The 84,983-nt window shown below is 66.1% G+C and carries 73 protein-coding genes and 5 pseudogenes; 29 read left to right on the forward strand and 49 right to left on the reverse strand.

Features of this window, described 5'->3' with window-relative positions; all coding sequences use genetic code 11:
- Positions 1-44: 44 nt before the first annotated feature.
- The 14 genes from ACTWP6_RS17745 to ACTWP6_RS17810 all read right to left on the reverse strand — a co-directional run bounded on the left by ACTWP6_RS17745 (position 45) and on the right by ACTWP6_RS17810 (position 18,068).
- On the reverse strand, positions 45-740 hold the full coding sequence (locus ACTWP6_RS17745; protein WP_443188402.1) for an FtsK/SpoIIIE domain-containing protein: 696 nt from the start codon (positions 738-740) through the stop codon (positions 45-47).
- Positions 725-2,428 carry a type VII secretion protein EccE gene (eccE, locus tag ACTWP6_RS17750; protein ID WP_443188403.1) on the reverse strand — a complete coding sequence of 568 codons (1,704 nt, stop codon included), beginning with the start codon at positions 2,426-2,428 and terminating at the stop codon, positions 725-727. Before eccE ends, ACTWP6_RS17745 begins: the two co-directional genes overlap by 16 nt.
- Positions 2,425-4,092: a S8 family serine peptidase gene (locus ACTWP6_RS17755; protein WP_443188404.1), complete on the reverse strand. Its 1,668-nt coding sequence runs from the start codon at positions 4,090-4,092 to the stop codon at positions 2,425-2,427. The genes eccE and ACTWP6_RS17755 overlap by 4 nt, the downstream gene beginning before the upstream one ends.
- A complete protein-coding gene (eccD, locus tag ACTWP6_RS17760) occupies positions 4,092-5,549 on the reverse strand; it encodes a type VII secretion integral membrane protein EccD (RefSeq protein ID WP_239343425.1) in 1,458 nt (485 codons plus the stop codon). The genes ACTWP6_RS17755 and eccD overlap by 1 nt, the downstream gene beginning before the upstream one ends.
- Positions 5,550-5,605: 56 nt before the next feature.
- Complete coding sequence (locus tag ACTWP6_RS17765) at positions 5,606-7,213, reverse strand: nucleotide-binding protein (RefSeq protein ID WP_239343427.1); 1,608 nt, start codon at positions 7,211-7,213, stop codon at positions 5,606-5,608.
- Positions 7,214-7,279: 66 nt separating this feature from the next.
- The gene (gene eccB / locus ACTWP6_RS17770) at positions 7,280-8,797 is read right to left on the reverse strand and encodes a type VII secretion protein EccB (protein ID WP_239343429.1); all 1,518 of its coding nucleotides are present in this window, start codon (positions 8,795-8,797) and stop codon (positions 7,280-7,282) included.
- A 77-nt stretch (positions 8,798-8,874) separates the two neighbouring features.
- The gene (locus tag ACTWP6_RS17775; RefSeq protein ID WP_443188405.1) at positions 8,875-9,741 is read right to left on the reverse strand and encodes an ESX secretion-associated protein EspG; all 867 of its coding nucleotides are present in this window, start codon (positions 9,739-9,741) and stop codon (positions 8,875-8,877) included.
- A 98-nt stretch (positions 9,742-9,839) separates the two neighbouring features.
- On the reverse strand, positions 9,840-10,127 hold the full coding sequence (locus ACTWP6_RS17780; RefSeq protein ID WP_235660675.1) for a WXG100 family type VII secretion target: 288 nt from the start codon (positions 10,125-10,127) through the stop codon (positions 9,840-9,842).
- 50 nt (positions 10,128-10,177) lie between these two features.
- Complete coding sequence (locus tag ACTWP6_RS17785; protein WP_239343431.1) at positions 10,178-10,498, reverse strand: hypothetical protein; 321 nt, start codon at positions 10,496-10,498, stop codon at positions 10,178-10,180.
- Positions 10,499-10,579: 81 nt separating this feature from the next.
- On the reverse strand, positions 10,580-11,821 hold the full coding sequence (locus ACTWP6_RS17790) for a PPE domain-containing protein (protein ID WP_239343433.1): 1,242 nt from the start codon (positions 11,819-11,821) through the stop codon (positions 10,580-10,582).
- Positions 11,822-11,836: 15 nt separating this feature from the next.
- Positions 11,837-12,145, reverse strand: coding sequence for a PE domain-containing protein (locus ACTWP6_RS17795; protein WP_163681199.1), 309 nt, complete (start codon positions 12,143-12,145; stop codon positions 11,837-11,839).
- Positions 12,146-12,349: 204 nt separating this feature from the next.
- On the reverse strand, positions 12,350-16,507 hold the full coding sequence (gene eccCa / locus ACTWP6_RS17800; protein WP_443188406.1) for a type VII secretion protein EccCa: 4,158 nt from the start codon (positions 16,505-16,507) through the stop codon (positions 12,350-12,352).
- Between the two features lie 116 nt (positions 16,508-16,623).
- The gene (locus ACTWP6_RS17805) at positions 16,624-17,139 is read right to left on the reverse strand and encodes a hypothetical protein (protein ID WP_443188407.1); all 516 of its coding nucleotides are present in this window, start codon (positions 17,137-17,139) and stop codon (positions 16,624-16,626) included.
- Between the two features lie 14 nt (positions 17,140-17,153).
- Entirely contained in the window at positions 17,154-18,068 is a 915-nt protein-coding gene (locus ACTWP6_RS17810; RefSeq protein ID WP_443188408.1) for a hypothetical protein, read from the reverse strand.
- Between the two features lie 1,233 nt (positions 18,069-19,301).
- Here ACTWP6_RS17810 and ACTWP6_RS17815 point away from each other — a divergent pair.
- Positions 19,302-19,550 carry a hypothetical protein gene (locus tag ACTWP6_RS17815; RefSeq protein WP_443188409.1) on the forward strand — a complete coding sequence of 83 codons (249 nt, stop codon included), beginning with the start codon at positions 19,302-19,304 and terminating at the stop codon, positions 19,548-19,550.
- 164 nt (positions 19,551-19,714) lie between these two features.
- Here ACTWP6_RS17815 and ACTWP6_RS17820 read toward each other — a convergent pair whose 3' ends face one another.
- The 9 genes from ACTWP6_RS17820 to ACTWP6_RS17860 form a co-directional block, all read right to left on the reverse strand.
- A complete protein-coding gene (locus ACTWP6_RS17820; protein WP_443188410.1) occupies positions 19,715-20,236 on the reverse strand; it encodes a hypothetical protein in 522 nt (173 codons plus the stop codon).
- A gap of 609 nt (positions 20,237-20,845) precedes the next feature.
- Entirely contained in the window at positions 20,846-21,178 is a 333-nt protein-coding gene (locus tag ACTWP6_RS17825; protein WP_443188411.1) for a hypothetical protein, read from the reverse strand.
- Positions 21,178-22,848 (reverse strand): PPE domain-containing protein, encoded by a 1,671-nt coding sequence (locus tag ACTWP6_RS17830; RefSeq protein ID WP_443188412.1) that lies wholly within the window; start codon positions 22,846-22,848, stop codon positions 21,178-21,180. The genes ACTWP6_RS17825 and ACTWP6_RS17830 overlap by 1 nt, the downstream gene beginning before the upstream one ends.
- A 4-nt stretch (positions 22,849-22,852) precedes the next feature.
- Entirely contained in the window at positions 22,853-23,161 is a 309-nt protein-coding gene (locus ACTWP6_RS17835) for a DUF2694 family protein (RefSeq protein ID WP_443188413.1), read from the reverse strand.
- Entirely contained in the window at positions 23,148-23,456 is a 309-nt protein-coding gene (locus tag ACTWP6_RS17840; RefSeq protein ID WP_048424360.1) for a type VII secretion target, read from the reverse strand. The genes ACTWP6_RS17835 and ACTWP6_RS17840 overlap by 14 nt, the downstream gene beginning before the upstream one ends.
- 62 nt (positions 23,457-23,518) lie before the next feature.
- Positions 23,519-25,441, reverse strand: a complete 1,923-nt coding sequence (locus tag ACTWP6_RS17845) for a DUF4226 domain-containing protein (RefSeq protein WP_443188414.1) — start codon at positions 25,439-25,441, stop codon at positions 23,519-23,521.
- 57 nt (positions 25,442-25,498) lie between these two features.
- The gene (locus tag ACTWP6_RS17850) at positions 25,499-25,651 is read right to left on the reverse strand and encodes a hypothetical protein (protein ID WP_172527968.1); all 153 of its coding nucleotides are present in this window, start codon (positions 25,649-25,651) and stop codon (positions 25,499-25,501) included.
- Positions 25,652-25,728: 77 nt separating this feature from the next.
- On the reverse strand, positions 25,729-26,817 hold the full coding sequence (locus ACTWP6_RS17855; protein WP_443188415.1) for a C40 family peptidase: 1,089 nt from the start codon (positions 26,815-26,817) through the stop codon (positions 25,729-25,731).
- 35 nt (positions 26,818-26,852) lie between these two features.
- Complete coding sequence (locus tag ACTWP6_RS17860; protein ID WP_443188419.1) at positions 26,853-27,992, reverse strand: hypothetical protein; 1,140 nt, start codon at positions 27,990-27,992, stop codon at positions 26,853-26,855.
- A 292-nt stretch (positions 27,993-28,284) separates the two neighbouring features.
- Here ACTWP6_RS17860 and istA point away from each other — a divergent pair, with 292 nt between their 5' ends.
- The 5 genes and pseudogenes from istA (at position 28,285) to ACTWP6_RS17885 (ending at position 31,693) form a co-directional block, all read left to right on the forward strand.
- Positions 28,285-29,805: an IS21 family transposase gene (gene istA / locus ACTWP6_RS17865; protein ID WP_099962972.1), complete on the forward strand. Its 1,521-nt coding sequence runs from the start codon at positions 28,285-28,287 to the stop codon at positions 29,803-29,805.
- Positions 29,802-30,014: pseudogene (locus tag ACTWP6_RS17870) on the forward strand (ATP-binding protein); the annotation flags it as partial. The gene istA and the pseudogene ACTWP6_RS17870, both read left to right, overlap by 4 nt.
- Before the next feature lie 243 nt (positions 30,015-30,257).
- Entirely contained in the window at positions 30,258-30,524 is a 267-nt protein-coding gene (locus ACTWP6_RS17875) for an SHOCT domain-containing protein (protein WP_011893751.1), read from the forward strand.
- Between the two features lie 63 nt (positions 30,525-30,587).
- Positions 30,588-30,941 (forward strand): hypothetical protein, encoded by a 354-nt coding sequence (locus tag ACTWP6_RS17880; protein ID WP_081437659.1) that lies wholly within the window; start codon positions 30,588-30,590, stop codon positions 30,939-30,941.
- Between the two features lie 167 nt (positions 30,942-31,108).
- Positions 31,109-31,693, forward strand: coding sequence for a hypothetical protein (locus tag ACTWP6_RS17885; protein ID WP_011893750.1), 585 nt, complete (start codon positions 31,109-31,111; stop codon positions 31,691-31,693).
- Positions 31,694-31,851: 158 nt separating this feature from the next.
- On the opposite strand, the gene ACTWP6_RS17890 is transcribed toward ACTWP6_RS17885, so the two are convergent.
- The 5 genes and pseudogenes from ACTWP6_RS17890 to ACTWP6_RS17910 all read right to left on the reverse strand — a co-directional run bounded on the left by ACTWP6_RS17890 (position 31,852) and on the right by ACTWP6_RS17910 (position 35,981).
- Positions 31,852-32,454 carry a TlpA disulfide reductase family protein gene (locus ACTWP6_RS17890; RefSeq protein ID WP_099962926.1) on the reverse strand — a complete coding sequence of 201 codons (603 nt, stop codon included), beginning with the start codon at positions 32,452-32,454 and terminating at the stop codon, positions 31,852-31,854.
- Positions 32,455-32,512: 58 nt separating this feature from the next.
- Positions 32,513-33,118: a cadmium resistance transporter gene (locus ACTWP6_RS17895; RefSeq protein WP_011893748.1), complete on the reverse strand. Its 606-nt coding sequence runs from the start codon at positions 33,116-33,118 to the stop codon at positions 32,513-32,515.
- The gene (gene lspA / locus ACTWP6_RS17900) at positions 33,115-33,621 is read right to left on the reverse strand and encodes a signal peptidase II (protein WP_099962925.1); all 507 of its coding nucleotides are present in this window, start codon (positions 33,619-33,621) and stop codon (positions 33,115-33,117) included. The genes ACTWP6_RS17895 and lspA overlap by 4 nt, the downstream gene beginning before the upstream one ends.
- Positions 33,618-35,586: pseudogene (locus tag ACTWP6_RS17905) on the reverse strand (heavy metal translocating P-type ATPase). The gene lspA and the pseudogene ACTWP6_RS17905 overlap by 4 nt, the downstream one beginning before the upstream one ends.
- Complete coding sequence (locus ACTWP6_RS17910) at positions 35,583-35,981, reverse strand: ArsR/SmtB family transcription factor (protein ID WP_222878218.1); 399 nt, start codon at positions 35,979-35,981, stop codon at positions 35,583-35,585. The pseudogene ACTWP6_RS17905 and the gene ACTWP6_RS17910 overlap by 4 nt, the downstream one beginning before the upstream one ends.
- Before the next feature lie 376 nt (positions 35,982-36,357).
- Here ACTWP6_RS17910 and ACTWP6_RS17915 point away from each other — a divergent pair, with 376 nt between their 5' ends.
- From ACTWP6_RS17915 to lnt, 3 genes and pseudogenes are all read left to right on the forward strand, one after another.
- Positions 36,358-36,999 carry a TlpA family protein disulfide reductase gene (locus ACTWP6_RS17915; protein ID WP_099962924.1) on the forward strand — a complete coding sequence of 214 codons (642 nt, stop codon included), beginning with the start codon at positions 36,358-36,360 and terminating at the stop codon, positions 36,997-36,999.
- Positions 36,996-37,121: a hypothetical protein gene (locus ACTWP6_RS17920; RefSeq protein ID WP_268968745.1), complete on the forward strand. Its 126-nt coding sequence runs from the start codon at positions 36,996-36,998 to the stop codon at positions 37,119-37,121. Before ACTWP6_RS17915 ends, ACTWP6_RS17920 begins: the two co-directional genes overlap by 4 nt.
- Positions 37,122-37,174: 53 nt before the next feature.
- Positions 37,175-38,217: pseudogene (lnt, locus tag ACTWP6_RS17925) on the forward strand (apolipoprotein N-acyltransferase); the annotation flags it as partial.
- A gap of 42 nt (positions 38,218-38,259) precedes the next feature.
- On the opposite strand, the gene ACTWP6_RS17930 reads toward lnt, so the two are convergent.
- Positions 38,260-38,859: an HIRAN domain-containing protein gene (locus ACTWP6_RS17930; RefSeq protein WP_235733795.1), complete on the reverse strand. Its 600-nt coding sequence runs from the start codon at positions 38,857-38,859 to the stop codon at positions 38,260-38,262.
- Between the two features lie 470 nt (positions 38,860-39,329).
- On the opposite strand from ACTWP6_RS17930, the gene ACTWP6_RS17935 reads away from it, so the two are divergent.
- Positions 39,330-40,529: an IS110 family transposase gene (locus ACTWP6_RS17935; protein ID WP_099962922.1), complete on the forward strand. Its 1,200-nt coding sequence runs from the start codon at positions 39,330-39,332 to the stop codon at positions 40,527-40,529.
- Here the strand turns inward: ACTWP6_RS17935 and ACTWP6_RS17940 are convergent.
- Complete coding sequence (locus ACTWP6_RS17940; RefSeq protein WP_235733796.1) at positions 40,473-41,426, reverse strand: hypothetical protein; 954 nt, start codon at positions 41,424-41,426, stop codon at positions 40,473-40,475. The two genes, ACTWP6_RS17935 and ACTWP6_RS17940, sit on opposite strands and share 57 nt — an antisense overlap.
- Positions 41,427-41,776: 350 nt before the next feature.
- Between ACTWP6_RS17940 and ACTWP6_RS17945 the strand changes: the two are divergent.
- Both ACTWP6_RS17945 and ripB read left to right on the forward strand, forming a co-directional pair.
- Positions 41,777-42,238: pseudogene (locus ACTWP6_RS17945) on the forward strand (L,D-transpeptidase); the annotation flags it as partial.
- Between the two features lie 519 nt (positions 42,239-42,757).
- Positions 42,758-43,528: an NlpC/P60 family peptidoglycan endopeptidase RipB gene (gene ripB / locus ACTWP6_RS17950; RefSeq protein WP_222878219.1), complete on the forward strand. Its 771-nt coding sequence runs from the start codon at positions 42,758-42,760 to the stop codon at positions 43,526-43,528.
- A gap of 55 nt (positions 43,529-43,583) precedes the next feature.
- Here the strand turns inward: ripB and ACTWP6_RS17955 are convergent, their stop codons facing one another.
- The 4 genes from ACTWP6_RS17955 to ACTWP6_RS17970 form a co-directional block, all read right to left on the reverse strand.
- On the reverse strand, positions 43,584-44,258 hold the full coding sequence (locus tag ACTWP6_RS17955) for a winged helix-turn-helix transcriptional regulator (protein ID WP_222878220.1): 675 nt from the start codon (positions 44,256-44,258) through the stop codon (positions 43,584-43,586).
- A 283-nt stretch (positions 44,259-44,541) separates the two neighbouring features.
- A complete protein-coding gene (locus tag ACTWP6_RS17960) occupies positions 44,542-45,462 on the reverse strand; it encodes a M56 family metallopeptidase (protein ID WP_222882357.1) in 921 nt (306 codons plus the stop codon).
- Positions 45,462-45,818 carry a BlaI/MecI/CopY family transcriptional regulator gene (locus ACTWP6_RS17965; RefSeq protein ID WP_222878221.1) on the reverse strand — a complete coding sequence of 119 codons (357 nt, stop codon included), beginning with the start codon at positions 45,816-45,818 and terminating at the stop codon, positions 45,462-45,464. Before ACTWP6_RS17965 ends, ACTWP6_RS17960 begins: the two co-directional genes overlap by 1 nt.
- 495 nt (positions 45,819-46,313) lie before the next feature.
- Complete coding sequence (locus tag ACTWP6_RS17970; protein ID WP_443188420.1) at positions 46,314-46,574, reverse strand: hypothetical protein; 261 nt, start codon at positions 46,572-46,574, stop codon at positions 46,314-46,316.
- An 18-nt stretch (positions 46,575-46,592) separates the two neighbouring features.
- Between ACTWP6_RS17970 and ACTWP6_RS17975 the strand changes: the two are divergent.
- A pseudogene (locus ACTWP6_RS17975) lies at positions 46,593-47,661 on the forward strand (NlpC/P60 family protein); the annotation flags it as partial.
- Between the two features lie 4 nt (positions 47,662-47,665).
- Here ACTWP6_RS17975 and ACTWP6_RS17980 read toward each other — a convergent pair.
- A complete protein-coding gene (locus ACTWP6_RS17980; RefSeq protein WP_235733798.1) occupies positions 47,666-47,890 on the reverse strand; it encodes a hypothetical protein in 225 nt (74 codons plus the stop codon).
- Between the two features lie 137 nt (positions 47,891-48,027).
- Between ACTWP6_RS17980 and ACTWP6_RS17985 the strand changes: the two genes are divergently transcribed.
- Both ACTWP6_RS17985 and ACTWP6_RS17990 read left to right on the forward strand, forming a co-directional pair.
- Positions 48,028-48,774: a response regulator transcription factor gene (locus ACTWP6_RS17985; protein ID WP_222878223.1), complete on the forward strand. Its 747-nt coding sequence runs from the start codon at positions 48,028-48,030 to the stop codon at positions 48,772-48,774.
- Positions 48,771-49,955, forward strand: a complete 1,185-nt coding sequence (locus ACTWP6_RS17990) for a HAMP domain-containing sensor histidine kinase (protein WP_222878224.1) — start codon at positions 48,771-48,773, stop codon at positions 49,953-49,955. The genes ACTWP6_RS17985 and ACTWP6_RS17990 overlap by 4 nt, the downstream gene beginning before the upstream one ends.
- Before the next feature lie 20 nt (positions 49,956-49,975).
- Here the strand turns inward: ACTWP6_RS17990 and ACTWP6_RS17995 are convergent, their stop codons facing one another.
- A complete protein-coding gene (locus ACTWP6_RS17995; RefSeq protein ID WP_222878225.1) occupies positions 49,976-50,665 on the reverse strand; it encodes a DUF305 domain-containing protein in 690 nt (229 codons plus the stop codon).
- Between the two features lie 290 nt (positions 50,666-50,955).
- Complete coding sequence (locus tag ACTWP6_RS18000) at positions 50,956-51,267, reverse strand: alkylmercury lyase (RefSeq protein ID WP_235733799.1); 312 nt, start codon at positions 51,265-51,267, stop codon at positions 50,956-50,958.
- 278 nt (positions 51,268-51,545) lie between these two features.
- Here ACTWP6_RS18000 and ACTWP6_RS18005 point away from each other — a divergent pair, with 278 nt between their 5' ends.
- On the forward strand, positions 51,546-52,136 hold the full coding sequence (locus ACTWP6_RS18005; RefSeq protein WP_222882359.1) for a methyltransferase family protein: 591 nt from the start codon (positions 51,546-51,548) through the stop codon (positions 52,134-52,136).
- Positions 52,137-52,142: 6 nt separating this feature from the next.
- Here ACTWP6_RS18005 and ACTWP6_RS18010 read toward each other — a convergent pair whose 3' ends face one another.
- Entirely contained in the window at positions 52,143-52,904 is a 762-nt protein-coding gene (locus tag ACTWP6_RS18010; protein WP_222878227.1) for a class A beta-lactamase-related serine hydrolase, read from the reverse strand.
- Positions 52,905-53,167: 263 nt separating this feature from the next.
- Here ACTWP6_RS18010 and ACTWP6_RS18015 point away from each other — a divergent pair, with 263 nt between their 5' ends.
- The 5 genes from ACTWP6_RS18015 to ACTWP6_RS18035 all read left to right on the forward strand — a co-directional run bounded on the left by ACTWP6_RS18015 (position 53,168) and on the right by ACTWP6_RS18035 (position 57,538).
- The gene (locus ACTWP6_RS18015; protein ID WP_222878228.1) at positions 53,168-53,554 is read left to right on the forward strand and encodes an ArsR/SmtB family transcription factor; all 387 of its coding nucleotides are present in this window, start codon (positions 53,168-53,170) and stop codon (positions 53,552-53,554) included.
- The gene (locus tag ACTWP6_RS18020) at positions 53,547-55,664 is read left to right on the forward strand and encodes a heavy metal translocating P-type ATPase (protein ID WP_443188416.1); all 2,118 of its coding nucleotides are present in this window, start codon (positions 53,547-53,549) and stop codon (positions 55,662-55,664) included. Before ACTWP6_RS18015 ends, ACTWP6_RS18020 begins: the two co-directional genes overlap by 8 nt.
- A gap of 88 nt (positions 55,665-55,752) precedes the next feature.
- On the forward strand, positions 55,753-56,115 hold the full coding sequence (locus ACTWP6_RS18025; RefSeq protein WP_268968783.1) for a DUF3703 domain-containing protein: 363 nt from the start codon (positions 55,753-55,755) through the stop codon (positions 56,113-56,115).
- A 6-nt stretch (positions 56,116-56,121) separates the two neighbouring features.
- Positions 56,122-56,724, forward strand: coding sequence for a hypothetical protein (locus ACTWP6_RS18030; protein WP_222878231.1), 603 nt, complete (start codon positions 56,122-56,124; stop codon positions 56,722-56,724).
- A gap of 154 nt (positions 56,725-56,878) precedes the next feature.
- Positions 56,879-57,538 carry a DsbA family protein gene (locus ACTWP6_RS18035; RefSeq protein ID WP_222878232.1) on the forward strand — a complete coding sequence of 220 codons (660 nt, stop codon included), beginning with the start codon at positions 56,879-56,881 and terminating at the stop codon, positions 57,536-57,538.
- A 580-nt stretch (positions 57,539-58,118) separates the two neighbouring features.
- On the opposite strand, the gene ACTWP6_RS18040 is transcribed toward ACTWP6_RS18035, so the two are convergent.
- Both ACTWP6_RS18040 and ACTWP6_RS18045 read right to left on the reverse strand, forming a co-directional pair.
- Complete coding sequence (locus tag ACTWP6_RS18040; protein ID WP_310833618.1) at positions 58,119-60,047, reverse strand: cytochrome c oxidase assembly protein; 1,929 nt, start codon at positions 60,045-60,047, stop codon at positions 58,119-58,121.
- A 114-nt stretch (positions 60,048-60,161) separates the two neighbouring features.
- On the reverse strand, positions 60,162-60,932 hold the full coding sequence (locus ACTWP6_RS18045; RefSeq protein WP_222882361.1) for a cytochrome c biogenesis CcdA family protein: 771 nt from the start codon (positions 60,930-60,932) through the stop codon (positions 60,162-60,164).
- Between the two features lie 176 nt (positions 60,933-61,108).
- Here ACTWP6_RS18045 and ACTWP6_RS18050 point away from each other — a divergent pair, with 176 nt between their 5' ends.
- The gene (locus ACTWP6_RS18050) at positions 61,109-62,065 is read left to right on the forward strand and encodes a L,D-transpeptidase (protein WP_222878234.1); all 957 of its coding nucleotides are present in this window, start codon (positions 61,109-61,111) and stop codon (positions 62,063-62,065) included.
- 416 nt (positions 62,066-62,481) lie between these two features.
- Here ACTWP6_RS18050 and ACTWP6_RS18055 read toward each other — a convergent pair whose 3' ends face one another.
- The 6 genes from ACTWP6_RS18055 to ctaD form a co-directional block, all read right to left on the reverse strand.
- Positions 62,482-63,303 carry a cyclase gene (locus tag ACTWP6_RS18055; protein ID WP_222878235.1) on the reverse strand — a complete coding sequence of 274 codons (822 nt, stop codon included), beginning with the start codon at positions 63,301-63,303 and terminating at the stop codon, positions 62,482-62,484.
- Positions 63,300-65,858: a heavy metal translocating P-type ATPase gene (locus tag ACTWP6_RS18060; protein WP_222882362.1), complete on the reverse strand. Its 2,559-nt coding sequence runs from the start codon at positions 65,856-65,858 to the stop codon at positions 63,300-63,302. Before ACTWP6_RS18060 ends, ACTWP6_RS18055 begins: the two co-directional genes overlap by 4 nt.
- Before the next feature lie 867 nt (positions 65,859-66,725).
- A complete protein-coding gene (locus ACTWP6_RS18065) occupies positions 66,726-68,942 on the reverse strand; it encodes an acyltransferase family protein (RefSeq protein ID WP_222882363.1) in 2,217 nt (738 codons plus the stop codon).
- Between the two features lie 74 nt (positions 68,943-69,016).
- A complete protein-coding gene (gene ccsB, locus ACTWP6_RS18070) occupies positions 69,017-69,997 on the reverse strand; it encodes a c-type cytochrome biogenesis protein CcsB (RefSeq protein ID WP_222878236.1) in 981 nt (326 codons plus the stop codon).
- Positions 69,998-70,166: 169 nt separating this feature from the next.
- The gene (locus ACTWP6_RS18075; RefSeq protein WP_222878237.1) at positions 70,167-70,661 is read right to left on the reverse strand and encodes a hypothetical protein; all 495 of its coding nucleotides are present in this window, start codon (positions 70,659-70,661) and stop codon (positions 70,167-70,169) included.
- A gap of 148 nt (positions 70,662-70,809) precedes the next feature.
- Complete coding sequence (gene ctaD / locus ACTWP6_RS18080; protein ID WP_011893698.1) at positions 70,810-72,555, reverse strand: aa3-type cytochrome oxidase subunit I; 1,746 nt, start codon at positions 72,553-72,555, stop codon at positions 70,810-70,812.
- Between the two features lie 510 nt (positions 72,556-73,065).
- On the opposite strand from ctaD, the gene ACTWP6_RS18085 reads away from it, so the two are divergent.
- The 4 genes from ACTWP6_RS18085 to ACTWP6_RS18100 all read left to right on the forward strand — a co-directional run bounded on the left by ACTWP6_RS18085 (position 73,066) and on the right by ACTWP6_RS18100 (position 76,814).
- Positions 73,066-74,085 (forward strand): M23 family metallopeptidase, encoded by a 1,020-nt coding sequence (locus tag ACTWP6_RS18085; RefSeq protein WP_222878238.1) that lies wholly within the window; start codon positions 73,066-73,068, stop codon positions 74,083-74,085.
- Positions 74,086-74,370: 285 nt separating this feature from the next.
- Positions 74,371-74,757 (forward strand): BlaI/MecI/CopY family transcriptional regulator, encoded by a 387-nt coding sequence (locus tag ACTWP6_RS18090; protein WP_222878239.1) that lies wholly within the window; start codon positions 74,371-74,373, stop codon positions 74,755-74,757.
- The gene (locus tag ACTWP6_RS18095; protein ID WP_222878240.1) at positions 74,754-75,698 is read left to right on the forward strand and encodes a M56 family metallopeptidase; all 945 of its coding nucleotides are present in this window, start codon (positions 74,754-74,756) and stop codon (positions 75,696-75,698) included. Before ACTWP6_RS18090 ends, ACTWP6_RS18095 begins: the two co-directional genes overlap by 4 nt.
- Positions 75,699-76,352: 654 nt before the next feature.
- Complete coding sequence (locus ACTWP6_RS18100; RefSeq protein ID WP_235733803.1) at positions 76,353-76,814, forward strand: DUF305 domain-containing protein; 462 nt, start codon at positions 76,353-76,355, stop codon at positions 76,812-76,814.
- 64 nt (positions 76,815-76,878) lie between these two features.
- On the opposite strand, the gene ACTWP6_RS18105 is transcribed toward ACTWP6_RS18100, so the two are convergent.
- From ACTWP6_RS18105 to ctaE, 3 genes are all read right to left on the reverse strand, one after another.
- Entirely contained in the window at positions 76,879-77,874 is a 996-nt protein-coding gene (locus ACTWP6_RS18105) for a cytochrome c oxidase assembly protein (RefSeq protein WP_222878241.1), read from the reverse strand.
- Between the two features lie 70 nt (positions 77,875-77,944).
- Positions 77,945-78,667 (reverse strand): TlpA disulfide reductase family protein, encoded by a 723-nt coding sequence (locus ACTWP6_RS18110; RefSeq protein WP_235734108.1) that lies wholly within the window; start codon positions 78,665-78,667, stop codon positions 77,945-77,947.
- A 963-nt stretch (positions 78,668-79,630) separates the two neighbouring features.
- A complete protein-coding gene (gene ctaE / locus ACTWP6_RS18115; protein ID WP_443188417.1) occupies positions 79,631-80,224 on the reverse strand; it encodes an aa3-type cytochrome oxidase subunit III in 594 nt (197 codons plus the stop codon).
- Positions 80,225-80,499: 275 nt separating this feature from the next.
- Here ctaE and ripC point away from each other — a divergent pair, with 275 nt between their 5' ends.
- The 3 genes from ripC to ACTWP6_RS18130 all read left to right on the forward strand — a co-directional run bounded on the left by ripC (position 80,500) and on the right by ACTWP6_RS18130 (position 84,636).
- On the forward strand, positions 80,500-81,591 hold the full coding sequence (gene ripC / locus ACTWP6_RS18120) for a peptidoglycan hydrolase RipC (RefSeq protein ID WP_222878243.1): 1,092 nt from the start codon (positions 80,500-80,502) through the stop codon (positions 81,589-81,591).
- 249 nt (positions 81,592-81,840) lie between these two features.
- Positions 81,841-82,482 carry a copper resistance CopC family protein gene (locus ACTWP6_RS18125; protein ID WP_443188418.1) on the forward strand — a complete coding sequence of 214 codons (642 nt, stop codon included), beginning with the start codon at positions 81,841-81,843 and terminating at the stop codon, positions 82,480-82,482.
- A 303-nt stretch (positions 82,483-82,785) separates the two neighbouring features.
- Complete coding sequence (locus tag ACTWP6_RS18130; RefSeq protein ID WP_222878245.1) at positions 82,786-84,636, forward strand: hypothetical protein; 1,851 nt, start codon at positions 82,786-82,788, stop codon at positions 84,634-84,636.
- Positions 84,637-84,983 lie beyond the last annotated feature (347 nt).

Raw genomic sequence — 84,983 nt, forward strand, 5'->3', positions numbered from 1 at the left:
TTTTGGCATTGGGCCCTCGGCGCTGACGGAGGCCATGGGCATGCTCAACCACCATTTCGCAGCAGCCGCCTGATCGGCGCAGAGCGACAGCCTACCTCTGACTGCCGCCAATCTTTGCAACAGAGCCGCTCAGTGCTCGACATGAGGAGCCGGACACGCTTGTCGCGGCCTTCGTCGACGATGCGCTGCAGCGTGCCCGCCACTTGTGGGTGCGACCCCAGCAGCTCGTCGACGGCATCGACGACGACGAGCAGGTCGGGCTGGGGCTGTCCTGCGCGCTGATCTAGCGCGGTCTCGACCTGGGTGCACCAGGTGTCCCAGTTCGCCGGAGGGTCGGATGCGAATCGGTAGCCCGCGTAGTGGGCGACGACGTGGGGAGGGCGGGTCATGGTGTTCGCGGTGGCGATGCCGTTCTGCGTGTCGGCGATGGCGAGCTGCACGCGGGTCGGCGGATACAAGGTGCACACGCTCAGCGCAAGCGACTGCAGCACCGTGGTTTTCCCCGTGATGCCTACGCAGAGCGCGACGTTGGCGTGATCGCCGAGCTCAATCGACACCACCGAGTCGGGTGCGTCCACTGGCGCACCGACGGGGATCGTCAGCACGTCATCGTCGGCGCGGTGTTGCCACCCCGGGCGCGGGTCGAATGTGTCGAGGTCAGTGACGTCCAGGGCGTCGAGAAGGCGCCGACCCGGCCAGGCCGGAGAATGTGTCTGCGCAGCGCTCATAGGCCAAGCCATGCCTGTTCCTGGTTGAAGGCCACGATGGCGACCTCGACGGTGTCGCGGGCGGTGCTGATGCGCACCGATTCACGGGAGATTTGCTGAAAGTGGATGTCGGGTTGCTGCCCGCCGGGCTGGGCACGCCCGAGCGTGACTACGGTGGCCGACAATCCGGTGGGTGGTGCAATGAGGGGCCGGTCGTTGACGATGATCGAGGGCACGAACTCGGCGGGCCGGCGGCGGTCGACCACGGCGATATTGGGCTGGGCCAACCTCGCCCACCGGTTGGGTTGGCTGGAATAGATGGCGATCCGCTCCCCCACCGCGGCGGCGCGGATGAGCAGCTGGCGCACGTAATACTCGCTGGTGTCCATGACGATGCGGGTGGCCTGCTGCGGATCGGTCAGCGACAACATGACCAGATCGTCGCGTTGCACCGGCGGGTCTGCGCGGCGGTCATCGCGCAGCGCAGCTCCCACCAGAATGCCCGTCGATCCGATCGGGATCTCCAACGCGCTCGGCTCCCCCAGCGGGCGCGCGGGGATGTCGAGATGGCCCGGGCGCGCCGTCGGGGCCGGCCGCAGTGCGGCGGAAAACTGGTCACCGGGCAACGTGTTGAGATACAGCGTCGGTGGCTGCTGCGGGGGCTGCGGATCGTTGGTGCGTACCGTGGCCGCGATCATCACCGGGCCATCGCCGTCAGGGGCCTCCACATAGCGGCGTTTGAACAAGCTCAGCGTCAACACCACCTCGTCGCTGCGCAGCGCCCACATCTGATGCAGTGACGCGGTGGTGATGTCCTCGGGTGAGAAGTAGTACGTCGTCAGAAACCCAGGGTGGCCCTTGATGGTGCGCCAGCCCACCTCGTTGCTGACCTTGCTGCGCCGCTGCGCTGGGCTGGTGGAGCGAAAAGGCACCGGGTCGGCCGGGCTGTCGGTGCCCTCGACAACCGGCGGCGCCGGCGCCGGCTGCAACCGCGCCCCCAGCCGGTCGAGCGCGGTGTCGAGCTCGGCGGCGGTCAGGGCGGTGGCGCGGATGTCGCGCTCCAGCAGGGCATTGATGATTCGCTCGGTGGCGGCGGCGGCTGCAGCCCCGACCGATTGCCGATACTGCAAGCCGGGCACCGAGTTTCGGATGTCGAGGCGCACCACGAACTGCATGGTGCGCTGCCCGGCCGCGGGCCGGTCGGCCAGTAGAGTGCTGTACAGCGGGGGGTATTCGTTGCCGCGGCGCACCCGGTGCCCGGAGGGCACGACGTCAACCGCCAGCTGAATCCCGCCGGGCTGGTCGAGCAGCTCGGTCAGCACCTCCAGCGGCAGCACGTTGCGGGTCAGCGACACCGTGGACCCTCGCAGGAACGTCAGCGAGTAGGGCTTTCCGGTCACCTCGATCATCGCGAGGGCTTCGCACTCCTCGACGCGCACACCGCACACGATGTTGCCGTGGGGCACATCCACTGCCGCAGCCGCCGCCGGGTACTTGCCGCGCCGGGAACGGCGCCAGCGCCACACGGCCGCCAGCCAGCCCGGCACGTTGCGGCGGTGCACGGTGGGCACCAGCAGCAGCAGCGCCACGGCGCTGATCACCGCGGCCGGCCACCACCCGAACCGCGCCGGCGGCAAACCGATAAACGCCACCAGGGCAACGACTTCCAGCGCGACCACCACCGGCGTCCCGGCGTGCACGCCCACGGTGCGGGCCTTCATCGCAGCCTCCGTCGCATACCCACGACCGCCACGGCGGCCCCGGCGACCAACAGCACCGCGGCGCCGGCAAGGAGGGCGCTGTTGCGCGGTCGATGGTCCGGTCCCGGCGGCGGCGGCGGCACGTAGAGGTCGGTGCTGAGCCGCTCGGCTGGCTTCGGATCGCCCAGCGGCACATCGAAGGTGAGCGCCGCTACCGGATCGACCACGCCGTAGCCGACCTGGTTGTCGACCCCGCGGGCCGGATTGTGGGCGGTCTCGGTGATGCGCCGCATGACCTGGGCCGCAGTGAGATCGGGGAACTTGGCCCGCACGAGTGCGACCACGCCGCTGACGTAGGCGGCCGAGAAGCTGGTCCCCCAGAAGCCCGCGCCCAAGCCGGGTTCATCGGGTCGGGCGTTGACCGCCGCACCGTTGGTGTTCGACAGGCCCATGATCCGCCACCCCGGGGCGGCCACCGACACCCACGGGCCGTTGATCGAATCCGGCAGCGGCAGCCCCTCGGGGGTCACCGCTCCGACGGTGAGCACGTAGTCGGAGAACCACGCCGGAGTCACGATCGTGCGCACCCCAGCCCAGTCCCGCGGATCGTTGGGGTTCAGGGCATTGAACGCGGGGTTCTGTCCGCAGTCCTGCCCCTGGTCGCCGCCGCCCTGATTGCCGGCGGCGGCCACGATCACGATGTCCTTGTCCACCGCGGCGTAGCGCACGGCCGCGCCCAGAGCATCCTGGTTGACCGGGGCCGCGGCGTTGATGCACGACGCCAACGACACGTTGATCACCTGAACGCCGGGCAGGTCTGCGGCATGTCGAATGGCCTTGGCCAGGGTCGCGATGTCACCGGCCTTGCGTTGGCCCTCGATGTCCCCGGGGGCTGGTCGCGCCGGAGTGAACGCCGTCGAGGACTGACGAATCGAGATCAGCGAGACATCGGGGGCCACGCCGACCACCCCGTCCGGTCCCCCTGGCGGAGGGCCCGGCACCAACGGCTGTGCGGCGCCGGTGTCGCCGGGACCCTGCGCGGGGGGAGGTCCCGCCGGCGGCGGCCCGCCGGGCGGCGGTTCTGCCGGAGGTGGCGGCGGCTCGGGCGGCGGTGCCGGCGCGGTCACTGTCGCGGTCGCGGTGATCGTCGGTGGCGGGGGAAACGCTGGTGGCGCCGGGTTGGCCGGCACGCCCGGGGGCGGAGGGGGGGCCCCTGCTCCCGCCGGACGCGGCGTGGGGCGGTCGGCCGGGTTGGCGGGCGCGGCGCCGATGATCGAGGCGACGATGGTGCCGTGGCTTTCACAATCGGTCAGCCCGCCGTCGGGTAGTCCTTGCACGAAGTCGCCGCCGGGGAACAGCCGCGGGAACCGCGGGTTGGGGGTGACGCCAGTATCGATGATGGCTACCGTCACTCCGGCGCCGGTTGAATATTGCCAGGCCTGTTCGATGTTGAGCATGGTGTTGCCCGGGTCGGGCTGGGCCACGTTGGGATCGCCCACTACCACCGGGGTCACGCACGCCTTGGTTTGGCGCATCTCCTGGGGCGGGCCCGGAGTCTCGTCCGGCGGCAGTGCGCCCGGGTCGATGACCGGTGGGGCGACCGCCAGCGCCGCCGGAGGTGCCAACACGTTGGCGGCGAGCAGTCCGAATGCGGCCAGGCCCGCTGCCACACTTTTGCCCCGCATCAGTGCAACCTGATGTATTGCAGCAAGCCGATCGCCCACGCGGCGAACGGCACAATGAGGGCATAGCCGATGTACTCCAACCACTCCACAATCTGCCGGATGGGTTCAGAGAAGCTGCGCGAGGGAATGACCGCCCCAGCCAGCAGCCCGGCCACAGCCACGGCCAGCACCGCGGCCGCCGACACCACGACCGCAACAGTCGCTGAGGCGGGCGCACTGAGGCCGTAGTGCAACGGGATCGCCATCAGCGAGAGCGCCGAGCCGCTGACGATGGTCACCGCATGACGGCGGTGCCGCAGACCGCGGGCCCGCAGAATCAGGCACACCGACGTCACCGCGACGACGACGATCGAGGGCCACTGCGAGCCCGACCCCGGGGCGATCGCCCACCAGGAAGCCGCCAGCTGCACCACGGCGATCCCGAGCAGGGTCCCGGTGAGCACCCGGTTGGATCGACGGGCCACCTCGGCGACCTGCTCACCGCGCAGCGTCACGTCATGGGCGGCCGACTCCACCGGGGTCAGCGTGTCCTCGGGTTGACCTGGAGCGCGGGTGAACATATCGCGCCCGGTGATCGATTCAAAGCTCTGACGCGGAACCTTGGCCATCCACAGCCCGATTGCGGTCGCCACTCGAGAAGCGATCAGCACCGCCATCAACATGACAATGGCGATGCGTTGAGCGGGAACGTCGAAGAACATGCGAGTCAGGCCGGCGGCGATGACGGCGGCGGACACAGTGACGATCGCCGCCGCCGCCGTCCAATGGCGGCCCGTCATCCGCGCCAACAGCAACACACCGACGGTGGCGACCACGGCCGCTAGGAAAGCATGCGGGGCGCCGGGCTGGTCGCCATACGGTGCGCTGGCGCCGGCCAAGACGAGGCCGGCCAGCACTGCCCAAGCGGCGCCGTCGACGATGACGCGGCTGGCCCCAGCGCGCGCCGAAAGCATCGTCGTGGCCAACAGGATGCCCGCCGTGACGGCGAAAATCGCGGGGCTGAGCCAGAACGGCTGGGCCGCCCACCGCAGCCGCCACACCAGCAGGGCCGCCCCGAGCAGCGCCGCCGCCGTGAGCGCCCCGGCGACCACCACCGCGTCGTGGGTTGATACTGGAGGAAAATGGGCATGGGCCCAGCGGGCCAGTGCAGTCGAGACATTCTCGATCAGCGGCGTGTATCGGCGGGCTGTCTTCTCTGGCACGAACGCCAGTAGGTCACCGTCGGCCACACCCTGCGCCGACAGTGACACCTCCTCCGACAGGCGTGTCATTCCCACCGCACGGGCGAATTCATATGTCCCCACAGGGAGTTCGTCTTCACCCTTACTGCGCAGCAGCCGATTGACCGCCCCAAGTGTCGAGTCGGTCAACGCCGAGAGCGGGACTGCGGCCGGTAACACCAGATCAATCTGGTGGGCGCCGCCGACCAGCAGCGACACCCGGCACGACGAGGGCACCAGCGGCCCTCCGGGGGCTGACGATCCTGACGTGGGAGTCGACGGGTGCACCGTGGTCACCGGCGCCCCCGCAGGCTGTCACTGGTCGTGGGAAAGTGCTCGGCGATCGCCGCGGCGATCTCAATGAACCGGCGACGCGTCACCTTGTCGATCTCGTTCTGCACGTCGACCACACCGCCGGGACGCAGATGCCGATCGAAGGGCACCTCCACCACGCGCTGGCCGCGCTGGCTGAACTGCTCATGAAGCACCTCGCGGGTGCGCTTGTCGGCGTGGCCGTCGCCGTCGTTGAGCACGACCACGGTGCGATGCAGCAGCCCGGTATGGCCGGTGTTGGCGAGCAGCTCCATGGTCTGCGCGGCCGCTGAGGCGCCGTCGACCCACATCGAGGACACCACGATCAGTGCGTCGAGATCGCGCAGGACCTCGCGGGTTACCGGGGAATCCATGGTGGACCCGCAGTCGATGATTGACAGGGTGAAGTGGTTGTCCAGCCGACTGGTCGCCTCCCGGTAGATGCTCGGATCGAGTATGCGGCGGCGGGCGGTGGCGGATTCGCCGGCCAGCACGAATAGGCCGGCGGTGTTGTTGCCCACGCGGGAGCGCACGTCGGCGAAGGTCCGCAAGTCCTGATCGGCGGCGAGCTCCCAATAGGAACCCTTGGCGTTGGGGTCCACGCGTAGGCCGAGTTTGCCGAACGCGGTGTCGGCGTCGATGGCTACTACCCGGTCATCTTGGCGGAGCTCGGCGAAGATCGACCCCACCCCGGCGGCAATCGTGGTCTTGCCGACGCCGCCTTTGCCGAGAACCCCGATCTTGTAGCGGCCCCGCAGCAGGGAGCGGATCTTGGCTTCCAACTCAGCCAAGTGCCGTTCATCGGGTGATTGCCCGAAGTTCAGCAGCCCGAAGGTGCTCTTGTACAGCACTTTTCGCCACCCCTTGCCGGGGGGAATCTTGCGGGTCGGCACGAGTTCGGTGGGCCGAATCGAGTCGACGTAGGAGTAGTTGGCCGGCCCCGTGGCCGCCGGGGCGGGCTCGCCCCACTGGCGGGGGTCGCCGACAGGAGGCGCGGAACGCTCTCCGGGCCAGCCTTGGGCGGGCGACTGGGGACGATGCGGGCCGGATTGCTGTGGAAACGGTGGGGCCTGATGCCGCGGGGGCTCGCCACCCCACTGAGGGGAGGTGGACGGCGCCGCGTGCTGGCCCGCACCGGCGTCACCGAAACTGCCTCCGCTGGAGGGGCTTTCGCGCAGCGGCGGGGGCGGGAAATCGCGGCGGTCGAAAAAGGTGGTGGTCTCAACATCCGACGGGCGGTACGGCGCGCCCGGGTCAGATTCTTGCGGGGCCGGCGCGGGTTGCTCCGAGGTTGACTCCACAGCCTCAGACTCGCTGGGTTGTGCGTGCTGACCCCACGGTGGAGCCGCGTCGGATCGTGGTGCTGAACTGGGCACATCCGGGGTGCGGCCCGGCCACGGCGGGGGTGGGGGCGGCACTGGGGATTGGGCGTGAGCGCCCGCGGATTCCCCACCGCTCGCCGGTAGTGGGGGCCAGCCCGGCACCGCCGGTGGTGCCGGCGGCTCTGCGGCGTGCGCGCCGGTGTCGCGGGGATCGCCCTCGCTCGGAGGGTAGCCCGGCTGCTCAGGGGGAAGGTCGCGGTCAGTCACAATCTGATCCTATCAGCGTGTATGTCGTATATCGGCACTAGATTTTCGACCCTCGATTTATGGCACCTAGCTTCCCGGAGACCTGGTGGGGAGTGCTTCGGCGCCCCCGACGGGAGCGAGTGAGTCGTGTTGGACCAGTGCGTCGGCGCGGGTGAGTGCTGGCCCTGGCGCAAAGGCCCGGATCAGCGGCCACGGCGCTTGCTGCGACCTATCCGGGGACACCCCGAGGGCTCTGAATGCGTCGTCGGACAACTCGATGCCAAAGCGGACCCCTTGATCTGAAATCCACCACATCGCTTCGCGCGAGGACGCCGCTGGGGCCGCGCTGGTCGTCATCACCAAGTTCGTGGCACCGGGGGCGATGTACACCTGGTCAGCCTCCACCGATTCCGGATCATGAACGCCCTTAGGGAGTTTCACCAGGCGGTTATCGGCGGAGCCGAGGGGGATCGGCAATCCTTGCCCCGACAAGATCGTGATTTCGGCGGCGCGGTCTGTGGCGCCTTTCGACCACGCCAGGCACGTGGTGGCGTTGACGGCAGTGTCCACCAGGCGCAGCCGAGTGGCCGGGTAGAACGACACGGGCAGCTTTTCCACCACCGGTATCGGAGCGAGTTTGTCGGGAGCCACCTGGATGGGGGCCACATCGCCGAACGAGTTCGCCGATCGCAAGAGTGAGGCGACGAACGGCGAAACCCGTTGCACGCCATCACGTAACAGCACGTACAGCGATTCGGCAGCGTTGGGCTGACCGAGGTCGCGCACGGTCAGCACTGATCCAATCACCGCGCCGTCGGCGACATTCCATCGTGACGGTTCCCCTGCCCCCGGGATGGCCGGGCTCACCAGCGGGTCCGTCGCCGGAAGGGCATCAAAAAGCGGGCGCGACAACGGAATCGGTTCCGGTGCAGTCGAATCGACGCCCAATGCCAAAGCGACCGCCTTGTTGCTGAGGTCAATCTCGGAGCGGTGCCCCTCCCAGATCACATAGGTGCGATCGCCGTAGTGGCCCAAGATGGCATCGGGCATCTGTAGCGGCGCTGAGCGCTGGCCTAGCGTGAGTTGGCCGGCGATCGCCGTGACCACAGGTTCCGAGGCGGCTGAGGTCGTCGACGTCGGTGTCGGTGCGGTGTCGCACACGGTCCAGTCCGAGGACGACGCCGTTCGGATGGGCATCGCCGCGGGGGCGCCCACGATGCCCACCAACGGTCCTTGCGGGTATTTCTCCAGCTCGGCGGCCTTGACGAACGTCGGATTATTCGGCTGGCCGGCGATCAGCCGGGCGCTCATCAGATTCAGCGCCGGGTGTAGTCGACCGTCGACCATCACGTAGACCGCGCCGGTGTCGCGGTCGGCCAAGATGGCCGACTGGCCCACCTGTCCGGCGGGGGAACACATCGACAGCATGAACATCAGCGCCATCGCCAGCAGCGTGAACATGACCCCGAGAATCAGCGCAGCACTGCGGCGTTGCTCGGGGTCGTATTCCAACCGGACGCCGTGATGACTCAGCGCCGCCGCGTTGCGGCGGTTCCAGAAATAGTGGGCCGTTACCTGCAGCCGCGACGTCAAATTCAGCGCCATATCGCCCACCCTACTAGGCGAAACGACCCTAAATCGGCACCAATTTCACGCCCCCCGACATATGCACGCATGGCGTTTTACGCGGCCGCCCGCGGCGCGGAAAGTAACCCGTAGAGGTCCTCGCGCACGGCGTCGGTGGTGGCCGGCCACAAGCTCAGCCACTGCTTACCGTCAGCCGACGTGCTCGTGGTGATGCTGACGCGACCAAACTCGGTGTCGGCCACCGTGACCACCCGGGGATGGACATGCTGGGCGATGTCGTGGTCAATCACCATGGCGACGGCCATGGCTGAGTCGTCCAGGCGTGTCGCCGCAGCCAGCACCTCGGCCTGCTGGGGTTGCAGTCCCAGCCTGCTCATCGCGGCGATCGTGGCGTCTCGCCCCTGCGGGACAGCGGCTTCCAGCGTCGATTGCATCAGGTCGGCGGGGATGTTGACGCCGTCGATGTCCGCGGGTGCAGCCACGCCCAGTGCCGGCATCAAGGTTTGGCACATCAAGTCCGCCTGGACTGCGGGGTCATCGGTCTCCCCCACCGCGTCAACGACCATGTCGTTGCCGTCGCGGGCAGCCATCACCAGCCACCGGCGGTACCGGCACACCACGACCACCCGCTCGTCCACCGTCGGGAGCTCACCGTTGTGGACGGCCTGCCCTGACGGTCGCCGAATGGTCAGGACGGCCTGACGGTCAGGGCGGCCCAGCACGGTCATCCAGTCGCGCACCGGGTCGTCGACCGCGCCACTAGGAGAAATGGCGCCGGCCTGCACCAGGCTCAGATACTCTGCGGTTTCGGCGATCGGGACCGGCCCTGCTGTGGTCTCAACAATCAGTTCGTGATGCACGGACGGAATAAATGGCTTGAGCCGCAACGCTGTTGGCATGGATTCCACACCCAGCAGCGCCTGCAGTACCCATACGCCCCCGACGGTTGTCGTCAGCGCCATGTCCTATCCCTTCTGTTGTTTCGAGCAGCACAAAGGGGGGCCAACTGCAGTTGGCCCCCCTTTCGGCAGTGTCGCTACAGCACCCCTGGTGGGCCGTCCTAGACCATGAATGTCTGGGCAGAGGCCCCGTCCTGGGACACGAAGTCCACACCAGCCTGGTCGGCGGCCTGGCCGTGGCGGTGGATGACTTCCTTGCCCTCGTTGGTGGCGTCGATGATCATCTGCTGCGCCTGGGCGTAGGTGACCGACGCCTGATCGGTGGTGAAGTACTCGGCGATGCCGCCGAGCAGGTTCTGCGCCTCGGAGGCGATGTTGTCCAGCTCGCCGCTGAACGTTCCCAGGGCGGCGTTGTAGTCCACGATCGCGCCGGGATTGACCTTGATCATTCCGTCCATTGTGGTGGAGTCCTTTCGAATGTCTCTGGTGGGATGGAGGGTCAGGTGAAGCGCAGGCCGCCGGCGACCGACTGGATCTGCTGGGCGCTCTGGGTGTCGATGTTGGTGAAGTCCGGCGCGCTGTTACGCAGTGCCGCGATCAGCGACTCCCACCGCATGTTCATCTCGCGCTGCGCCCGCGAGATCTCATCTGCCGTGGCCACGTTGGCGACACCGGCCTGGCCGTCGAGGCCGCCGGAGGCCTGCAGTTCCATCGAATGCTGCTGGTAGCGGCTGAGCACGTCGAGGGCCCGCATCTTGAGATCGTCGAGCTGGTCGGCGGCGGACTGGATCTGCGCCGCACCAACAACTTGCTGTGCCATGGAAACTCCTGTTCTGGAAGATGTTTGGATCTAGACAAAGTCTATGGGCGTCTACACACCCCGCCGTGCGCTAATTTTTTGTTACCTGTCCCCCCTGTCAGCGGCCGATCGGGCAAGCGTGACCTGCATCGTGCGTCCCTGCCGCTGCTCGGTCGCTGCCCCGCCGTCGCGCCCCATCGCCGAGGCCGGAGCGCCGTACAAACCACCAGTGCCGGCGCCCCCTGACGGGCTCGGTCCGGTGGCCACCGGTTCGACGGCACCTCCGAATCCGCCGGGCAGTTTCGGGGCATTGGGGGTGCTGAAACTGCCCACCGGGCGGGTGTAGGAACTGGTCGGAACGACCCCGCTGCCGCCGGCGCCGATGCCGCCGCCACCACCGCCGCCACCACTGAGCGCACTGGCCAACCCTGGCGTCGCCACCGGTGTACCGGTCAGCGGAGCCGCTGACGCGGCCCCCGGAGCGCCACCGAGACCGCCCATGCTCGAAGACAGCGGGCCGAGCATGCCCATCGGCATCTGCATGAACTGGCCCAGCATCTGCGGGGCCTGGCCCAGCATCTGCGGAGCCTGGCCCATCATGCCGGTGACCGACGAGAGCTGCCCCATCATCCCCATCGGTCCGCCCATCGCCGACATGGCGTCGGCCGGTGCCGAGACCGCTTCAGCGGCCGGCACTGCCGCGGTGCTGGCCTGCTGCATGCTTTGGGAGCTGGCCTGCAGGGCGCCCTGCACGCCGGCTTGTGCCCCGGCGTTGCCCAGGGCGGCCAATGCTGCGGCGGGGTTGGGTGCCATCGGTGCGAACGGCGGCGGCGTCGCCAGTACGCCCAACGCCGCGGTGACCACACCTTGGTAACTCGACATGATCGTGGCGTTCTGAATCCACTGCCGCTCATATTCGGCGACCAGGGCCGCGATCGCCGGACTGTTCTGCCCGATGAAGTTCGTGGCGACCAGCGCTTCGGTGTCGGCGAGGTTCTGATCGGACACCGGTCCAGGCACCATCGTGGTTTTAGCCAGGTGATAGGCATCCACGATGGCCGTCGCCTGCACGACAGCCTCCTCAAACCAGGCCACGGCCATGCCCATGATTCCCGCGAACGCTTGAGCGGTCATCGTCATCGCCGCACCACCGGCGCCCTGCCAGCCCACCGCGGCCGTGCTGGTCGTACTGGTGGTCATGGTGGCAATCTCGGCGGTGAGCATCGCCGCGGTCGCCTGATGAGCCGCCGCAGCTGCCGCCGCAGTAGCCGCCTCATCGCCGGTGACCAACTGGTAATAGTTCACCTGCGGCGGATTGAGCGCCGAATCCCCGAAGCCTGGCATTGCCCGAAAGCGGTTCTAGATCGCGAGAGCGGTCTGCTGCAGCACATCCATCGCTGCGTAGCTGGTGCCGTTGACGCCGACGTTGCCAGCGAACATTGCCCGCGTCATCGTCAGCTGCGTCAGCGCGGCTACCGCTGCCGCGCCGCGCGCGTTGAGCGCCGTCGCCACCGCCATCGACGCCGGATCGCTACCCGGGGGCAGCACCGTCGTCATCACCGGGGCAGCCCCGGACGTCCCGGCGGCCATGGTCGCCGCGCCCGCGCTCTCGGCCGCCGACAGCATTCCGACCAGCGCCGGCTCGACACCAATGATTGGAACGGACATTTGTTTGCCTCTCCCTTCGTGGGGGTGATCTGAACTCAGTTTAAGCCCAGTGCTCGGGGGCTACCTGCGCTAAATTCCGCACCGGCACCATCACCACCGATGACCTTGATGAATGGCTGCTGAGCAGGCTCAAAATCTCTGATTCCGGCGCTCGGGCCACTAATTCCGTAGCCCAATCGCCCGCATGAGTCGCTGGTGATCGCATTAGCTCTGGCCCATCGGGGAGGAATGCCGAGGAGGTGTTGAGCGCACCGGTTCAGGTGTCCAGGCCACCAGCACACCATCGGTGGTGCCGCCGGGGTGCACGTAGATGCCTTTACCTTGACGTTGAGGCTCGGCGTAGACACCGCTGATGATCGGGCCGTGTTCTCGGCGGCCGTCCAGAATGATCGTCGGTTGCAGGGCGCCGGCCAGTCGGCCGAGCATGCTGTTGCCCGACGCCTGGAAACTCCACAGCTTGATGTCGGCGGCCGCGATGATGTGCATGCCCAGCTGGTCGGCCGTTTCCACGTAGTCGGCCAACTCCATCAGCGGATTCTGTGCCGAGTTCCACGACGTGACGTCATCGGCGAAGACGAAAATCTTGCGGCCGGTCCAGAACTGGCGTTTCAGCATCTCCGTGGGACTGGTGCCCGGCGGCGGGGTGCGCTTGTCGAACAGCTCCTTCAACTCCCCCGCAGCCTTCTTGATGTCGTTGAGGGTGTAGGCGTAGCGCGACAGCCACGTCTCCTCGGGCACCACGCCCATGTGGCGGCGGCGCGGATCAATCAACACAATGGTGGCCTCATCGGGACTGTAGTGGGCCATGACGCTGTGCATCATCGTGCGCAGGAACGCCGAGCGTCCCGATTGCGCGCGGCCCACGACTACCGCGTGGGGGTTCTCGGAGAAGTCGACGTAGGCCGGGCCCAGATCGGACTCCGACAGACCGAACGGAACCAGGTCGCGTTGCGCGCCGCCGTTGACCCGCGCCAACACATCAGACAGCGGCACCATCTCCGGCAGGCGTTTCACCTCGGCGAACTTCTCCACTCCGGCCACCCGGCGGACCACTGCGCCGACACCGCGAGCATCGATGGGGCCGGCCGGATCATTGGCCAGCACCGGCTCGCCGATCATGATGTGGAAGCCGGCGGCGCTGAGGCCGTGTCCTGGCTTATTCGGAACCTCTTTGCCCCGGTTGACCGTGGGGTCGCGCCGGCCCAGCTCGGATTCCCGCTCATCGGTCATCCGCAACTCGATGCGCTCCGTGGACAGGTTCTTGACCTGGGTGTTGATCTTCGACAGGTAGCTGGTGTGGGTGACGATCGTGCGGACCCCGTAGTTGCCCGCACGCATCAGCGACATCACCTGCTCAACCCATTTCTGGTTGGCGTCGTTGAAATTGCCCCAGCCGTCGATGACCAGCACCACATCACCGCCGGAGACGCCGATATCGGTCGGGTTCGGGCCGAACTTCGCCGCACGCACCTGCTCCATGTCCAGGCCGCGGGTGGCGAAAAGCCGTTCGCGCTCCTCGACGATGCCGCGCACGGTGGCCAGCAAGCGGGTGACGCCCTCGGTGTCGTGTAGAGCCGCCACCGCCGCTACATGCGGAAGATCGTTCAACGCTGCCAATTGCGGGCCACTGGCGGCGATGCAGTAGAACTGCACCCGCTCCGGCCGGTACATCAACGCACCCGCGGTGATCATGGTCATGACCGCGTTGGTATGGCCCATACGGGGGGCACCGACAATGAGCGCGCTACTTTCCAGCATGTTCAGGTAGCAGACATCCTGGCGGTGCTGACGTGGGCGATCCTCCAGCGCCACCGGCAACACCAGGCCTGGGTTCTGGCCGTAGTCGACATCCCACGGCTTGCCGCGCAGTCGAGCCACCAGATCGTCGGCGGCCGGCGGGGCACCCAATGGGGGCAGCCACAGCTGGCGCGGCGGGGCGGCCCCCGTCGCCTGCAGAGAACCAATCACCGCGTCGATGATCTTCACGCTGGCGGCCTCCGGGACCGGCGCCGGGGCAGCGTCGCGTTCGACCGGCTCGGCCAGCAGGCCATCAATGTCGGCGGCCTCTTCGGCCGTGAAAGCGCGGGGCTCGAACCATGTGCCGGCCTCTAGCGGCCGGCTGTCGTCGGGTCCGGTCTGGGGAACGAAATCAGCCGAGGAATAGAAGAATCGGAACTGGCGTGGCTGGCGCTGCGCCACCCGCAGGAAAGCAGTTCCCTCCGCGCCTTTCTCGTCGATCTTGGCGGCGATCCCCACACCGAGGGCCTCGCGGGAATCTTCCTCCGTGCCAGTGCGACCGGCGATGGTGAAGCCGAGCAGCTTGCGGATGTCGCGCAGCTTCTGGGTGTCGACGGTCTGGCCGACCAGCTGCAAAAACATGTGATAGGCACGGCCCTGGCGCATGATCCGCCAGAACAAGCTGCGGAACTTATCGCCCCAGTCGCGGTCGCTGAGCAGCTCCTGGTACTCGTCGGCGATGACCCACAGCACCGGCACCGGCGGCAGCGAGGGATCAGTGAGCCGCCGCTGGTTGTAAACCGTCAGATCCACCACGTCCGGGCCGGCGGCGTTGCACAGAGCGCCGCGACGATCAAGCTCGCCTTCCAGCGCCTCATACATGCGGCCGACAAGGTGGCGCTCATCGCCGAGGTTGCTGACACTGGCCACCACATGTGGGAACTGTTCGAGCACGCCGGCAGCTGATTTCAGCTTGAAGTCGAAGAACACCACATTGGCGACCTCCGGCGAATGGGTCAACGCCATCGAGGCGACCTCGGTGATGATGCCCTCGGACTTGCCCGCGCCGGTCGTGCCGATGAAGAGCGAATGCATGCCCATGCCCTGCTGGCTGCCCTCTTTGAGATCCAAGTCGACCACCTGGCCGCTCTCATCGAGACCGACCGGGAAGCGCATCCACTCCGGGCCCTGGCTGCGGCGCGGGGACCACAGGCGGTCCACGTCGAGGTTGCGGGGGTCCCGCACCCCCACCGCGTCAAGCAACGTGCGTTGCTGGTGGCCGGAATCAGTGACCGTAGTGACCCCGCCGGAGGCGCGGAAGCGGGCCATCGCCCGAGCGAACCGCTCCGCTGCGCTGATCGACAGCTGGTCGGCCTTGGCGTAGAAGGCGTCCTCGAGCTCGTCCGAGGACGGGTGCTGAACACCGCTAAACGGTGTGAGGTCCTCGGCAGGCAGTCGCTTGCGCAGCGCACCGCCCACGAGGCGGTAGGTGGTCTCCGGGGAAAACCCGATCCAACTCTTCGTCCCGAACGCATCATGCGGCGACGGCGGCGGCACCGACGGTGCCAGGCGCACAAAGCAGGTGCCGGCATACCCGGCGCTGCCAGTCAGGCCGGCCCAGTCCTCGGGGGTTCCGCAGTTGTCGTCGATGATCACCCGAAACGGCAGAACGGTGTTCCCCGCGCCATGCAACCCGCTGGCCGGGGGCGTCCACTCGCTACGCGGAAGCTCCGCCTCGTCGAAAAACTCCTCCAGCTGAGCCGGGGAGGAAAACAGCAGCCGGCGCTCACCGCAGCCGTCGCGCTTGCTGTGATGCTGCATATGTGGCAGCCACTTCGTCCAGTCCCACACCGACGGGGCGTCGCTGACCACCAGAATCTGGAGGTCGGCGGGGCTGTGGAATGCCGCAAGCTGGCACACCATCGCCCGCAGCAGAGCGCGTGCCTCGTCCATATCCCCGATGAACGAGACGCCCGCGAAGCGTTGCAGCCAAATCACCTTGGCCATGTCGTCGATGTATTCCTGCTCCAGCAGGAACTTGCGCAGGGCGTGACCGGTGGCCGGTTCGATCTGTGATGCCTCGGGAATCTTCGGCTTCTCGATCGTCATGGCGAGCTTGACCTTGCCGACCCCAACCCGGACCTCGCCGAACTCATCCGAACTCGGCGAGCGTTCCCACATGCGTTCGGTGCCTACCGCGGCAACGAGTTTGGCCGGGTCCCAATGGAAATGCTCGCGATGATCAAACTGGGCGCGGCGCTGTACCTCGATTTCATCACGCACATCGTCCTGGCGGGCGAAATAGTTGGCCCGGTACTGGCGCAGCTCCCCCCAAGACATCTTCTGCGCGGCGCCGCGGCCGCGGAACAGCATGCCCGCCATGCCGATCAGCATCATGATCCCGAATATGCCGAAGCCCCCCGCGAAGCTACGCATTCCGGACATGTACATCGCGACGATAAACCCGATCACACCCACAATCAGAACGATCGGCAGCACAATCCCCCACACACTGCGCGGCGGCGGGATCGGCGCCGGAATCGGCGGATCAATCGCGATCTTGCCGCCCGCCGTCGCCGGCGGGCGTGCAATCGGGCCAGGCCGCCTGAACTGTTGAGTGGTCACGTATCCGACCCTAACCCCGTCCAGGGGGCTATATCGGCGCCAATTTCAGATCGCCCGATAATCAGACACCCCACGATGCTGCGACCCCCTTCACGCAACAAGCGGTGACCGAACTGTCAGGGGCCCACCGGGGCAAGCCCGCCGAAACCACCCCCGGCAGCGCCGCCCGGATCAATTGGCTCGACGTCATCAACCCTGACCATCAGCCCGTTGTGGTCATATTCCCAATGCCAACTATCCGCGCCGGTATTGCTGACCGGGCGAATGCTCGGTGCGCCCCCGCCGCCGCTGGCCCCCGGCGGCGGCATCGGCCGCATAGTCTGAGCGACCGACCTGATGTCGGCGGCGCTCTCAGTGTCCTGCCCCCGAAGCTCTGTCATGGCGGTCTCGGCCTTCTGAACCCCTTCGATGGGCTCCGGCGCCACCGCCGCCGAGGCCTGCGCAAATTTCTCGGCCGTGGCTGCGGCTACGGCGATGGTGGCAGCATCGATCGCCGACGACCCCGCTCCCGGAAGCGGGACCGGACCAGGCTGAGTAGCCTGGGTCGCCTCGCCGGCGATCACCTGGGCGGTCCCGGTCACCGCCGCCGGTAACACCTCGATCGGCTTCTCGCCCCCAGATACTGCAGGCATCTACACAACTCCCCTCAAGCGGCCATCGCGGGCCATAGTTCAGCTTCCTTCGCAATATGCCTTGCCGTATAGGCGATCTCGACATAATCAGGTGTCGTGCCGCGCCACCACAGCAGCAGCTCCGCCGCGCGCGCCACGTTGTGGAAACACCGCGCATAAGCAGACGGGCCCACATCACCGGCCACCCGACCTGGCCGCTGGCCCGAACTGTCGAGGATAGCCGCGCGCATCGCCAGATCCAGCTCGGTCCACAGCTGCTCCGACACCGCCTCGCCATTCTCGATCACCGTAGCGACCTGGCGAATCGCCGGAGGCACCTGGAAGCCCAGCAGCTCAGAGGCGCGCGACAGCGCAGTGCGCACAGCCGCAATCGTCAACGCCAATAACCGCGCACGATCCACAACGGATCCACTGGTTAAGAGCCCGTATTCAGCCGGATCCATAGTCTGCAAACGGTGAATCCGCGTTTCGTCCAAGCCAGGCGGCGGCACATCGGCCGCGATCCCCAGCTTCTCCAACTCCTCCAGTCGACAGTTCTGCACATGAAGCAGGCCGGCGGCACGCACGGGTGCGGCGTTGCCACCATGGTTCGTTGAGACGGCCAACGCCCACAGCTCAACATTCGGATTGCTCTGCATGCACTGCTGCGCGTAAGCAAGCATGGTCTCGGCTGGATTCACCCAGCCGAACCAGCGCGCATGAAAGTCTCTCCCCAAGTGCCCGTCAGAGAATACAAACTCCGCAGACTTGGGCAGGAAAACACCTGGAGGGATGAAGCCGCTGCCCTCATTGCTCACAACACACGCCTTCGGCCCCGACGGCGTCTTGAACATGCCAACGCACCAGTCGATGCACCCATAAACACGCGAGGCATGCATCAGCTCGTGAAGCAGCTTCACCGCCTGGTCGAGTAGCGGATCAGGCGCCACGGACCACGCCCCAGCGGCCGCGCCGGCCGCCGCAGCGCCAACACCCGACGCAACTACACCCGGCGGAAGCGGTGTCGCCTGACCCGCACCCGCGGGCGGGGATGGCGGTGGCGCGGGCGGCGGGGCGCCCGCGCCCGCTGGCGCGACCTGCCTGGGCTGCAAATCAGAGTTGAACGGAGGCAGCGGGCCAGCCGGAGCGGCCGCCGGCGGCATCATCGGCGCACCCATCGACCCCATGTGGCCGGCCGGAACACCCGATGCCGTGGGCCCCGGCGACGCGACGTGGGCAGGCCCGCCAGCCGCCGACACCGGCGCGGGACCGGCCGAGACCGGCGTACTCGACGCACCCGTAGTCGAACTCAGCGGCTGCGCCGGAGGAGGAGCAACAGGCGGCGGCAACACCGAGCCCGTACCTAAGCCCGCATTGAACCCGCGGGAAAAGTCAGACGAGGTAGCCGCCCCCGGTGCGCCACCACCACCCGCAGCCGCAGACGGAAGACCGCCCGCCGCCGGCGACACAGAAGACGGCAGCGACGACGACAGCCCCGCATTTGAAGACAACGAGCTAGGCGACAGACCACCAGTCCCCGCTGACGACAACCCGCTCGCAGACGGCGGCTTGAACCCACCCCCGATTGAACCCAGCGGCGATGACCCGCCGCTGCCCCCGCTCGTGACCGGCGTCATAGGCGGCGTCATCGGAGAAGAGGCCGAGGAGTCCCACCGCAGCTTGTCATTCAGCGGGTCCGGCGTGCCAGATTCTGGGGCGGAGCCTGGGCTGGCCGCCCCCTCCTCGCCGGTCCCCCACCCGCTGCGGTCACCGGGGCCGGAGCTCGTCTCGCCGGGGCTCTGTCCCGGTTCTGCTGTACTCGGCGTTACACCGCGTGCTGGCTCTGCATCGCCGCCATCCGGATTCTCGGTACCCCAGCTTCCTTTGTCGGTCACCGGTGAGAGTGGGGCTGCACCTGGTCCTGTGGGATTGTCCAGGGCCTGGACGTTGTCGCCGTTGCCGCCTTGGGTGGTGTGGTCGGCCGCGGTGATCTGGCTGCCTCCGGGCATTTGGCTTGAGGGGGTGCCGCCGATGCTGGCGGCTTGCTCTGCGATAGACGTGGCGGCGTCAGTCCCTACAGCCAGTGCTTCCCCTTGCGCTGCGGTGATGACGGCTTCGATCGCAGCAGAGATGGCTGCCATCGCCGCGCCAGCGCCTAACGGCGAGCCGGCCAACGCCTGAAGTTGCTGCTTGAGCCGTTCGATTTCCTCATGTGCTTTGCGGTCGATCTCTTCGAGCCGGCCGCGGGCATGCCAGATCAGCTCGGCAGTCTCTTTGACAGCCTTGGAGACCTCCGCGTACATATCCGATTGGTTAATTATCGTCTGCGCGAGGCGGTAAGAACGTTCGCACATCGCGTCGATCGTCTGACCAGTGTTGGAACCGCCAAGTTCGTCCGCGGCACGTCGAATGGCTGCGGCGTTCGCAGCTAGGTCGGCGCTCTTCTGCTGAATAGCGTCGGCTGTCTCTGACCACGATTCCGGCGATGTCGTCGGCCAAACTGGTCCAACAATTCGCGGCGAGTACGGCCGGTTAGGCATTCCCGGGCCAGCGGCAACCGCTGCTGAAGCCGGCATCAGCTAATACCCCCCATCAGCTACCAGCCAGCGCCGAGCTCATTACAGATTGTCTGAGGTCCGCCGTAGGCCATCATGCTGTCGACCCACGCTGCTTTGTCGTAATCCTCCGAGGGCCCCGGCTCAATGTTGTTGGCGAACAGCCAGAGGTCGTCGAGATAGCGTTGCAGCGTCCGCTCAAATCGAGGTTGAACGTCGGGGTGCTGGTCCATGACTGTGTCTGCTCGTCCGACAAAGTCCTCCGTATCCTTGATCAACTTGGGTAGGCCGGCGTCGCGGGCGGGTGATCCAGGTGTGCCGAGCGCGATCCACTCGTTGGACACTTTGTTGTACTCGCTCATCAGCGGTCCGATAGCTGTGCAGAGTGCGCGGTCGGCCTGCTCAGTGGACGCCGGGCTGGACGATGCGGCTGGGTCTCCAGCAGGTGGAGCGGTGCTGTTCGAGTCGTTGCTGCTGGAGCGGGTCGTCAGTGCCACCACCAGCGCGGCTGCCGCCAGAACCACGGCGAGGATGATGCCCGCGGTGGCGAGCGCCGTCCGCAAGCGTCCTGGGCGTGGGGGCTGCAACATCGGTGGAGGCGGCGGCGGGCCGTAGCCGGATGGGCCGGGGCCAGGGGGCGGCCCGTAGGGGCCACCGTTCGGCGGCGGCACATATGCTTGGGTTTTCCCGCCCGCTGTCATAACTCCAGGGTAAACGGCGCCGGTGGGGTCTGGCACCGCCAAATTTAGGCCCCGATCCGCTCCGCACCTCCCGTCAACACATGATTCGTGGCCTTTCACAGGTTGGCTGCCTACAGCTACCCCGCGTCTGTAGCGGGCCCGCGCGGCACCTCAACGAGCCGCTGCGATGGCGCAGCATCGCGCCGCCGAATTTTGTGCACGGAGGGGCGTGGGCGCTGCGGTAGCGTTCGTGGTGTTCCGGTCGCGCCCCCCGAGGTCGGAACCGGAAGGGCCCGACTCCTCCCACCCTTGGTCGGGCCCTTCCACTTATAACTTTCGAACGGCATTTCTTGCCAACGCTTCTCATCACCGCGCTGAGTTGTACCCTTGCCCGTGCGTACGTCAATCCGCGCTGGGTCGTGGCAAGCTTCGCCCGATCGGGAGTCCAAGAATCGGTTCTGGCTCAGTGCTTTTCGGAGCTAGACCGGCGGATCAGATGTCGGTGATGCTGTAGTGGTCCCAGAACTCTTTGCGGGACAGCATCATTGCTTCGTTAGCGGCGGCGAACAGATCGTTGAGCTTCTTTTCCAACGCTAAGTTGGTCAGTGATGTGCGGGCAGCCTCGTGGATGAACAGTTCGAGGAGGCGGCCGTCGTCACCCAGGGTGAACCGCACATAGCCATCGGGGTCTTCGACCTCGGTGCGTAACGCTCCGAGCTGGGCGATCATCTTGTCGAGACGCTCCAGGGTCGCGGCCTGTTCCGCTTCGGAAAACTTGACCTTTTCCTCGTCGCCGAGGTCATCGAAGCCCGCGCCGCCCCACATTAGGCGCCGTCCTTCGGTGCGACGGTCGTGATACGGCGGATCAGCGGAGCGCTACTGCGCTGAGGTGCGTCGTCGTTGGGCGGCGGGTCGTCGTCTTTGCGGTCCGGTGCGGTTGTCGACACTGCGATCCTGTCAGCGGTCACCTTGCCGGTCACCGATTCTGTGTGCGGAAGAGATTTGCCCACAACCTGTTTGGGCTTTGCGTTGCGTTCGTCGGCCCCGCCGCCTTGGCCTGCACCCCCTGGCATGCCGGCCATCGGCATGCCTCCCATTGGCATCATGCCGCCGCCCGGGCCCATCGTGGGGCTCACCGGCGGAGGCAGCGAGCCACCGGTGGGCAAGGTTGGCGGGGTGGGGTTGGGGCCGGTGGAGGGCATCACCGGCGGCGTCGACGGTGCCCCGCCGGAGGCTGGCGACGTCATGCCACCGCCGCCGCCTCCGCCGCCGAAGCCGCTCATGTCGTCCAGGGGCGCATCGTCTAGGCCCAGGTCCTCGGTGCCGATGTCGTCGAGCTCGGGTTGCATCAACCCCGATAGTCCTTGGGTAGCCGCACCCATCGCCTGTGTCCCGGCCTGAATCAGCGATTCGGGCGCCTTCATCACCGATGACATCGCGCCGCCCAGTAGTCCCCCGGCCGCCCCGAGAACCGTGGGGATCATGCTGGGAAGCATCGAGGCCAGCTGACCGGCCATATCCTGTGACCCGGGCTCTCCCGGCGTCGCTTCGCCCGGCAGACCCGTTCCTTCCCCCGCAGCGGCCGCGGCGGCCGCCTCGTCGGCGGGAACGTCGGGGATGCCGTCGCCGTCCAGATCAACCTCACCGGCGGTGGTGGCCTCTGTGCTGGCGTAGTAGCCGCCGAAGCCTTGCGCGGTTTGGGCCTCCATCTGGGCTTTCTGCTCCACCGCGTTGGCCAGCGGCACCGCGTACATGCCGCCGGTCTGCGCGTTAGCCTGCGCCAGCGTCTGTAGCTGGTGGTTCATCGCTTGAAACGCGTCGGGACTCGGAATGTCGCTGCGCGCCTGAGCGACCTCTTGGGCATGGCGATTGGCCTGCTCAGCGACCGTATCGGCGCGCTGGCCGGAGGTTTCCAACGCATTGGCGTATTTGATCAGGTGCCCGCGCACCACGTCGGTGGCCACCGGGCTATCCCAGCTGTCAGGGAGACTGTCGGCGATCAGCCGTACCGCGGCTGAGGCGTCGCGGGCCGAGCCGGCGACCTGGCGCCATCCCGAAATGAACGCTTCGCCGCTGGCGGGGTCGCCGGAGTGGACCGCATTGGAGATGATCTCGGCGGGGGCGGCGGGGGGTGCGGCCAGCACTGGACGCGCGTCGGGAGGGACCGGCGGCGACGGGGGCGCCCAGCCCGACACGGCGGCGCCCTCACTGGCGGTGTTGAGGCTGGAGATTTTGGTCGCGTTGGCCGCATCTTTGGCGGTGAAACCTGCTGCGACGTTGGCCAGCTGTTCGGCGGTGGCTGCCAGCCCTGCCGCCTGTTCGACCAGGACGCTGGCCAAGGTGGTGCCCGCAGTGGTGAGCCTGCCCGCGGCGCCCACCGACGCCGGATCGGCGGCCAGCGGGGGATGCTCGGGGTTAGCTGTCGTCAGATCCGACAGCGCGGCGGTGATCCGTTGCGCTGCCGAGACCAGTCCACTCGGGTCAACAGAAACCATCGGTCTACAGATTCCTCAGTCGGTCACGGGCGGCGGCCAGGTCCCCTTGGGTGGGGAAATCTGCGTAGCAGACGGGATCGAGCTTGGCGTGCTCCATCTGCTCGCGCAGTGCCACCTGCCCCTGAAGATACGCCACGTCAGCACAGGCCACGATTCGCTGAGCTAACTCAAACATGGGGTCACGCATGGCTTTGGGTTCGAGCTGAACGCCCAGGATGTGCCCCTTAACGGCATTTCTGACCAGGACCGCATCGTCGGGGGTCCGGGCCAGGAACGCCTGCTCGCTCAGCGGCAGGTTGTCATTGTTGATCAACTCGGAGGTTTTCTGCGTTGATTTCGTCGCGGGTGACGAAGTTGGCCGCTTCGCGGCGCAACCCGATCGCGGCGCTGCGGTGGGTGTGTTCGTGGTGGAGCAGCGCGGCGTCGCGGTTGACCATCAAGTCCGACACCGCCGACTTGAACTGGTGCATGATCGGGCCGAAGGTGTTGACCGCGGCCAGGATCTCGGCGCTGGCCTCACGGGCAGGCGCAATTTGGTCGGCGACATCGTCGTGCTGGTTGGCGACGGTGCGCATCACCTCAGGGTCGATATGAATCGGGTCGGTCATCTCATAGCTCCTTCGATCTAGATATTGTCGCGATTTTTTGCCGCCGCGTCATACATCAGCCGCTATCCGATGGGGGTGGGCACCGGTGCGCTGGCCAGCGGCGCCGGGTTCGCCGGGTCGGTGGCCGGGGAGGTCGGCGGGATTGGCACCGGCGCGGGAGCCGGGGTGGGCGCTGGTGCGCCGACCGCGCTGGGGTCGAGCCAGCCCAGGAAGCCCGGGCTGGAGGCAATCATCGACGCCGGCACAACCTGGCCATCTTGGAGCGCCTTCACCGAGCTCAGCGCGACAGCGTAATGGTCGTTGAACACCGCGAGCATGCCGGCCGACAGGCGCGACGGATCGACCGGAGCGGTCACCGGAGTGCCCGGCGGGGGCAGCTCGAGGTGCTGTTCGCGGTAGGCCTCCTCGAGTGGCTTGCCGTCGATGTGGGCCTTGACGGCCTGAGCCAGCTCTGGGGTGCGTGCATTGGCGGTCGAGCCGTCCGGAAGCGTGATTGCCGTCGGCGGCGGTGGGGGCGGGCCCGGTGCCGCCAGTGGGGCGCCCTCCCCGGGCGTGCCCGCAGGCACCGGCTCGGGCGGAGTGCCCGATTGTGGCGTCGTGGACGGCGGGGTTTCCCCGGGCACTGGCTCGGGTGCGTGGTCGTGGTCGTCCTTACCCTCGTCCTCGTCGAGCTCGTCGTCCTTGTCCTTCTCCGACTCGACGCCGGGGTCGGGTTCCTCGCGGCGGGCTTGTTCGCCCAGCTGGGAGGCCAGACCGGCCAGCGGCGCAGCGGCTCCGGTGAGAGCATCAAGCGGGCTGCCGCCACCCAATCCGCCACCCGGAGGGAAAGCCCCCATCGCGGCCGGTAACGCGGAGGCCAGCCCCGCCAGCGGGTCCGCACCCATCGGACCGCCCATCCCCAAATCCGACAACATCGGATCGGGCATCGGTTCCATCGGCCCCAGCCCCGCATCCGTGAGCGCGGGATCGGCAAGCGCGGGATCACTGACCGCCGGCGCCGGAGCCGGAGTCGCCGGTGCCGGTTGGGTGTTGGGGTCACTGGGAGTCTCACCCCCGGTGTCCGGGGAGGCTCCGTCCATGTCGTAGAGGGCGGCCAGCGCCGACGCCGCCTTGGCCTGATCCTCGGCAGTCAAAGTCCCCGACTGGAGTACTTCGCCGATAGCGGCGACCTGACTGCGCAAGAACTTCAAGAACGCCTGCTCGCCGGCCGGAGTGTCCAGCGACATCGCCGGGTTGTTGACCGCCTCGACGATCTTCTGCTGGATGTCGTTGAGCTTCTGCTGGCCCTCGGCGGTCGTGGTCCGGGCGCTCAGCATCGCCTCGGTCAACTTGCCCTCAGCCTCGCTGAGTTGGCTGTAGCGGTCCTTCATCTCGTCGTGCAGCTTGCGTACCGCGTCAGCGGTGCGCCCCGACTGCTGTTCATCGGTCGCCACGCCGGGCTGGCTGCCCGGCGGCGGTGTGGCGGGCCGCTGCTCAGATCCCACGACGTCTCCATTGGCGTTGTAGTAGGTGCGCTTGCCTGTCGCTGGATCGTCCACGTAGGAGGCGGCTAGCGGCGCGACCTGCTGGCCTTGAGCGTTGACCGGCACATACTGGCCGGCCTCGTTGCGCCGGAACTCCGGGAAGAAGGGTTGACCGGCCTTACCGTCACCACCAAGTAGCGACACCGAGCCATCGTTGTTCATCACGTAGGTGTTGCCGTTATCGCGATAGGCCAACGAGCCATCGGTCGGTACCCGCGTGCCGTCGCTGAAGACGAGATAGCGGTCCGCGCTCGGATCAGAGGTGTTAAACCGCATACCAGGATCGCCATAGGCGGCTTGGGCCTTGTCCAACACCGTGTTCCAGTACGGGTCCGAGGGGCTGATGTTGGGGGCAAACGCTCCCCCGTCGGCGCGCCAACCCGGATCCCAGCCCATACCGACTCCGGCGACCGGCTTGGCATGCCAGGACACCAGCTCATCGAACTTGCGAGCGTCGGTCATCGTAACCTCTTATGCATCAACATCATTGACGGCAATAGGCCCGCCGCCGCGCTGAAATCAGAAGTGATCACGGGAGATCGTCTCTTCGAGATCGCGCGGCGCTGCGAATTCCGGTGGCCGCTGCGGGGTGGAATCACCGCCGAAGACTTTCTTCGCCCGCGTAGCGAGATCCAAGATTTGACTGGCTTGTTGCTGCAACCCAGACTCCACGGCCACATCCTTTCCTCGGGCGGATAACTACGAGCCTAAAGCCGCGCCGATCCCCCACCGTGCACGATTTTCCGGGGCTACGTGGCCACCGGACGGCGCGCGATAAACCCTGGCGGCATCGGCGCGATACGCACCACATCACCGGTCTGAGGGGCGTGCACTACCTGAGTCGACGAGATCGCCAACATGACATGACCCGGGCCGCGGCCGTCATAGGACGCCTTGGGAAAGATCAGATCACCGGCGCGGACCTCACCAGGAGGCACCGCCACCCCCTGATTGACTTGCGTATAGGTGTCGGGCCCCAGCTGCACGCCGGCTTGACGCCACGCCCACCCCGTGAGCCCCGAGCAGTCAAAGACCGAAGGGCCTTTGGCTCCCCACACATACGGGCGGCCCAGCTTCGACAACGCCGCCTGGACAGCTTGCCCACCCCTACCAGGAGGGATATCGCGGCCCGTGTCGATCCGCGGCGACGGTCGTCGCCCACCAGATCCGCCACCTCTGGAGCCGCCACCAAACCCGCCGCCGCCCAATGGGATTCCCCCGAATCCCCCACCGCTTTGCGGCATCGACAGGCCTGAGCCGCCGCCGAATGGTGAGCCGCTTCCTGCGCCCACACCGCCGCGGCCGCCGTAGGCCATTGACCGCATCATTGCGGCCATGCGGGCGCTGCGGGTTTTGTAGGCCTGCACGACTTGTTGTTGTTGGGCGACGCGCTGGCGTAGGGCGACCAGGAGTGCTTTCTGGCCGGCGGGGGTGTTGGTGAACGGGGCCAGTCCGTTGGTGTCGGCGGCGGCGCCGTTGACGACGGTGCCGGAGCTGGTGCGGCCGGTGCGATCGGCGCGGGCGGCTTCGTCGAGCTGGGTGCTCAGTGCCCGGTCGTTGCCGGCCAGGGTGTCCAGGGCCGGGCCCGCGCCGCCGGCGAAGGTGGTGTAGTTGGTGGCCAGCTGCCCCGACAGTGGCGCCATCTGGGCCTGCCCGGAGCGCACCAGGTCCCCGGCGCCGGAGAGCTTCATCACCGAGCCCGCGGCGGGTCCTTGCCCGGAGGCCGGCGGGTCGCCGAACAGTGAGTGCGCGCGGCCCAGCACCTCACCGACCTGAGCCACCACCGCGCCAACCGACACGAAACCAGTATCAGCGACCCAGACCCACCCCCCAGACACAAAATTCGGCAGCAGGCGGCCCGTGCTGCTACGCGTTAGGTACGCACATACCCGCCGCCCTTGGTCGCGATGTGCACATGGTCGAAATGGTTCGCGGTGGCCCCGCCACGGCCTCCCATCGGTTCACCGCCCCCAGGGCCGTAATACATCGCTTGACGCCAGATCGCGTGGTCGACGCCGAGTGCCTCTTTGTTGGCCATCACAAACGAGAGCACCTCATCCCCCAGGGCCTTTCCCTGCGGGGTATTCCAGTTGGGGATCATCACATCCAGCGCGAGCCCGTTGGGGTGCCACTTCAACGAGTCGGCACGCACGCCGCCTATTTCCCGGATCTGCGGAAACGCCGCCGAGACAGCGCGATTGGTGAGCACGGTGAACTTCTGCAGCCCGTTCTCAGGAGCCTTGCCTGGGGGCAGCTGGCCCTGGATGGCTCTGGCGACAATGCTGCCGGCGTCCAAGGCTCCCAGCCGCCCGCGGCCTCCCGGTCGCGTGCTCGACGTCAGGCGCGTGCCGCTGCCGCCTAGCCCAGACAACCCGGAGAGCCCCTGAAGTCCGCTCAGCGGCGACCCCATTTGTGGCATCGACAGGCCTGAGCCGCCGCCGAATGGTGAGCCGCTTCCTGCGCCCACACCGCCGCGGCCGCCGTAGGCCATTGACCGCAGCATCGCCGCCATCTGCGCGTCGCGGGTTTTGTAGGCCTGCACGACTTGTTGTTGTTGGGCGACGCGCTGGCGTAGGGCGACCAGGAGTGCTTTCTGGCCGGCGGGGGTGTTGGTGAACGGGGCCAGTCCATTGGTGTCGGCGGCGGCGCCGTTGACGACGGTGCCGGAGCTGGTGCGGCCGGTGCGATCGGCGCGGGCGGCTTCGTCGAGCTGGGTGCTCAGTGCCCGGTCGTTGCCGGCCAGGGTGTCCAGCGCCGGGCCCGCGCCGCCGGCGAAGGTGGTGTAGTTGGTGGCCAGCTGCCCCGACAGTGGCGCCATCTGGGCCTGCCCGGAGCGCACCAGGTCCCCGGCGCCGGAGAGCTTCATCACCGAGCCCGCGGCGGGTCCTTGCCCGGAGGCCGGCGGGTCGCCGAACAGTGAGTGCGCGCGGCCCAGCACCTCACCGACCTGAGCCACCACCGCGCCAACCGACACGAAACCAGTATCAGCGACCCCACCGGGCCGTCCGGACATGTAGGTTGCCAAACTCCGTGACATATTCCGACCTTGCGGCCTGCGCCCTTGATGCGCTGCCACCGAGATAGCGGGCACATTTTCGCCATCCAGATAGCGAATCCTAAAACCACACGGTTGTCCAAAAATGTCCGTGGCCATGAAAAAGTACCCACTGGTGGCCAAGTCGAGGTATCCGTTTTTGGCCAAGTAAGAGTATCCACCCCGTGTTCGTCGTGTCGATCAGGAACTGCGGGCCCCGATGGTGACGGTGAAGGCGCCAACCAATCGCCATCACCACCGGGGAGTTCCATTGAAATCTGCGAAGGACCGAATGGACATCATTTCCGCCTACCAACAGCTCGGGTCCTACCGAGCCGCCGCCGCGGAGTGCGGCACCACCCACCGCACCGTGAAGAAGGTCGTGGAGAAGTTTCACGCAGATCAGGCCGGTGTCGCGGCGTCACCGCCGGCCCAACGGGCACACAACTACGATGCGGTGGCCGACCTTGTCGCCGAACGGGTCGAGAAGTCCCACGGTCGCATCTCGGCCAAGCGGGTGTTGCCGAAGGCCCGCGCGGCGGGCTACACGGGTTCGGACCGGAACTTTCGCCGCCTCGTCGCTGAGGCGAAGACGTTGTGGCGCAGTGAGAATCACCGCGGCCGACGCCCGGCGGTATGGGAGCCGGGTGACTATCTGGTCATCGACTGGGCCCAGGCCGCTCCGGGGTTGTTCCTGTTCTGCGCGGTGCTCGCGTTCTCGAGGTGGCGCTTTGTGCGGTTCGCCACCAACGAGCGTGCCTCGACCACGCTCGCATTGATTGCCGAGACGTTCACCGCCGCCGGCGGCGTGCCCGCAAAGGTGCTCGCCGACCGGATGGCCTGCCTCAAAGGCGGCGTGGTCGCCAACGTCGTCGTGCCCACTCCGGACTACGTCCGGCTGGCCGGCCACTACGGCTTCGCCCCCGATTTCTGTCACGCCAGCGACCCACGATCGAAGGGCATCGTGGAGAACCTGTGCGGTTACGCCCAGGACGATCTGGCCGTGCCCCTGTTGACCGAGGCCGCCGTCACCGGCAAGCCCGTCACTCTGCGTGACGCGAACGCCGCCGCCGAAGCGTGGTGCGCCGAAGTGAACGCCGCGACCCATTCGGAGATCTGCGCCATCCCGAACGATCGGCTGATCATCGAACGCGAACTGTTGCAACCACTCCCATCGCTACGCATGCAGATCGGGGTGCCCTCGGTACTGCGCAAGGTCGATCGACTGTCGTGTGTCCGGTACGGGTCGGCCCGCTACTCGGTGCCGATGCGGTTGATCGGATCCACGGTCGCCGTGGTCGTCGACCACGGCGCGATCTGTCTGCTGGAACCCGCCACCGGGGTGATCGTGGCCGAACACGAACTCGTCGCACCCGGCGCCACCTCCATTCTCGACGAGCACTACGACGGACCCCGGCCGGCACCCAGTCGCGGACCCCGCCCGAAGACCACCGTGGAGAAGCAGTTCTGCGACCTCGGTGATGATGCGCAGGCGTTCCTCGTCGGCGCCGCGGCGATCGGCAACACCCGACTGGCCTCCGAGCTCGAAGTCCTGCTGGCTCTGGGCGCGGCCCACGGCACCGACGCCCTGGTCGCCGCACTGCACCGGGCGGTCGCGTTTCGCCGGTTCCGGGCCGCCGACGTGCGCTCGATCCTGGCCGCCGGCACCGGAACACCGCAGCCCCGCCCCGCTGGGGACGCGTTGATCCTGGACCTGCCCGTCGCCCCGACCCGATCCCTGGACGCCTACAAGATCACACCGGCCGCCGCCGACGGCGAGGTGATCCCGTGACCAAACCCCCACCGGTCATCGTCACCGAACCCGTTGCCCCACTATCAGTTCCACCTCTGGCCGCCGATCTCGATGCCGGGTTGCGGCGGTTGAAACTGGCCGCCGTGCGGCGCACCGCACCAGAGGTCCTGATCACCGCCAAGACCCAACGCTGGACGCCCGAGGAAGTCCTGCGCACACTCATCGAGACCGAACTAGCCTTAGTTGATCCAGCGGCCCGCGTGTGCCCTTGATATACCCGCCCGGGTATCGAAGACTGCGGGATCAAGCCAGGAAGTGGTAGGGAAATGATCTCCGGGCCATACCGTTTTACGGAGACAGGCACTTCACTGGTTCGGTACAGCTTGCGGGCACGTTGAGGCACTTCGGCCCTACCGTCGGGACATCCCCTCGCTACATCGTGGTGTCAGGTGAGACATTTCCGGCCAACCAGATGAAAGAGGTTCAAAACCATGATGTATGGCACAGACGGCTACATGTGGGGCGGTTGGATCCTGATGGGCGCGGTGATGGTGATGTTGTCGGCCGTGCTGATCACCGCGGTCGTGCTGGCCGTCCGGTATCTCGCCGGTAGCGATGCACAGCGCAGCCGCGTAAATTCAGCAGCCTCGTCGCGGCCCGAAGATGCTCTGGCACAACGGTTTGCGCGCGGCGATATCGACGAGGACGAGTTTCGGCGGCGAATGACGCTGCTGCGCGAACACCAGGAATCACGATGACTCAAAGTTCCTAGTTCACGGTCGGCCGATAGCGCGGTCGCGGTCGACCGAGGACCTCAGGAATTGGATGCAGCGAAGGAGATTGGGAGCATGACCGATACACCAGAATCAAGGAACGAACGAATCGCCGTGGCCGGACAGCGCAGAGGGGTGAACCACGCCTTGGCGTGGAGTGGCATTGTCGCCGCTGCCGTGTTCACCGTTGCGGTGGTGTTCTTTTCCGGGTTCTTCATCGGCAGGGCCACCGAAGGTTTCGGCGGTAATTGGGGGCATTGTCAAGGAACGCCCGGCATGATGGGGCCCGGCATGATGGGGCCGCAGGGCTCGTGGCCACCGGGAAGCATGGGGCCTTCCGGCCCCTGGGGTCCCGGCCAGTGGCAGCCGCCGACAACCACACCGACCACACCTCGGCCGTAGCGCACAAGAACCGATTCACGCTGCGGCAGGCGCAATCCAAAGTGTCCCGTCGAACCGGCCATCGTCGGGCACGAACCGGCGAAAGCCCACGACGGAAGGCTTGCACACGCGTTCGCCGACAACGCGATGCCCACGGCACATGTCGAGCACGAGCAGGATCATCGGAAATGAACGGAATGAGCAGACGAGCGGCGCTGAGAATGCTCGCCACCGGTGGGGTCATCTTCGGCTTGGGGTATGTCTTGCGCAACATAATCGACATACCGGTCAGCCGTGCTCAACCCGGGATGGGTGGCGCGACGGGTATGGACATGCGCGCCTACATGAACATGTTCATGCGGCATACGGAACTTCGACGCAGCGTCGAAGAGATTCCCGGCGGAGTGCGCACCACCACCGAATCTGACTCCGCCGACCTCGTCGCCGAACTGCAGGCGCACGTCTCATCGATGTACACCCACCTCGATCAAGGCAGTGAAGTCACCTGCATGAGCTCAAGCCTGCCCACCCTGTTCCGCCGCGCTGCCGATTATCAACGTCAGATCACGCTCACACCCAGCGGCGTGGTCGTCGTCGAAACCTCCAGCGACCCAGAACTGACCAACGCCATTCGCGAACACGCCCGCGAAGTCACCGGATTCGTCGTCGAAGGAATGCCGGCGATGATGAGCGGAATGATGGACGGCGGGATGATGGGACCCGGCATGGGTCACGGAATGATGGGTCCCGGCATGATGGGACCAACCAACTGAACCAAAGCAAGCCCACCAGATCAAAACGCAGACGGACCACTAGAGACGAGACGAACCGCTCTCGGTATGCCAAACCCCCCGCACGCTGGCTAGTCACGTCGCTGCACGCTGCACGCTTCAGCAGCGAGGTCACACTTCGAGTCGTCTTGAGCGAGGTGTTAGCTTAGCGCTCGGTGGTCAGCCGATCTAAGTAGTGGCCGCAGGTCCTCGGCCAGTAGTGCCATGAGGTACACCGCGGCGACCCGGTGTTGGCGGTCGAGGACCATCGTGGTGGGCACCACGCTGGTCGGGTAGGTGCGTCCCAGGGTGATGAGGCTGCGCATCGCTGGGTCGAAGATCGAGGGATACTCGACGTTTCGGTCGGTGACGAAATCGCGTGCAGTGTCTCTGTTGTCGCGGACGTCGATACCGAGGAACTGCACACCGCGGTCGCGGTATTCGGCGTAGACCGTCTCCAGTTCCGGAGTTTCGGTGCGGCATGGCGCACACCAGGAGCCCCACACGTTGATCAGGACCACCTTCCCGGTGTAATCCGAGAGCCGGATCGGGTCGTCGGTGAACAAGTCGGGGCCGCTGAGATCACCGATCGTGCCCCGACTCGAAGGAGGGTCGTAGAAGATCGCGGTCTTGCCCCCGGGCGAAACGAAGTCGAAGGTACCGCCTTGGGAGACGGCATCGTCGCCGGTGGTGCAGCCGGTGACTTGGGCTGCCGCGATGACAAGGGCTGCCGCGACGGCCACTATTTGCCTGACGCTACGCATGAAACCTCCTTCACAACAAGCGTTCTGGCGTTGATGTGGTGCGCGGGCGGGGCCTGCCTCACTCTGAGAAGGCCAGGCCGCTGACCAGGATGAAGATGCCGAGGGCGATCAATACAATCGGGAACAGTACGTGTTCCCAGCGTTCGAGGACTTCGGCGATCGGCCGGCGGGTGGCGACGAATTTGGCGATAATGACGAGGACCGCGACGAGCACGAGGAAGACGACGCAGTAGGCCACCACGGCCGCGGGTCCCACGCTGAGGAAGACGGGGACGTAGACGCCGATGTTGTCCCCGCCGTTGGCGAAGGTGACTGCCGCGACGGTCCAGACGCCGACGTTCTTGCCCGCGACCCTTCCATCGTCGTCGTCATCGTCATCGTCGTTTCCACGCCAGGCCTTCCATGCCGCCCACAGTCCCAGGGCCAGGGGTATGAGTCCGAAGTACGGAATGATCTGCGGGGGAAGAAATGCTCCCGCACCCAGCGTTACGAGCACGGCCGCGCCCAGGATCCCCGCAAATCCCAGGTACTGGCCTGCGGTGATCCGGGCCGTTGTCCCGCGTTGCCCTGCGCCGCGGGCGAAGAACAGCGAGAGCACGATGATGTCGTCGATGTTGGTGACGATGAACAGGCCGATCGCGGGCAGAATCGACGTAAGGATCATGTGGCTGCCCCCGTGTCTGCGGTGTGGCTGGCGCGCCAACTAGCCAGAGCGAGTGCGGCGGCGCCTGTGACGACGAAGACGTCGGCGAGGTTGAAGGTGGGGAACCAGCCCGTGTGCAGGTAGTCGGTGACCAGCCCGTCGGCGGCGCGGTCTATCAGGTTGGCCAGCGCGCCACCCAGCAGGGCGGCTAGTGCTAGCACGACGGGCAGCGCGGCGGTGCGCGTGAAGCGGTAGGCGAACACCGCGAGTGCGACCACGATCACGCCGGTGACGGCGAGCAGGACCGCTGGGGGCAGGGTGTCGCCGAGGCTGAATGCCACCCCGGGGTTGAAGGCCAGCCGCAGGTGTAGCAGCCCCAGATCTGTTGAGCTGCCGTCGTTCAGCGCGCGGCCGGCCCACGCCTTCAAGCCCAGGTCCAGTCCCGCGATGATGACCGCCGTGGCGGCCAGGGTGATCCGCGCCCGAGTCACCCTGGCCTCCGAGCTGGGGTTACCGGCGGTCACGACGGTGCGCCGACCGCCGCCGCGCGGTTGTGGCTGGCTGGCCGTTCTATCGGCGTGATGGCCAGAGGTTTGGTGCGCCCGGCGCGCACACCGTTGGCGATAACGACGATTTCGGCGAGTTCGTGGACCAGCACGACGGCGGCCAGTCCGAGGATGCCGAACAGTGCCAGCGGCACCAACGCGAGGATTAGGCCCAGGGACAGGCCGACGTTTTGCAGCATGATCCGCCGCGCCCGCCGCGCGTGGGTGAACGTCTGAGGCAGGTGGCGCAGGTCTTCGCCCATCAACGCCACGTCGGCGGTTTCGATGGCCACGTCGGTGCCCATCGCGCCCATTGCGATACCCAGGTCGGCGGTGGCCAGCGCTGGAGCGTCGTTGACGCCGTCGCCGACCATCGCCGTGGGGCGCTGGGCACGTAGCTGTTCGATCAGTCGCGCTTTGTCCTCGGGGCGCAGCTCGGCGTGCACGGCCTCGATCCCGACGTCGCGGGCCAATGCGGCTGCGGTGGCCTGGTTGTCGCCGGTGAGCATTGCCACGTGATAGCCCGTCGCGGCGCAGTTGGGCGACCACCTCGGCGGCCTCGGGTCGCAGCTCGTCGCGCACGGCGATGGCGCCGATTACCTGGCCGTTGTCTTCGACGAGGACGGCGGTGGCCCCGGCGTGCTGCATGCGCGCCACCCCATCGGCGAGCGGGCCCGGGTAGAGCCAGCCGGGCCGGCCGAGGCGGATGGTGCGCCCGTCGCGACGTCCGTTGAGCCCGGCACCGGTGACGGCCTCCACGTCGGTGGCTGGGGTGACGTCGTCGACGGCGGCGAGGATCGCCGCGGCCAGCGGGTGCTCGCTGCGCGCTTCCAGGGACGCAGCTAGATCCAGCACCTCTTCGCGGGTGGCGCCGTTGGTGGTGGCCACGTCGATGACTGCGGGCCGGTTCGCGGTGAGTGTGCCGGTTTTGTCCAGGGCAACGCCGCGTATCTTGCCCAGCCCTTCGAGTGCGGCGCCGCCCTTGACCAGCGCTCCGAGCTTGCTGGCGGCGCCGATGGCGGCCACCACGGTGACGGGCACTGAGATCGCCAGCGCGCATGGTGACGCGGCGACCAGCACCACCAGTGCACGTTCGATCCAGGTGGCCGGGTCACCGAGCAGGCTGCCGATCACCGCGATCAGTGCCGCGACGATCATGACCCCGGGAACGAGGGGTTTGGCGATGCGGTCAGCGAGGCGTTGGGAGGCGCCCTTGCGGGACTGTTCGGCCTCCACGATGCGCACGATGCGGGCCAGCGAGTTGTCGGCGGCGGTGGTGGTGACCTCCACCTCGAGTACCTCGGTGCCGTTGATCGACCCGGCGAACACCTCATCACCGGGCCCGGCCTCCACGGGAACCGACTCACCGGTGATGGCTGAGACATCAAGGGCGGTGCGGCCTTGGCCGATGATGCCGTCGGTTGCGACGCGCTCACCGGGCTTGACGAGCATCCGGTCGCCGATCCGCAATACCGCTGGCGCGACGGTCTTTTCGCCGCCGTCACGCAGCACGGTCGCTTCGTCGGGCACCAGCGACAACAGCGCGCGCAGTCCGCGTCGAGTGCGCGCCAGCGAGTACTCCTCTAGGCCCTCGCTGATGGAGAACAGGAAGGCCAGCATGGCGGCCTCACCCACCTCGCCGAGGATCACCGCGCCCACGGCGGCGATGGTCATCAGCGTGCCAACGCCGATTTTGCCCTTGGCCAGCCGTTTGAGGGTGGACGGAACGAAGGTATAGGCGCCGGCCAGCAGCGCCACCGCCTCCAGCGTGAGGACGACCGGCCCCGCGGCGTCGAGGAACCCGGCGATCACCGCTGCCAGCAGGAACACCCCTGAAATGGCGGCGAACTGCAGTTCCTTGATCTGCCAGAGCCGCTCGGGCTCACGCTCCTCCTCGTCGGCGCCGCGGGGTTCGTCATTGCCGCAGCCGCAGGCGTCGCTCATCGGCCGATCTCCTCCGCATCGATCGTTGCGCCTGTGCGGGAGCGGGTGCCGTAGTTGGGGCACAGCGCGACGGCGTTGCCGGTGGCGGCCAGAAGTGTCTCGGCTGAGGCCAACAAATCGAGCAGTTCGGGGCGGGTCAGGGAGTAGAACATCTGCCGGCCCTCGGGCCGCCCGACTACGAGCCCGCAATCACGAAGGCACGCCAGATGCGCCGACACTGTGGACTGCGCCATAGAGAGCAGTCCCGTCAGATCCACCACCCGGGCTTCACCGTCAGCCAACCGCTGCAGGATCGCCAGTCGAGTCGGATCCGCCAAACCGTGAAACAGCGCCGCCGCTGGAGACAGATTGGGGGACGGCCGTGCCGAGCCGCAATCGTCGGTTGTCATCGCCATAAGACGATGATAGCGCAATCTTCGCACTCATCGCCAAACGACGGTGAAAGCAAAAAAGTTCGTTGATTGGTGCGGGTCGGCGCAACCTCCAACGCATCCGAAGACGGCGACCGGCAGGTGCTGCGGCCGGCGCCTCCTGGGATGGGCATGGGAGAGAATGCCTGACCTGCTGCGTGCCCCTGAGGCCACGCGATCCTCTTGAGCGGTTCAGTGCCGGATCGATGTAATGCCAGGGTCATCGGCCCCCTCCCGGAACGTTGGCGGCTCATCAACGGTGGCAGGCTCGAACAATCTACTATGGCCCCTAGTAGGAAGGGTGCCGTCGGTAGCGCCCAGGACCCAGCCGGTGTCAACTCGGCAACAGGGGAGGTGCCAAGTGCGGGCTCGGCTGCGGTGGACGGTGTTCGCGCTGGTGGTAATAGCCGCGATGGCGGTGGCGATCTGGCCGCGTACGCCCCAGGTCGACGGTACTAATACCTCCGGCCCCGGGCTTACCCTTCCCGCTGCCGCCGTTGGCGACGCCGATACCGGCGAACTGGCGCGACTCACCGCGCGTGCGGCCTTGGCGCCGTGCCCGACACTACGTGAGGGGGCGCCGCCCAAGGGTGATTTGGCTGGTGCGCTGGCGTCGTGCCTGGGGGCGCGGACCATGTTCGACGTCGGCGCGGCGCTCGCCGGTGAGCAGACCCTGATCAACCTGTGGGCGTCATGGTGCGCCCCGTGTCGGGAAGAGATTCCGGTGCTGGACGCCTACGCCGGGCAGCCGGGCGCGGTGCGGGTGGTCGGGATGAACGTGCAGGACACCGACACCGTGGCGCTGAGCCTTCTGGCTGATCTGGGTGTGCACTACCCGTCCTTCGGCAACGCCGACGCCGTCGGGCAGGTCCTAGGCGCTCCCCCGGTCCTGCCGCTGAGCTACTTCGTTGGCACCGACGGCACCGTCCGCCGGGTCACCACGCCCACGGTGTTCCGTGACGTCGAGCAGGTTCGTGCGGCCGTCGCGGCAATGAACCCGTGACCGGCCCCTTGGCCAGGCTGACCGGGAGGCGCGGGGCGGGGCAACCCGACGAGGACACCGACGCGATGGCGGCGCTCACCGACGGGTCCGCCAATTCCGATGGGGCCCCGCCCCGCCGTTGAGCAGACCTCGGGGTGCAGGTCTAGGTGCTGCGGTGCTGCGCCGACTGCCCCGGATGGCCGGCGCGATCGCTGCGGGCCTGCTGTTGTGCGTCAGCTTTCCGCCGTTCGGGTGGTGGTACACCGCGATCGTCGCGTTCGCACTGCTGGCCTGGGTACTGACCCACGAGTCGACGACGCAGATCGGCGGGCTCGGATATGGACTTCTGTTCGGCCTCGCGTTCTACGTTGCGCTGCTGCCCTGGACGAGCAGCTTCGTCGGCGTCGGCCCATGGCTGGCGCTGGCGGGCATGGAGTCGGTATTTCCCGCGCTGTTCGGCGCGGGGGCAGTGCTGGTGCGCCGACTGCCGGGCTGGCCGATCTGGGTCGCGGCCGTGTGGGCCGTGCAGGAATGGGCCAAATCCAATGTTCCGTTCGGCGGATTCCCTTGGGGCGCAGTAGGGTTTGGCCAGACCGACGGCCCGTTGCTGCCGATCGCCCAAATCGGCGGGGTGCCGCTGGTGTCATTTGCGGTCGTGCTCCTGGGCGTCAGCATGGCCGCCCTGGCGAGCGAGGTCATGCGCCGTGACGCCGTGACGCCGCCGGTGCCGGCCACGCGGGCCCTCCCGCGATGGTGCTGCCCGGTGCGTGCATCGGCGTGGTGCTATTGGCTACCACCGTGGTCTGGCCGCAGGTCCGGCAGCCGTCGACCGATGAGTCCAACGACCCGGTCGTCACCGTGGCCGCGGTGCAGGGCAATGTGCCGCGACTCGGCCTGGACTTCAATGCCCAGCGTCGCGCCGTGTTGGACAACCACGTTCAGGAAACCCTGCGGCTCGCAGACGAGGTGCGCGCCGGGCGTGCTGCGCAACCGCAGATCGTCGTGTGGCCGGAGAACTCTTCAGACGTCGACCCGTTGGCCAATCCCGACGCCGTCGAACGGATCACGATCGCCGCGCGGGAGATCGGGGCGCCGATCCTCGTCGGCGGCGTGCTCGCCGGGCCGGGATACAGCAGCACCAACCCGGTGACCCTCAACTCGGTGATCGTCTGGGATCCGGTCGGCGGCCCCAGTGACCGTCACGACAAGCAGATCGTGCAACCTTTCGGCGAGTACCTGTGCATTTGCCGTTCGAACTATCAAGGTGGAACGGGTGTGAAGTTAGACCGCATTCCAGTCTGGGCTGTCGAACACAAAAGAACTGCAATGTCCGCCCAAGCGCAGCAGTAGCCGCAGGTGCGGATGAGTTACAGCAGGGTTGGCGCGCACGACTGTCAGATCGTAAGTGCCGCTGGTCATTACCGAATGGACGTAGTCAAGAAGCGGATCGGGCACAAACCCCAAGTGCATCCCACGATCAACAACCCGGATCGCCGCTGAGTTAACAGGGTTCTCGGGGTCGCGCTCCAGCCCGAGGCGATGGCCCGCCCGAAGGGCGGTTATTCGGTGGCTGGCCTCTACGCTGCGATGCCTGACGCCGTGGGCAAGGAAGTGCGCCGACGTTTCGCCTGTGGTCCGATCGAATCGGGGTATAGAGACAAGTTCGATCGGGTCGCCTTCGCGATGCCCGCCGGACGCGGTCAGGATCTCCCAGGCATCAGCGTCGGCATCGAGATCCAAAGCTTCAAGGTATTGAGGACGGTCCGGCCGCTTAGCGCTCATCACCCGGTCGGCGAACGATGGAAATAGCCTCTCGGAACGGTAAAGACGGCTGACGTCACGGAACCCAACGACCGGCACGAAAGTAGGATCAGCCGCCACGCGAGCCAAGTACGTGAATTGATACGTCGGGCGCTCGGCCCCTCCGGTCAACCTATCGAGGTAGCCAATCGCCCGATACACCCCATCGTCAGCACCGCGACGCGTGACAATCAACCTCGACCGACGAAGACCTGGGTCTGCATCTGTCGACTCGACTAAGAGATCAACGGAGTGCATCACGGATTCGCTTTCGATTAGTGGCTAGTGCTGTCCTCACGAAACTACGGGTCGGGTCCGACATTGATGATGGAAGAGCGTTGCCGTGTAGGTCGTGACTCTGGGTCTGACTGACGCCCTGCTGGGTTGTCTTTAATTTGATCTGTCCGGCCTACACGGTGCGCGTCTTGTTCACGCCGGACAGGACGGACATGACCTAATCAGGAGCCTGGCCGTTCCTCATCAATGTCTTGTCTGCCCGCCCTGGCCGGTGTGTGCCCCACCCAACGCTGGCCAGAAGGGACGCCATCATTTTGACAGAATCCACGCTCCTCGTCGCCGGTGCGGATACCCACGCCGACACCATCCACATCGCCGCGATCTCCATGACCGGCGCCGCGATCGGTGACCGCGAGTTCCCCACCACCGGCGCCGGTTACGCCGCGGCCATCAGATTCCTCATGTCGATGGGGCAGGTGCAGCGGATCGGCGTGGAGGGCACCGCCAGCTACGGCGCCGGAATAGCCCGAGCGCTCACGAGTGCTGGCATCGAGGTCGTCGAGGTGACCCGCGCCGTCAAGTCCACCCGACGGCTCAGGGGTAAATCTGACCCCCTGGATGCCTACAGCGCTGCCCGCACCGCTCTGGCCGGCGACGGACTGGCCACCCCAAAAGACGATGCCACCTCCGGACTGCGAGCCCTGCACATCGCCCGCCGCTCAGCGGTCAAGCACCGCACCGCGGTGATCAACCAGCTCAAAGCCATGCTGGTCTCGACACCAGACGCGGTGCGTGAAAAATATCGTGGACTAACAACATTGAGGCTGATCGAGGCGATCGCCCGCTGCCGCCCCGAAGCGCAGCCCGACCCCTGGGCGCAGTCGGTGCTCATCGCGGCCAAGATGCTCGCCCAGCGAGTGCAGTTCCTCGAGGTCCAAGCCGAGGCTCTCCAGGCCCAGATCGAGGTCTTCGTGGCCGACGCGAATCCCGGGCTGCGGGCGGCCTACGGCGTCGGCGCGGACACTGCGGCCCAGCTGTTGATCACCGCCGGGGCTAACCCGCACCGACTGCACAGTGAGGCTGCATTCGCCGCGCTGTGCGGAGTGGCGCCGGTGCCCGCATCCTCGGGCAAGACCAACCGACACCGACTCAGCCGCGGCGGAGACCGCGCCGCGAACAATGCTCTGTTCCGCATCGCCTTGGTGCGCATGTCGCATCACCAGCCGACCAAGGACTACGTGCAGCGACAGATCGCCTTGGGCCACACCCGGATGGAGATCCTCCGCAAACTCAAACGGGCCATCGCCCGAGAGGTCTTCAAACTACTGACCCGACAAATCGCCGTGCCCGAGTACACAGACCTGCGCTCGGCACGGCAAGCCAAGAACATCACCGTCACCTCCGCTGCCAAGCACTTCGGGGTCTGGCCCACCGTCATCTCCCGCATCGAACGCGGACTACAACGCGACGACGCCTTCGCAGATACCTACAGAAACTGGCTCAAAGCCGCTTGACACAAATAGGAGCATCAGATTTGGTGTCGCTGCAACGATATCGAAGCATAGATCCAGGTCAACGTCGGTTATTTGAGCTGTCCAGTGTTGTCGTGCCGCGCCTCCGCAGACTGACAGGGCCTCAGCGGCGACATTTACCAGGCTGATCGCCTCGCCGGCGTTAAAGCGTTTTGTTCGCCCGTGCTCGCACCACTGCACGACGGTCTTCTGCTCAATTCGCTGGGCACGGACCCTATCCTCGTCACCGCTGGCGAGGGCCGACCCGTGATCGAAGCTTGGACCGAGGCAAACGTTACCTGTCCTGGAGTTTTGCAGCACTCCCCAATTGTGCGCATGCCGGTCGGTGTTCGCGATCCAGGTGTCCAGGAGCAGATAGCCCGCGAAGACATCGAATGCGGTCCAGTCGGCGTAACTGGTGCCCTCCGGACCTTGCAGCCCCTCTAATGCTTCGCGAATGGCGCTAATCGTATGGCCGCGGCAGGATTTGGCATCGAACTCGTCGTCGCGCTCGGCAAGCAATGCTGCTCCCGGGGTCCATGCCCACGCGCGAGGCCGCATGTCTCGGCTCATCGAGCCATAGACGCGTTGGTGGGTGCGTAACTGGACAACTGTCGCCAACTCCGTTTCCGCTGCAGGCACAGACAGCAGCTGGGCGACCTCGTAGGAGATCTTCTCCGCCCAGTCCTCTCCGCGAACGAGCACGTCGGGTTTTTCGCCGCGATGCTGACGTTCTTTGGACAGTTCGAGGGTTTTGATGCGGCGTGGCTTGAACAACCAGTGCCCGGCATGCGGCGAAGTCTCTGGTGCTATGAACCATCGCTTCGCTTCGTCACCTCCTGGTTCGCTCTCACCGCGAGTCCAGTCGGCGAGGTCGACGACTTCGTAGCTGTCCACCACGGTGCGAACTCTAAGTGGGGGCTCCGTGAGACGGGGCGAGGCAGAGCGGCGCGCCGTCTGCAGCAAGGGCCTGCGACTTAGAACGGCGCCCTGCCGAAGGGTATGTTCGTTAGCCAAGGCTCACCTCGGAGAAAGTGTCGTGGATGTCAACCCGTCGCACTCGCTGGAATCGCATCGTCGCCCTCATTGTCGCGGTGGGGCTGGCAGCAGGTCTTACTGCCTGCTCGTCCTCCGAGGAGGAGGACGGCCTGCTGGTCTACAACGCGCAGCACGAGTCGCTGACCAAGGAGTGGATCGACGCCTTCACCAAGGAGACCGGCATCAAGGTCACCTATCGCCAGGGCGGCGACACCGCCGATGACGCCACCAAGACGATGACCGTGCGGCGCAACGGCGAAGTCGTCAAAACCATGCCCATCTCCATGGGCAAAGCCAAAACGCCCACCGACAACGGCAACTACATCATCGGCGACCGCTACTCATTCCTGGTGATGGATTCGTCCACCTACGGCGTCCCCTTCAACTCACCCGACGGCTACCGCACCGAGGTCGAATGGGCCACCCAAATGTCCTACAGCGGCATCTACGTGCACTCAGCGCCGTGGTCGGTGGGCAGCCAAGGCATCGCCAACGTCAGCCACGGATGCTTCAACATCAACCCGGCCAACGCCCGCTGGTTCTACGACAACACCCGACGCGGCGACATCGTCGAAGTCATCAACACAACCGGCCCCACACTGTCGGGAACCGACGGCCTCGGCGACTGGAACATCCCCTGGGAGCAATGGAAGGCCGGAAACGCCAACCTCTAGGCAACGGAAGTTCTTGACACCGAGCCGACATGGCTTCAATGCCCGGCAGCGCTGAAACCCGTTATTCCGCAGCACATTCGGGATCACTGCTTAGACGCCGTTGCCGTAAGGGCGGTTGCCGGCGTGACTGGAGCCACCGACTCCCCGATGACCGATGGCGGCGCGTACCGCCGACGAGGCTTCAAATAACCGCCCGGGGCAGAATGTTGCTGACGCCCGACGACGGCCCATAGAGCTCCTTTCCGAGAAGCTCGCACATTTGAGTTAATCCGCGCACCATTCACGCGCGTCTTCCCGACCAATGAAACGGGGTTTCAGTCCAGTACTTGCCGCATTCAAGCGAACGGCCGCAGCGAATTTCACTACTGTAATTATGTGGCTGGTGTTACTAGTGGGGCTGTTGTGAGTTACGCTTTTCTACGTAGGAGCTACGTATTTTGGTGCTGCGCCGTACGTATGCGATCAGAGCCGCTATTGGTGCGTGAAGTAACTCACCGCCGGGCGCACCGAGGAGAAGACATGGGATTACACGTCTGGAGCAAGGGTGCGGCAATTGCCCGCACTGACCGCTGCGACCCGGAAATCCCTCTTGCGGGACGCGTTCGACGGCTCTCCGGTGTGATCGCTATCGTCGTCTTGCTTCTCCTCGCGTGCGCACCGGTCGCGTCGGCCCAACCTTCCGCCGGGCCGTGGGACCCATTGCTTCCGAAGATACCGAGCGCGGGCGCTCCCGGCGATCCGGTTGCCATCGCGAACGCATCCCTGCAGGCAACGGCCATGGCGACGCAGACGGCCATGAATATGGGTCGCAGCTTCCTCAGCAGCCTGGGAATCGTCAGCCCCGCCGCGGATCCGTCGACGAGCGTGCGCGGAAATCGGGTCAATGGTGCGCAGGCGATCGAGTACGTGATTCGCAGGGCGGGAACGCAAATCGGTGTTCCCTACTCGTGGGGTGGCGGAAGCCTCACCGGTCCAAGCCGCGGCGTCGACCAGGGAGCAGGCACCGTGGGCTTTGACTGTTCAGGCCTGACACGGTTCGCGTTCGCCGGCGTCGGTGTTCTGCTCCCGCGATGGTCTGGTGACCAGTACGACGCCGGCCGAAAGGTGCCGCCCTCCCAAGCGAAGCGGGGCGACCTGCTGTTCTGGGGGCCGGGCGGGAGTCAGCACGAAGCTATCTACCTGGGCGGCGGTCAAATGATTGAGGCACAGCAGACCGGCGTCCCGATTAAGGTCTCCCCAGTGCGAACAGGGGGCATGACGCCCTACGTCGTCCGGATTATCGAGAGCTGAGCGCGAGGCCCAATTAGCACGCTCGCAGAGCCGTTCACCTCAGCGGGTGACCGAATCAACCGACGAGACAGTAGCCGATGCCGCGGACAGTGCGGACGTAGCGCGGACAGGTCGGGTCGTCCCCGAGCTTGCGACGGAGATTGCCGACATGCACGCCCAGAGCAGCCCGACCGCCGGGATGCGAGGCTCCCCAGAGACTCTCTTGGAGTCGCCGGCACGTCACGGGTTCGCCCGGATGGTCGGATAGTGCCCGCAGGATCGCGAACTCTGTCCGAGTGAGCGTTACATCTTTTCCTCGCTGATACGCCCGCCGAGCCGCGACATCGACCACGAGGTCGTCGATTTGCCGTCGCTGCGTATCGTCGGCCGCACCGCACACGCCGATTTGCCTGAGCGCGCGTCTAATTCGTGTACTCAGCATTTCTGAGTCGCCGATCGCCACCACTGCGACACGTGACACCAGCGGCGCCATCTCTGCATCAGTAAGCGCGACTACGCCACCTTGTGCCACCTGACGAACACGGTCAAGGACAGCAGCACCCTGGTCCGTTGGCCCTACGCAGACCACTACCACGTCGGGGTCAACGACACGCAATGCGGTGAGTGCTGCGGTTTCCGAGCATGCGACCGTAACGGCGAAATCTCCGGCGTGCATACGGTGGGCCAGCATGTCGGCGTAGATGCGTCGCGGCTCAACGAGCAGAACGCGGATGCGGCCGGCGGCCGCCACCGGAGATGCGGCACTACCCGGTCCGAGGTGTGACTCGATGGTCGTGGCAGCCTCCTGTCGACGTCGCGCATCGCGGTTACTGGATTGCTTACGCGGGTTCTGACAACCAGCATATCGTGATCTACGATGTTACTACGTAGATCACAGCCCGGGCGCCCCCCGCATGTCGTCGACTATCCGCTTCCAGCCCGTGTTCTCGCGACATCCGATGTCGGCTATTTGGGTTTCAGTCGACCGCGTCGATGTCTTCGCCGCCGCAATCGTGTCGGCTGTCGTCAGGTCCTCAGTGGTGGCAGAGCAGCTGGATGAGAGCTGGTGTCGCAAGCATGGCGATGATCGCGGCAGCTAAGCAGATACGGTGGCGCCATCGCACATGGCGGCGCGTGGGGGTGACCAATCGTTCCGCTCGAGCGACGACCGCGGTTCCCGCTGCGGCGAGGCCTTCGCGCACAGGAGGTTGATGTCCGGCCAGAGCAATCAGCCCGGCAAGCAGAGGGCGAGTGCCGACGCGCCGCGCGGCGGTATCGTCGGCGCACATCTCCAGCAGTTCTGCTACAGAATGGCGTGCCGTAGCGAAAAGCGGCAGGCGGGGCAAAGTGACGGCGAGGGCACGCAGCCCCATGAGGATGTGGTGGTGGCGCCCCGAGATGTGGGCATCTTCGTGTGCCAGAACCGCTTTCAGTTGCGACCGGTTCAACGTCTTGATGGCCGCGGAGGTGACGATAATGGTGTTCAGGCGGCCGCCCACACAGTAGGCGGCGGGCCGGTCGGCGTCCACGACAACCACGTTGGGGTGACCGGTGGGCCGGCCAATGATCCGCGCGGCATGTGCGTGCTCGTTACTTCTCGCGCGTAGGCGGGACAGGCTACGGCTCATCCGGAGTCCTCCGAACCCTAACGTCAGGGTCCCCACACCGATGAGGGCAACAGATCCGATCCTGCCCGCCATCGGTGTGTGTTCGGAAAATCCGAACAGTTCAAGACACAGCGTCACCACCGCGCCAGTGCGAATACTGTCCGCCGTTGCACCGATGACCATCGAGACCGCGACCAGCCAAGCCGCCAGGGTTGCGGCGACCGTGATTAGCCATGCGGCGACTCCCATATGAGGGCTGATTCCCTGGCCGGTCATTCGCCGCAGAACCGGAGGAGCCAACCACGCAAGCGCACCCCCGTAAAGCAGCAGCCATAGCGCCGTAGTCATCATCGCCGCCCCCTACACGTAGCCGACTTCAGTTGCGCCGACTGCTCCGCACTCATCTGATCGACTACGACGAACACCGCACTGGTATCACCGCCGCAGTCGACAGCAGCCCGCATCAACCGCGCTGAACACCCCTCGTGGCCCATCGATGCCGGGTATACATAGCCTTTCCCACGGCGCTGAGTCCTCAGCCGACCCTCGCGGTACAGGTTGTCTATCGTCGGCATCACGGTGGTGTAGGACTGGCGCTCCCGGGAAATCTCGTCGAAGCCGTCGCCCACTGTGATGGACCTCGCGCAATCCCACACGCAATCCATGACCACTGCGTAGAGGTCGCCGAACCCTCGCTGTTCCATGCCGCGCCACTCCTGCTGTCCACGACGAGCTGGAGTACTTTGCCCATCGACCCCTACCAGACCCCCAATGTAGCGCCCGACCTCGAAAGTTCTGATGCGCCGCACCCGGCGTTCATGGCCTCGTCAGTGCATTCCACGCCGCCGTGCGGGCGGAGCCGATCACGCACGGGAGCTGTCAACTGGGCATCAGCTTCGCCGCAGCGCTGACAGACAATGATTGAGGGGCCGCCTGCGGGTTGGGTACGGAGCCTTGCAGAGTCGTTACCGACTTGAGACTGTGACAGGCGTTTCCCCTGGTGCGCAAGTGATGTACGTTCCAACTGTCTACTATCGTGCTCCGTACTTTGCTGGGCAGTAGGTCCGATCCGAGAATGCCGCGCGCTGGCCCTCGCTCGGTGGCCCGACGACGCTCAACCCAGGTGAGGAGATCCGATGCGTTGCCTCACTTCACTTCTCACTCTCTGCGCACTGATGTCGACGCTGATGCTCAGCCCTTCAGGTATCGCGGCTGCCGAACATGACGGCGCACCTGACGGCGACAGCAAGGACATTCCGTCCCTGGTTGCGGCTGTCGCCGAGGCGAATCAGCGGGTAGCCGATGTCGGTGCCGATATCCAGATCAAGCAAGAGGGCGTCAACAAGGCCCTCGTCGAGATTGCTGCTGCTCGCGACATTCTCGCGGACGCGCAGCGTGAGGTTGCCGCCAGTGAGCAGGGCCTCGCCGACAGTCAGGTGGCGATCGACGCCGCGCAACAACGCTTCGATCAGTTCGCCGCATCGAAGTATATGAACGGGCCGTCGGGTGCGCTGCCACTAGCAGACGGGCCGGAGGAAATCCTTACTGGAGCCTCGACGCAACAGAGCCTAATCATCAGCTTCCAGAAGGTCCGGGATGACCTCGTGCGCAGGCAGACCGATCACGCCAACAAGCTCTCAACCGCGACGGCTGCCCGGGTGCGCGCTGAGGGCGCCGCCGCCGAGGCGCAGCGCCGCCAGGACGACGCGGTCACCGCCCTTCAGGAGGCGCAGCAGACCTTCGCGGCACGGCAGGACGAAATCAATAGGCTTGCCGCCGAACGTGACTCGGCGCAAGCCCGACTCGGTGCCGCCCGGCCGGTAGCAGGGACCGCGACTGCGCCCACGGTTCCTCAACCCGGCGCCGCGCAAGGCACCCGGCGACCAATGGGACCGAAGCGACTCTTTGCCGGCCGACAATTCTGGCGCCGGCCTCTGGGACTCCACGCTGCCGATGGTGCCCAGCGCCAATGTGGCCGGCGACCCGGTAGCCATCATCAACGCGATCCTCAAGATCATGGCGACCTCGGTGCAGCTGACTGCCGACATGGGCCGAAAGTTCCTTACCAAACTGGGCATTCTCTCCCCGGCGGCCGCCGCCGCAGATCCCGGCATCACCAATGGACGCATCCCCAGCCTGAACGGCCGGCAGGCCTCTGAGTTCGTGATCCGACGCGCCATGTCACAACTGGGAGTTCCCTACTCGTGGGGCGGCGGCAACGCCAACGGTCCCTCTCGGGGCATCGATCAGGGAGCCAACACCGTTGGCTTCGACTGTTCCGGGCTCATGCTGTACGCCTTCGCCGGCGTGGGCATCAAGCTCGACCACTATTCCGGATCTCAGTACAACGCCGGCCGCAAAGTTCCGTCATCGCAGATGCGACGTGGTGATCTAATCTTCTACGGCCCCAACGCCAGCCAGCACGAGTCCATGTATCTCGGTGACGGCATGATGCTCGAAGCTCCCTACACCGGGTCCGTCGTCAAGATTTCCCCCGTGCGCACCTCGGGCATGACGCCCTACGTCACGCGCTTGATCGAGTACTGACACCTCACGGCGAGCGCTGCGGCGGTTGCACCGTTAACGCATCAGTCCGCCCCGCCGTGACCGCTGTGAACGGGCTCCTCCCCAATGCCTCACGCCGCTCGCTGCGGCGCGGGAACAGAGCCGTCGCGCCGGCGATGGCGGCGGCCCACAGCACGACGACGACGGCGCACAGGATCAGCCACGTGTGCCACCCGAGGCTGTTCGGGCAGACGTCCATCAGCCAGCTCATGTCGGGCCCTCCTCCATAGTGAGCGTCACCCAGCCGCAGGATGGAATCGGTATGGGTCTCGTAAAGATCTGCTGAAGATTGCGCCGTTCCGGAAGTCGTGCGCCGCCGCGGCCGCTTCGGCGGGCACCATATTGAGCATGGAGCACCACCCGGGTAGACCGCCTGAGCACGCTATGGGATACCGCGCGCTCGTCGTCGACGACGAACTGCCACTGGCCGAAGTGGTGGCTAGCTATCTACAACGCGATCAGTTCGAGGCCGTGGTGGCCGGCAACGGTGTCGACGCTATCGCTGTCGCGCGCGACTTCGATCCCGATGTCGTCATTCTCGACCTTGGCCTGCCCGGCATTGATGGACTGGAAGTCTGCAGACAGTTGCGCACGTTCTCCGACGCCTACGTCGTCATGCTCACCGCTCGTGATACCGAACTGGATACAGTGCTTGGTCTCACTGTCGGCGCCGACGACTACATCACCAAACCCTTCAGCCCGCGCGAGCTTGTGGCGCGCGTGCGGGCCATGCTGCGGCGACCCCGCGTCCTGCAATCGGCCACCGCAACCGCCGAACGTGAGGTGGCGCCACCGCGTCGGTTCGGTGCGCTGAGTGTCGACGTCGCCGCCCGTGAGGTTCGCATCGACGACGAACTAATCTTGTTGACTCGCACGGAGTTCGACATTCTCGAAGCTCTTTCAGGTCGGCCGGGCATTGTGCTGAGTCGGCGTCAACTTCTCGAGATTGTTCGCGACGGGCCCTGGGTCGGCAACGAGCACCTCGTCGACGTCCACATCGGGCATCTGCGGCGCAAACTCGGCGATGATGCCGCTCGCCCGCGCTTCATCGCCACGGTGCGAGGTGTGGGATATCGGATGGGGACCGGACAGTGAGTCCCCCGCCTGCGTCCACAGCTCGCCGACGTCGACGGAGGGGCCGTCCTGGTATCGGCTTGCGGCTGCTGGCGGCCCAAACGATTGTGCTGGCAGCCGGGGCCGCGACGACCGCGGTGGTGGCCGCCGTTGTCGGACCTCCGCTGTTTCGCGAGCATCTTCACCGCGCGGGGGTGCCGATGAACTCGCCAGAGGAAGTCCACGCCGAGGAGGCCTACGGCTACGCGACGGTGATCTCGATTGGGGGCGCCCTGGCGGTGTCGGCACTGGCTGCGCTTGCGGTCAGCTTCTATTTCAGTCGACGGCTCCAACGGTCCATCACCGAGGTTGCCTCCGCTGCTACCGATGTCGCTCAAGGGAATTACGACGTCCGCGTGTCATCGCCGCGCCTGGGCGACGATTTCGACGCGCTTTCCACTGCCTTCAACCAGATGGCTTCCCGGCTCCAAACTGTTGATTCGACAAGACAACAGCTCTTTGGCGACTTGGCGCACGAGATCCGCACACCGGTTGCGGTGCTGGAGGCCTATATCGAGGCACTCGAAGACGGGGTGCGCACTTTGACGCCGCAGACGGCGGCCATGCTGCGTGACCAAACCCGTCGGCTGGTGCGATTTTCCAATGACGTCGCCGCCCTGGCCAAGGCCGAGGAAAGTTCAGTTTCCATGTCGTACGCCAACATTGACGTCGACCGCTTAACCCACCGATGCGTCGCCGCGGCGCAGGAACGCTACGACAACAAAGGAGTTGCACTACGCGTACGCCTCCAGAAGGCGCTACCGCCGTTGTGGGCCGACGAGCAACGACTCTCCCAAGTCCTAGGCAATCTGCTGGAAAATGCGCTGCGGCACACGCCTTCCGGCGGCTCGGTCGAAGTCAACTGTGTCCGCGACGGCGACCGGTTGAGGATCGCCGTCGCCGACACCGGTGAAGGGATTGCCGCCGAGCACGTCAACCGGGTATTCGAGCGGTTCTATCGGGCAGACACCGCCCGCGATCGCGAGCACGGCGGCGCCGGTTTAGGGCTCGCCATCGCCAAAGCGCTGGTCGAGGCCCACGGCGGATCCATCTCGGTAATGAGCGGGGGCCCCGGCGGCGGCGCAACATTCACCCTCGCCTTGCCGATCACCCCGGAGCGCACCGAGCAAACCCCTGTCACGGCTGACTCAGCGCGAATCTGACCGGCAGGCGCCGCAACTCGCTACTTGTCCAGCATGCCCTGCATCGTGTCGATCTCCGCTTGCTGAGAGGACACGATGTTGCGCGCCATCTCGACCGCCGCTGGGAACTGGCCGTTGTCGATCTCCTGCTGCGCCATCATGATTGCGCCCTTGTGATGGGCGATCATCTGCGTCAAGAAAAGTCGGCTCGCCTCCGCGCCCTGCGCGTTCTGCAGCGCAGCCATGTCGGCTTCCGACATCATGCCGTGACCGCTGCCACCCATACCAGGCATCTTGCCCATGTCGCCGCTGGGCATCTGGTGAGCAGGCATGTCGTGGCCAGGCATAGCGGTGCTGGTCGCAGGTGCAGGTGCAGGCGAGGACGACGCCCCCCACTCCTGGAGCCAACCCTGCATCTGCTCGATCTCGGGGCCTTGAGCATTCTTGATCTCGTCAGCGAGTGAGATGACTTCGGGATCGATGCCCTGCTTGCCGAGAAGCATGTCGCTCATCTCGATCGCCTGCTGGTGATGAGGAATCATGCCTTGGGCGAACGTCGCATCAGCGTCGTTATGGGTAGCGTCGCTGCTGGCAGCGCTGGGCGAGGCCGATGGTGCCGCCGGGCTGCTGGTCGATGACTGAGAGTCTGTTGTCGCATTCGAACAGGCGCTGACGATCAGGGCCGCCGCCGCTATCGCCGCAAACCCGGTTCGGTATCGCTTGTGCTGCATCGCACATCCTTTCTCAGACATCTTCCTGACACCATGCGTCCACACACACGGCAAGCGCTCTCGCCGCCTCGGTCCAGCCTCAGGACTCCGCGTATGGGTCGGTTCGAGTTCCGATGAAGATTCGATGAAGACGCCTCACCAACCCGTCGGTACGCGCCGCGCGCTCGGGCGATCCAGCGTCACGCCGCAGCCGGTTCAGTCATTGCCCGCGACCGGAAGGAGTCAGTGTGCAGCTCGGTAGATTCAGGCCGCAATTCTGACCGAAGCCTTGGCCTGCCCGCACGCCGCGATCAGTCGATCGGCAGCCGCCGCCGCAATGCCTCCGCGAGCTGGGTAACCGTCGGCAAACCCGTCAAACCGGCATCGGTCTGATATAGCCGGCACGCCAACTCCATCACCGGCACCGCATCGTCAAAAGCGTCTATGCCATCGACGAGAATCGTTGGAGAGCCCGCGAACGACAAGGCCGCCGCCTCATCATCCGTAGCGACCCGCCGATACGTGATCTCGACGTCGACCAGTCCAGCTGCTGCCGCGCCCACATGGGCACCGGCTTCCCGCCAATTCGGACACCCTTCGACATAGACGATCTCCACTCTCATGTGCCAATGGTGCGCGTACCGAGCCGGTGATGTCATCGGCAGGGGGCATCACCGCCAACTACGGACATGTCCGCACCAGCAGAACCGGTGTCCCGGGGAAGTCTCACCGATTGGACGCGGGGATATGGCCGGCTTACGCGACTCGCGCCATCAGAGTTAGCGCCGGGCCTGCGGATCAATCCCATCCTTCGGATAGTTGCACATATTGCAATGTTTGCATATGTTTGATTTTGGAGGTGGTTGCGGTGGCTGCAATAGGTGCTCTAGTTCTGTATTTGATGTTCGTCGCACTCGGGTTCGGCTGGCGGAGTTGGCGCCAGTATCGGCTTACTGGTTCCACCGGCTTCCACGGAATCAGCGGCCGGCCGGGCTCACCGGAATGGGCCGCCGGCGTCGGGTTCGTTGTGGCCATGGTGCTCGGTCTCCTCGCGCCGGCTTTGCAGGTGTTTGGCGTGCTAGCCCCACTCGCTGCTTTCGAGGCCTGGGGGCTTCAGGCATTGGGGTCCGTGTTGGCGCTCGGGGGTCTCGCCGGAACGCTGTACGCGCAGAACGACATGGGCGATTCGTGGCGGATAGGCGTCGATCCGCAGGAGGCTACGACCCTGGTGCGCCGCGGCGCGTTCGCGGTTGTGCGCAACCCAATCTTCACGGCGATGCTGTCGTTCGCGACCGGCGTAGCGTTGATGGTCCCGAATGTGTTGGCGCTGGCTGCATTGATTCTTCTAGTCGTGGCGATCGAATTGCAGGTCCGCGTGGTGGAGGAGCCATACCTCGTTCACACGCACGGGGACGCCTATAAGTCCTATGGACAAGCCGTCGGAAGGTTCCTCCCCGTTCTGGGACGTTTTCCTAAGGTCCGTTGGTGGTGAATCCCGCTAAGCGGGCGCCAGCAGAATCTGCGCCAGCCGCGTGGTCGTTTCCACGCCGTCGTCGTAGGCGCCTTCGCCGTTGAGCGAGTTCATGATCGCCAATGTGTAGCGTTGTCGAGGGCCGGCGAAACCGACGCTGCTGACGACCCAGCCGCCCTGTTCTTGGGACCACCCGTTCTTGTTGCCGGGAGTCATGGCCGCGCCCGCTCCCCACACTCCCCACTGCTGGTTGGCGTCGAGGTGTTGCATCTCCGACACGATGGCCGCGGTTTGGGCCGCAGGCAAGCTGGTGAGGGTGTAGTTCATCAGCCGGTCGAGGTCTTCGCTCGTGGCCTTTTGGAAACCCCAGTACGGGTAGGTGCCGCTGAACCCCTGCTGCGGTTGCAGGTTGGTAAGTCCGTACGTGGCGAAATTGCGGTTGAACGCCATGTTGTCGGGTCCGCTGTAACGTTCCCAAAGCGTATCGGCAGCGTCGCTGTCCGATGAGTGCATCATGTTGGCCATGAGTTGGCGGTCGGCCGGGGTCAAGGCGATCTGGCCGGCGCGAGCCCGAGTCAACAGATCAACCACCATCGCTAGCTTGATAGTGGATGCGGTCCACATCATCGTGGTAGCCGCGTCGTTGCGGTGAGCCTGTCCGGTCGTCCGGTCGCGAAGCACATAGCCCACCGTGCCGGGACGAGTGGCGAGGTAGGCGTCTGCCTGCGCGATGCGCTGTCCGATCTCAGCGGCGGCGACGGGTGTCGGCGCGCAGAGCAACACGGTCATAGCGACAAGTCCGGTGACGACGGCTCTCACGCGCGTAGCTTGTCAGCCCCACGGGCATCAGGGCCGACGGCACGCCGGGTAAGCACCGGTTCCTACTATCCATCTCCGTACATGCAGGCCTGCGAATGGCAGGGGTGCCGCCACGAGGCAGCCCGAGCTCGGCTCGTGTCCCGTTCGACGTAGGAAGCGCTGCGCTCCCTTTGCACGCCGGCCCGGTGGAGCCCCACCCTTTCGGACATATTAACGTCCGTTAGTATGTTCGGATGAGTGAGCCGCAGCTTGATCACTGCGATCTGTTGTGCTTGGACCTGCCCCATGCCGAGCGAATCCGTTCCCGGCTACCGTCACTCGTCGACGCCGAATCACTGGCAACCGCGGCGCGGGCTCTGAGCGACCCGACGCGACTGACCATCGCCTCAGCGCTGCTTGCCGGCGAGGAACTGTGTGTATGTGACGTGGCCTGGGTGGTCGGGCAGTCGCAGAACCTCGTATCCCACCACCTGCGGCAGCTCAAGATCGCCGGTCTGGTGACTTCTCGGCGGCAAGCCCGGATGGTGATGTACCGACTCACCGACCGCGGCCGATCCTTTACCGAGGCCGTGCTGGCGCACGGATACCGCCAACCGGCCTCTGAGGCACGCCATGTCTGACCCATGCTGCGGGCCCGCGGCCAATGGAGTCGATACCGAGCCCGGATCGGGACCGGACAAGTGGTGGGGAGTCCGCGAACTGCAGCTGGCGGCCCTGGCGGCGGCGTTGCTCCTCGGCGGCTGGGCGTTGCACCGAAGCGGTCTTTCCTCCATCGGCATGGGACTTGAGCTCGCGGCGGTTGCCGCCGGGGCCGCAACGTTCGCGCCGGGAGCCGTTCGCCGTCTTCGACACGGCCGCGTCGGCGTTGGCACGCTGATGACGATCGCCGCGGTCGGCGCCGTGGCGCTTGGACAGGTCGAAGAAGCCGCGCTGCTCGGAATCCTGTTCTCCGTCGCCGAAGGACTCGAGCACTACGCCGTCACCCGAACCCGCCGAAGCCTGCGCGCCCTGCTGTCGCTCGTGCCGCCAACGGCGACCGTGATCCGCGACGGCCACGAAATCCCTGTGCGCCCCGACGATTTGCTCATCGACGACGTGATGGTGTTACGGCCAGGAGACCGTGCCGCCACCGACGGCGTCATCACCTCCGGTCGCACCAGCTTGGACGTGTCGGCGATTACCGGAGAATCGGTTCCAGTCGAGGCAGGACCCGGCGGTGAGGTGCATGCCGGTGCGATCAACGGCGGCGGGGCGGTCGAAGTCGCCGTCACCGCCGTCGCCGCCGACAGCTCGCTCGCCCGCATCGTTCACATCGTCGAACAGGCTCAGGAGCGCAAGGGTGCGGGTCAGCGGTTGGCGGACCGGATCGCCCGCCCTCTCGTCCCAGCGATCATGGTTCTGGCCGCCGCTGTTGCGGCGTTTGGCGCGCTGGTGGGCGAGCCGATGCTGTGGCTCGAACGCGCGCTCGTGGTCCTCGTCGCCGCCTCACCCTGCGCTCTGGCCATCGCGGTGCCACTCACCGTTGTGGCCGCCGTCGGCGCTGCCAGTCGACAAGGCGCCCTCGTCAAGGGAGGCGCCGCCGTCGAGGAACTCGGACGCATCGCCGTGATTGCCCTCGACAAGACGGGCACGCTGACCCGAAACAGCCCCCAAGTGATAGAGACGGTGACCGCCAGCGGCGTCAGCGAGGCCGAAGCCCTGCGCCTCGCCTGCGCAGTCGAGTCCCGTAGTGGGCACCCCCTGGCCCGGGCAATCACCGACGCTGCAGGCCGCGACATCGTCGCGGCTGAAGACGTGATTGCCGTTGTCGGCCATGGCATCAGTGGCCGCGTCGAGGGTCGCAGGATCCGTTTGGGGAAGCCGGGCTGGGTCGCGGCCGGAGAATTCGCCGCCGACGTCGTGCGCCTCCAATCGGCCGGGGCGACAGTGGTCCTGCTCGAATGCGACACCGTGGTGGTGGCGGCGATCGCGGTCCGCGACGAGCTGCGCCCCGAAGCGCCGGAAGTGATACGGCAACTACACGAGCTGGGCATCACCACCGCGATGCTGACCGGCGACAACTCCCGCACGGCAACGGCCGTGGCCGAAGCCGCCGGCATCACTGTCGTGCACGCCGACCTGCTTCCCGAAGACAAAGCACGCCTGCTGTCCGAACTCTCCGGCGGCCGGCCCATCGCCATGGTCGGCGACGGGGTCAACGACGCCCCCGCACTGGCCACCGCCGACATCGGCATTGCTATGGGCGCGATGGGCACCGACGTCGCCATCGAAACCGCCGATGTCGCGCTGATGGGCGAAGATCTGCGTCACCTCCCCCAAGTCCTCGCTCACGCCCGCCGAGCCCGCAAAATCATGCTGCAGAACATCGGACTGTCGCTGGCGATCATCACCATCCTCATTTCCCTCGCCGCCTTCGGGGTTCTCGGGCTGGCCACCGTGGTATTGATCCACGAGGCGGCAGAAGTACTCGTCATCCTCAACGCGATCCGCGCCGCACGCACCCATCCCCTACCCGGCGTCGAACCGCAGCGGATAGCTGCAGCGGCGGCGCACCACGTCACCCTCCCCACCTCCCCGACACCCGTCGATGCCTGCTGCGCCCCGACGCCGGCGCCCGGACCGGTGGTCCTTGATCGTCGGGAAACCTGCAGCGGCGGATGCACCTGCTGCGCTGCGGAACCCACGAATCCCCGTGACGAGTCGACCCGTCGAAGTGAACACCACTGGTGATGGTGCGACCGCGAAATGCCTTCGCCGCGGCGATCGACCTACTGCCGAACCGGAATTGGTGTTGAGCAGCACCGCGCACACTCGTCGTCTGTGCCGGTCGGGCGCAGCGCCGTCGCGCCGCCCCCGGGACGCGTATCGGCGGGAGATGGCCGCTGCAAAGCGCACACGATCCGCCAGGCAGCGGTGGCGGCATCTGGAACGGGCACACATCGTGTCGCAACCCGACCCTTGGCTACACACCTGCAATCACGCGGCGATGCTGGCCTTGGCGCTGCGCCACCGAGACCGTCGCGAAGCTTTCGGCCAGGTTGTTCGCCTGATCGTCGCTGCGCCGGGATCGCTGACCGTGCGCTATCCCGGGGGCAACACCGATCGGGTCGACGCGGGCCTCATGACCCCGATGGCCGCGCCTGCCGATCTTGCCGCACTCGTGGGCGGGCGAAGGGACTGAAGGACGATGGCGGTCACGACGTCGAACCAGAACGCGCGGCCGTGGCCGGCCGTCGCCGCCGCAGTCGCGCTAACGACCGCGGCGTTGAGCGTGGGCTATTGGGCGCTCGGGCTGGCAACCATGCTCATCTTTACCGCCGGGTTCGTCGGGGGCTTGCTTCTGTGGCTGGTGTGGCCGAGTGGCGGCGGCTGGGCCGACATTCGCGCGCCGTATTGGATCGCCCTGTTGTTGTTCCTCGCCCACCGCGTCGAAGAGAAGCAGATGGGGTTCTTCGCATTCCTAGCGGCGGTCACGGGTGTGCCGACCCCTGCGGTGAACTCGGTGCCAGTGGTGCTGCTCGTCGCCGTCTCCGCGGGCGCCTGGCTGTTGGTTCCCGTCCTCATGCGGCGCGGCCGCCCGATCGGCCGATACCTGGCATGGACGTTCTTCGCCTCGTTGGGCCTCACGGAGTTGGCGCACTTTGTGGTGTTCCCGTGGCTCGATCCCGGAGGGGCCGGCTACGTGCCCGGAATGTGGACCGTCGTCGCTCTCGCGCCGGTCGCCTGGTGGGGAATGTGGCGTCTCACTCGACGGCCGTCCATCGAATCCGCGCCCCAACGTCCGATCTAGCGCCAGCCGAGGGCTTGGCCGATCTACGGTCTTCCACCGTATATAGTCGGACACGCGTTGCTCAACCGCGGGCGCGGTTCGGGTCGGTGCTGCGGTACGGGGCTGCGCCGGCGCATCACAGACGTTCGGTGAAACTTATGAAGGACGCATTCCAATGGCACCTCTCACACGCATTCTGCTGACCGTCTTCGCGGTCATCACCATGATCATCGGGGTTGGCGTGTATCTCTCGACCCAGGACAAGGACGCCCCCACCTCCGCGCAAGGCCAGGGTGAAGACGTCGGTCAGCTGGTCCGGGACAACAGTCGCCGCCTCACCACCGTGCCGAACAGCGATGTCACCTTCGTCGAGTTCCTCGACTTCGAATGCGAAGCGTGTCGCGCGGCCTTCCCGATGGTCGAACAGCTGCGCGCCGAGTACGGGGACCGCGTCAACTTCGTCATCCGCTACTTCCCCATTCAGTCTCACTTCAACGCAGAGCGGGCGGCGCGCGCGGTCGAGGCGGCCGCCCAACAGGACAAGTTCGAGCCGATGTACAAGAAGATGTACGAGACGCAGAGCGAGTGGGGCGAACAACAAACTCCGGCGGACTCTCGATTCCGCGGATTCGCAGCCGAACTCGGACTCGACATGGCGGCGTTCGATGCCGCCTACAACGACCCCGCCACACTCGACCGTGTCAATGTCGATGTCGCTGACGGCAAGGCCCTCGGGGTCAAGGGCACACCGACCTTCTTCATCGACGGAACCGAAGTGGAATTCAGGAGCTACGACGACTTGAAGGCCGCAGTCGAACAGGCATTGAACGGATAGCCGCGGTGACTGCCGAAAGCTCTCGGCGCACCGGTTCCATACCTCGGGACGTGTGCGGGCGCGAACATGAAAGCAGCACCCCGCGTCGACGGCGATCTGAGGGGTCGACATCGACCGCAGTACACCGATCTCGCGTTGGGTGACAGGGAGATGGCTTCTGCGCGAAGTCGGTCCGTCGCGGTGAAGTCTCGCTTCGACCTCAGTACGCGCCGTCTCGAATCGCCTCTGCGTGGTGGGCGACCATCAGTGCGAGATGCAAGCGGTTGGCCAGCTGCACTGGTTCGGATGATGATGATGATGATGGTTGATGCCGGGCCCCGCACCCCCCGCCCCGCGTCATCTGATCGGCCGCCTGCCGGATCCTGACGAACACGGCTCGAGGGTGCTGTGGTCGGCGCCCGAGCTCTCACCGCAGACGGGACAATCCGACGGCCTGGGCATGGCCCGAAATCATCTGCGGGAGAAGGGCGTCCCTGTGAACGGGCGAGAGCATTGCGCGATACCGGGTCGGGGCCCCGCACGCGCCTAGCCCGAGGACCAATGTGATGCAGCCGCTATGCCAACAATGCGGTCTCCGTCGTCATGAGCCCAGGCTCGGCGCAGCCGTCCTCTGCTCGATCGCAGTCGAGCGGCGGCGCCGCGCGATCAGTACCGCGAGCACCGCCAGCATTGCCACAACCCCGCCGGCGGCAATCACTTGACCTCCCAGCCGCTGGTCGCCCAGCAAGTTCGCATGCCAGCTCAGTCTCAAGGAGCGGTAGAAGGCGCCACCGAGAACCTCACGCATGTTCATCACCACGACCCCGGCAATGATGAACTGCGACAGCGCGAGAAACAGCATCGCGATCCGGCCCCGCTTGGGCATCGGCCGTGGTACCAGCGGCTCGACGCCGCCGACGGCGGTGAAGAACAGTGCACCGCTGAGCAGGAAGTACCCGATCATCAGCATGTGCGTGGCGTGTTCGCTTACGGCAGCATCGAAGACCACTTCGAGGCAGAGCCCGTACACGCCCACCACGAGAAGCGTCAGCGCCGTCCACGGATGAGCGATGAAACGCAGCAGTGACGAATTCAGCGCGCTGACCAGCCATTCGCGTGGCCCCGGCACCGCTTTGGGTTCGGCTGCCCGCAAGGCCCTCAGCGCGAGGGTCACCGGTGCGCCCTGCACGAGCAACACCGGCACCACTATTGTGAGCACCAATTGAGCGACGGCGTGCATGCTGAACATCGCCGCCATGTACATGCCGAGTCCTGACGAAGTGGCGAACAGCAAAACGACGCAGCCGATCAGCCACGATACGGTGCGCCGCGTTGACCACGGGGCACCGCGGCGAGCCAGCCGATACACCGCAGCAAGGTAGATGCCGGCCATGACGACCGCCGCCGTGCCGAATATCAGGTCGAACCGCCATTCGACGAACACCCGCGCGATCGTCGGCGCCTCGGTGAGGTCGAAGCCGAGCGCAGCCTCGGCCGGAACGGGTTCGCGCGTCACGGGCGGCGGTGGCGTGCGACCGAGCCCGACCGCCAGGCCGACTGCGACGCCAAACAGGGCGGCTTCTGTGAGTGCGAGCCGCAGCAGCGGTCGGCGCGACGTCGGATCACGCTGCAGCGCAACGATCGACGACCGCCGCTGTCGCCAGCCGATCACACCGAGGCCGGCCAGCGCTGTCACCTTGCCCACGACGAGGAGCCCGTAGGTGCTGTCGAAGATGGTCGACACGTCGATCCGGACCGCCGCGTTGACGAATCCGCTCACGGCCATCGACGCGAAGCACGACAGCGCCAGACCCGAGAAACGCCGGGCGGCGATGTCGGTGTGGCTGCCGCCGCGCAGCGCGTGCCCAAGCAGCGCCAGCAATCCGCCGGCCCACAATGTCCCGGCAACCAGGTGAATGATCAGGCTGTTGGTCGCGATGTCGTGTGAGCCGCCCGAGGAGGAGTGCCCTGTCACGGCCAGCGGCATCAACGTCGCCAGGGCGCCCGCCAGTAGGGCAGGCGTCCACGACCACCGCAGCACCGGCAGGCTCGCTACCGCGACGACCGCGGCCAGAATCGAGGTGGTGCGCCACGCCGCGGTGGTTTCGACGAGGTCGGCCGCCGACCATATGTCCAGCGGTGTGAGCTCGGTCAACGGCACCCCCGACACGTCGGAGATCGTCAGCGCCACCAACAGCGCAGCGCACATCGCCCAGATCGCGCAAGCGGCAGCGCCGATCCGAAGCGCCCGGTACCCGTCGACGTCGAGCACTCCACTTGCCTGCGGCGGAACGAGGAACGCCGCGAACAGGAAGTGTCCGATCGCCACCATCGCAGCGATCTCTCCGGCGGCGCGCAGGAAGGACAGCCCGTAGGTGGTGATCGGCCCGGGATCGCTCAGCCCGGTCACCACCAGCGCCTCGGGCAGAGCCTGGGCGCCGATCGCGGCAGCGGTAACGCCCGCTAGCAGTGCAACCCCGAGCAACACAGCCCGCACGACCCAGCGTCGGGGGGCAGCAGACGTGGCCATCACCGTCCCCATTCCCATCCCGCGGTCGATTCGCCATGACCGCCTCGGCGCTTCACGATCAGCACAGGTGTCCCCGGAAAGAGCGACGGCGCGGAGGGCTCGAAAGCGACTGCGTCATATCGGAAGTGTGGTGTTGCTGACGAACGCATCGCGCACCCATGACACCACCTCGTTCCACAGCCCGGTCAGCAGTGCGATGCCGACCGCGACGAGGAGCACGCCGCCGAAGACCTGGATTTGGCGGGTGTTTCGTCGCAGCCAGCCCAGTGCCCTCATTGCCCGTCCGGATGCCAGCGCGAATAGCACGAACGGAGCGCCCAGGCCCACACAGTAGGCGACGACGAGCACGATGCCGCGCGCGACGTTGGGCCCTTCGGTGGCAGATGCGACAGCGATGACCCCCGTCAGCGTCGGGCCCAAACACGGGGTCCAGCCCAGCCCGAACACCGCCCCCAGGAGCGGCGCACCCCACAGGGTGGACAACGACGTGGGCGTAAACCGCGCGTCGCGTTGCAGCGCCGGGAAGAAACCCATGAACACCAGACCCATCACGATTGTGACGACTCCGCCGATGCGCTGCAACAGCACCCCATTGGCGATAATCGTCGTCGTCAGACCCAGAATCGCGACGGTTCCCATCAGGAATACCGCCGTGAAGCCGACAACGAACAACCCCGCGGCCCCCGCCACCCGCAGACGTGCCCTGGCCAGCGGCTGGGCGCGCGCTTGGTCATCCACGCCGACCACCGCCGCGAGGTAAGACAGGTACCCGGGCACGAGAGGGACGACGCAGGGCGACGCGAACGACACCAACCCAGCTAACGCCGACACGAACACCGCGAGGAGAACGTGACCAGACGTAGCGATCACGGTGACACCATCCACGAAGTCCGACACCCTCCGCATCCACCGTTTCCGAATTCACGCATCGACGACGCAGTTCAGCAGCCACACTGCGGCGCCCGACGACGCCACATCATCTACTATTAAACTACGTAGCAACAAATCGTCGTCAGCCGCAGCGAGCATCGGTCGGCGACCAGTGGAACGGAGAGGCCCGTATGCGGTGCTCGCCAGCCAGGCAAATCTTGGCCATGATGACGACCGCTCTAGCGGCTGTGACTGTGCTGACGGCGCCGTCGGCCTCCGCCGAGCCACAGATACCCGTGCCCGCACCCGGCGACCCCCTCACGGTCCCCGACGCGGCAGCGCCGAATCCCTTCCTCCCACCGCTATCCGGCACTTTTCCCGGCCCATCGCCGACGGCTACCGAAGACACACCCCCCGGCCAGAACCCGGCGCCCTACCTCGGCCCACCGGTCTTCGCTCCCCCCACGTTCAACCCGACGAACGGCTCGACGGTCGGCGTCGCCAAACCCATCATCATCAATTTCCAACGGCCCATCGCCGACCGCACGCTGGCTGAACAAGCCGTCCACATCTCCTCCACCCCCGCGGTTCCCGGGAAGTTCTACTGGATGAGCGCGACTCAACTCAGATGGCGGCCCATCGACTTCTGGCCCGCCAACACCACGGTCAGCATCGATGCCAGCGGCACGAAATCGAGCTTCCGCACCGGCGACTCGTTGGTGGCGACTATCGACAACGCCACCCTCCAAATGGAGGTCATGCGCAACGGCACACTGGAGAAGACCATGCCGGTGTCATTAGGAAAGCCGGGATACGAAACACCCAACGGCACCTATTACGTGCTCGAAAAGTTCGCGGACATGGTGATGGACTCCTCCACCTACGGTGTGCCGATCGACGCAGCCGAGGGGTACAAGCTCAAGGTCAAAGACGCGGTGCGCATCAGCAACACCGGCATCTTCGTTCACGGCGCGCCCTGGTCAGTCGCCGATCAGGGCAAGCGCAACGTCAGCCACGGGTGCCCCAATTTGAGTCCAGCCAATGCGCAGTGGTTCTACGACAACTTCGGCAGCGGGGACCCGGTCGTCGTCAAGAACTCCGTCGGTACCTACGACGAAAATGACGGAGCCCAGGACTGGCAGATCTGACGTCCAAGCCAGAAACGCCCAGCGGTCACACGCCGCACCCCGCTCGGCACCTTCGCGAAACCGCGCGCGCAAGACCAAAAGCGCGATCGTCACCCACATCACCAAACCCGCTCCCCAGCGAACGCAACCCGGTACCCATAGAGGTCCTCGGCAGCGCCATCCCGCACAAACGATGCTGACGCTCTGTCCCGCCCATCGCCGTCGGTGGTTTCGTCGAACGCGACAGCGCCCGTATGCGAGCGCTCGCGCCAAGACACACCATCCATGTCTGCGACTTATCAAGGAAACCACCGTCCCTCGGCGATGGGTGTCGATGAGCAGCGGGTCCGTTTCCCGCCACCGGGTGACCGGTTAGGTCCCGGCGCGACCTACGTTGTCGGCGAACACTATTCGTGACACGAGGTCATCTTCGGCCTCTACGGGAAGGTTGACGGAGGTGAGGTCGACTCGGCATTCCGGCCGCGGGGCGAGGACGCCCGCGCGCCGAAGTGCGCCGCAACCTCACCGACGAACGACTGCGTGGTCGGCGGGTCCTCATCGCCAGAGGGCGGGCGCACATCACCGACGCGACGCGCGAATTGGCGTAAACAGGCCGTCGAACAGAAGTAGAACCGGTAGGTGTCTTCCTCGTGCGCGATCGTCAACGGTTGGGCGTCTGTCGTGACGTGCATCCGACATATCGGATCGACGTGCTCCTGGTGGCGGGTTCCGACGTCGAGGGCGAACGCTTCCACCAGCGCACCGACGTTCCGCAACCGAAGCGGGCCCAACGACGTCATCGCCAGGAGGTCGGTTCCCCGAAGCGCGGCCGCGGCCGCGGCGTTGCCGACAATCTGGCCTGGCTTGGCGACGGCGGCCAGTCTGGCTGCAGTGTTGACCGTCGACCCGAAGACGTCACCGCTGCGCTTCACCACCGCCCCAGCACAGATGCCGGCGCGCAACAATGGAAAGCCGTCGATGCCACTGGTCTCGTCGTGGAGTCGCCGGAGGAAGGCCAGCGCCGCGGTGGGGTCCGAACTGGTGATCATCACGGCATCGCCGAGGGTCTTGATCATGTCGTCGCCGGGCCCGAGGACCCTGGCGGCTGTGGTGGCGAACCGATCTGCCAGTTCGGCAGCGCGATGATCACCGTGGGTCTCGGTGAAAGCAGTGAACCCAGCGATGTCCACGAAGATGACCACCGTGTCCACGTCGGCATGCTCGAATTCATCTGCGGCATTGGACGGGTCGATCGTCATGGCGTCTCTTCTGCACGCTCAACGCGCGGCGCAGCTGGGGTGACCGACTGCATAGGCATCCCGAGCAGGCGCAACGCATTGGCGACGACGATGAGCGTCGAGCCTTCGTGGATGAGCACGGCGGGACCGATGCCCAGGCCGAAGACCGTCGCCGGGATGAGGACCGCGACGATTCCGAGACTTGCCCACAGGTTCTGCTTGATGACGCGCGAGGAGCGGCGGCTCAGGCTCACCGCAAACGGCAACGCGCGCAAGTCGTCGGCCATCAGTGCAACGTCAGCGGTCTCCAACGCCACGTCGGAGCCCGCCGCCCCCATCGCGATACCCACGCTCGCGCCGGCCATGGCGGGCGCGTCGTTGACGCCGTCGCCGACCATCCCGACGCGGCCGTGGCGTTCCCGCAGGGCGGCGATCTGGGCCACCTTGTCCTCGGGCATCAGATCGCCGCGGGCGTCGGCGACACCGACTTCGGCGGCGACGGCATCGGCCACCCGCTGGTTGTCCCCCGACAGCATCACGGTGTTCTTCACGCCGAGTGCGGCAAGACGTGCGATGACCGCCGACGCCTCCGGCCGAGGAAGGTCCATCAATCCGATCGCGCCCAACCAGCGGTCGCCCGCGCGGACGAGCATCGTCGTGCGACCCGCCTGCTCAAGACGATTCACCTCGGCCGCCAGCTCAGCCGGCGGGGGCTCAGCGGCGTCGGTGAACAACTCGGTCTTGCCGATGCAGACCTCGACCCCATCGACGGACGCGACGATGCCGCGGCCGATCACGGCACGGACGTCGGTCGCGCGGGGTGTCACCGCCCCGGCCAGGCGCGCGCGGCCGTCGCGGACGATGGCTCGGGCGAGCGGATGGTCGCTTTGTTCCTCAACGGCAACGGCGATCCTCAGCAATTCGACGTCGCCGCTGTCTGCGGTGGCGCAGACAGCGGCGATCCGGGGCCGCCCCTCGGTGAGGGTGCCGGTCTTGTCAAAGGCCAGCACGTCGACCCGGCCAAGTTCCTCCAGCGCGGCACCGCCCTTCATGAGGATGCCGGCCCGCGCCGCCCGCGCTACCGCCGACAACACCGCGCTGGGCGTGGCAATCGCCAGCGCACACGGGCTGGCCGCCACCAGGACGGCAAGCGCCCGGTACACCGTGTCAGTGAACGGCTCGCCGATCACGAACCCGGCGAAGAGCAGCAGGACCACACCGACCAGGATCGCGGGCACGAAGATCCGCTGGAAGCGGTCGGTGAAACGCTGCGTGGAGGTGGTCTTGGTTTGCGCCTCGGCCACCAGACGCACCACTCGGGCCAGGGTGGAGTCACTGGTGAGCCGGGTCACCTGAATCTCGATGGCGCCGGCGCCGTTGATGGTGCCGGCGAACACTCGCGATGCCGCGTCGATGAGCTCGGGTGACGCCGCAGCTGCCGCCACGTCCGGGACCGGATTCTTGTCGACGGGCACGCTTTCCCCGGTCACCGGGGCTTGATCGATACTGCTGCTGCCTGCCACGACGAAGCCGTCTGCGGCCAGACGCATGTTGGGGCGCACGACGACGATGTCCCCAATGCGCAGGTCCGCGACGGACACTTCGACGGTATCGCCGGTGCCGCCGCGTCGCACCAGCGCCGTCTTGGGGGCGAGTTCGGCGAGCGCTTCGATCGCCCGGCGAGCCCGGCCCATCGCATAGCCCTCGAGTGCGTGTCCGACACTGAAGAGGAACAGCAGGAGCGCGCCTTCGGCGACTTCGCCGAGCGCCGCCGCACCCGCAGCGGAGACGAGCATGAGGAAGTCGATCTCGAACCGGCCCTGCCGCACACTGACGAAGGCTTCCTGCACGGTGAAGAACGCGCCGAAGAAGAACGCCAGGCCGTAGACCACCACCTCGGCCGACCGTGGCGTATCGGCGAAGGCGGCCAATAACCAGCCCGTGAGTAGGAGCGCGCCCGCCAGTCCCGCAAAGACCAGTTCGGTGCGTTCGCCGAAAATCCCGCCGTGACCGTGTTGATGGTCGGCGTCGTCTCCGTCGTGCGCGACGGCTGCTTCCGCGTCCGCGGCGCTCCCCGACGGCGCCACCTGCGTGGCGATCACGTCTACGAGTTCCTGGGCGGTCACCGTCGTCCGCTCGAACTCCAGCTCGACTGAATCTGGTGTCGCGGCTGCGGCGACGACGCCGGGGATCGTCGACAGCGTGTCGACGAGCGCAGTGCGCATCGCCATATCGTCATGAGTGCCTGTGGTCGACCACCGCAGGTGCCCATACGTCGACGTAATCGTGTCGGCCGCCTCCAGAGCCCGCCGCCGCACTTCTGTCGCGGACGCAGCCTCGGTGTCATAGTGCACGCACAGGCGGGGTTTGGGCGTGTCGCCGTCGATAACGTGGGCCTGTTCGATGATCCCGTCATCCACCAGGCCGCGCGTCAGGCGGTCAGCGCAGCGTTCGTCGCTGTCGGGAAGCAGGTCTGTCAGGTCGAGTGCCAGGGTCCTATTAGTGGGCGCCCCGTCCGCGCCGAGGCGACCTACCTTCTCGCCGTTGCGATCTACCATACATGCAATAATACGCATGTGTGCATATGACTCGTCAACCCCAATTGCGCGAACCCGCGCCCGGCGGCATCCGCCGACGTCGACGACACGCATGCAACCCGACAGATTCAAAGGCGAGCGCCGGCGCCGCCGAGAGACCCTCTCCGACGCCCCCAGGGGAACCGCTGTGTGGCAGAACGTCTTCGTGCCGCCAACGGCTCGGCGAGAAACCCGTGTAGACGGACTGACCTACCCGAGGTCTGTTGCCCCGCAACCAATGTGGCGCGAAGGCGCCCGCGCCTCACTCGGATCGCCGCATTGGATATCGACGGCGCCATTTGGCTGCAGGGCCGCCAGCGCACCCGCACGCATTGGCTACACGAATAATCCTGCCGGCGTTGCAAGGCGCTGCCGGGGAACGGGTGAGCTGCACTGTCTACCAACGGTGACCGGGGCCTGAGGATGCTTTCGATGGCCAGTACGCCACGTACTCACCATCGGGGTCGTAGAAGTGCCAGCATCCATCGGGACTGGTCCGCGCAGCCCACCCCCGAGACCCGGCCCACTGCACGAGGGCAGCGGCGATCTCGCCGTTACCAGCGGAACGCCGTGTTGCTTGCGCTCTGCCCCGTGGCTCACTTTTGTATGCCATGCCCAACTTCGGGCCTGCCAAACGGCGAGGCCTCTCCTCCCTCTCGTCTTGTGTAGCCGCAGCAACGCACCCTGAGGGGACTCTCCTCGCCGCCGCATTATCTACGTACCTAGATAGTACTTGTTGGTGGCGTCGCGATGGTTGGAATGTGGTGGCGATGGACTACGTGAATCCGCTCTGGAGAAACGATGGCAACCGAGCAAGCTCTGGCAGCCTCAAGCCAGAACGCCCATGGTGCGCGCATCACGGCCCAGCTAGGGCCACCATCGCGTCAAAGCACCAATCCTGCGCCCGAGTTCTGGCGCCATGGACCGCACGTACGTCGCCGTCAAGTGGTGAGAATCTCGGTAGATCAGGATGTTCCCTTCGGCGGCTCGGCAATAATCGTCGCGACACATCGCATTACTCATGTCGATCACTTTCATCAGCGGGAAACGATTCGTGAGATCTGCAGCGGGATTGACGTCGTCGAGGACGAGCGCTCGTGGCATGCCACACGTCGTCGCGTCGCCGCCGTCGGCCAGACAGTCGCTAGGGAAGAAAGGTTCGCCGTTGCGGACCAGCCACGGTGTATCGCGCATGCCAAGCACCTTCACACCGCTTTCTGCGAACGCCTGCCAGATCGGCAGGTACACATCTGGCATGACGTCGCCGGGTTGCGTATCCCGTGGTCGTGTCACGGTGGTGAACACGAAATCTGGTCGGTCAGCGACGATCTCGCCCATGGCGGCTTGAACCCAATCAAAGCACTGCGGGTACGGCTCTCCTGACCCCGGAATACGGGGCGCTCGCTCTCCTGATAGGGGGCAGCCCATCTTGAGATAGGTCACGACCTTGAAGCCGTAGAGCCGGCCGAGCAGGTCCAGCGCAGTGATCCAGTGCTCGGCGTGCGAGCCGCCCGCCACCGCGATGGTGCGGGTCGCGGTTTTTGAACCAAAAGCGCACTCGCGCAGACTCGGGTCCGCGAAATCGCTGATACAGCTGTCGGCGGTGCTCTGCGGCAGGTCGTCCTTGGCCTCCAGGACCGTCGGCCGCATCGGCAGCTTGGGGACCTTGGCGTGGTCGATCAGCGCGCGTGCACCGGGGTAGTCGCGGGGCGACAGCCCGGCCAGCTCTTCGCCGTTGGCGCGCTGGACCGCCACGTGCTCGCGCCAGGTGAACGACGCCGCCGTCAGCGCCACGCCCACCAGCGTCACCACCGTGCCCAACACGATGGTGGGCCTAAGCAGGCGCGTGCGCAGCGGTAGGGCGGCCTTCGCCTTTTTCGCCGAGCTGGTCGCACGCAGCCGCAGCGGGTCCTCGATGTAGCGGGTCGTCAGCCAGGCCAGAACCCCGGACACCAGCAGGACGCCCGCGCCCTCGGCCAGGTTGGCCTGTGTATGTCCGCTGTAGGCGAGCCAGAAGATCAGCAGCGGCCAGTGCCACAGGTACAGCGAGTAGGCCATCGCGCCGAGGGAGACGAACGGCTTGGTGGCCAGGAGGCGGTTCGGCAGGGGCATCCGGCCGTCGGCGCGGGCGAGGTGCGGGTCGGCGGCACGATTGGCGGCGCTCAGGATGAGCAGGATGGTCGCCCCGACCGGGACCAGCGCCCACGGTCCGGGGAACTCCGCGACGCCGTCGATGAACGCGCCACAAGACAGGATCGCGGCCAGTGCGAGCGCCGAGACGAGGGTGCGCAGCCACATCGGCCACCGGACGTGCTGCACCAACGCCCCCGCCAGCGCCCCGAGCAATAACTCCCAGGCCCGGGCGAAGCTGTTGTAGTAGGCAGTGGTCTGGTCGGCCTGGTGCGCAACGATCGCGTACACGAATGAGCCGATGGTGAGCGCCGATAGCAGGACGATTAGAAGGACCCGCAGGTGCCTGCCCACGAGTAGGCGGCGCAGCAGGAAGCCGATGCCGAATACCAGCAGCAGGAATGCGAGGTAGAACTGCCCCTGCACCGACATCGACCAAAGGTGCTGCAGCGGGCTGACCGCCTCTCCCGCGCGCAGGTAGTTCGCTGCCGTGCTCGACAGTTCCCAGTTCTGGTAATAGCCGAGGCTCGCGAGGCTCTGATCGGCGAACGTCTCCCACCGGGTCTCGGGCTGAACGAGGATCGTCAACCCCGCGGAGGCCGCGAGGACCACCACCAGTGCGGGAAGCAGGCGCCGGATCAGACGCCTGACCTCGGGCACGGGTGCCAGGGAGGCGGTCGACGTCAGGGCGGCGCGCAGCAGCCGGCCGCCGAAGAAGAAACCGGACAGCGCGAGGAACACGTCGACGCCACCGGAGACCCGGCCGAACCACACGTGGAACACCGCGACCAGCGCGATGGCGATACCGCGCAGGCCGTCGAGGTCGTGGCGGTAGAACCCGGGAGCCCCAGTGCCCGTCAAGGCAGGGGCGGGGCGCCCGGAATTGGTACGCGGCGCCGTCCGGGGCGGGGCGGAGGTCAGGCATGGTCGTCGAGACGACACCACGGGAGTCATGAGTTCAGCCGCGGTCATGACGCGGCCAGACGAAACTGGTGTGCCGGACACGTCCGCACCCTCTGGCCTCGACGTCAGCCCACCCCGGCGTAGGAGTGCAGCCCAGCAATCACCAGATTGATGAAAAACAGGTTGAAGACCATCGCCACGAAGCCGGCCACGTTGATCCAAGCAGCTTTCCTGTCACGCCACCCCGCGGTGGCGCGGGCATGCAAGTAGGCCGCGTAGGCAACCCACGCGATGAACGACACCGTCTCCTTGGGGTCCCAACCCCAGAAGCGTCCCCACGTCTCCTCGGCCCAGATCGCGCCGAAGATGACGCCAAACCCGAACGTCGGGAACGCAAAGATCGTGGTGCGGTAGGCGATCCTGTCCAGAACCTGCGCATCGGGCAACCTTGACATGATGCCCGCGACGTACCCGTTCCTCCCGTCGCCCCGCAGCTCACCACGAGTCGACGTCTTGACCAGGAACAGAATGCTCGCCACTCCGGCGACAAGGAACACACCGGAGCCGAGGCTCACCACCGACACATGAATAGGCAACCAATACGACTGCAGCGCAGGCATCACGGGCGCGGCGTCGGCATAGAGCCACTTGCCCGACACCGCGAGCAGAATCAACACAGGGATCAGGACGAACACCCACAGCACGCGAAACTGCGGGCGGCGCAACACTACTGCCGCGGCGACGAGGCCGCAGAAGCAAGTCAAGTTGATGAACTCGTACATGTTGCCCCAGGGGGCACGCGAGGTCGCCAAGCCGCGCAGCACAATGCACATCAGGAGTAAGACGGCACCCACGAAGACAACCGCTATTCCAGCACGCTCCAGACGTTCTGCCCGCGATCGCCGCGGCATCTCGGTGACGACACCCGGGCTTGCGCTGTCGAGCGAGACCCCTACAGGTGCCATAGACCTCTCGAGTGTCCGAGTCCGACCGATCGCGAAAGTCGCCGCAAGAAGCAACAATGCAAGCGTCAGCACGCCCACCGCTGACGCGTACGCCCAGTCCGAATAGAGAGCCAAAGATTCCCGTGTGCCAACTACGTTCACGTCTGAGATCTCACGCTGCCGTTGAGGACTATCGGCGTAGCGTAGCCAGACCGCAACCTCGCTCGTCTGCCTCCGCTCGTCTCGCCTCCCTGCGATCGTCTCTGCGAGCGCGATGTCGATTTACGGTATTCGACCCAGTGTGCGGTCGGCTGCCGCGACCCGAAAACGTTCACGGCGTGCCCAGCCCGTCGCATGACGGAGGTTCGGGAGTGTCGAGGAGAAATCCGAATCCATTGAGCCGCATATCTGCTCGCAGCGATGGACTCGGTCGATTAGCTGATAGCCATGCCCTCAGCGCGTCGGCTTGTTGCTCCGGGGAGGCATCCGCCACGCCAGCGTCGTCGAGGATGAAGTAGCAGAGGGTTGCATCGCCGAAACAACCGTTGATCATGCTTACGTCGGCGGTTGCCTTCACGTCGGCTGCCATGATGCGGAGTTCGAGGAGCGACCACTCGGGGTTTGAACCTGCACCTGGACGCTGCCGCAACCACTCGTGGAATTCCTCGTGCAGCTCGGACGGCAGTGGATAACCGCTGCGGGACAGGGCTTTTACTACCACCAGAATGGCCATGCTCGGCTCACCAACGTGTAGCGCCGTGAGCGCCGTCACACGCTGCGCTTCCGTAAGGCAGGGTTCGGCGGCCTCCCACATCACCTCGGCCATCTCGAAGTCTCCCCGAATCATGTAGGCCTTTTAGGTGATTCACCGACCCGCTGCGGCCTCAACAGCGGCATGAGGCCGCGTCGGCCGTGACCGCGCATCAGGCTGGAATAGCGCGCGCCTTTGCATATCAGCATTGTGGCCGATCGGTTTAGGTGCGCACTTGAGCGTCGTCGAGCCGGGTAACGTCGCCGTCCTCGGGTCCGTGCGACCGGCCCACATGTGCCTCGCGGCGCATCCGGTCGATCATGTGCGGATAGTGTAGCTCGAACGCCGGGCGCTCGGAACGGATGCGGGGCAGCTCGGTGAAGTTGTGCCGCGGCGGCGGGCAGCTGGTGGCCCACTCCAGCGAGTTGCCGTAACCCCACGGATCGTCGACCGTGACGACCTCGCCGTACCGCCAGCTCTTGAACACGTTCCACAGGAACGGCAGCGTCGACAGACCGAGGATGAACGCGCCGATCGTCGAGATCACGTTCAGCGTCGTGAACCCGTCGCTGGGCAGGTAGTCCGCGTAGCGGCGCGGCATACCCTCGTTGCCCAGCCAGTGCTGCACCAGGAAGGTGGTGTGGAAGCCGATGAACGTCAGCCAGAAGTGCAGCTTGCCGAGGCGCTCGTCGAGCAGGCGGCCCGTCATCTTCGGGAACCAGAAGTAGATGCCCGCATAGGTCGCGAACACGATCGTGCCGAACAGCACGTAGTGGAAGTGCGCGATGACGAAGTAGCTGTCGGTGACCTGAAAGTCCAGCGGCGGGCTGGCCAGCAGCACACCGGACAGACCACCGAGAAGGAACGTGACGATGAAACCGATGGAGAACAGCATCGGTGTCTCGAACGTCAACTGCCCCTTCCACATCGTGCCTATCCAGTTGAAGAACTTGATGCCCGTCGGGACGGCGATCAGGAAGGTCATGAACGAGAAGAAGGGCAGCAGCACCGCACCGGTCGCGTACATGTGGTGCGCCCACACCGCCACCGACAGCGCCGCGATGCCCAGCGTGGCGTAGATCAGCGTGGTGTACCCGAAGATCGGCTTGCGGCTGAACACCGGGAAGATCTCACTGACGATGCCGAAGAACGGCAGCGCGATGATGTACACCTCGGGGTGACCGAAGAACCAGAACAGGTGCTGCCACAGCAGCACACCGCCGTTGGCAGGGTCGTAGACGTGCGCGCCGAGGTGACGGTCGGCGGCCAACGCAAACAGGGCCGCGGTCAGCAGCGGGAACGCCAGCAGCACCAGAATCGACGTCACCAAGATGTTCCAGGTGAAAATCGGCATCCGAAACATCGTCATGCCCGGCGCACGCATACACACCACGGTGGTAATCATGTTGACCGCGCCTAAGATCGTCCCCAGCCCGCCGACGATCAGGCCGAGAATCCAGAGGTCGGCGCCGGCGCCTGGCGAATAGATAGCACTAGATAAGGGCGTGTAGGCGGTCCAACCGAAGTCCGCGGCACCGCCGGGGGTGATGAACCCGGCAGTGGCGATCAGCGCACCGAACAGGAAGAGCCAGAACGAGAACGCATTCAACCGCGGGAACGCCACGTCGGGCGCCCCGATCTGCAGCGGCAGCACCAGATTGGCGAACCCGAACACGATGGGCGTCGCGTAGAACAGCAGCATCACCGTGCCATGCATGGTGAACAGCTGGTTGTACTGCTCGTTGGACAGGAACTGCAGGCCGGGCACCGCGAGTTCGGTGCGAATGAACAGCGCCATCAACCCGCCGATGAGGAAGAACGCGAAACACGCGACGCAATACATCATGCCGATCAACTTGTGATCAGTGGTCGTGATCAGTCGGTAGATCAGATTGCCCTTCGGGCCCATCCGGGCGGGGAAGGGGCGGCGTGCCTCCAGTTCCCCGACCGGTGGCGCATCGGCGACCATAAGACTCCTCCCGCTACAGGCCCGGACCGCGTTTCGAATCTACGGACTACATACGTAGGATATCCTACTGCGTAGGTTAGTACTAGCTTGTGTAGTTGGAAGTGCTGGACCAATCAGTGAGCCACATCGCCCGGTGACGGGCGTCCTGCCGGGGCGGGTGCCGAGCCAGCACTCGCATCCGCTCCGGCCCAGCCCCTTCGAGCCGACCTCCGGTGCGTTAGGGAGGTGCCAGTCTCGCGGCGGCGGGGAGCTGTATTGAGGTGTCACGAACGACGTCCGAGCCTGAAGGTCGTCCGTAATCTGGTTCTACTACGTACGTACTTAGCAAAGTAGCTCCTCACGTTGTTGCGTGCGTTACTGATTAAACAGATTGCGTCCCAACCCATTAAGTAACGTGTGATGTCAGGCGGGGGCGTTCATCGGCTTCGCGGGCTTGCCCAGTAGCCGGTGTTGGGTTAGCGTCTCGCCAACCAGATAACGAATCGGTAACGGCAAAGGATCGACTTCGAAGTGGTGCACCACCGACTCGCGCGACCAGACGCGCCGGCCGATCGTGGGGCCACTGACGTCACCGAGATCATCGCCTTCGGCGAGTTCGGCGCGTTGCTGGATATGGCCAATTGTCGCAGCGATCCGTTCGCTATGGACTTCGAGGTGTTGAGCGCACCGGAACTCGACGACCTCAACGATGTGGCAGATGAGTCGCCACGGCTGCTGCTCCCACCGAAAGGTGCCACGAAGGCAGCGTCACCGACCGTGCCGGCTCCCGTCGGCGGGGCACGCCTTAGGGAACGTCCACCGTCGTCTCGGGCGCAGTCGGGCGCTACCCTCCGCGCATCTGGCGGAGCGCATCGACGAACCCCCGCGGCCACCGGTGCGGTGCACAGCAGGTTGGTCATCACTGCTATCGCCGTCGGCGCGATCGCCGCCGCAGCGAACGCAGCGGTCGACGAAACCGAGGCGCAGCAGCCGGTGTTGGTCGCCGACTCTGCGGCGTCCCCATCTGCCCTCCCCGACGCCTCGGGGATGCAGATCATCCCTGTGGCAAACGGTTTCGATGCTGGGATCCATCGACAGGAATTGGCCAACGGCGCGGCCTTCGCTCAGGAGCGGGCGCAGCGGGAGGCGCGACTTCGGCGCCCCCAGTTCACCTTTCCTGCCCGAGGCATCCTGACATCGGGCTTCGGAGCCCGGTGGGGCACCCTGCACGCCGGACTCGACATCGCCAACGCCGTCGGCACTCCGATCTACGCCGCATCCGATGGCGAGGTGATTGCCTCCGGTCCGACACCGGGTTTCGGCATGTGGGTCAAGATCCTAGCCGCGGACGGCACAGTTACGCTCTACGGTCACATCGACACCACGATGGTGCACACGGGCCAGCGGGTGATGGCCGGCGACCAGATCGCCACCATGGGCAACCGAGGCAATTCGACGGGACCGCACCTGCACTTCGAGGTGCACCGCAACGGATCGGTCAAGACCGATCCGATGGCGTGGTTGGGGGAACGGGGAGTGCCTAACGGCTAGGGCGGCTGCGTGACCGGCGGCCACACTGCGAGCACAGTCGTCCTCGCGAAGACAACTTCCCGGAAGAGGCCGGGCGATCAGAGGGGCGAAGGCGACCTGGAGTGCCGGCAGCATCGCTGACGCAGCCCGCCGCTGAAGGCTACCAGCCAGCTACTGACGTCAGTAGAATCACGTCGAGCCCGGCTGGCCGCCGCGCGATCACAGTCGGCGCCGTGCGCTCACTTCAGCGCCGGCACACCGATCGACACCGTAAGCTACCTACTGACCAATTCAGGAGGTTCGATCATGGCTCGGGTGCGTGGCTTCGGAGAACTTGAGGCGTCAATCATGGATCGCCTCTGGAATCGTGACCCCGAGGCCGGCACCACGGTCAGAGACATCTTCGACGAGTTGAGCACCGAACGCCACATCGCGTACACCACAGTGATGTCGACGATGGACAACTTGCACGGCAAGGGTTGGCTGTCGCGTGAACGCGACGGCAAGGCGTATCGCTACCGGCCGACCCTGACTCGCGAGGAGCACAGTGCACGACTCATGCTGGAGGCACTGAGCGGCGGCGGTCGATCGGAGGCAGTCCTGAGTCATTTCGTGGCGCAGATCGACGCGGAGGAATCCGCTGACTTGCGTGCTGCGCTGCGGCGCCTGGCCCGCAAGTCAGGTCGCCAATGACCGTGGCGGCGGCTTTGCTGCTCTACGTCGCGGCGGTCCTGGCGATCGCACCGAAGCTGCTGGTCCATATTACCGCCGACGGCGGGGCTCCGCGCCTGGCGATAGCCGCGTGGGTCACCGCTGTGGTGACGGTGCTCGGCTGCTCGGTTGCCGCCGTCGCGCTGCTGCTCGTCGAGGCCGCTGGGCATTGGGACAGCCCCGACGCGGTGCTTGTCACGTGCCTAGAACGTCTGCGCGCCATTCTCGTTGGCCACGCCGGGTGGCCGGCACGAATCGTCGCAACCCTCGCGGTGGCCATCGCGGTCGGGAGTCTGATCGCCGTCGTCATTCGAATAGGCCGCGCTCTGGGCCGGATGCGCACCCAGACCTTCGCGCACGCCGACGCCGTGCGCCTGGTGGGCCGGTCACACGGCAGCGACGTCGTGGTCATCGAGGCATCCGAGCCTGCGGCGTATTGCGTGGCGGGACGCCCACCGGCGATTGTGGTGACCTCCGCAGCTCTGGCCGCGCTCGATGAAAACCAACTAGCGGCCGTCGTCGCCCACGAGCGTGCTCACCTCGACGGCCGGCACGCCTACATCATTGCCGCGGCGCGCGGTCTGACCGCCGCGCTGCCCACATGCGGGCTCTTCGCGAGCGCAGCCAGCCACATCAGTTCTCTGTTGGAGATGTGCGCCGACGATGCGGCCGCTCGTCGCCATGGCCGTCAGCCGCTGCTCGCGGGCTTGTTGACCCTCGCGGGTGCCACCGCCCCGGCTCACGGTCTGGCCGCCGCCGGTATCGCCGTGCTCGCCCGTGCCGAGCGGTTGTCGAAGCCACCACGACGGTTCTCCCGCATCCAGACCCAAGTCACGCTCAGCGGTGCAGTGGCGGCGATGGCCGCCACACCGATGGCGATCGTCACGCTGTCGGTATCGGGCGTACTGATCTGCTTCGCGTGAGGGCTCCCGCGCTCAACGACTTCATGACATTCTTGGCGCATCCCAAATACGGTGCTGCACGGCATCATTGCGCCGAATTGCGGCAGGGTTGTGGCGCTTCCGCGGCTGGCTAGAAGTGCGGGAGGCCGGCCATGCCTGCAAGGTGAGCGGCGGCGGGGTCGGCCACAAGCATGGCCAACACCGCCAAACCCAGGGCCAACAGTAGCGCCGTCGCGATCCATCGGCGGGCCAGTCGACCCGTCGGCCGCACGTGACGTTGGTGAGGCCAACTCGACCGCGGTCCGTGGCAGGACACGGCCAGTGCGCTCTTCACACCACCAATCTACTATGTGACTACGTATGTGGCCATTGCTTCGCATTCTTGCGTTACGAGGTTCGGCGATGGGGTCACCCCTGCGGTGTAGGCGGCCTTCTGACCGGGCTTCGGCGGCAACGATGTCACCGTCGCCCCATGCAGGCGGCGATGAAAGGGACCGCGTGCGCGACGATCTGAGAACGGGCACCGGGCGACCGGTCCGCGCGGCGTGGGTGGCACTCGCAGGTGTGACGATAATCGTCGTCGCGGGCTGCGGCGACACGGACCGTGTGTCGTCGCCGGGTCCTTCGAGCGCCGCGGGTGCCGTCGCCGACCAGCCGCACACTCGGTTCGACGTCTTGTTCGCCTTCGACATCATCGACCACAGCGGTCAAGCTGTTGTATTGAGCAATTCGACCACCGTCAAGCAAGGCATCGCACCCGAGATCCGTGACATCGCCAGACAAATCAGCGTGAGCAGCACCACCTACGTCAACGAGCTGCAGGCGCTCCTCGTCGATTGGGGATTCACCTCCATGACCGGCGGGCCCCGTCCTGCGGCGGACAAGCCCAACGTTCCAGTTGCGGCGGGTGAACATCCCCTCGCCGTCGACGCCGACGTCCGTCGCGTCACCAGCGCGACCGGGGCAGGTGCGGCGGGCCAGTATCTGGAGTTGATGATCCGACAGCACCGTTTCACGATCTCGGCCGCGCGTGACCAGCTGGAAGCAGGGTCGAATCCCCGGGCGATGGCGATCGCGCGATCGCTCATCGAGAGCCAGCAACGCGAGATCTCCGTCATGGAGACCCTGCAGCCCTGACGATGTCGCTGCGGCGACCTGGGTCTGGCGTCGAATTGATGGCCGCCGCGTCGTCGTCACGGCGTCAGTCGTGCTCGTTGGCGGTGCGCGGCACGTCGGTCGGTGGCCGCCGCTGTTGGTGCAGTCCGCGCAGAAACGCGTTGTAGGCCGCCAGTTCCGCGTCGTCGCGCTCGACGTCGGCCTCTCTTTTCTTCGACTCCGACTCCTCGTCACGGCGCCATCGGATGGCGAAGATCACTGTGGTCAGCAGCGCCACGGGCTCGCCGTAGGACCACGCCAAGGCGCCGGCGACACCCTGGTCGGCGACGGGGTCGACGTTCCAGTCCGGCGGAGGTTGGGCGAAGGTCTCGGTGAGCGTCCGCGGTGCCATCATCAGGATGACGCCGATGAAGACGTGCAGTGGCATTTCGACGAAGATGTCGAAGAAGCGGCCCAGGTTGCTCTGCCGGACCGGCAAGGGACCGGTCGACAGGATCGGCAGGATGAACAACAGGCCGCTGGTGAGGAAGAACACCTGCAGTGTGACGTGTCCGGCCACGCTGGACGCCGCCGCGTCGAAGAGGTCGGAAAGGTACAGGCCGTAGTAGCTCAATAGGAACACCGGAATGGTGAAGCCGGGGTGCAGCACGATCCTGCTCGCCCGGCAGCGCAGTCCGCCCAGCGCGGCGATCACGACGTAGCGTCCGAGTCCACGATGGGGCGTGGACCTGAGGAGCAGCTGGCCTGGCGCACCCAGCACGAGCAGCGGCGGAACGAGGATCGACAGCGTGAGGTGCTGGAACATGAAAGCACTGAACAGTCGGTAGCCGTAGCCGTCGATGGCCAGGCCCGTCACCGCCGCCAAGGCGATACAGCCGGCCAGGAAGCTCGCCGTGCGCGTCCACGCCCATTGGCGGCCACGGGATCTGACGACTCGAACGGCAAGCAGGTACCACACCGCCAAAGCAGTTGCCAATACCGGCAGTATCGGAACCGGTGGCGGTAACCAACCGAGCATCGCCCATAGCGACGGCGGTGAGGTGGGGATCACCACCTGACCGATCACGGGGCAGCCCACCATCGAGTCGCGGCGTTGCGCCCGAGTGTCGGCCGCGCCCCGCGGCGACGTGCAGCTGGGGCGGGGTCGCCGTTCATCGCGGGGGCCCTGAGTCGGTTGTGGTCTCGGCGGCGAGGCGACGGACCACCGGTTCGAGATCCTCGGCGAGCAGCGCCCGCAGGAACACCGCGGCGACGCGATGCGACCGGTCCAAGACGATGGTGGACGGGATGACGGTGGTGGGATATCTCGCGCCCAAGGCGATCATCGTGCGCATCGGTGGGTCGTAGATCGACGGGAAGGTGACCTTGCGATCGACGATGAAGTCAACCGCAGCTTGGCGGTTGTTGTCGCGGACGTCGATGCCCAGAAAGGCGACTCCCTCGTCCCGGGTCGCGTCGTACACCCTTTGCAGTTCCGGCATCTCGGTGCGACAGGGGCCGCACCACTGGCCCCACACGTTGATCACCACCACCTGCTCGGCGAAGTCATCGAGTGACAACGTGCGGTTGGGGTCCATCAGGTCGGGTCCGCGTATCAGCCCCGGGCGACCACGACTCTGCGGCGGGTCGTAGAAGATGTCGACCTGCCCGCCCGGCGACACGAACTCGAACGTGCCACCTTGCGCGACGGCGTCGTCTCCGCTGGAGCATCCGGACACTGCGGCGCCGAGCAGTACCGCGGTCAAACCCGCGGCGATGCCGCGCCGCGTCACTAGTGACCAATGTGTCGGGGGTCGCCTCCGTCGCCGACGCTCAACGCCCACGCACACCCTTGACGGCGACGTTCGGGGCGCATCGGTGAGTCGACGAGTCATTAAAGTGCCACTCACGCTGGGTTGCTCCGAATACGGGCCCGCCGAGTCGAAGCCGCGCGACGTGGTGCGTGACCCGTGCATCGACACGACGACCTCCGTGACTGGACGTGGGCGCGTGCACCGCGGCCGCTCGGGCGAGCACCGGCGGCGCCCCTGCTGCCAGGGCCGGTCAGCCCGGCACGTCTACGTAGAGACTACGTAAATGGTAGCGCAATGGCTTCACGGCGAATGACGGGACGACATTGATGAGGCGTTTCAACAATGCGGGCGATCTATTGGCGCAGGAGCGTCTGGTGGCCGACGCTAACGCCGTTGGCAATCGTCGGCGGAGCCGCGATCGTCGGAGCGTGCAGCGGTCTACCAACGCTGCGGCCAGCGCACCGCTCCGAAGCAGTCGTCGACAAGGCCACCCCTTTACGACGATCTGGTCGTTCCGGACTTGCGGGCGTCAGTCACCGTGGGCAGCATCGGGGTTCGGTCGTCGGCGGTCACGGTCAGCGCTGCGGCCGGCGTGCCGGGCGTGACGAGGTGGTCGCGACCGCCGACTACACCACCGGAAAGGCACTTCTTTATTTTTGTTCGGCGGTTGACGATCCACTCGGCGCTAAGGTGATGGGCCCCGGGTGAGGTGATGGCGTACGGGTTTGCCCGCTCTCAGCATGATGACGGCGATCGCGATCAGTCCAGCGACGGCGCCCGCAAGAATCCACAGCGCCGGGCTCGCCCCTCCTGGTCGTTGGCCGGGGTGGGTGTCGTCGTAGGAGTGTTTGGTGGGCGTTGGGACGGCGGGGCGCGGTGGGGCGATCGAGGAAGTCTGCGCTGACGACGGCTCCGCGGCGACGGACGGCGCGCCGGTCGAGGCGAGTCCGAGGAGTGTGGCGACCACTGCGACGACCAGGGCCGTTTGCGTCCCTCGCCCGGCCCGCGGGGGTCGTCGACACCACCAGCGCGGCGTGCCACTGTTCATCTCACGAAGTAGATGACGGCAAAGAGCGCTATCCACACGATGTCGACGAAGTGCCAGTAGTAAGACACCACGATGGCGGCCGTCGCCTGGGCGGGGGTGAACTTGCTCATACGCGTGCGCATAAGCAGCAGGATGAAAGCGACGAGACCGCCGATCACGTGCAAACCGTGAAAACCCGTAGCGAGGTAGAAGACTGACCCGTACGCGCTACCGGCGATCGTGGTTCCCTCACGCACCAGGCTGATGTATTCGCAACCCTGGCCGAGCACAAAGAACGTTCCCATGAGCAAGGTAACGACGTACCACCGGCGCAGGCCGAACACGTCACCGCGTTCGGCGGCGAATACACCCATCTGACAGGTGAACGACGACGCGACCAGGACCAGGGTCACCGGCACCGCGAGCGCGAGGTTCAGCTCGGTGGGCGGCGGCGGCCACTCGTCGGCCTGGGCACGAGCGGTGAAGTACATCGCAAACAAACCGGCGAAGAACATCAACTCACTGGACAACCACACAATCGTCCCCACGGCGACCATGTTGGGCCGATTCAGGGAATGAACCCGTGCCGAAATGGCGGTGCCACTTGTCATGTCGTTCCTCGTCAAGCCAAGTCCGCAGACGGTCTACTGAGTCACTACCTACTATTCCACACAGTAAATGTTTCACAAATGCGGCATGGGTGGTGTGGGCCCATGTGGCCGGGACACGTAGCGTCGCCCGTGCGACGAAGCACGCGCGTTGGGCGGCGCAGGGCCGATAAGCATCGCCGTGTGCGTGGACATTGAACGCAGTTCCTCGTAATCTTTCCGTGACCTACGTAGCTAGACCATAGATGTCCCTGCGGTGTGAGGACTGTGTGTTGAGGATGAACCGCCCCGCCGCGGTATGCCGATCAGCGAGCGCTCTCGTGATGGCGATCGTGCTGGCACTGACGCTTGGCGACTCGGCGGGCACTGGGTGGGCAGACCCGGCTGCCGACGCCTTGGCTCGATTGACGGAGCTCTCCCGAGAAGCCGAGCGGACCACGGAAGCGGTGTATTCGGCCGAACTAGACCTCGAGGCGAAACTCGCGGCGCAGCTCAGGGCCGAGGATCGTCAACGCGCCGAACTCGAAGCGATGACCGCGGCGCGAGCCGACCTCGGTGGGTATCAGGCTGCCGTGAACGAGGTGGCGGCCGCGTCATACATGGGTGGTTCGACCAGCACGATCAGCGCGGCGCTGACCGCCGAGTCTCCACAACGCCTGCTCGACGAACTCTCCTCGAGCAGGGTGATGGCCACTCAGATGTCGGACCGCATTAGGGCCTTCCGCGCCGCATCGACCCGTGCCGACGAAGCCGCGCTCGCGGCGCAGTCATCAACGCTGGCAGCTCGTACAGCCGCGGAGCAGGCGTCGGCCGTCCGCGCGGGCCTGCAATCGAAGCAGAGCCGACTGCGAACACAGATCGCCGAAGTAGAGGCGCTATATCGCGCACTGACTCCCGACCAACGTGCAGCGCTCGCCGACCCTGGGCCGGCACCGCCCGCGCCCCCGGTCCCACCAGCGGCCAACCCGGCCATCATCGCGATGCCCGAGGCGATCCCGCCGATGGGGCCGGGTCCGTCCAGCTCACCCGGCGGGGCCGCGGTCGTGCAGGCGGCGTTGACCCGCGTGGGTGCGCCCTACTCGTGGGGCGCGACAGGACCAGATGCCTTCGACTGCTCAGGTCTCATCAAGTGGGCCTTTCTGCAGAACGGCAAGTCGCTCCCGCGGTCGAGTCAGGCGCTCGCGGCGGGCGGACAACCCGTGGCGACGACCGACGTACAGCCCGGCGACATAGTCACCTTCTACTCGGACGCCTCACACGCGGGCATCTACATCGGCGATGGGAACATGGTGCACGCCTCGACGTACGGCACTCCGGTGAAGGTGGCGCCCATCTCGTCGGCGCCGATCTACAACGTGCGCCGCTACTAGCCAACTACTGTGGCGTTGCCCGCTTCCCACGGTTTTCAAGGATGTTTTGATAGCCGAGTCCGTCGGTACCGCACAGGTTGGGTCCGCCGTGGCGAACGACTTCGACGGCATTGCGGCTGCGGGTGTTGTCGTAGATCGAAATGCCAGGCCTTGGGGCGCGTAACTCACGTCGGCATTAGAAAGACGGGAACATACGCTCGTGTGCGCGGACCGCGTGTCGGCACGCGGGTGCGAATCTCAAGGAGGACCGTGAACCTGGCTACGCGCGCATTCATAACCACACTGGTGGCGTTGGCCTTCTCGCTGTCCGGAGTCGGGGTTGCTGCCGCGCACACCTCTCTCGTGGGTTCTGACCCGGCCAAGGACGCGAGCGTAGCGTCCCCATTGACCGCCGTCGTGCTGATCTTTTCCGAGGAGATCAACCCAGCGTTCGCTGAGGTCGCCGTCACCAGCGCCGATGGTCGCAACTGGGTATCGGGCTCGGCAAACGTCGAAGGGCCGCGCCTCACGGTCGCCGTCGGGCCCGACCGACTCACAAACGGCCTGTTCACCGTGAGCTACCGCGTGGTCTCAGCAGATGGCCACCCCGTCTCTGGCTCGTACACCTTCACCATCGCCGGCGTCCCAGAACAGCCGTCACCCACTACCGCGCCAGCCCGTGCAGCACCCAGCACCGCTGAGCCGTCTCCTCCGGCGCCCGCGGCGACCGCGGGTTCGGACACCAAGGCGTCTGTACTCACCGCAGCCGGCGCCGGTCTGGCGCTTGGCGGTGTGATCGCGTTCTGGCAAAGTAGACGACACCGCCGGAAGAACGCACCAAAACACCCCGGATCTGAACCCGGGCGCTCTGGAGTGCATGACACATCACCTCCTACCGATCGAAGAGATTGACCTCGTAAAGCTGGCGAGCGCAGCCGCGGGGCGCCAACTGCGGATCGGCCAATGGGTTCCGCTCGACGAGCGCCCAAATGGCAAGGCCGCTACAGCCCGTTCCATATCCGCCTCGCAGGCGCGTCGGCCCTAGTACTGCCGAGAGCCATAATCCCGGCCACAGCTGTCAACGAAGCCGACCGTTTGCGAGAGATTGTGGTACTGGGGATCGAAAGTTTCCGGTACCCCTGGTACCGAGTCGGCCACTCTGGCAACATCACTCGGCGATAGGTCACGACTGGCGCACACCCGGGGGAGATGACAATGACGGATGTCACCACAGCCTCGAAACTGTCCACGCTGGCTCAGGCAAGCCAAGGCGGCGGAACGGCCCTCCACGAGATCCTCATCCTGTCCTCAGCCGGCGCGGTGGTCGCCGCGGCGCTGCTGTGGGTCGGCTACCAGCATCGAAGCCACAAGATTGCCTGGCTAGCGGAATTGGGCCACTGGTCCGGCAGGCGTTTTAAACGCCCGCCGTGGGTCGCCCTGCCGATTGCGCTATTTATCGCCTCTATCCTGTGTGCGCTGTTCGGCTTCATCTGGGACGTCAGCCTGCACATCGGCAACGGTCGAGATAACGGCGCGCTCGCCAACCCTGCGCACTACTTCATCCTCATCGGGCTGTTCGGCATCTTCGTCGCGGGCTGCACCGCGATGGTGCTGCCCCACGATCGGCCTGGGCCGGCGGCCGTGCGCATCACCGACCATTGGTACGCACCCGTCGGCGGCATCGTGATGGCCGGCTGCGGCCTCTATGCGCTGATGGGCTTCCCCCTCGACGACATCTGGCACCGAATCTTCGGCCAGGACGTCACGCTATGGGGGCCCACACACCTGATGATGATCGGCGGCGCCGGCTTCTCCACGATCGCCGCATTGTTCCTCGAGTACGAGGGCCGCCACGCCAACGCCAGTGCCGAAGACGCTCCCCCCGACGGGATTGGCCTTAGGTTCGTCCAATACCTCGCCTTCGCCGGCGTCCTCGTCGGCGCCTCTGTCTACCAAATCGAATTCGACTTCGGCGTCCCGCAGTTCCGCCAAGTGTTCCAGCCCATGCTGATCGCCGCCGCCGCCGGCCTGGCGCTGGTGGCGGCGCGCGTCTTCATGGGCCGCGGCGCCGCGCTCATCGCCGCGGTCATCGCGATCGGACTGCGGGGCGCCGTGGCGCTGCTCGTGGGCCCGGTCCTCGGCGCGCCCATCAACTGGTTCACCCTCTACCTCGGCGCCGCCGTGGTCGTCGAAGTCATCGCGCTCACACCCTTGCTCAAACGACCCATCGTGTTCGGCGCCCTCAGCGGTTTCGGCGTCGCCACCATCGGCCTGTGGCTGGAATCGCTGTGGATCAACGCCGTGTACCACTATCCGTGGCCGTCGAGCATCTGGCCCGAAGCGTTGGCAATGGCCGTGCCGGTGGCGGTCCTCACTGGCGCGTGCGGCGGCATGGCGGGCATGGTGCTCACCGGCCAGCGGCTTCCGCGGCGCGCCATCAGCATAGGCCTAGTCGCGCTGACGGTACTGGCCCTCGGTGGCGCCGCCGCCAACGGCCTGCGCTACAACGTGCCGCAAGACGTGACCGCCACCGTCACCCTGACTGAGGCGCCGCCACTCAACGGGCAGCGTCAGGTGACAGCCGACGTCCGCATCAACCCGCCGGACATTCTCAGCGAAAATCCCAACTGGGTGGCACTAATGGCGTGGCAGGGCAAGCTGGCCAACGACCGCGGGCAGATCGTCGATAATCTCGCCAAAATTGGCGCAGGCCACTACGTCTCCACCAAGCCGATCCCCGTAGCCGGCGAGTGGAAGACCCTGTTGCGTGTGCACGACGGCAAAACCTTCACCGCCGTACCCATCTATTTGGCGGGCGACCCCGGAATCGGCGCCGAAGAAATCCCCGCCGAGGCGCAGTTCACCCGCCCATTCGTCGCTGAGATCACCATCCTCCAACGCGAGCGCAGCCCCGACATCCCGCAGTCGCTCTGGCTGATCGGTTGTCTAATCGTCCTGGCCTGCACGCTGGCGATGATCGCCGGAATCACTTGGGGCGGTGGGCGCATAAACAACAGCGAGCCCAGGAGAAGCCAACGGGCCTATGAACCGTCGGCACAAGCCTGACGCCACGACACTGAAGTCCTGACACGAGTATCGCACTCCAGAAGTGACGAGCCCCAGGCGATCCGGGCGCTGACGGCTCCCCTTCGTCGTCAGGTTATACGCGAAGCAGGTGTACCCGGCAGGCTACCGTGGCTTCAGTGAATGCCCCCGACGCCCCAACGGACGACCAGCGGCGACCGCTGCGGATCGAGATTGCCGTGGTGTTGATGGTGACGTTCGCTCTAAGCCTCGATCCACCGATGTATCGGCTGGTCGCAGGGTGTCGGAATGAGGAAAGTGCCCTTTGAACTGGGAAGATTGGTGTTCTCTACGCACTAATCAGTCCAGGTCAGAAAGGCACTTCCGGT

Source organism: Mycobacterium sp. 4D054 (assembly GCF_052245755.1).
In the GTDB taxonomy this organism is placed as follows: domain Bacteria; phylum Actinomycetota; class Actinomycetes; order Mycobacteriales; family Mycobacteriaceae; genus Mycobacterium.

Bases quoted from the DNA above. Each gene is read 5' to 3' on its own strand.
- ACTWP6_RS17745 (WP_443188402.1), bottom strand. From the start codon at position 740: ATGGCTTGGCCTATGAGCGCTGCGCAGACACATTCTCCGGCCTGGCCG.
- eccE (WP_443188403.1), bottom strand. From the start codon at position 2,428: ATGAAGGCCCGCACCGTGGGCGTGCACGCCGGGACGCCGGTGGTGGTC.
- ACTWP6_RS17755 (WP_443188404.1), bottom strand. From the start codon at position 4,092: ATGCGGGGCAAAAGTGTGGCAGCGGGCCTGGCCGCATTCGGACTGCTC.
- eccB (WP_239343429.1), bottom strand. From the start codon at position 8,797: ATGGCGCTGAATTTGACGTCGCGGCTGCAGGTAACGGCCCACTATTTC.
- ACTWP6_RS17775 (WP_443188405.1), bottom strand. From the start codon at position 9,741: ATGGCGCTGACGACAACCGTCGGGGGCGTATGGGTACTGCAGGCGCTG.
- ACTWP6_RS17780 (WP_235660675.1), bottom strand. From the start codon at position 10,127: ATGATCAAGGTCAATCCCGGCGCGATCGTGGACTACAACGCCGCCCTG.
- ACTWP6_RS17785 (WP_239343431.1), bottom strand. From the start codon at position 10,498: ATGGCACAGCAAGTTGTTGGTGCGGCGCAGATCCAGTCCGCCGCCGAC.
- ACTWP6_RS17790 (WP_239343433.1), bottom strand. From the start codon at position 11,821: ATGCCAGGCTTCGGGGATTCGGCGCTCAATCCGCCGCAGGTGAACTAT.
- ACTWP6_RS17795 (WP_163681199.1), bottom strand. From the start codon at position 12,145: ATGTCCGTTCCAATCATTGGTGTCGAGCCGGCGCTGGTCGGAATGCTG.
- ACTWP6_RS17805 (WP_443188407.1), bottom strand. From the start codon at position 17,139: ATGCCTGCAGTATCTGGGGGCGAGAAGCCGATCGAGGTGTTACCGGCG.
- ACTWP6_RS17825 (WP_443188411.1), bottom strand. From the start codon at position 21,178: ATGTGGGGCGGCGCGGGCTTCGATGACCTCGGCGACGAGGAAAAGGTC.
- ACTWP6_RS17830 (WP_443188412.1), bottom strand. From the start codon at position 22,848: ATGGTTTCTGTTGACCCGAGTGGACTGGTCTCGGCAGCGCAACGGATC.
- ACTWP6_RS17840 (WP_048424360.1), bottom strand. From the start codon at position 23,456: ATGACCGACCCGATTCATATCGACCCTGAGGTGATGCGCACCGTCGCC.
- ACTWP6_RS17845 (WP_443188414.1), bottom strand. From the start codon at position 25,441: ATGACCGACGCTCGCAAGTTCGATGAGCTGGTGTCCTGGCATGCCAAG.
- ACTWP6_RS17860 (WP_443188419.1), bottom strand. From the start codon at position 27,992: ATGTCCGGACGGCCCGGTGGGGTCGCTGATACTGGTTTCGTGTCGGTT.
- ACTWP6_RS17875 (WP_011893751.1), top strand. From the start codon at position 30,258: ATGATGTATGGCACAGACGGCTACATGTGGGGCGGTTGGATCCTGATG.
- ACTWP6_RS17885 (WP_011893750.1), top strand. From the start codon at position 31,109: ATGAACGGAATGAGCAGACGAGCGGCGCTGAGAATGCTCGCCACCGGT.
- ACTWP6_RS17890 (WP_099962926.1), bottom strand. From the start codon at position 32,454: ATGCGTAGCGTCAGGCAAATAGTGGCCGTCGCGGCAGCCCTTGTCATC.
- ACTWP6_RS17895 (WP_011893748.1), bottom strand. From the start codon at position 33,118: ATGATCCTTACGTCGATTCTGCCCGCGATCGGCCTGTTCATCGTCACC.
- ACTWP6_RS17910 (WP_222878218.1), bottom strand. From the start codon at position 35,981: ATGGCGATGACAACCGACGATTGCGGCTCGGCACGGCCGTCCCCCAAT.
- ripB (WP_222878219.1), top strand. From the start codon at position 42,758: ATGGGATTACACGTCTGGAGCAAGGGTGCGGCAATTGCCCGCACTGAC.
- ACTWP6_RS17960 (WP_222882357.1), bottom strand. From the start codon at position 45,462: ATGACTACGGCGCTATGGCTGCTGCTTTACGGGGGTGCGCTTGCGTGG.
- ACTWP6_RS17965 (WP_222878221.1), bottom strand. From the start codon at position 45,818: ATGGAACAGCGAGGGTTCGGCGACCTCTACGCAGTGGTCATGGATTGC.
- ACTWP6_RS17980 (WP_235733798.1), bottom strand. From the start codon at position 47,890: ATGAGCTGGCTGATGGACGTCTGCCCGAACAGCCTCGGGTGGCACACG.
- ACTWP6_RS17985 (WP_222878223.1), top strand. From the start codon at position 48,028: ATGGAGCACCACCCGGGTAGACCGCCTGAGCACGCTATGGGATACCGC.
- ACTWP6_RS17995 (WP_222878225.1), bottom strand. From the start codon at position 50,665: ATGCAGCACAAGCGATACCGAACCGGGTTTGCGGCGATAGCGGCGGCG.
- ACTWP6_RS18000 (WP_235733799.1), bottom strand. From the start codon at position 51,267: ATGAGAGTGGAGATCGTCTATGTCGAAGGGTGTCCGAATTGGCGGGAA.
- ACTWP6_RS18005 (WP_222882359.1), top strand. From the start codon at position 51,546: ATGTTCGTCGCACTCGGGTTCGGCTGGCGGAGTTGGCGCCAGTATCGG.
- ACTWP6_RS18010 (WP_222878227.1), bottom strand. From the start codon at position 52,904: ATGACCGTGTTGCTCTGCGCGCCGACACCCGTCGCCGCCGCTGAGATC.
- ACTWP6_RS18015 (WP_222878228.1), top strand. From the start codon at position 53,168: ATGAGTGAGCCGCAGCTTGATCACTGCGATCTGTTGTGCTTGGACCTG.
- ACTWP6_RS18020 (WP_443188416.1), top strand. From the start codon at position 53,547: ATGTCTGACCCATGCTGCGGGCCCGCGGCCAATGGAGTCGATACCGAG.
- ACTWP6_RS18030 (WP_222878231.1), top strand. From the start codon at position 56,122: ATGGCGGTCACGACGTCGAACCAGAACGCGCGGCCGTGGCCGGCCGTC.
- ACTWP6_RS18035 (WP_222878232.1), top strand. From the start codon at position 56,879: ATGGCACCTCTCACACGCATTCTGCTGACCGTCTTCGCGGTCATCACC.
- ACTWP6_RS18040 (WP_310833618.1), bottom strand. From the start codon at position 60,047: ATGGCCACGTCTGCTGCCCCCCGACGCTGGGTCGTGCGGGCTGTGTTG.
- ACTWP6_RS18050 (WP_222878234.1), top strand. From the start codon at position 61,109: ATGCGGTGCTCGCCAGCCAGGCAAATCTTGGCCATGATGACGACCGCT.
- ACTWP6_RS18055 (WP_222878235.1), bottom strand. From the start codon at position 63,303: ATGACGATCGACCCGTCCAATGCCGCAGATGAATTCGAGCATGCCGAC.
- ACTWP6_RS18060 (WP_222882362.1), bottom strand. From the start codon at position 65,858: ATGCGTATTATTGCATGTATGGTAGATCGCAACGGCGAGAAGGTAGGT.
- ACTWP6_RS18065 (WP_222882363.1), bottom strand. From the start codon at position 68,942: ATGACTCCCGTGGTGTCGTCTCGACGACCATGCCTGACCTCCGCCCCG.
- ACTWP6_RS18075 (WP_222878237.1), bottom strand. From the start codon at position 70,661: ATGGCCGAGGTGATGTGGGAGGCCGCCGAACCCTGCCTTACGGAAGCG.
- ctaD (WP_011893698.1), bottom strand. From the start codon at position 72,555: ATGGTCGCCGATGCGCCACCGGTCGGGGAACTGGAGGCACGCCGCCCC.
- ACTWP6_RS18090 (WP_222878239.1), top strand. From the start codon at position 74,371: ATGGCTCGGGTGCGTGGCTTCGGAGAACTTGAGGCGTCAATCATGGAT.
- ACTWP6_RS18095 (WP_222878240.1), top strand. From the start codon at position 74,754: ATGACCGTGGCGGCGGCTTTGCTGCTCTACGTCGCGGCGGTCCTGGCG.
- ACTWP6_RS18105 (WP_222878241.1), bottom strand. From the start codon at position 77,874: ATGGTGGGCTGCCCCGTGATCGGTCAGGTGGTGATCCCCACCTCACCG.
- ACTWP6_RS18110 (WP_235734108.1), bottom strand. From the start codon at position 78,667: ATGACTCGTCGACTCACCGATGCGCCCCGAACGTCGCCGTCAAGGGTG.
- ctaE (WP_443188417.1), bottom strand. From the start codon at position 80,224: ATGACAAGTGGCACCGCCATTTCGGCACGGGTTCATTCCCTGAATCGG.
- ripC (WP_222878243.1), top strand. From the start codon at position 80,500: ATGAACCGCCCCGCCGCGGTATGCCGATCAGCGAGCGCTCTCGTGATG.
- ACTWP6_RS18130 (WP_222878245.1), top strand. From the start codon at position 82,786: ATGACGGATGTCACCACAGCCTCGAAACTGTCCACGCTGGCTCAGGCA.